The following is a 115,343-nucleotide window of genomic DNA, read 5'->3' on the forward strand; positions in this document are numbered from 1 at the left end:
TTCAGCCTCTCGTGGATCGACACCCGGACACCCAGACGCTCGGTCGGCACCGTCGCCGGCTCGAAGCCCTTGCCCGTGTCGCCGACCTCGACGGTCGTGAGGCCGGTCGCCTCGCGGGTGACGTCGACCCACCGCCGGACACCGGGCGCGTCCCCGGCGTGCTGGGAACTGTTCACCAGGGCCTGCACGGCGGCGGAGTAGAGGGCCTCCGCGGCGGTGGACGGGATGCCCTCGCCCTCGATCGGGCCCCGGCGCAGCTCGACGGAGACGCCCAGGTCCGACACGGCGGCCTCGATGCGGTCGACCATGCCCGTGACCGTCGTGTCGGACTCGTCGAACGGAGTCGTGCTCGCCGCCGCCGAGAGGTGGGACATCGCGTTCCGGGCCATGTTGGTCGACAGCTCACGCTCTTCGGGTGACCAGGCCCTGGCCGCCTGGATGAAGGTCGTGAGGACGCTGTCGTGCACGATGGCGTCGACCTGCACCCGTTCGAGCTCGGTGGCGTGCTCGCGGATCGCCTCGGAGTACCGCGCGACCGCGGTCGCCTGGGCCTGGTCGACGTTCGCGGCCGCCTGGCGCAGGATCACCACGAGGATCAGGACCGCACCGCCGAGCAGGATCGCGTAGACGGAGTCGAGGGTCGCGCGCTGCGGGGAGACCGCTCCGCCCGACGGCGTCAGGCGGATGAAACCGTAGACGGCGGGGGCGACGAAGAGGTAGCCGGTCGCGATCCAGGTGGAGAACGCCGACGCGGCCGAGGCCGTGGCGACGGTGCACAGGTACCAGAGCCAGGGCACGCTCGCCTGGACCTCGCTGGGGTCGTCGACGGCGAGGGGCCAGGTGACCAGCGCGATCAGGTAGGCGATCGCGACGAAGGCCTCGACCGTGGTCACGCCGCGCTGCACGAGGCTCGCCACGACCAACGCCAGGAACCCGCCGAACATGGCCAGGCCGATCACCCAGGCCCAGGCGAGCTGCATGCTCCCGACCTGACCGATCATCCCGGGCAGGGCCTGCAGGCCGAACACGAGACCGGCCGCGGCGATGATGCGCCCCAGCACCTTGTCGAGCAGGGCACGACTGATCGGGTTGCGCGGGGGCCGCAGGGGCCCGAGCGGGAGCGGGCCGGTCAGCCGACCCTCACCGGCCATCGCCACCGTCCGCGTCGAGCCCCGGCAGGATGCCGTCCTCGACGGCGCGACGGAGGAGGTCGACCTTGGTGGGTGCCGGGCGTCCGACCTCGACGTACTTGACGCGGATGCGGTCGAGGTACTCGCGGGCAGTCGAGTAGCCGATGCCGAGCTGTTGGGCGGCCAGCTTCAGCGGCAGACCCGAGGCGTAGAGGTGCAGGATCTCGCGCTCGCGACGACCCAACTGGGCCTTGGCGAAGTCGCGGTCGGCATCGATCGCGCTCGCCCACTCGAGGTTGTTGAGCACGTCGCCGCGGGCGACCGTGGCGACCGCGGCCATGACGGTCTTCGTGGCGGAGGACTTCGGGATGACGCCGGCCGCCCCCGCGGCGAGCGCCTCACGGACCGAGGCGACCCGGTCGGCGATGCTGTGCACGAGGACGGCCGACCCCGTCGCCTGGACGCGCTTGACGTTCTCGGTGACGGTCGAGCCGTCGCCGAGCGACAGGTCGAGGACGACGACGTCGACCTCGCGACCCGCGAGGTTCTCGACGAACTCTTGCACGCCGGCGGCGGTGAGGATCACCTCGAAGCCCTCGTTCTGGCACGCGGCCTGGATGCCGAGCCGCACCGACTCGTGGTCGTCGACGACGGCGACCCGCACGGGTGCTGTCTGGCGGGTGGCGATGGGGGTCTCGGTCGTGATGTCTGACACGGTGATCCTTCGGTCGGCGTGTGCCCTGGTCCCTGAATCCCGGGCGTGCACGGGGTACATCGTAACCGGACGGCGGCTCAGGCCGGCAGCAGGCGCACCACCGTCTCGACGTGGTGCGTGTTCGGGAAGAGGTCGTACGCCTGCAGGGCGTCGAGCGCGTAGCCCCGCTCGGCGAAGAGGGCCACGTCCCGGGCGAGGGCGACCGGGTCGCACGCGACGTAGACGACCTGGGCCGGGCGGAGGGCCGCGATCTCGGACACCACGTCGCGCCCGGCGCCCGAGCGGGGCGGGTCGAGCACGACCGTCGCGGCGGCGAGGCGCTCGCGCTCGGCGTCGCTCGCCTGCGACGCGGTCTGGCGCAACCAGCGCTCGACGCGTCCCGTCACGGCCGACGCGCCGATCCACTCGGCCAGGTTCTCGGACGCGTGCTCGGTGGCCCGCTCGTCGCTCTCGACGCTCGTGATGCGCGTCCCCGCACCGAAGCGGTCCCCCACGGCGGCGGCGAGGAGTCCGACCCCGCCGTACAGGTCGAGGTTGGCGCCCTTCGGGTCGAAGCGCTCGGGGTCGATCATGGTCTGCACGGCGGCGGTGAGCGTGGCCGCTGCCTCGCGGTGCACCTGCCAGAAGCCGCCGTCGTCGAGCCGGAACTCGCGGTCGCCGACGACCTCGGTGATGGTCGAGCGGGCCTGCCGCCCGATGATCAGACGCGCGCCTCCGCCGCTCGGGGCGACGACGTCGACGTGTCCCTCGCCGGGGAAGGCGTCACCCAGCGGCGCCACCTCGGCGACCTCCGGCGACGCGAGCGGCAGGTCGGGCACGTGCACGACCCGGTGCGACAGAGCCGCGTACTGACCGGGACGCCCCTCGGCGTCGAGGTGCAGGCGCAGGCGCGTGCGCCACCCGGTGCCGCCGCGCTCGTCGTCGCCGGGCAGGGCCTCGACCGAGACGCGGCCGTCGGCGTCGGCGATCCCGCCCATGCGGGTCAGCGCGTCGACCACCACGCGTCGCTTCAGCTCGCGCTGGTGGCCGAGCTCGACGTGCCCGAACTCGGCGCCGCCGGCACGGTCGGTCGGATCGACCTCGAGGGCGGCCGCGCCCCACACGTGGGGCCGACGGTGCTCGCTCGCCTCGAGGACGCGCACCGTGTCGGCCCGCCAGAACGCCTTCTTGCGGTCGTCGGTGATGCGCGCCACGACCTTCTCGCCGGGCAGGGTGTCGGTCACGAACACGACCCGCCCGTCGAGTCTGGCCACCGAGATGCCCCCGTGTGCGATGCCCGTCACGTCCAGTTCGACCTCGCGGCCCAGCATGTCTCCCATGCGTCGAGTCTGACAGGCTGGGCGGCATGACCGTCCCGCTCTACCTGGCCAGCACCTCCCCCGCCCGTCTCGCCCTGCTGCGCGCCGCCGGCGTCGAGCCGGTGCTGATCAGTCCCGGTGTCGACGAAGAGGCCGCGGTCGCGGTCGAGTCGACACGGCTCGGCCGAGCGCTCACGGCGGCCGAGACGGTGCAGCACCTCGCCAGGCTCAAGGCCGAGGCCGTGCTCGACACGGTCGTCGACGGCCGCCCCCTCGACGGGTTGGTCCTCGGGGGCGACAGCGCCTTCGAGTTCGACGGCGAGGTGCACGGCAAACCCCACGAGCCCGCCCTGGCGCTCGACCGGTGGCGCCGCATGGCCGAGATCGGCCACGGCACCCTCTGGTCGGGTCACTGGCTGGTCGACCACCGCGGTGGCGCTCCGCGCGTCACCGCCGAGACCCCCTCAGGAGGCGCGGGCCGGGTCGCGAGCGCGTCCCTCACCTTCGCCGACGACCTCGACCCGCGCGAGCTCGCGGCCTACGTCGAGACGGGCGAGCCGCTCGAGGTCGCGGGGGCCTTCACGATCGACGGTCGGGCATCCGCGTTCATCACGCACATCGAGGGCACCCCGAGCGCCGTCGTCGGACTCTCGGTGCCCGTGCTGCGGTCGCTCGTCCGGGGCTTCGGCGTGCCGTGGCACGAGCTGTGGACCTCGCCGACCGCCGGCTCCTTGTAGGTTCTGCCTCGCGCCTCCTCGTCCTTTTTGTGCACGTCAGCCAAAGGCGGACGGGGAGGGCGCAATAGGGTGGGGAACTATGCCGCGTATCAGCAAGGTCCTCATCGCCAATCGTGGAGAGATCGCCGTCCGCGTGATCCGGGCCGCGCGTGACGCCGGAATCGGCTCGGTCGCGGTCTACGCCGACCAGGACCGCGACGCCCAACACGCCCGCCTCGCCGACGAGGCCTACGCCCTGGGCGGGACGACGAGCGCCGAGACCTACCTGGTCATCGACAAGATCCTCTCGATCGCCCGTCGCTCGGGTGCCGACGCCGTGCACCCCGGCTACGGCTTCCTCGCCGAGAACGCGGACTTCGCCCGGGCCGTCCAGGCCGCGGGCCTGGTCTGGATCGGCCCGTCGCCCGAGGCCATCGAGCAGCTGGGCGACAAGGTCTCGGCCCGGCACATCGCCGAGCGCGTCGGCGCCCCGCTCGCCCCCGGCACCCTCAACCCCGTCTCGGGCGCCGACGAGGTGCTCGAGTTCGTCGACCAGCACGGCCTCCCCGTCGCGATCAAGGCGGCCTTCGGCGGCGGCGGACGCGGTCTCAAGGTCGCCCGCACCCGCGAAGAGGTCCCCGAGCTGTTCGACTCGGCCACCCGCGAGGCCGTCGCGGCCTTCGGACGCGGCGAGTGCTTCGTCGAGAAGTACCTCGACCAGCCCCGCCACGTCGAGACCCAGTGCCTGGCCGACGCACACGGGAACGTCGTCGTCGTGTCGACCCGCGACTGCTCGCTGCAGCGCCGTCACCAGAAGCTCGTCGAAGAGGCCCCCGCACCGTTCCTCACCGACGAGCAGACCACGAAGCTGTACGAGTCGTCGAAGGCCATCCTCCGCGAGGTCGGCTACGTCGGTGCCGGCACCTGCGAGTTCCTGATCGGCAAGGACGGCACCGTCTCGTTCCTCGAGGTCAACACGCGCCTCCAGGTCGAACACCCCGTGTCCGAAGAGGTCACCGGCATCGACCTCGTCCGCGAACAGTTCCGCCTCGCCGAGGGCGGCGTGCTCGACTACGACGACCCCGAGGCCCGCGGCCACTCGTTCGAGTTCCGCATCAACGGCGAGGACGCCGGTCGGGGCTTCATGCCCGCACCCGGTCCGATCCACGTCTTCAAGGCCCCGGGCGGTCCCGGCGTCCGCGTCGACAGCGGCGTCCAGGCCGGCGACGAGATCAGCGGGTCGTTCGACTCGCTTCTCGCCAAGCTGATCGTCACGGGTTCTTCGCGCGAGGACGCCCTCGAGCGTTCCCGTCGCGCCCTGGCCGAGTTCGAGGTCGCCGGCCTGCCGACCGTGCTGCCGTTCCACCGTGCCATCGTCGACGACCCCGCCTTCGCGCCGGCCGACGGTGCAGCGTTCTCCATCTACACCCGCTGGATCGAGACCGAGTTCGACAACACCATCCCCGCGTGGAGCGGCGAGGCCGAGGCCCCCCGGCCGGCCGACGAACGCGACACCGTCGTGGTCGAGGTGGGCGGAAAGCGCCTCGAGGTCTCGCTGCCGGCGGGCCTCGGGTCGCGCACCGCGCCTCCTGCGGTCGCGCCCAAGCGCCGGGGCGCGCCCCGGTCGTCGGTCGTCACCGCGACCGGTGCCGAGGTCAAGGCTCCGATGCAGGCCACCGTCGTCAAGCTCGCGGTCGAGGCCGGTCAGCAGGTCGTCAAGGGCGACCTGGTGCTCGTCCTCGAGGCCATGAAGATGGAGCAGCCCGTCGCCGCCCACCGCGACGGCACCGTCTCGGGCATCGCGGCCGTCGTCGGCGAGACGGTCTCGTCGGGTCACGTCCTGCTCAGCATCGACTGACCCCCGCGCCGGGCCCGGCGGCGACCGGGGACGCGCGTCGGCAGACCCTAGAGTGGACGCCATGTCTGAGACCACCACGCACCCGCTCGACGACCGCGCCGCCGACCCCTTCGAGGTCGCCCGCACCGCCGCCGCCGAGATCGCCGAGAAGACCGGCGTCGCCCGACACGACATCGCCCTGACGCTGGGCAGCGGTTGGGCCAAGGCCGCCGACCTGATCGGTGAGACCGTCGCCGAGGTCCCCGCGACCGAGATCACCGGCTTCGCCGCGTCGGCCGTCGTCGGCCACACGAGCTCGATCCGCAGCATCGCACTGCCCTCGGGCAAGCACGCCCTCGTCATGGGCGCCCGCACCCACTACTACGAGGGCCACGGCGTGCGTCGGGTCGTGCACGGCGTGCGCACGGCCGCCGCCACGGGCGCGACGACCATGATCCTGACGAACGGTGCCGGGGGCATCAAGGAGACCTGGAAGCCCGGCACGCCGGTGCTGATCAGCGACCACATCAACCTCACGGCGGACTCGCCCCTCGAGGGCGCGACGTTCATCGACCTGACCGACCTCTACTCGACGCGCCTCCGCGACGTCGCCCGCGGCATCGATCCCGAGCTCGACGAGGGCGTCTACACGCAGTTCCGCGGCCCGCACTACGAGACGCCGGCCGAGGTGCAGATGGCCAAGGCCATCGGCGGGCACATCGTGGGCATGTCGACGGCCCTCGAGGCCATCGCCGCGCGCCAGTCCGGCATGGAGGTGCTCGGCATGTCGCTGATCACCAACCTGGCCGCGGGCATCCAGAAGACGCCGCTCAGCCACGCCGAGGTGCTCGAGGCCGGGCGCGACGCCGAGGCCAAGATCAGCGACCTGCTCGCCCGCATCGTGGCGGCCCTGTGAGCGGCGACGTGACGGGGTCCGGCAGCGACGGCTCCCCGGTCTCGTCCGACCTCGAGCGGTTGATCGCGTCGGCCACCGCCTGGCGCGACCAGGACCCCGACGACGAGACGCGCGACGAGCTCGACCGATTGCTGACCCGGGCCGGCTCCGACGACGCCGACGCCTCGTCCGAACTCGCCGACCGCTTCGCCGGTCGCCTGCAGTTCGGCACGGCCGGCCTGCGCGGCGCCCTCGGCTCGGGTCCGAACCGCATGAACCGCGTGCTCGTGGCGCAGGCCGCGGCCGGCTTCGCGGCCTTCCTGCGGGGCCGCGAGTCGAGCCCCTCCATCGTCATCGGCTACGACGGGCGCAAGAACTCCGACGTCTTCGCGCGGGACACGGCCGAGATCATGGCCGCCGCGGGCGTCGCGGCCACGATCCTGCCCCGCGCCCTCCCGACCCCGGTGCTGGCCTTCGCCGTGCGCCACCTCGACGTCAGCGCAGGCGTCATGGTGACCGCGAGCCACAACCCGGCGCAGGACAACGGCTACAAGGTCTACCTCGGCGGTGTCGACGCCGGCTCGCAGATCGTGTCCCCGGTCGACGGCGAGATCGCCGCCGAGATCGAGAAGGCCGCGCAGTCCCCCGTCACGCGACTGGCCCGTTCCGACGACTACCGCGAGGCCGGTGACGACCTCGTCATGGAGTACGTCCGTCGCACCGCCGCGGTGGCCGGCACGGCGGCGAACGGTCGTCAGCCACGGGTCGTATACACCGCGATGCACGGCGTCGGGTGGGAGGTCGCACGCCGCGTGTTCGCGACCGCCGGCTTCACCGAGCCGATCCCGGTCGGCGAGCAGAGCGCCCCCGACCCGGCGTTCCCGACCGTGGCCTTCCCCAACCCGGAAGAGCCCGGCGCCCTGGACCTCGCGTACGCCACGGCCGGCCGCGTCGAGGCCGACCTGGTCATCGCCAACGATCCCGACGCCGACCGGCTCGCGGTCGCGATCCCCGTCGACGGCGGCTGGCGTCGACTCAGCGGCAACGAGGTCGGCTCGCTGCTCGGCTGGCGCGCCGCAGAACGGGCACGACGGGACGACCGCGACGGCACCCTGGCCGCGAGCATCGTCTCGTCGCCCGCCCTGCGCGAGATCGCCCGGGTGCACGGACTCGACTACGTCGACACGCTCACGGGATTCAAGTGGGTCTCCCGCGTCGGAGGGCTGCTCTACGGCTACGAAGAGGCACTCGGCTACCTCGTCGACCCCGACGTCGTCCGCGACAAGGACGGGATCTCGGCCGCGGTCGACCTCCTCGCCCTCGCCACCGAGCTGCACACGGCCGGGTCGAGCCTGGCCGAGCACCTCGTCGCCTTCGACGAGCGGTTCGGCGCCTACGCCTCCTCGCAGATCTCGATCCGGGTCGAGGACCTCGCCACCATCACGGACCTCACCGACGGTCTCCGCCGGCGCCCGCCGTCGACGATCGGCTCGCACCGCGTCGACCGGGTGGACGACTTCCGGGACGGGTTCGGAGCCTTCCCCGCGGGCGACATCCTCCGCTACTGGCTCACCGACGGCTCACGCGTCATCGTCCGCCCGAGCGGCACCGAGCCGAAGCTCAAGGTCTACATCGACGCGTCGAGCACCGAGGGCGACGCCGTCGCCCGTCGAGCCGCCGCCGAGGCGGCCGTGACCGATCTCGACGCGGGCATGCGCGACCTCCTGGCCTGACGGTCGGGGCGGTGACCGCCCGGACGACGAGAGAGACCCCGGAGGCGCGAGCTGCGCCTCCGGGGTCTCTCTCGTCGTGGCCGGTGCGGTTCGCCCCGGTGCCGCACGCCGCGGTCAGCCGAGCGACTTCTGCAGCTTCTCGGTGAGCTCCGCCTGGTCGAAGTGGTTCTGGATGACGATGACGTCGGCGAACGTGGAGCCGATGGCCTCGACGAACTCGGCCGACGTGAGGATCACCTGCGCATCGTCACCGACCGTCGCGATCGAGCCGATGTCGGCCGCGACCACGTCGGCCTCGATGTCGAGCTTGGCCAGGACCCGCTCGGCGTTGACCTTGAGGATTCCGCTGCTGCCGATGCCGGCGCCGCAGATGGTGACGATCTTCATTGTGGGGAGGTCTCGATCCGTGGGAGGGCGATCAGGCGGGGACGCCCATGAGCCGCCGCACCTCGTCGACCGAGGAGGCGGCCGCGAGGGCGGGGATGACGGAGGCCTCGTTGAAGACGTTCGCCAGGTCGGCGATCGACTCGAGGTGGCCGCCGACGGTGACGATCGCGAGGCCGAGGACCACGCTGACCGGGTCGTTGTGCGGGTGCCCGAACGGAACGGGCTCGGCCAGGGTCACGACGGCCAGGCCGTCGCGGACGACGTCGTCACCGGGCCGTGCGTGGGCCAGGGCGAGACCGGGGGCGATGACCACGTAGGGGCCGTGTTCGTCGATCATGCGGACCATCTCGTCGCCGTAGCCCTCGCGGGCGGCACCGGAGTCGACCAGGGCACGACCGGCCACTCGGACGGCCTCACGCCAGTCGACGACCTGGGCGCCGATGACGACGGCCTCGTCCGGCAGCGGCGGGAGTGCCATGGTCAGGCCCCCTCGAAGCCGGCGGTGATGCGGTCGGCCAGCGCCTCGCGGTCCTCGAGGGGCAGGAAGCACGACGCGGCGGCGTTGAGTTGGAAGGTCTCGTTGTCGTCGAGGTCGTAGTCGAAGGCCTGGCTGAGCAGGGCGAGCTCTTTGCAGAGGCTCGTGTCGCTCATCAGGCGGTTGTCGGTGTTGACCGTCACGCCGTAGCCGAGCTGGTACAGCAGGTCGAAGGGGTGGTCGTCGAGGTCCGTTCCCCAGGCAGCGATGGCACCGGTCTGCAGGTTCGACTGCGGCGACAATTCGAGCGGGATCTCGCGGTCGCGCACCCACGAGGCGATCGGCCCGATCTCGACGGTGGAGGTCGATCCCTTGCTCGCGACGACCCGGATGTCTTCGGCGATGCGGACCCCGTGACCGAGCCGGAGGGCCCGCCCGTCGATCAGCGCACCCCGGATGCTGTCGAGACCGTCGGCCTCGCCCGCGTGCACCGTGACGGGCATGAACTCGCGGGCCAACAGGTCGAAGGCGACCCTGTGGTCGGCGGCCGGGTACCCCGCCTCGGGACCGGCGATGTCGAAGGCCAGCACGCCGTTCTCGCGATGGCGCACGGCGAGCTGGGCGATCTCGAGCGATCGCTCGCCCTGGCGCAGCGCACTCAGGATCTGCCCGACCGAGATCTCGTAACCGTCGTCGGCCAGCGACCGCACGGCCGACGCGAAGCCCGCCTGCACGGCCTCCACCGCCTGGTCGAGGGTGAGCCCCTGCCGCTGGTGTTGCTCGGGGGCCCAGCGCACCTCGGCGTGGACGACGCCGTCGGCGGCCAGGTCGAGGACGAACTCGTGCGCGACCCGGGTCAGCTGCTCGCGGGTCTGCATGACCGCGACCGTGAGCTCGAAGGTCGCGAGGTAGTCGACGAGGGTGCCGGAGTCGGCGTTCTCGACGAACCAGCGGCGCAGCGCCTCGGGTTCGGACGCGGGGAGATCGACGCCGGCCTCGACCGCGAGGTCGACGATGGTCTCGGGCCGGAGTCCGCCGTCGAGGTGGTCGTGCAGCGAGACCTTCGGCAGGGCCGCGAGGCGCGGGCCCCCGTTCGGCAGCCGGTAGTCCTTGTCGGGAGCGCTCATGCCCTCAATCTACTAGCGCTCCGGGCGGCGACTCTGGACGCGCGCCACGAGAGAGGTGCGCTCTCCACGAGAACCGGCACCGCGCCTCCTGGACGGAGGCGCGGTGCCGGTGGGACGTGCTCGGGCGGGTCGTCAGCCGATGCGCTCGGCGACGATGGTGCGCGCCGCCGGAGCCTCGTCGCCGATCGTCCACGCCCCGTCGACGGCCTCGAGGGCACGCTCGAACCGCTCGGGTTCGTCGGTGTGCAGGGTGAAGAGGGGCTGGCCCTCGGTGACCCGGTCGCCCGGCTTCGCGTGCAGCTCGATGCCGGCCGCCGCCTGCACGGGGTCCTGCTTGCGGGCGCGACCGGCGCCGAGGCGCCAGGCACCGATGCCGAAGGGCAGCGCGTGCTGCTCGGTCAGGTAACCGCTGCGCCCGGCGGTGACGACGTGCGTCTCGCGGGCGGTCGGCAGCGCGGCGTCGGGGTCCCCGCCCTGGGCACGGATCATGCGCTTCCAGGCGTCCATGGCGCGTCCGTCGTCGAGGGCGGCCTCGACGTCGGCGTCGGGTCGACCCGCGAGGGTCAGCATCTCGCGGGCGAGTGCCACCGTGAGCTCGCGGATGTCGGCGGGGCCGCCTCCGGCGAGGGTCTCGACCGACTCGCGGACCTCGAGGGCGTTGCCGATGGTCAGCCCGAGCGGCACGTTCATGTCGGTCAGCAGGGCGGTGGTCGCGACGCCGGCGTCGGTGCCGAGGTCGACCATGGTGCGGGCCAGCTCACGCGACCGCTCGATGTCCTGGATGAAGGCGCCCGACCCGAACTTGACGTCGAGGACGAGGGCGGCGGTGCCCTCGGCGATCTTCTTGCTCATGATCGACGACGCGATCAGCGGGATGGCCTCGACGGTGCCCGTGATGTCACGGAGCGCGTAGAGCTTGCCGTCGGCGGGGGCGAGGCCCGACCCGGCGGCGCAGACGACGGCGCCGCTGTCGGCCATGATCTCGCGCATGCGGTCGTTCGAGATCGAGGCCTGCCAGCCGGGGATCGACTCGAGCTTGTCGAGCGTTCCCCCGGTGTGGCCGAGGCCCCGGCCCGAGAGCTGGGGCACGGCGACGCCGAACGAGGCGACGAGCGGAGCCAGCGGCAGGGTGATCTTGTCACCGACGCCACCGGTGGAGTGCTTGTCGACGGTCGTCTTGCCGAGCCCGGCGAAGTCCATCGTCTCGCCCGACCGGATCATGGCCATCGTCATGTCGCGGATCTCTCGGCGCTCCATGCCGTTGAGGAAGATCGCCATGGTCAGCGCCGACATCTGCTCGTCCGCGACGTACCCGCGCGTGTACGCGTCGATGAGCCAGTCGATCTGCGCGGTGCTGAGGGCGTCGCCGCCCCGCTTGACGCGGATGAGGTCGACGGTGTCGAACGGTTCGACGGCGTTCTGGGTCACGGCGGGGCTCCTAGCAGTGGTGCGATGGGTGGTGCGAGGGCGCGACCACGGGGTCGCGACCGGGAGGGACGAGGAGGCGCGGGTCAGCCCTGCGAGGCGCGGTACGCCTCGAGCTGCCGCGGTCCGAACGCGTCGGGGATGACCTCGTCGATGGTCTTGAAGCCCGAGACGGTGTCGAGGACCATGGCTTCGTCGGAGTGTTCGTAGAGCAGCTGACGGCACCGCCCGCAGGGCATCAGGACCCCGCCGTTGCCGTCGACGCAGGCGAAGGCGACCAGACGGCCCCCTCCTGACATGACGAGGTCGGACACCAATGAGCACTCGGCGCAGAGGGTGATGCCGTACGAGGCGTTCTCGACGTTGCAGCCCGAGACGATACGACCGTCGTCCGTGACGGCCGCGGCCCCCACGGGGAAGTTCGAGTAGGGGACGTACGCCTTGCGCATGGCGTCGCGAGCCGCTCCGCGGAGGGCGTCCCAGTCGGTCTCGGCGAGCACGGACCCGCTGCTGCGGCCCGTCACGACTTGATGTAGGGCTTGCCCGAGGCCGCGGGGCCCCGGGACTGCCCGACCAGGCCGGCGACCGCGAAGATCGTCACGACGTACGGCAGCATGAGCATGAACTCGCTGGGCACCGGCGAACCGATGGCCCCGAGCACGTTCTGCAGGTTGCTCGCGAAGCCGAACAGCAGCGCGGCGAGCGTGGCCCGGATCGGGTCCCACCGACCGAAGATGACCGCGGCCAGGGCGATGAAGCCCGCGCCCGCCGTCATCTCTTTCTGGAAGTTGCCGAGCGAACCGAGCGTGAAGTACGCCCCGCCGAGGCCGGCGATCGCCCCCGCGAGGGAGACGTTCCAGAACCGGGTGGCGTTGACCTTGATGCCCACGGTGTCGGCCGCCTGCGGGTGCTCGCCCACCGAACGGAGGCGCAGCCCCCACCGCGTGCGGAAGAGACCGTAGAAGACGACCGCGATCGCGATGTACATCAGGTAGACGATGATCGTCTGACGGAAGAAGACCGGCCCGACGATCGGGATCTGGCTGAGGACCGGGATGTCGAGCTGCGGGAACCGCACGCCGCGGTTCAGCGACTCGGACTTCGACAGCACCTGCGAGTACAGGAAGCTGGTGAGGCCCGTGACGAGCACGTTGAGCACGACGCCGACGATGACCTGGTCGACGATGTAGCGGATGCTGAACACCGCCAGGACCATCGACACGAGCACGCCCGCGATCATCGCCCCGACCAGGCCGACGTAGGCCGACCCGGTCGCCGAGGCGACCATGGCCGAGACGAAGGCTCCGGCGAGCAACTGCCCCTCGATCGCGACGTTGACGACACCGACCCGCTCGCTGATGACACCGCCGAGGGCACCGAAGATCAGCGGGGTGCTGAGTGCGAGGGCGCCGAGCAGCAGACCGGGCACCGGGATGGTCTGACCGGCGCTCGCCCACGTGAGGAAGCCGAGCAGGAAGAGGACGCCGAACACGGCGATCAGCCAGATCGGCACCTTCTCGAAGCGGACGGCGCGCAGCACCGCGACCACCGTGATGACGGCCAGGAGCACCGTCAGCACGATGCCGGTGCCGGCCGCCGGCAGGACCGCGTCGGGCAGGGCGAAGAAGTCCGTCGTCGTCGACAGGCGGAAGGTGCTCTCGCCGTCCCGGGCGAGGCCGAGGAACAACACGGCGGCCACGATCGTGAAGATCGCGAACGCGATCGGGGCCTTGAGACTGCGGGACGAGGCCCGCGCCAGGTCGGGCGACGGCGCGGCGGGGACCGCGGTGTCGGGGGTGAGCGTGCTCACTTGGTGACCACCGCCTCCTTGTTCGAGGCCTTGCGCACCGGGCGGAGGCCCGGGGCCGGCAGACGGAAGATCGCTCGGACCAGCGGGGGCGCGGCCACGAACAACACGATGAGGGACTGCACGACGAGCACGATGTCGATCGGCACGCCGTTGGCGGCCTGCATCGAGTACCCGCCGGCCTTGAGCGCGCCGAAGAGGACGCCGGCGCCGAACACTCCCCACGGCCGCGAACGACCGAGCAGCGCGACCGTGATCGCGTCGAAGCCGATGCCGGCGTCGATGCCCGAGGTGAAGCCGCTGGTCAGCGTGCCGAGCACCTGGGTCGACCCGGCGACGCCCGCGAGCGCACCCGAGATGAGCATCGCGTAGAGGTAGATGTTCTTGACGTTCATGCCGGCCGTGCGGGCTGCGTGCGGGTTCTCGCCGACGGCACGGAACCGGAAGCCGAGCGTCGACCGGTTGATCAGCCACCAGACGACGGCGGTGATCACGATGACCAGCACGAAGCCCCAGTTGAGGTTGTACCGGGCGCCGAACAGGTCGGGCAGGATCGCCGTGTCGAGCGTGGCGGGCGACTTGGGGTTCGCGCTGCCCGGAGCCTGCAGCAGGCCCTGCGTCCGCAACATGAAGGCCAACAGGTAGAAGGCGATGTAGTTGAGCATGATCGTGAGGATCACCTCGTGGGCGCCGGTGCGGGCCTTGAGCAGGCCCACGATGCCGCCCCACAGGGCACCCGCGGCGATGCCGGCGGCGAGGGCGAGGGGAAGGTGCACGGCGAGCGGCAGGTGGAAGGAGAAGCCCACCCAGCCGGCGGCGGCCGAGGCCATCAGCATCTGCCCGCGGGCACCGATGTTGAACAGGCCCACGCGGAACGCGACCGCGACGCCGAGGCCCGCGGCGATGAGGGGCACGGCGTAGTTCAGCGTCTCGGTCAGCGGACGGATGCCCGCTGCGAAGCCGTCGACCCGGAAGTTGTAGATCGCGCCCTGGAACAGCGACGAGTACGACCCGCCGACCGCGGTCCAGAACGCCTGGAAGAAGTCGGCCGGGCGCGAGAAGAAGTAGCCCAGCGTGCCCTGCACCGTGGTGTCGGTGAACCCGATGAGGAGGCCCGAGACGACGAGCGCCAACACGACGGCGAGCACCGAGATGGCGGCGTTGCCGGTCGTGATCTCTCTCAGGAGGCGCGAGCCGCGTCCCTCGGTCGACTCCGGTGACGACGGGGCGGGTGGCGTGCCCGGGCCCGTCGTGGTGGTCGTGGCGTCGCTCACGCTGCCTGCTCCGTTCCCTGCGGCATCTCGCCGGCCATCATGAGCCCCAGCACGTCGCGAGGGGTGTCCGCCGGCACGATGCCGACGATGGTGCCGCGGTACATCACGGCGATGCGGTCGGCCAGGGCGGCGACCTCGTCGAGCTCGGTCGAGACGACGATGACGGGCACGCCCTGGTCGCGGGTCTCGACGATGCGCTTGTGCACGAACTCGATCGACCCGACGTCGATGCCGCGGGTGGGCTGGGCGGCCACGAAGAGCCGCAGGTCGCGGCTGAGCTCGCGCGCCAGAACGACCTTCTGCTGGTTGCCGCCCGAGAGGCGGCCGGCAGGCGTCGTGATGCCCTGGGTGCGGATGTCGAACTCCTTCACCTTGGCCACGGCGAACGCCGCGAGCTCGGCGAGCTTGAGCGAGCCGCGTTTCACGAAGGGACCGGACTGCGAGCGGTCGAGCATGAGGTTCTCGGCCACGGTGAACTCGCCGACGAGGCCGTCCTGGTTGCGGTCCTCGGGGACGAAACCGACGCCCGCGTCGAGGACCTGGCGCACGCTGCGGCCCGTGATGTCGCGCCCGTCCAGGGAGACCCGCCCTTCGACCCGGGGCTGGAGGCCGAGGATGGCCTCGGTGAGTTCGGTCTGGCCGTTGCCCTGGACGCCGGCGATGGCGAGGATCTCGCCCCGGCGGACCTCGAACGAGACGTCGTCCACGACGACCTGTCCGATGGGGTCGACCACCCGGAGGTTCTCGACCACCAGGGCGGGCTCGCCGGCTTCGGCGGGGGCCTTCTGGACGGTGAGTTCGACGGCGCGACCGACCATGAGCGAGGCGAGCTCGGCGTTCGAGGCGGTCGGTTCGGCCTCGCCGACGACCGTGCCGAGTCGGATGACGGTGATGCGGGTGGCGACCTCGCGCACCTCGCGCAGCTTGTGGGTGATGAAGACGATGGCGGTGCCGGCGTCGCGCAGCTGACGCATGATCACCATGAGCTCGTCGGTCTCCTGCGGCGTGAGCACGGCGGTGGGCTCGTCGAACACGAGCACCTTGGCGTCACGGGACAGGGCCTTGATGATCTCGACGCGTTGCTGCACACCGACGGGCAGCTCTTCGACGAGGGCGTCGGGGTCGATGTCGAAGCCGAACCGGCTGCTGATCTCTCGCACCTTGGCGCGGGCCGCGGCGAGGTCGAGCCGGCCGCCGGACCTGGTCTCTTCGTGGCCGAGCATGACGTTCTCGGCGACGGTGAAGACGGGCACCAGCATGAAGTGCTGGTGGACCATGCCGATTCCGGCGCCCATGGCGTCGCCCGGACCCGAGAAGTGCTGGACGGCGTCGTCCAGCAGGATCTCGCCCTCGTCGGCCTGGTAGAGCCCGTAGAGCACGTTCATCAGCGTGGACTTGCCGGCGCCGTTCTCGCCGAGCAGGCAGTGGATCTCGCCGGGCTCGACGGTCAGGCTGATGTGGTCGTTGGCGGTCAGCGCGCCGAATCGCTTGGTGATGCCCCGCAGTTCGAGCTTCATCTCAGGTGGCTACCTCGGGTCTAGGCATTCGGGTGGGGACGGGCGGCACCGGGTCGGCGGCCCGCCCACGGGCGTTGAGAGGGCCGGGAGCGACGGGGTGACCGTCGCTCCCGGCCCTGGGTCAGTCGATGCTAATCGATGACGGGAGGTGCTTTCGTCAGCTGGTGAGCGCCGACGGGGACTCGACCTCGATCGAGCCGTCGATGATGCCGGCCTTGATGGTGTCGAGCTCGTCCTGCAGACCGGAGTCGACCTTGTCGGCGTAGTCGTGGAACGGGGCGATGCCGACGCCGTCGTTCTCGAGCGTGCCCACGTAGGGCGTGCTCGAGAACTTGTCCTCGCTGGCCTGCGTGACGACCGCGTCGGTCGCCTGCTTGATGCCCTTGAGCACCGAGGTGAGGAAGAGGTCCTTGTTGGCGCTGTCGGTCTCGTAGGTGTCGCTGTCGGCACCGACCAGGACGACGTCCTTGCCGGAGTCGCGGATCGCCTCGGCGGCGCTCTGGTAGATCGGGCCACCGACCGGCAGGATGACGTCGGCGTTCTGGTCGATCAGGGTCTGGGCGCTCTGCTTGGCCGTGGTGCCGGCCTCGAAGCCACCGGTGAAGGTGCCGTTCTGGGCGTCGACGTCCCAGCCGACGACCTTGACGTCCTCGCTCTTCTGCTCGTTGTAGTACTTCACGCCGTCGGCGAAGCCGTCCATGAAGATGGTGACGGTCGGGAACTGCATGCCGCCGAAGGTGCCGACGACGCCGGTCTTCGAGTAGCTCGCCGCCGCGTAGCCCGCGAGGAACGCGGCCTCGGACGTGTTGAAGGTGATCGGCTGCACGTTGTCGGCCGTGATCGACGAGTCGTCGATGGTGGCGTAGTTGATGCCCGAGTTCGCCTCGGCCGCCGACTTGGTGGCGTCGGCGAGCGCGAAGCCGACCGTGACGATCAGGTTGCAGCCCTGGTCGGCGAGGTTCGACAGGTTGGCGTCGTAGACCGTCTCGTCGGCCGACTCGACCGTCTTGGGCGTGGACCCGATGGTCTTCGCGGCCTCGGTCAGGCCCTCGTAGCCGAGCTGGTTGAACGACTTGTCGTCGAAGCCGCCGGCGTCGGAGACCATGCAAGGGACGAAGTCGCTCGAGGCGCCGCTGGTCGAGCCAGAGCCGCTCTCGGGGGCCGAGGCACAGCCGGCCAGGATGACGGCGGTGCTCGCCAGGGCGAGGCCGCTGAGCACGGCCTTGCGCGCAGTTGTAGTCAAGTTGTCCTCCAGGGTGCAGCCCGGCACGAGGCGCGCCGGGTGGGTATGGCTGACAGGTTACCTACTGTGACGAGCGCCTCCGACCGACGGGTGGTAGTGATGCCGAGGCGTTACACAGTCGCGACCACGACGTAACGAGCACGAAACGTCCACGGGCCCGGAGCGGGTCAGAGGACGTCGCTGCGACCGCTCAGCTTGAGGGCGTCCACGACGCCCTTGACGCGTTGGGCGTTCGCCGTCGTCGTGACGAGCAGGGCGTCGGGGGTGTCGACCACGATGATGTCGTTGACGCCGATCAGCGAGATCAGCCGGCCGCTGTTGCCGACGACGATGCCGCTCGAGCTGTCGGCGAGCACGCGGGCGTTCTCGCCGAGGATGGCCAGGTCGCTCTTGCGACCGCCGGCGTGCAGCTTGGCGATGGAGGCGAAGTCGCCGACGTCGTCCCAGTCGAAGTCGCCGGGCACGACGGCAAGCCGGCCCGCCGCGGCGGCTGGTTCGGCCACGGTGTAGTCGATGGCGATCTTCTCGAGGCCGGGCCACACCTTGTCGACGACGGCGCCGCGCTTCGGGGTGTCCCACGCCGCCGCGAGCTCTTCGATGCCCTCGAGCAGGTCGGGACGGGTCTCGCCCAGCTGCTCGAGCAACCGGTCGGCCCGCGAGATGAACATGCCGCCGTTCCAGAGGTAGTCGCCGCCGGAGACGTAGCGCTCGGCCGTCTCGAGGTCCGGCTTCTCGACGAACGACTCGACCGTGCGGGCGCTCGGTGCGCCCTCGATGTCGAGCGGTGCGCCGACATGGATGTAGCCGAACCCGATCGCGGGTTCGGTGGGGGTGATGCCGATCGTGGCGATGTAGCCCTCGTCGGCGGCGACGATGGCCTCGCGGACGGCCCGACCGAAACCGCGGGTGTCGGCGATGACGTGGTCGGCGGCGAACGAGCCGATGATGACGTCCGGCTCACGACGACGGAGGACGGCGGCCGCGAGGCCGATGGCCGCGGTGCTGTCCTTCGGCTCGCTCTCGAGGACGACGTTGTGGTCGGCGAGGCCGGGCAGCTGCGACTCGACCGCGGCTCGGTGTGCCCGCCCGGTGACGACCATGATGCGTTGGTCGCCGTTGAGCGGGGCGAGGCGGTCCCAGGTGCCGCGCAGCAGGGTCGAACCGCTGCCGGTGAGGTCGTGCAAGAACTTGGGTGCGTCGGCGCGGCTGAGCGGCCAGAGACGGGACCCGATGCCACCCGCCGGGATGATGCTGTAGAACCGGTCGAGGCTTTCCTGGATCGTCATGAGTTCACCTTATCGACGCCCCTCCTCCATGCCTCCGATCCCCTCGCGCCACCGTCGCCGTCGAGGCTCGCAGCACGAGCAGTCCGAGGAGGACCGATGCGAGTCGTGATCGTGACCGAGAGCTTCCTACCCACCGTCAACGGGGTCACCACGAGCGTGCTGCGCGTGCTCGACCACCTGGCCCGACGCGGACACGAGGCCATGGTCATCGCCCCGGCCGGCCGCGGGACCACGAGCTACGCCGGCTTCCCCGTCCACCGGGTGCCGTCCGTGGCCTACCGCCAGTTCCCGGTCGGCCTGCCGAACCCGCAGGTCGCGGCCGCCATCGCCGGGTTCCGACCCGACGTCGTGCACGTCGCCTCGCCGTTCCTGCTCGGCGCCCAGGCCATCGCCGCGGCGGCACGCCTGGGCGTGCCCTCGGTCGCCGTCTTCCAGACCGACGTCGCCCGGTACGCGGGGACGAACGGCCTCGGGCTCGGCTCGGCCGTCGCCTGGCGGCTCGTCCGCCGCATCCACGACCAGGCCACGACGACGCTGGTCCCCTCGCGCGCCTCCTTGCGGGACCTCGAGACGGCCGGCGTGGGCCGGCTCGCGACCTGGGGGCGAGGAGTCGACTCGGCCCTGTTCCACCCGAACCGCAAGTCGGGCGACGCGGTGCGCGCCCTGCGGGAGTCCTGGGGCGCACCCGACCAGGTGCTCGTCGGCTACGTGGGCCGACTGGCCCCCGAGAAACAGGTCGAGCGACTGGCCGCCCTGCGCCCCCTGCGGGAGGCCCGCCTCGTGGTCGTCGGGGGCGGCCCCTCACTGCCCGCCCTCCGCCGCCGCCTGCGACAGCTCGACCCGGTGTTCACCGGCCCTCTGCACGGCGAGCACCTCGCGGACGCCTATGCGGCGCTCGACGTGTTCGTGCACACCGGCTCGACCGAGACCTTCGGTCAGACCGTCCAGGAGGCCCACGCCAGCGGACTGCCGGTCGTGGCCCCGGCCGCGGGCGGGCCCCTCGACCTGGTGCGGCACGGGGTCGACGGGTTCCTCTTCGAGCCCCGCCACGACCACTCGCTCCGCCGGAGCGTCCGCACCCTGGTCCTCTCGGACGAGCTGCGGGCCCGCTTCGGCGAGGCCGGCAGGCGGGCGGTCGTCGGACGCACGTGGGAGACGCTCGGCGACGAGCTCGTCGAGCACTACCGACGGGCGATGGCGAGCGTCCGCGACGGGGCGGAGCGCGCCTCCGTCCGCTGATCGCGGGGCCGGGCCGACGGGTCCGTCTTGTCTCGACGTCGAACGACTTCGGAGGAGCGGGGCCGCGTCCGCACTCGGCGGGAACATAGACTGGACAGGTTCTGAGAACGCCACCAGCGGACACGGCTGTCCCTCGTACCGATCGAGCGAGAACGTCGTCCGCCCCATCCGCGAGGAGAAGTGCTCATGGCCGAGCAGTCGACGCGAACGGTCGCATCACCGGCAGGCAGACCGGGTGCACCGAAGATCAGTGCGCCCAAGGCGCCCGGGAAGATCGCCGGCACCCTCTACCGGGGCCGTGAGGGCATGTGGTCGTGGGTCCTCCACCGCATCACCGGCGTGAGCATCTACTTCTTCCTGCTGGTGCACATCCTCGACACCGCCCTGGTGCGGATCAGCCCCGAGGCATACAACGCGGTGATCGGCACCTACAAGAACCCGATCATGGGGCTCGGCGAGACCGGCCTCGTCGCCGCGATCCTGTTCCACGCCCTGAACGGCCTGCGGATCATCCTCATCGACTTCTGGGGCCCCGGCACCAAGTACCAGCGCGTCATGTTCTGGGTCGTCATCGGCCTCGCCGTGGTCCTGTTCGCCGGCTTCGCCCCGCGCCACCTGATGAACGTCTTCTCGGAGTAGAGCCATGACCACCCAGACCGTCGAAGCCCCGCGCTCGGCCCGTGCGGCCCAGCGCTCCACCAACTACGAGAAGTGGGGCTGGATCTACATGCGCGCCAGCGGCCTGCTGCTCGTCGTGCTCGTGTTCGGCCACCTGTTCATCAACCTGCTCGCGAGCGAGGGCGGCGTCAAGGCCATCGACTTCGCCTTCGTGGCCGGCAAGTGGGCCAGCCCGTTCTGGCAGGTCTACGACACCCTCCTCCTCTGGCTCGCGCTGATCCACGGCACGAACGGCATGCGGACGATCGTCAACGACTACGTCTCGAAGCCGACGGTGCGCAAGGTCCTGCTCGTCACGCTCGTGACCTCGACCGTCGTCCTGCTCGTCCTCGGAACGCTCGTGATCTACACGTTCGACCCGTGCCCTGCGAACGCCCCGGCCGACCTGCTGCCGTCGTTCTGCACCGCCGGCTAGCCAACCGGCCCACCGTCCACTCCGGCCACCGGCCGCACGTCCCCCACCGGAAAGAACCGTGACCACACCCTCCCCCGCCCCCGCCAGCACCGTCGTCGACGGCGTCCACTACCACCAGCACGACATCGTCATCGTCGGGGCCGGGGGTGCGGGCATGAGGGCGGCCATCGAGGCCGGCCCGAACGCCAGCACCGCGGTGATCTCGAAGCTGTACCCGACCCGTTCGCACACCGGTGCGGCCCAGGGCGGCATGGCCGCGGCCCTCGCCAACGTCGAGGACGACAACTGGGAGTGGCACACGTTCGACACCGTCAAGGGCGGCGACTACCTCGTCGACCAGGACGCCGCCGAGATCCTCGCCAAGGAGGCGATCGACGCCGTCCTCGACCTCGAGAACATGGGGCTGCCGTTCAACCGCACCCCCGAGGGCAAGATCGACCAGCGTCGCTTCGGCGGCCACACGGCCGAGCACGGCAAGAACCCCGTCCGGCGAGCCTGCTACGCGGCCGACCGCACGGGTCACATGATCCTCCAGACGCTCTACCAGAACTGCGTCAAGCACGGCATCAACTTCTTCAACGAGTTCTACGTCCTCGACCTCATCATGGGAGAGATCAACGGAGAAGAGCGCCCGGCCGGCGTGATCGCCTACGAGCTCTCGACCGGCGACCTGCACGTGTTCCAGGGCAAGGCCGTCATCTTCGCCACCGGCGGCTTCGGCAAGATCTACAAGACGACGTCCAACGCGCACACCCTGACCGGCGACGGCGTGGGCATCATCTGGCGCAAGGGTCTGCCGCTCGAGGACATGGAGTTCTTCCAGTTCCACCCGACCGGCCTCGCCGGGCTCGGCATCCTGCTGAGCGAGGCCGCCCGCGGTGAGGGCGCGATCCTGCGCAACAGCGAGGGCGAGCGCTTCATGGAGCGCTACGCCCCCACCATCAAGGACCTGGCGCCCCGCGACATCGTCGCGCGCTGCATGGCGACCGAGATCCGCGAGGGCCGTGGGGCCGGACCGCACAAGGACTACGTCTACCTCGACATCACGCACCTCGACCCGGCCGTGATCGACGCCAAGCTGCCGGACATCACGGAGTTCGCCCGCACCTACCTCGGCGTCGAGCCGTACACCGAGCCCGTCCCCGTGCTGCCGACCGCCCACTACGCCATGGGTGGCATCCCGACGAACGTCAAGGCCGAGGTGCTCCGCGACAACACGACGGTCGTGCCGGGCCTCTACGCCGCCGGCGAGTGCGCCTGCGTCAGCGTGCACGGCTCCAACCGCCTCGGCACGAACTCGCTGCTCGACATCAACGTCTTCGGCAAGCGCGCCGGCAACAACGCCGTCGAGTACGTGAAGGACGCACCCTTCGTGCCGCTGCCCGACGATCCGGCCGGCTTCGTGCGCGGTCTCGTCGAGGACGTCCGCAACGCCACGGGCACCGAGCGCATCGCGACGCTGCGCAAGGAGCTGCAGGACAGCATGGACCGCAACGCCCAGGTGTTCCGTACCGAAGAGACCCTCGACGAGGTCACCCACGTGATCGCCGACCTCCGCGACCGGTTCAAGAACATCTCGGTGCAGGACAAGGGCAAGCGCTTCAACACCGATCTGCTCGAGGCCATCGAGCTGGGCTTCCTGCTCGACCTCGCCGAGGTCGTCGTCTACTCGGCTCGTTCGCGTCAAGAGAGCCGCGGGGGGCACTTCCGCGAGGACTACCCCACGCGCGACGACGAGAACTGGCTCGTCCACACGATGGCGTACCTGACGGGCGACGCCCACTCGTCCCTGGCCGGCGACCACATCCGCCTCGACACCAAACCCGTCGTGATCACGAACTACCAGCCGATGGAACGGAAGTACTGACATGAGCACCGCTGTCCTCGAGAACAAGCCCCAGGGCGCCGACGCCGTCCCCACGTTCACGGCCACCCTGATCATCCGTCGGTTCGACCCCGAGGTCGACGACGAGCCCCGCTGGCAGGACTTCGACGTCCAGGTGCTGCCGACGGACCGGGTGCTCGACGCCCTGCACCAGATCAAGTGGGAGCAGGACGGTTCGCTGACCTTCCGTCGTTCGTGTGCCCACGGCGTCTGCGGCTCCGACGCGATGCGCATCAACGGTCGCAACCGGTTGGCCTGCAAGACGCTGATCAAGGACCTCGACATCTCACAGCCGATCTACGTCGAAGCGATCAAGGGCCTTCCCCTCGAGAAGGACCTCGTCGTCGACATGGAGCCCTTCTTCCAGTCGTACCGCGAGATCCAGCCGTTCCTCATGGCCTCGTCCAAGCCCGAGAAGGAGCGCCTGCAGAGCGCCACCCAGCGCGAGCGCTTCGACGACACGACCAAGTGCATCCTCTGTGCCGCCTGCACGTCGAGCTGCCCGGTGTTCTGGACCGACGGCCAGTACTTCGGTCCGGCCGCCATCGTCAACGCGCACCGCTTCATCTTCGACTCGCGCGACGAGGGTGCGCAGGTGCGCCTCGACATCCTGAACGACAAAGAAGGCGTGTGGCGCTGCCGCACCACCTTCAACTGCACCGAGGCCTGCCCGCGCGGCATCCAGGTGACGCAGGCCATCGCCGAGGTCAAGCAGGCCGTGTTGCGCGGACGGGCCTGACACCGAGCCACCTCCACGAGAGAGGGCCCGACCACCATGTGGTCGGGCCCTCTCTCGTACGACGGGTCGCGGCGGCGCATGGACGCACGTCGACGACCTGGTCAGTCGTCCTCGACGATGCAGGCGGCCTCGAGGCCGAGGGCGAGTCGTAGCGCGACCGACACCCCGGTCTCGCCTTCGTCGCCCATCGGGGCGACGGCGTCGATCCAGAACACCGGGAGGGGCACCGAGGGCGGGTCGGGCAGCAGACGGTGGACCTCGTCCGCCTCGGTCAGTTCGGCCGCCTGGTAGACGGTGAGCAGCGGAACCCCACCCGCCCCGAACACCTGGAGGGCGTCGCCGCCGTCGATCTCGCGCACGCCGAGCGAACCGTCGACCGCGTGGGCCGCCGTCGCGAGGTCGAGCTGGTCGTAGACGTGCGGACTCAGGATGGTGATGTCGCGGGGCATCAGCTCTCGTCCTCGGCCGGACGCGGACGCTCGGTTCCGGCCTGGGACTCGATGCCGTCGGCCTGGCCGCCGGACCGGCTGCCCGTCCCGGCATCGGCCTCGGTCATGGCCTCGGCCTCGGCCTCGGCCGTGCTCTCGTGCAGCAGGTCCAGTTCGTGCAGGTCTTCCTCCCACGCCTGGAGCAGAGGGCTGGCGACGAGCTGGGCGAGCCTCTCGGGGCCGACCGCCTCCAGCGTGCGGTGCAGGGCGTTCCAGCCCGACGTGGCCTCGTCACCCAGCGGCACGACGTAGGCGGGCAGGCGCGGTCGGCCGACCACGACGACCGGACGTCCGGCGTCGAGGGCGGAGCGTTCGAGGCCGAGCCGACGCACGGACGGTGCGCCGATCAAGAGGGCGACCGGGTTCGGCGGGGGGTAGGTCACGGCCCGGACGCACCGATCGGACTCGCCCTCGCGGGCGATGACGAGGGCGAAGGTCGGCAGGGACGACTCGGCGATGTGGCCGAGAGCGTCGGTCAGCCGGGCGATGGCGTCGTCGAGCGTCCCCTCGGTCACGTCGACCGTCAACGCCGTGGTTTCCTCGATGCCGTGGTCGGTGACCCGTGCGGTGATCGTCGCCGACAGGTGCGGCCCCTCGACGACGACCCGGACGGTCTCGGGAGCCTGGTGACGGGCGTGTTGGGTGAGGACCCAGCGGTCCCAGCCGTGGCCCAGGGGCTCGGTCGCCCCCCATCGGGTCGGGACGGTGCCCGAGACCGCCGCTCCCAGGGTCTCGACCGCACCTCCCAGGCTCGTGTCGTGGGACGCCCTGTGGAGCACCGTGAGGTCGACGCTGAGCTGGCAGGTGGTGTCGACGGCGTCCTCGATGAGTGGCAGCCACCCGGCGGACGGCACGACGGGCACCGAAGCGTCGAGCTCGGTGGCCGCGGCGTCGACGTCGGCGTACGGCAGGCCCGTGAGGCCGTCCCGGAGACGGTCCTGGTCGTCGTGGACGGCCCAGACGCCCCCGGCGGCGACCAGCGCGGCCCGGAGACCGACGGTGAGGCGCGACCGTTCGCTGGTGACGAGCACGACACGTCGACTCGTCGGGGGTCGACCGAGGAGGTCCGCGAGCGGACGACTGAGTCGGACGACGCGGGCCCTGCTGTCGACCCGGACGGCGCGCGACGAGATCGCGTCGACCAACGGGTGTCGGATTGGGGTGCCCACCCGTCGATTGTGCTCCGTGCCGGAGGGCCGTGACCGGATGCACGGCGGACTCGGACCAGCCCGGCCCGAGAAGGCCCGCGCGGCCTAGGCTGGGTCCCCGTCATCGCCAACGACCCTCGAGAGGCCTGCCATGAACGACGCCCGACGCCTCGACCGACGGCCCTGCCGGCCCGGTCCGCGAGCGATCTCGTGAGACGACGCCCGTACCGCAACGGCGAACGCCCCCTCGACCAGCGGGAACGCCGACGAGCGTTCGCGGCAGCCGTCCGGACGAGGCCGCCCCTCCGACCCACCGCCGACCGGGAGTTCGGTCGGGCCCTCGCGCGCCTCGACGAGCTCGTCGAGAAGGTCCTGCTCTCGGGCGACCACGACCGCTTGCTCGACGAGACGCGGGTGTCGACCTGGCCTCGCGAACTGGACGCCGTGGCCGGGATCGTGGTGGACCGGCTCGATCCGCCGCCGTCGGTCGACCGCGCGGCGGTGTCCGCCGCCGTCGCGGACAACCTGGAGGCGCGCTTCGGCCTGCGTGCGGGAGCATCCCCGACCGAGAGGTCGGTCGTCCTCTGGCAGTCGGTGGCCGGTGCCGACTCGCGGCTCGCCGAGAACGGGTGGGAGCGTGACGTCCTCTCGGACGACCGGGAGGCGCTGGCCGAGTTCTTCGCCTCGGACGGCGATCCGGTGCGGGCACGTCTCACGCGGTCGTCGGGTCGCCTGCACCTCGAACTGCGGGGCACGAACGCACCCGTCGGCGACCGGTCGTCGTCGTACGCGGTGCTGTCGAGATCGAGCGCGCTCGTCCTCGTCGACGATCCTCGCGGCCTCGTCTCGGTGCTCGACGAGAGCACGGCCGGTGCGCTGCGCGACGTGGTCGTGGCCTGGGGCGAACTGGCCGACCACCTCGACGAACGACGCGCTGAGACCGGGGCACGCTGAAGCCGGACGGTCTTGAGGCCGGACCGTTCTGAGGCCCGACCGTCCTGAGGCCGGAACGCCCCGAGGCCCGACGGCCCCGAGGTCGGACGGACGACGAACGACGCCGCCCCCGGGAGGGGCGACGCCGTCCCGACCGTCAGACGGTGACGGCTTCGGCTGCCTGTCGCGCGCCCGCGGCGGTGGTCGCCGCGACGGCGGCGGCCGCGAGCTCGCGAGCCTGGTCGAGGGTGTACCGGGCGAGCTCGAGGCGCACGTCGGCCAACGCGGCCGGCGTCATCGAGAGCGTGGTCGCCCCCAGACCGACGAGCACGACGGCCAGCAGGGGGTCGGCCGCGGCCTCGCCGCAGATGCCGACCGGCTTGCCGGCTGCGGCACCGGCGTCGCCGAGCGACTTGACCAGACGCAGCACGGCGGGGTGCCAGGGGTCTTGATAGGCGGCCACGGAGCCGAGCATGCGGTCGGCCGCCATCGTGTACTGGGTGAGGTCGTTCGTCCCGACGCTGACGAAGTCGGCGCTGGCGAAGATCTGGTCCGCGAGCACCGCGAGCGAGGGGACCTCGGCCATCACGCCGACCGTCTTCAGGCCGAGTTCTCGGCCGAGGGCGACGAAGTACTCGGTCTCTTCGGCGTCGCTGACCATGGGCGCCATGACCCACAGGTCGGCGGTGGTCGCCGCCTGTGCCTGCGCCAAGGCGGTGAGCTGGTCGCGCAGGATGTCTTCTTTGACGCGCAGGGCGCGGAGGCCGCGCAGGCCGAGCGCGGGATTCTCCTCGTGGGCGTCGTTCAGGAAGCTGAGCGGCTTGTCGGCGCCCGCGTCGAGGGCGCGCACGACGACCTTCTTGCCCGGGAAGGCCTCGAGCAGGGCGGTGTAGCTCGCCGTCTGGCTCTCGACGGTGGGCGCGGTGGAATTGCCGAGGAAGAGGAACTCGGTGCGGAACAGTCCGACGCCTTCGGCACCCAGTTCGATGGCCCCGGCCGCCTCGGCCGGCGCGCCGAGGTTCGCGAGCAGCGGGACGGTGTGGCCGTCGGCCAGCGCGCCCTCGGTGAGCGGCGCAGCAGCGGCGGCGGCGCGGTCGGCGATGCGCTTCTCGGCGTCGGCGACCTCGTCGGCGGACGGGTCGACCGTGACGACGCCGGTCGCGGCGTCGGCGACGACGATCGTGCCGTCGGCGAGGTCGAGGGCACCGGTCACCCCGACGATCGCGGGGATCGACTTGGACCGGGCGAGGATGGCCGTGTGCGACGTGGGTCCGCCGTCACGCGTGACCAGTGCGAGCACCTTGTCGAGGTCGAGCAGGGCGGTGTCGGCAGGCGCGAGGTCGGGCGCGACGAGCACGAACGGGGTGTCGCTCTCGGGCACCCCGGGAGCCGGGACGCCTCGCAGCGAGGCGATGACGCGCTGCGCCACGTCGCCGAGGTCCGTCGCGCGTTCGGCCATGTAGCCCCCCATGCCGATCAGGAGGTCCTGGAAGGCGGCGAACGCCTCGTGCACGGCGCGTTCACCGGTGCGACCGTCGTCGATGCGGGCCTTCACGTCGTCGGTGAGGGTGGGGTCCTGGGCCATCAGCGACTGGGCGTCGAGGACGTCCTTCGCCTCGCCGCCGGCCTTCTCGCCGCGGGCCGTGAGGTCGGCGGCGACCGCGGAGAGGGCGGTGAGCACGGCGTCGTACTCGAGAGCCGCGTCGGCGGTGCGGGGGTCGGTGCCCGGCTCGGGCAGCGGATCGGGCATCTTCTTGACGGGGCCGACGGCCACTCCACGTCCGACGCCAACGCCCTGTAGTGCCACGGTGAACCTCTTCGAGTCTCGATGGTGGGGACGTGCGGCAGGACGCCGGGCACGCCCACGGTCGGTCCATCGTAGACGGAACGTCCGGACGTCCGGTCAGCGCCGATCCCGGGCTCGACCGAGGTGGCCGGGCCGCGTCGCCCGGCCACCCCTACCCTGGACGCATGCGCGCGCCGTGGACCCGAGAACCGACGCCCGACCCGGCCGAGGCGATCCGCGCCTCCGCGGCGGGACGCCCGTCCGGACGCGCCCGGCGGGCCGGCTCACGCGTCGTGGGGTCGCGGCCGACCCGGGTGCTGGCGCGGCACGTCACGGCGAAGGGGCCGCTGCTCGCGGCCGGGTTGACCTACCAGGCGCTCTTCGCCCTGTTCGCGGCCCTGTGGGTGGGCTTCTCGGTCGCGGGGTTCGTCGTCTCGGGCGACCAGGTGCTCCGTGACGAGTTGATCGTGTTCATCCGCTCGGCCGTCCCCGGGCTCATCCAGGACGTCGACGGCACGGGCGTCGTCGACCCCGAGTTGCTGCTCGACGCGTCGGTCTTCGGTTGGACCGGTGCGGTCGCCCTGCTCGGCCTGCTGGTGTCGTCCGTCACGCTGCTCGGCAGCATGCGCGACTGCGTGCGCATCGTGTTCCGGGCACCGCAACCGGTCACGCCGCTCGGCCGACTGATCGTGCGCGACCTCGGCCTGGCCCTCGCATTCGGGGCCGCGGTCGTCGTGTCGGCGACGCTGTCGCTGCTCAGCACCACGGCGGTCTCGGGCCTGTTGTCCGGGGTGGGCGTCTCGACCCGGTCGATCGCGGGCGAGGCGACCCTGCGCGTGGTCGGCATCGTGCTCGTGTTCGTCTTCGAGACCGCGGTGCTGGCCGTCCTGTTCCGCGTGTTGGCCGGGCTGCACATCCCCTTCCGTCGACTGCTCGCGGGGGCGATGCTCGGAGCGGCCGGGTTCGTCTCGCTGACCGTGGTCGGCGGCGTCGTGCTCCGCGCCACGGGGTCGAACCCCCTGGTCGCCTCGTTCGCGGCCGTCGTCGGACTGTTGATCGTGATCAACCTGCTGTGCCAGGTCCTGCTGCTCAGCGCCGGCTGGATCGCCGTCGGCATGGACGACCTCGGCGTGCTCGCCGACCCGCATCAGGAGGCGGCCCGCCTCCGCCGCCTCGAGGAGGAACGGCGAGCCCAGGAGGCGCGGGCCCGGTCGCGGGGCGGTCGTCTGGTGGACGGCGCCCGCGGGCTGCTCTCGCGGTCGCTGCGGGCCGTCCGCCGGGGTGACCCGTCCGACGCCCCGGGCACGGGGTCTCCCGACGACCCCGGTGACGGTGCCCGCCGCTAGTCTGGAGCCCATGTCCACGCGCCTCCGTCTCGCCACCGTCAACGTCAACGGCGTCCGTGCCGCCTTCCGCAAGGGCATGGGCGACTGGCTCTCGGCTCGCGACGTGGACGTCCTCACGCTGCAAGAGGTGCGCGCCTCGACCGACGACCTCGAGGGCCTGCTCGGCCCCGAGTGGAACGTCGTGCACGACCCGGCCACCGCCAAGGGGCGGGCCGGTGTGGCCATCGCCAGCCGGGGCAAGGCCCACGTGCACCGCGTCGAGCTCGGCCCCGACGACTTCGACAGCGCCGGGCGGTGGCTCGAGGCCGACTACGAGATCGACGGCACCGTCGTGACGGTCGTCAGCACGTACGTCCACTCGGGCGAGGTCGACACCCCCAAGCAGGACGAGAAGTGGAAGTTCCTCGACGCCATGTCGGCGCGGCTCCCCGAGCTCGCCGCCCACAACGAGCTCTCGGTGGTGACGGGCGACCTCAACGTGGGCCACCGCGAACTCGACATCAAGAACTGGAAGGGCAACGTCAAGCGAGCCGGCTTCCTCCCCCGCGAACGGTCGTACTTCGACCGGTTCCTGGGGCCCGCGGGCGAGCAGGTCGTGACCGTCGACGGCACCGGCGGAGAAGGCCTCGGGTGGGTCGACGTGGGTCGACGCTTCGCCGGCGAGGTCGAGGGGCCCTATTCGTGGTGGTCCTGGCGCGGTCAGGCCTTCGACAACGACGCCGGTTGGCGCATCGACTACCAGCTGGCCACCCCGGCGCTGGCCGAGACCGTCGAGCACTACGTGGTCGACCGGGCGGCCGCCTACGACCAGCGCTGGTCGGACCACGCCCCGGTCGTCGTCGACTACCGGCTCTGACCCGCGTCCCACCCCTTCTCTTCTCGCACCACCCCGACCGAGGACCTCATGACCAAGCCCCGTCTCTTCTCCGGCATGCAGCCGTCCGCCGACTCGCTCCACGTCGGCAACTACATCGGCGCCCTGCAGCAGTGGAAGTCGCTGCAGGCGACGCACGACGCCCTGTTCTGCGTCGTCGACCTGCACGCCATCACCGTCCCCCAAGACCCCGCCGCGTTGCGTGCGCAGATCCGCGGCACCGCCGCCCAGTACATCGCCGCGGGCATCGACCCGGCGGAGTCGACGCTGTTCATCCAGTCGCACGTGCCGGCACACACGCAGTTGGCCTGGGTGCTCAACACCCTGACCGGCTTCGGCGAGGCCAGCCGCATGACGCAGTTCAAGGACAAGGCGGCCAAGCGGGGGTCCGACGCGGCCTCGCTCGGCCTGTTCGCCTACCCGACCCTGATGGCCGCCGACATCCTGCTCTACCAGGCCGAGACGGTTCCCGTCGGAGACGACCAGCGTCAGCACGTCGAGCTCACCCGCGACCTCGCCACCCGGTTCAACTCCCGTTTCGGCGAGACCTTCGTCGTGCCCGAGGCGGTGATCCAGAAAGAATCCGCGCGCATCTACGACCTGCAGTCACCCGAGTCGAAGATGAGCAAGTCGGCGGCCACCGACTCCGGAGTCGTGTGGATGCTCGACGAACCGGGCCGCACCGCCAAGAAGATCAAGTCGGCGGTCACCGACGCCGAGCGCGAGATCCGCTTCGACCGCGGGGCCAAAGCGGGGGTCTCCAACCTGCTCACCATCCTGTCGTCGTTCTCGGGCGCCAGCGTGGCCGACCTCGAGGAGCGCTACGCGGGTCGCGGCTACGGCGACCTCAAGAAGGACGTGGCCGAGGTCGTCGTCGAGACCTTCGCGCCCGTCCGCGCCCGAGCCCTCGAACTCCTCGACGACCCGGCCGAGCTCGACCGCATCCTCGCCGTCAACGCCGATCGGGCGAACGAGATCGCCCAGGCCACGATCGACACCGTGTACGACCGCATCGGCTTCGTCCGCAAGGCCTGATCGTGCTGCCGTTCGTGCTCGCGTCGCCGACCCTCGAGTTACTGGTGCCGAGCGCGGCCGACGTGCCGGCCATCGTCGACGCCTGCCGCGACGAGACCCTGCAGCGTTTCACCACGGTGCCCGTGCCGTACGGACGGTCCGACGCCGAGTTCTTCCTGCGACGCATCGTGGACGACGGGTGGGCGACGGGACGCGAGTTCACCTGGGGGCTGCGCCGCCCGGGTTCGGGTCTGCTCGAGGGCGTGGTCAGCGTTCGGCTCCGGTCGTCCGACGTCGGCTTCTGGACGGCCCCCGCCTCGCGGGGTCAGGGGATGATGACCGAGGCGCTCGGCCTGGTGGCCGACTGGGCGTTCGGCGCCGGAGGGCTCCGAGAACTCTTCTGGGAGGGCTACGTGGGCAACGACGCCTCCGCGGCCGTCGCCCGCCGGACGGGGTTCACCTACCAGGGCGTCGGTCCGGGCCTCCACCCGGACCGTGACGGAGGCCACCCCCTCTGCTGGAAGGCCCGCCTACGACCGGGCGACGCTCGGTCGGCGCGAGCCGGTTGGCCCGACCTGGGGCGCCCCGGGGTCCGTCCCGGCGGCTCGGCGGAATACCCCGTGGCCGACGGCGTTGACTCCCTCACGGATGCCATCGACGGCGTCGCCCGCCCGTCCCCCACCGCGCACGCCCCGGCGCGCGACCGTTCCGTCCCGGAGGCACAGTGAGCATCGATCCGATCGACCACGACGTCCTCGAACGCGCCATGCGCCGGGCCGTCACGCTCGCGCGACGTGGGCCGGCCCGCGGCGTCAACCCCCAGGTCGGTTGCGTCCTCCTGCGTCCCGACGGCAGCGTCGCGGCCGAGGGATGGCACCGGGGCGCCGGCACGCCACACGCCGAGGTCGACGCCCTCTCGCACCTCTCCCCCGGCGAGGCGCGGGGTCTGACCGCCGTCGTCACGCTCGAACCCTGCGACCACGTGGGCCGCACCGGTCCGTGCAGCGTCGCCTTGATCGAGGCGGGCGTCTCCCGCGTCGTCCACGCCGTCGCCGACCCCGGCGCGTCCTCCGGAGGCGGGGCCGAGCGGCTGCGCCGCGCCGGCGTCGAGGTGGTCGACGGCGTGCTCACCGACGAGGCCACCGAGATGGCTCGCCGCTGGTTGGTGACGGCCCGGACGGGCCGACCGTTCGTGACGCTCAAGTGGGCCTCCAGCCTGGACGGTCGCACGGCGGCGTCCGACGGCAGCAGCCGCTGGATCACCGGAACGGCGTCACGGCAGCACGTTCACGAGCAGCGAGCGGCCCACGACGCGATCCTGGTGGGCACGGGCACCGTGTTGGCGGACGACCCCAGCCTGACCGCCCGCGGCGACGGCGGAGAACTGCTCCCCGACCAGCCCCTGCCCGTCGTCGTCGGCACGCGCACCGTGCCGGCCGACGCCGCCCTGCGTCGGCACCCCCGCGACATCGTCGAGACGGGGACGCACGACCTCGAGGCCGTGCTCGACGACCTCGGCGCCCGCGGGGTCCGCAGCGTGTTCGTCGAGGGCGGACCGACCGTGGCCAGCGCGTTCGTCCGGCTCGGGCTCGTCGACGACTACGTCGTGTACCTCGCGCCCACGCTGCTCGGCGGCCCCCGGACGGCCCTCGACGACCTCGGTGTGGACCACATCGACGGGCAACGACGACTGCGCGTCACCGATGCGCACCCCCTCGGCGACGACCTGGTGGTCGTCGCCCGCGACACCCCCAGGAGCCCCGCATGACCACCACGCCCGCCGCATCGTCCCAGGTGTCGTTCGAGGTCGAGACCACGGTCCCCACCCGTCACGGCACGTTCCGCATGAGGGCCTACCGCGACACCCTCACCGGCGCCGACCACGTGGCGATCATCGCGAGCGACCCGGCCGGCCTCCCCCCGGCGGACGGTGCCCTCGTGCGCGTCCACTCGGAGTGCCTCACCGGCGAGGCGTTCGGCTCCCTCAAGTGCGAGTGCGGCCCGCAGCTCGACGCCGCGCTCGACACCATCCGGGACCACGGCGGGGCCGTCGTCTACCTGCGCGGACACGAGGGTCGGGGCATCGGCCTCGTCGACAAGCTCCGGGCCTACCGCCTGCAAGAGGACGGACTCGACACCCTGGACGCCAACCTCGCCCTGGGGCTGCCGGCGGACGCCCGGGACTACGGGGCGGCGGCCGACGTGCTGCGCGACCTCGGGCTCAGCCGCGTCAGGCTGCTGAGCAACAACCCCGAGAAGCGGCGTCAGCTCGGCGAGCACGGCATCGAGGTCACCGAACTGGTGCCCCTCGTCGTCGGCGTCGGTGCCTTCAACGAGGGCTACCTCGACACGAAGCGCGACCGCATGGGCCACGAGTTGCCCGGCCACCTCGGCTCCGACGACTGAGTCCGCGGCGGCCCCCGCTCCCGCGGCCCCGACGTGCGTCCCCACCGGGGTACACGCCGGGGTACGATGGACGATGGCTGTCACGAGCGGCCACCGTCTCACCCGGCCGAGCGATCCGCAGATCCCTGCACCGCGCCTCCGTCCGACCCGTTGCGCCGCACCATGCGCCCGGTCGTCGACGTCCGCCGGGACCTCGACCCCTGCCTCGGAGTGCCCCCGTGTCTGCCCCCACCGTCGACCCGTCGACGTCGTCCGTCCCCGCCACCAACAAGCGCTCGCGCGTCATCGTCGCGAGCCTCATCGGCACCTCGATCGAGTTCTACGACTTCTACGTCTACGCGACCGCCGCGGTGCTCGTCTTCCCGACCATCTTCTTCGCCAACGACGACCCCGCCGTGGCCCGCCTCGCCTCGTTCGCGGTCTTCGGCGTCGCGTTCATCGCCCGGCCCGTCGGGTCGATCGTCTTCGGCCACTTCGGCGACCGCATCGGCCGCAAGGGCACCCTCGTGGCGTCGCTGCTGACGATGGGCATCGCCACGGTGCTGATCGGGTGCATCCCGGCGGGCACCACGCCCGGTTGGGCCGTCGCCGGCCCGGCCTGCCTCGTCGTGCTGCGCTTCTGCCAGGGCCTGGGCCTCGGCGGCGAGTGGAGCGGTGCCGCGTTGCTCGCGACGGAGAACGCCCCGGCGAACCGCCGCGCGATCTACGGCACGTTCCCCCAGCTGGGTGCGCCCATCGGCTTCATCATCGCCAACCTGCTCTTCGTGCTGCTGAACACGACCCTCACCGAGGAGCAGTTCATGGCCTGGGGATGGCGCCTGCCGTTCCTGGCGAGCGCGGTGCTGGTGATCATCGGCCTCTACGTCCGGTTCAAGTTGATCGAGACGCCGGCGTTCCAGAAGGTCGTCGACTCGGGCAACGTCGCGACCCTCCCGCTCGCCCGCGTGTTCCGGTCGAGCTGGCGCCCCCTGCTGCTCGGCACGTTCATCATGCTGGCGACCTACACGCTCTTCTACCTGATGACGACGTTCACGCTGACCTTCGGGACGGCCGACGCCGCGGGCGACCCGGCCGGCCTGGGCATCCCCCGGACGCAGTTCCTCTGGATGCTGATCCTCGGCGTGGTGTTCTTCGGCGTCTTCACCCTCGTGTCGGGGCCCTTGGCCGAGAAGTACGGTCGCCGCGCGATGCTCATCTGCGTGACGGCGGGCATCCTCGTCTTCGGCTTCACGTTCGCCCCGCTGTTCGCCGCGGGGGCCCTCGGCGCGCAGGCGTTGCTCATCATCGGCTTCGTCCTGATGGGGCTGACCTTCGGACCGATGGGGGCCGTGCTGCCCGAGCTGTTCCCCACGAGCGTGCGCTACACCGGTTCGGCGATCAGCTACAACGTCGCGAGCATCCTCGGTGCCGCCGTGGCCCCGTTCATCGCCGTCGCGCTCTGGACGGCCGCGGGCGGCAGCACCTGGCTCGTGGGGCTCTACCTGTCCTCGATGGCGGTGTTGACCCTGATCGCGCTCGTGCTCAGCCGTGAGACCCGCGACGTCGACTACGACACGGCCGGCTGACCGGACGCGACGTGCCCTGCCGCCCGGCCCGCGCCTCCTGAGCGGAGGCGCGGGCCGGTCTCGTGACGCAGGTGGAAGTCACCGGGACGAAGTACGGTCGTAGTCGGCGGAGGCACCGCCCGCGACACCGACCGCCGCACCCCGCGACGCCGGTCACCTGGCACGAGAGGCATCATGAGCTCCGACACACGCGCGCGCACGACGACGTCCGACGGGAAGGAGGCGCGGGTCGACCCACCGGCCGCGCCCCGGTCGCGGTGGGGTCGCCGTCCGCAGCCAGAGGGTCCGCGTGCCACGTTCCGTCAGCTGTTGCCCTACCTGTTCGAGCACAAGAAGGTCATGGCCGTCATCATCGTGCTCAGCGTCCTGGGTGCCGCGGCGTCGCTCGGTCAGCCGTTGCTCGTGCAGCAGGTCATCTCGGCCGTGCAGGAAGGCGTGACGCTCGGTCCCCTCGTCTGGGCCCTGGTCGCGCTGGTCGTCGTGGCCGGGCTGATCAGCGGGTTCCAGCACTACCTGCTGCAGCGCACCGGCGAGGGCGTCGTCCTGTCGAGCCGCCGTCGCCTCGTCGGACGCATGCTCCGGTTGCCCGTCAGCCAGTTCGACACGCGCCGGACGGGCGACCTCGTGTCGCGGGTCGGCTCGGACACCACCCTGCTGCGGGCCGTGCTCACCCAGGGGCTCGTCGAGGCGATCGGTGGCAGCCTCACCTTCGTCGGCGCCCTGGTCGGCATGTTCCTGATCGACCCCGTTCTGCTCGGACTGACCGTGCTCGTCGTCGCCGTCTCGGTCGTCGTCGTCGTGCTGTTGTCCGGACGCATCCGCGTGGCGAGCCGCCAGGCGCAGGAGAAGGTGGGTGACCTGACGGCCGCCGTCGAACGCGCCATCAGCTCGGTCCGCACGATCCGCGCCTCGGGCGCCACCGAACGCGAGATCGTCGCCGTCGAGCGAGACGCCGAGGGCGCCTACCGACGGGGGCTGCAGGTCGCGCGCATCTCGGCCCTGGTCGTGCCGATCTCGTCCGTCGCCCTCCAGGCCTCCTTCCTCGTCGTGCTCGGCGTCGGAGGTTACCGGGTGGCCAGCGGTGCCATCGAGATCGCCTCGCTCATCTCGTTCGTGCTCTTCCTCTTCCTCATGATCATGCCGCTCGGCCAGGCTCTCGGCGCCGTGCTCAGCGTCAACCAGGCCCTGGGAGCGCTCGGACGGATCCAGGAGATCCTCGACCTGCCGAGCGAGACCGACGGCGACGAGCGCCTCGCGGCCGAGGTCGCGACCCGTGAGGCGGGCGCCGGGGGTCTGGAGGCGGACGACGGCATCGCCGTCCGGTTCGACGACGTGCACTTCCGCTACCCCGACTCGCCGGTCCCCGCCGGGCCGGCGACGGGGGGCCCGCAGGTCTCCGGCGACCCGGTCCACGTCTCGGGCGAAGGCCCCGCCGACGACGACCTCACGGTGTTGCGAGGCGTGAGCTTCTCGGTGCCCGTCGGCAAGCGCACGGCACTCGTCGGCCCCTCGGGAGCAGGGAAGAGCACGATCCTGTCGCTCATCGAGCGTTTCTACGACCCGACCTCGGGTGCCGTGCGCGTGGGGGGCGCCGACGTGCGCACCCTCGACCGGCGCGACCTGCGGTCCCGCATCGGCTACGTCGAACAGGACGCCCCGGTCCTCGCCGGCACCATCCGCGACAACCTCACCCTGGGTTCGCCCGAGGCGACGGACGACGACTGCCGTCGGGTCCTCGAGGCCGTGAACCTCACCGCCGTCCTCGAACGCGGCGACCAGGGCCTCGACGCCCAGGTCGGCGAGGACGGGGTGATGCTCTCCGGAGGCGAGCGCCAGCGCCTGGCCATCGCCCGCACGCTGCTCAACGCGCCGCCGATCCTCCTGCTCGACGAGTCGACCTCGAGCCTCGACGGCCTCAACGAGCAGCGCCTCCGCGAAGCGATCGACGCGGTGGCCGAGAACCGTACGCTCATCGTCATCGCCCACCGGCTGTCGACAGTGGTCGACTCCGACCAGATCGTCGTCGTCGAGGCCGGGCGGGTGGTCGGTGTGGGCACCCACTCCGAACTGGTGGGGACGACGCCGCTGTACAAGGACCTGGCGAAGCACCAACTCCTCGTCTGAGGCCGGGCTCCGCGCGCGACGGGGCGCAGCCACGACACCGTGCGACGATGGCCCGATGAGCGATGTCGCCCCCGCGGTCCTGACCCACGTCGAGCGCGGGGTCGGTGTCGTCACCCTCAACCGCCCGGAGAAGATCAACGCGGTGACGCTCGAGATGCTCGGGCTCGTCGAGCAGGCGCTCGACGCCTGGGAGGACGATTCGCGGGTCTCGGCGGTGCTGTTGCGGGGCGCCGGGCCACGGGGGTTCTGTGCCGGGGGCGACATCGCGTGGATCCACGCCGCCGCCACGACGGACCCTCGGCGCAGCGTGGACATGTGGCGGCGCGAGTACCGTGGCACGCTGCGTCTGTCGCGCTGGTCGAAGCCGATCGTGTCGCTGCTCGACGGCATCGCGATGGGTGCCGGCATCGGGCTCGGCGGTCACGTCACGCTCCGCATCGTCACCGAACGCAGCTCGGTGGGCATGCCGGAGACCCGCATCGGGCTGACACCCGACGCGGGCGGGAGTTTCTTGCTGTCGCGAGCCCCGGGCGAGCTCGGCACCCACCTCGCCCTGACGGGCCGCGCGATGACGGCTGCCGATGCCCTGCACACGGGCTTCGCCGACCTGTTCGTCCCGTCCTCCGAGCTGACTCGAGTCCTGCCGGCACTGGCCGAGGGCGGCCCCGACGCCGTGCGGGCGCTGGGCACGACGGCGGGGCCGTCCGAGCTCGCGGATGCCGCCGGGTGGATCGATCGCGCCTATCGCGGCGACGACGCCGGGACGATCGTGTCCCGCCTGCACGAGCTCGCCGAGGAGGGTCTCGCCGACGCCGAAGCCGTGGTCGACGACCTCGTGGCGGCGTCGCCCACGTCGGTGGTCCTGACCCTCGAAGCCCAGAGGCGGGCGGCCCGTCTACCCGACCTCGAGGCCGTGCTGGGGCAGGAACTCGGCATCGTCACCTCGCTCGCCGCATCACCGGATCTCGTCGAGGGCATCCGGGCACGCGTGATCGACAAGGACCGCCGGCCCCGGTGGTCGCCGTCGACCCTCGCCGAGGTCGACGTCGAGGCGACGCTCGCGACGGTCGACTGGTCCACGCGGCTCTGACCGGGGACGAGTCGACCGCCGCCCCGCTCGCCGCGGCCGGCTGCTCACGGTTCGCCGCTTTCCGCTCGCCGCTGGCCGTTCGCCTCTCGCTGTCGGCTCAGAGGCGGACCACGCGTCCCTCCCCCGCGGAACGGCGGGCGGCCTCGATGACCTCGAGTGCCCGGACCGCGTCCCAGGGGTCGACCGGGAGGTCGCCGTCGCCTCGGAGCGCCCGGGCCAGTCGGGAGTAGAACTCGGGATAGCGCCCCGGATCGGTCGACTCGTCGCGACGCGTGCCGCCCGTGACGACGACACCACGACGATCGCCCGCGTCGACCCCGTAGGTGGGATCGACCGGCGGCAGTCCGGACGACAGCTGGGCCTCTTGCGGGTCGAGGCCGTGCACCTCGTACGCGCCGGCCGACCCCAGCACCCGGAACCTCGGCCCGGGGAGGGCTGCGACGTGGCTCATCGTGAGCCGCGACCGTCGACCCCCGTCGTGCTCGAGCGACAGATGCACGTCGTCGTCGGCCGAGCCGGTGGGGCGGCGGGTCGCGATCTCGGCATGGACGGACCGGACCGGCCCCAGGAGGCGCATGACCTGGTCGACGAGGTGCGGGCCCAGGTCGAACAGGATGCCGCCACCATCGGCGGGTGTGGCCCGACGTTTCCAGCCGACGCGGTTCTCGAGCTTCCACGGCTCGAAACGCGACTCGACCGTGTGCACGTCGCCCAGCTCACCCGACCCCGCGAGACGCGTCGCCGTCAGGAAGTCGCCGTCCCACCGCCGGTTCTGGTAGACCGTCAGCGGCCGCCCCAGCGACTCGGCGAGCCCGACGAGCCCGCGGGCGTCGTCGGCCGAGGTCGCCAGCGGCTTGTCGACCACCACGGCGGCCCCGGCTCGCAGGGCACGCACCGCGGTCTCGACGTGGGTGTCGTTCGGGGTGGCAACGACGACCAGGTCGAGTTCACGACGCCAGAGCTCGTCGACGTCGGCGACGACCTCGGCACCGGGATGCGCCGCGACGGCCTGCCCCGCACGGTCGGGGTCGCGCGTGACGACGGCATCGACCTGCCAGGCCGGGTCCGCCGCCAGGAGCGCGCCGTGGAAAACCCGTCCTGCGAGCCCGTAGCCCACGATGCCGACGCGCAGCGGCTCGACGGCGCTCATGCGGCGGCGAACGGGTCGGGGGTGAGCACGTAGACCGTCTCGAGGTACTCGTGGATGCCCTCGGCACCGCCCTCGCGGCCGAGGCCCGACGATTTGACGCCGCCGAACGGGGCCGAGGCGTTCGACACCACGCCGACGTTCAGCCCGAGCATGCCGGTCTGCAGCCGTTCGGCCAGCCGCTGCCCTCTGGCGAGGTCCCGCGTGAAGGCGTAGGCGACGAGCCCGAACTCGGTGTCGTTCGCGAGGCGGACCCCCTCGGCCTCGTTCCGGAACGTCGAGACGGCCAGGACGGGGCCGAAGATCTCGGTCGTCAGGATCTCGCTGCCGGGGGCGACGCCCGACACGACGGTCGGCTCGAAGAACGTGCCCGGACCGTCGACGGGGTGGCCGCCGGTCTCGACCACCGCGCCGTGGGCGACGGCATCGCGGACCAGGCGGTCGGCCTTGTCGACGGCCCGGTCGTCGATCAACGGGCCCACGGAGACCCCGTCGTCGGTCCCCGCGCCCACCCGGAGCCCGCGCACGCGCTCGACCACCCGGGCGGTGAACTCGTCGGCGACCGACTCGTGCACGATGAACCGGTTGGCGGCCGTGCAGGCCTGCCCCACGTTGCGGAACTTCGCCTGCATCGCGCCCTCGACCGCGGCGTCGAGGTCGGCGTCGTCGAAGACCACGAAGGGGGCGTTGCCCCCGAGCTCCATCGAGGTGCGCAACACCTGCTGGGAGGCCTGCGTCAGCAGCGTCGACCCCACCGGCGTCGACCCCGTGAAGCTGAGCTTCCGGAGGCGCGGGTCACGGATCAAGGGCTCGCACACGTCGTTCGCCGACAGGGTCGTCACGACGTTCACCACCCCGTCGGGAACACCCGCCTCGGCGAGCAGGGCGGCGAAGGCGAGCGTCGTGAGCGGCGTCAGCTCAGCCGGCTTGACGACCACCGTGCAGCCGGCGGCGAGGGCGGGCGCGATCTTGCGGGTCGCCATGGCGAGGGGGAAGTTCCACGGGGTGATGAGCAGGCACGGGCCCACCGGGCGGTGCAACACCGTCGTCCGGCCGGTGCCCTCGGGGTTGGTGCCGTAGCGACCCGAGACACGCACGGCCTCTTCCGAGAACCAGCGGAGGAATTCGCCCCCGTAGGTGACCTCGCCGCGCGACTCGTCCAACGGCTTGCCCATCTCGAGCGTCATCAGGAGGGCGAAGTCGTCACGACGCTGCATCAACAGGTCGAAGGCGCGACGCAGCACCTCGCTGCGGTGACGGGGGGACGTGGCCGCCCAGTCCTCTTGCGCGGCGACCGCGGCGTCGAGGGCCCGCAGGCCGTCGGCGGCAGTGGCGTCGGCCACCGCGACCAGGACCTCGCCCGTGGCCGGGTCGACGACGTCGATGGTCTCGCCGGAGGACGACGGGCCCCACGAGCCCCCCACGAAGAGGCCGGTGGGCACGGCCTCGACCACGCGACGACGCTCGGCGGCCGTCACGACCGGGCGGCTCACGCCGGGACCCCGGTCGAGCCGTCGACGACGTCGGACGACGGGACCGTGCGCACGCCGGCCGCGCGCAGCTCGGCCAGGGCGGCCTCGCTCGGAGCCGGGGCCACACCCGCCACGAGGTCGGTCAGCACCGTGACCCCGAGCCCGGCGGTGATGGCGTCGATGGCCGAGGCCCGGACGCAGTGGTCGGTCGCCAGACCGACGACGTCGACCTCGTCGACGCCCGTCGCGGCGAGGACGTCACCGAACGGCCGCCCGTCGTCGACGAGCCCGTCGAACAACGAATAGGCCGGCCGACCGTCGCCCTTGAGCACGTGGACGTCGACGAACGCGATGTCGAGGTCGGGGTGGTAGTCGGCACCGGTCGACCCCTGCACGCAGTGGACCGGCCACGAGTCGACGAAGTCGGGCTGGAGGCTGAAGTGGCCGCCGTTGTCTCCGTCGGCCGCGTGCCAGTCGCGGCTGGCGACGACGAGGTCGTACCGGTCGCGATGGGCGCGGAGGTGGTCGGTGACCGCCTGCGCGACGTGGGCGCCGCCGGTGACCCCGAGCGCGCCTCCTTCGGTGAAGTCGTTCTGGACGTCGATGACGAAGAGTGCTCTGGTCATGCGACCATTCTCGCGCGCCGCACCGACAGCGGCACGCCTCAGCCGTTGGCCAGGTTGTCGCCGCAGTTGTAGACGGCCGTCGTCAGGGTGTCGAGGGCGGCCCGCGCGTCGTCCTGCACGGAGCCGATCGCGTAGAAGGCGAAGGTGAGCTTCGTGCCGTCCGCCGCGTCCACCGTGCCGGCCAGGGTGTAGGCCGTGTCGATCCAGCCGGTCTTGGCGTGCACGGCACCACGGGCCACGGCGTTCGCGCCCGTGAACCGGGAGGCGAGCGTGCCCGTCTTGCCCGACACCGGCAGCGCGTCGTAGACGACGCCGAGGCCGTGCTCGCGGTTGAGGACCTGGATCATCAGACGCGCGACGAAGGTCGAGGGCACGGCGTCGTTCTCGCTCAGGCCGGACCCGTCGATGATCGTGAGCGACGACGTGTCGAGACCGTAGGTCGACGAGAGCACGGACTTGTAGAGGGCGGTGAGCGACGCGGCCGACCCGTCGGCACCGGACGCCTTCGACGAGACGCGTGCGAGCATCTCGGCGAGGGTGTTGTCGGAGGTCGGCAGCAGCTGAGAGATCAGGCGGCTGACCGGCTGGGACGACACCTGGGCGATCACGGTGCCGCTCGTGGCGGCGCCCTGGGTCATGGTGGCGGAGTCGGCGCCGACGACGCCCGCGGCGACGAGCGCGGAGCGGAAGGCGTCGCCGGCACGGGCGACGGGGTCGGTGCTGCGCGGACTCGTCTGGGCCGCGGGGTTCGCCCGGTCGCCGTCGACCATGAGCGCGGTGACCTCGGAGTGGTACCCGATGGTCTGCTCGGTGCGTTTCCAGGACGGGTCCCACTTGTCGGAGGGGTTCCAGAAGGTGGCGTCGAGCGTGATCTGCGTGAGGGGCTGCTCGCCGAGCGACGCCTTCACCTGGGTCGCGAGGTCGGCCACCGTGGGGGCCCCGGCGTACACGCTCGAGCCGGTGGCGCTGAGCGTGGCGTCACCGCCGCCGACCAGGGACACGGCACCCGTCCCGGCGTCGCCGGTCACCCGGGTCGTGAGACGCGCGTCGGGCCCGAGGACCGACAGGGCGACCGCGCTCGTCAGGGTCTTCAACACGCTGCCCGTGCGAGCCGGGGTCGAACCGTTGCGGTCGAAGAGGACCTCGCCCGTGGCGGCGTTGACCACGCTGCCCTCGAACTGGGCGAGACGGGCGTCGGACGCGGCCCCGGTGACCGAGCAGGTCCGGAGGCGCGTGGCACCCGGGATCTCGGCGGGAACCGAACGGGCAGGGTCGACCGAGGGGGTCGGGGTCGGGGTGACCGTGACCGCCGGCTCGGGGCTCGACGCGGCGGCCCGTGCCGTCCCGGCGTCGGGCGCCGTCGCGGCCCCGGCGGCCACGGCGCCGCCGCCGAGCAGCGCGAAGGCGAGGACGCCCGCCGTCACGACGACCCCCCGCGGACGCGAGGAGACCCAACGCCGCACCGAGGCGCCCGCCCCCGTGGCCCGCGCCGCGTCGCCGGAGCCGACGCCGTCGCCCCCCGTGGTCGACTCGGGACGGTCGTGACGTGGCTCACCCTGATCGCTCATCGAGGACATCATACGGAGCCTCGTGCCCACGTCATCCCTCGGAGGGGTACCGCACGCCGATCTGTCGGCGGACCTCGTCCATGGTGCGCATGACGCCGACGACGTCGTCGGCGGTCAGCAGCGGACTCTCTCGCTCGCCCGCCGCCACGACCCGTTCGAGTTCGAGCGCCTGGTGGTGCATGCCCCTCAGCCCGTTCTCGTCGGCCTCGTAGCGTTCGACCACGGCGTCGTCCTGATCACGCACCGTGAAGCCCCCGGGCGCGTAGAACGTGTCGTCGACGTCGATGCGACCGGCGGTGCCCAGCAGCGTCGCCGTGTTGCGCCCCGAGGTGTCGAGGGCGGCGTACAGCTGGGCCGTCGCACCCGACTCGTGACCGAGCTGGATCGCGACGCGGGCGTCCACGCCCTGGTCGCTCAGCGTGGCGGCTGCCGAGACCGTCGAGGGCGCCCCGAGCAGGTCGTCCGCGAACGACACCGGGTACACCCCGAGGTCGAGCAGGGCCCCGCCGCCGAGGGCCGGGTCGTTGATGCGGTGGTGGGGATCGGTGGGCAGTGACTGGACGTGCACGGCCGTCAGGAGGCGCACCTCGCCGATGACCCCGGAGCGCACGACCTCGCGTAGTCGCTCGCTCTGCGGCGTGTACCGCGTCCACATCGCCTCGAGGACGACCACGCCGGCCTCGCGAGCGGCCGCGAAGACCCTCTCGGCCTCCGTGGCGTTCACGGTGAAGGCCTTCTCGACGAGGACGTGCTTGCCGGCGGCGATGGCCAGCAGGGCGTTCTCGGCGTGGAACGGGTGCGGGGTGGCGACGTAGACCACGTCGACCTCGGGGTCCGCGACCAGGTCGTCGTAGCTGCCGTGAGCCCCCGGGACCCCGGCACGGTCGGCGAACTCGCGCGCCTTGGCCAGGTCTCGCGACCCGACGGCGGAGACGGTCGACCCCGCCCCCTGCAGGTCGGACGTGAAGGTGGCGGCGATGCCGCCGGCGCCGAGGATTCCCCATCGAAGTGTCATGCGGACTGTCTACCAGTCACCGCCGACGGGGAGGCCCGCGAGGGACGAGGCTCCGTCCCCCGGTTCGTTCAGCAGGCGTACCAGCGACTGGCCGAGCGGACGAAGTCCGGGCTGTCGTCCGGCGCTCCCCCGTGCACGGCGGCGAACCCGACACAGGCGTGGGCGAGGTCTCCGCGGAAGTCCGGTCGGTAGACGGCGTCGCGGTGCGGGGCCGAGGCCCACCACTTGGCGGCGGCGACGTCGCCCGTGGTCGACGTGCCGCCCGCGAGGTTGCCGTCGCAGCCGACCGGGGGCACCCCGTCGCTGCGGACCACCTCGCCCTTGTGCCCCCAAGCGCTCAACGGATCGGGGCTCGGGTCGCCGGCGACCCAGAAGAGGTACTGCTCGAGGCACGCGTCGTACCGCACGTTCGCGGCCGGCAGCAGCCCGAGGCACGCCGCCTGTCGCCGCTCGTCGTACGCCGTCCGGAACGCGTCGAGGTCGGCGGCGGTCGTGCCCGTGGCGCCGCTCGCCGCGTCGGGGGCACCCGTCCCGCCGCTCCCGGCATCGGCGCCGGGCTGCGCGGGCGAGGGGACGGAGGCGCCGGTGGCGTCGTCGACGCACCCCGCGCCTCCCGCGTCCTCGGCCGTGGGGCCCGCCTCGGATGCGGGGTCGCCGCTCGCGAGGACCACCGTCGTCGGTCCGTCGGCCACGCCGGCCGTCGCGAGGGCCGAGGAGTCGCCTCCGGCCCAGACGACGAGGAGGATGCCCGCCAGGACGGCGGCGAGCAGCGCGGTGCAGATCACTCGGAGGGGCATGCGGGCCACCTCCTTCCGGGATCAGGTGGTCGTCGCAGATCGACCGTAGGGCGACGGCACGACGCCCGGGGGCCGTTCGGGGTACAACTCGACGACGCCATCACCACTATTGGGGGCGGAGGGACCGGGACCGGGGCCTCGAGACGGCACGCCCTCGGACGAGAACAGCCCCGGGTCGTGGTGACCCGGGGCTGTGGTGGAGCCGCTTATCAGAATCGAACTGATGACCTTCTCATTACGAGTGAGACGCTCTACCGACTGAGCTAAAGCGGCGGGGCCGACCTCGGCCGGTTGCCCGTGCCTCGCGGCACGATTAGATACTGTACAGGATCAGCGGACCTCACGCGTCACGAGGCGACCGAGCTCGACGAAGCTGGCCTCCATGCGGGCGCGCAGGCTGTACCGCATGTCGCTGAGGTGGTCCACGTCGTCGTCGTCGATCCACTCGGCCCAGGCATGGCGGAGAGTGGCGATGCTGACCAGCGACACCAGGTGCGCGCGGCTGAGCAACGAGGCGTCGACGGCGTCGTCCGCCACCCCCTCGTCGGCCGCCATGCGTTGCGCGACGACGGTCGTCAGTCGCTCCTCGAAGACGCGCGTCGACGCGATGCGACGGGCCAGCAGGTCGGGGTGCGCCCGCAGCACCCGTCGGCGCAGGACGACCAGCTCGCGATCCACCGTGGCCGACTCGACGGCGTGCGTCAGCAGCTGGATCAGGCTCGACAACACGGGCTCGTCGCGTTGGGCCACGAACCGCTCGAGGTCTCGACCGTCCGGCAGCGCGGGCGGATCACCGACGACGGCTTCTTCCTTGGAGGGGAAGTAGTTGAAGAAGGTCCGCGGCGAGACATCGGCCCGGCGGCTGACCATGTCGACCGTCACCGCGTCGAGCCCGTGTTCGACGATGAGGTCGAGGACGGCGACCTGGATCGCTCGTCGGGTGGCCAGACGTTTGCGCTCGCGCAGACCGGGGGCGGCGTTCGGGTCGCTCATCAGGCCATCATCGCTCATGCCGCCGGGGAAAGGGGTGGACGCCCCCTCGCCGATCCGGCGCTCGCGCCGGTGCCGCCGGGCCGGTGCCGCCGGGCCGGTGTCCCCCGGCGCCGGTGTCGCCGGCGCGGGTCAGCGGGTGGCGTGACGGCTGACGACCACCAGCATGGCTTCGAGCGCCATGGCCGGCGACACGTTGGCCTCGATGCGGCGGCGGGCCAGGGCGATCGCGTCGAGGACGGCCAGGGTCGCGGCCGGCGTGGAAGCGGTCGCGGCGGCGTCGAGCTGTGCCCGGATGGCCTCGTTGATGGGCTGCTCGTCGACGCCCAGCTGCAGCAGCAGGACGTCTCGGTACAGCGAGAGGAGGTCGACCATGATGCGATCGATCCCGTCGCGGAGGCTCCGGGTCGCTCGGCGTTTCTGGTCGTCCTCGAGGGCGCGCAGTTGGCTTCGCAACGCCGGAGGCACGGTGCCACCCGGCTCGACGCCCAGGGAGCGCAGGGCGCTCGCCCGTTCTTCGGCGTCACGCTCTTCCGTGATCGCCTTGGCGTCGTCGCCGGCCACCGCGAGCAGGGTCGCCGCCGCGATGACGGCGTCCGAGACGCTGCGGATGCCCAGGGCGGTCTCGAGGGTCTGACGACGTCGCGACCTCGCCGAGGAGTCGAGCGCCAGGCGCCGCGCCATGCCGATGTGGCTCTGGGCCTCCCGGGCCGCCACGAGGGCGATCTCGGGCTCCACCCCGTCGCGGTCCTCGAGGAGCGCGGCGACGTCGGCCACGGCGGGCATGCGGAGGCGCACGCTGCGGACGCGGGAGCGGATCGTCGGGATGAGGTCGGCCTCACTCGGGGCGCACAGCAGCCAGACCGTCCGGGGTGGCGGCTCCTCGAGCGCCTTGAGCAGGAGGTTCGAGGTGCGCTCGGTCATGCGGTCGGCGTCCTCGATGACGACCACCCGGTAGCGACCCACCGACGGCGAGAACTGGCTCGCCGCGACCAGGGACCGGACCTCGTCGATCGTGATGATGATGCGTTCCGTGCTGAGGACCGCGAGGTCGGGATGCGACCTCGCGGCGACCTGCCGGAGGGTCGCCTCCTCGTCGGCCGGCTCTCGTGAGAGCAACGCGGCCGCGAAGGCGTAGGCGAGGTTGGAGCGACCCGAGCCGGGCGGGCCGGTGATGAGCCACGAATGGGTCATCGAGGCGTTGCCGGGCTGGGTGGAAGCCGCCGCGGTCAACGCCTCGATGGCGTCGGGCTGACCCGTGAGGTGTTCCCAGAGGGGCATGGTCAGCGTGCGCCCTCGACTCGAGGGCCTACCCCGCCGGTCACTCGGCCGCCGGGGCCTTCGGGGCCGACGTCTTCGCGGCCGGCGCCTTCTTCGCCGCGGTGGTCGTCTTGGCGGTGGCCGTCTTCGCGGTGGTGGCCTTCTTGGCCGGTGCCTTTGCCGTGGTGGCCTTCTTGGCGGGTGCCTTCTTGGCCGGAGCCTTCTTGACGGCCGCCTTGGGTTTGGCCGGACCCTTGGCCCGCTTGTCGGCGAGCAGCTGGACGGCGCGGTCGAAGTCGACCTCTTCCACCGTCTCGCCCCGCGGGATGGTCGCGTTCGTCTCGCCGTCGGTGACGTACGGGCCGAACCGGCCGTCCTTCACCTTGATGGGCTTGCCGCTCACGGGATCGGCCTCGAACTCCTTCAGGGCGCTGCTGGCCTTGCGGGCACCGTACTTCGGCTGGGCGTAGAGCTCGAGCGCCCCGGGCAGGTCGATCTCGAAGATCTGGTCCTCGCTCGTCAACGACCGGGTGTCGGTGCCCTTCTTGAGGTAGGGGCCGTAGCGCCCGTTCTGCGCCTGGATCTCGTCGCCGCTCTCGGGGTCGGTGCCGACGGTCCGGGGCAGGTCGAGCAGCCGCAGCGCCGTGTCGAGGTCGACCGTGTCGACGCCCATGCTCTTGAAGAGCGACGCCGTGCGTTCTTTCGGAGCGGCGGCCTTCTTGGCGGGGGCCTTCTTCGCCGGAGCCTTCTTGGCCCCGGTCGTGGTCGCCGCGGCGGCGGACGACGGCTCGGTCACCTCTCCCGTCGCCGGGTCGGCCGTGATCTCGTCGGTCGCCGACTCGGGGGTCCGTTCGGTCACGTACGGGCCGAAGCGGCCGTCCTTCGCGATGACCTCCTTGCCCGTCTCGGGGTTCAGACCCAGTACGCGGTCGCCGACGACGGGGGCGTCGATGAGCTCGCGTGCCTTCTCGGCCGTCAACTCGTCGGGGGCGAGGTCCTCGGGCACGTTGACCCGACGGGGCGTCTCGGGGTCGTCGCCCGGCGCCTCGAGGTAGGGGCCGTAGCGACCGATGCGCAGGGTCACGCCGTCGGCGAGCACGATGGAGTTGATGTCGCGCGCGTCGATCTCGCCCAGGTTGTCGATGACCTTGCGGAGACCACGGTGCGACTCGTTGCCGAAGTAGAAGCCGTTCAACCAGTCCACGCGGTCGGCGTCGCCGCCGGCGATGAGGTCGAGGTCGTCCTCCATGCTGGCCGTGAAGTCGTACTCGACCAGGTCGGCGAAGTAGTCCTCGAGCAGACGGACCACCGAGAAGGCGATCCAGTTCGGGACGAGGGCCGTTCCGCGAGGGGTGACGTAGCCACGGTCGACGATGGTCGACATGATGGCGGCGTAGGTCGAGGGGCGTCCGATGCCGAGCTCTTCCAGGGTCTTGACGAGGCTCGCCTCGGTGTAGCGCGGCGGTGCCGACGTGTCGTGGCCCTTCGCCTCGACCTCGTCGAGGCCGAGGGCCTGACCGGCGGTCAGCGGGGGCAGCTTGGCCTCGGCCGGCTCGGCGGCGCCGTGGCGGTCCTCGTCACGACCCTCTTCGTAGGCGTTGAGGAACCCGCGGAACGTGATCACCGTGCCGGACGCGGCGAACTCGGCGAGCGTCCCGGCGGCGGCGCGGGGCGCGATGCCCTCGACCGGTCCCGAGGTCGTCGCCGCGACGACGACCGAGGCGGTCGAGCCCTTGGCGTCCGCCATCTGCGAGGCGACCGTGCGCTTCCAGATGAGGTCGTAGAGCTTCCAGTCGTTGCCCCGCAGGACGTTCTGCATCTCGGACGGCGTCTTGAAGGTGTCACCCGACGGACGGATCGCCTCGTGCGCCTCCTGGGCGTTCTTGCTCTTGCCCGTGTACAGCCGAGGCTTGTCGGGGACGGTGTCGGACCCGTAGAGCTTGGCCGCCTGGCTGCGCGCCGCACCGATCGCCTGCTGCGACAGCGCCGGCGAGTCGGTTCGCATGTAGGTGATGTGGCCGTTCTCGTAGAGCGACTGCGCGACGCTCATGGTCTGTCGGGCCGAGAAGCGCAGCTTGCGCGCTGCCTCCTGTTGGAGGGTCGACGTCGTGAAGGGAGCTGCCGGACGACGGGTGTAGGGCTTCGAGTCCACCGAGCCGACGAGGATCTCGACGTCCGAGGAACCCAGCGCCTCGGCGAGCGCCCGCGATGCCGCCTCGTCGAGCGCGACGGCCTCGTTCTTCAGGCGGCCCCGGTCGTCGAAGTCGCGCCCCGCGGCCACGCGTCCTCCGTTGACGCGGACGAGGCGTGACCCGAAGGCGACCTTCGCCTCCCCCTCGGCCGCGACGGGCTCGAAGGTCGCGGTGAGGTCCCAATAGGAGGCGGAGACGAAGGCGAGGCGCTCACGCTCGCGGTCGACGACGAGACGGGTCGCCGCCGACTGCACGCGTCCGGCTGAGAGGCCGGGGCCGACCTTGCGCCACAGCACGGGCGAGACCTCGTAGCCGTAGAGGCGGTCGAGGATGCGACGGGTCTCTTGCGCATCGACCAGGGCGGTGTCGAGGTCGCGGGTGTTCTCCTGTGCCTTCTGGATGGCGTCCTTGGTGATCTCGTGGAACACCATGCGCTTGACCGGCACCTTGGGCTTGAGCTCTTGCAGGAGGTGCCACGCGATGGCCTCGCCCTCGCGGTCCTCGTCTGTCGCGAGGTAGAGCTCGTCGGCGTTCTTCAGCGCGCGCTTGAGGTCGGAGACCGTCTTCTTCTTGGCGTCGGAGACGACGTAGTAGGGCTCGAAGCCGTTCTCGACGTCGACGGAGAACTTGCCCATCGACCCCTTCTTCAGCTCGGCCGGGAGGTTCTTGGGCTCGACGAGGTCGCGGATGTGACCGACGGAGGCCAGCACCTCGTATCCGTCGCCGAGGTACTGCCCGATCGTCTTGGCCTTGGCGGGCGACTCGACGATGACCAGTTTCTTCGTGCCTGGCACGGGACTCCTTGGGTGGTGGTGCGGCGACCCGGTCCGACGGACCGGGCGAGGGGCTGCAGGGCGAGGACGGGGTGCTCGATCGCTCCCACCGACCCCGAGGAACGTCGGGAGCCGTGCAGCCGACAGCCACACCATACACACCCGACGCCCGGGCCCCCTTCACGGGCCGCCGCCCCGGGACGGGGCCGTCGCGGGCGGCGGACCGGCGGTCGCCCGGGCCCCGACGCCGAGGGGACCGAAGGTCGTCGAGACCTCCACCGTGACCTCCGCATCCGCGACGACGCAGGCCGAGAGAGAGACGCCGTTCGCCTCGGCGGTCGCGGCGGCGCGGTCGCAGGCAGCACCGACGACGGCCCCCGACAGGGCGTCGGCTGCGGCGAGCGCCGACGCGTCGGCCGCCCCGGCCGTGCGCGACCGGACCGCGAGGGCCGAGTGCGATCCGACGAGCGCGACGGCGAGGACGGTGATCGTCACGAGCCCGCCGGCCGCCAGCACGCTCGAGCTGCCGCGGTCGCTCCCGAGGAGCTGGCGGACGGTCATCCCCCGGCCCGCGGTGCGCAGCTGCGGGAGGCCAACGCGACCTCGCCGACGAGACCGAGCCGTACCTGCCGGCGGAGGTCGACGCAGACGAGGTCGGCGGTGACGGACTCGGACACCGCCGCGCCCGGCGCCAGCCGGGCGAGGGTCGGGCCGACCGAACCACGGTCGCCCCGGGCGGTCTGGCGGGCGACCACGGCGGCGGCGTCCGCGAGGCGGACCGACTGCGAGGTCACGCCCAGGCTCGCCGCGACGAACGAGACGACCATGATCAGGGCGGGCATCGTCATCGCGAACTCGACCGTCGCGCTTCCCCTCTCGTCGTCCACTCGACGGAGGAGACGGACGAGGCACGCACGGACCCCGGTCGCCACGGCGATCACCCGACCGACAGGGCGGACCGGACCAGGTCGGAGAGGATGCTCCGGACCTCGTCCGACCTCATGATCGTGACGAGCAGGCCGGCGAAGCCCACCGCGGCCATGATCACGATCGCGTACTCGGCCGTGGCGGCACCGTCGTCGGCCCGGGCGACGCGACGCGCGACCGAGGCGAGGCGGCCGAACGGGGCGAGGAGGCCGGCCGGGGAGGCACGGCGAGCAGGGGACGGAGGGCCTGACGTGGGGACGGCGGGCGACGGGGTCTCGGCAACGGTCATGATGTTCCTCTCGTGGGTGTCGGCACCTCATCGGTGACGTTCCGAGCCTGGCGGCATTCCACGGACGGCCTGCAGACGTCGCTCCGCGCTGGGGACGACCGATCACCAGGAACCCGCTGTGGACGACACGAGCGAGACGACCAGCGGCACGACCCCGATGACCAGGAACGCCGGAAGGATGCATACGCCGAGCGGCAGCATCAGGGTGACGCCGAGGCGGCCCGCGGCGGCCTGGGCGGCCGTCCGGGCCTCCAGCCGCAGCTCGCGGGCCTCGGAGCGCAGGAGCAGCCCCGCCGGTGCCCCCGCACGACGGGACAGGTCGAGGACCGCCTCGCACCGACGCCGCTCGACCCGGTCGGCGGACTCGCCGACCGGGCCCGCGCCTCCTGGTGGTTCGGTGACCGAGGCCTCGATCCCGCACGAGACGATCGCCTCGTCGACGGTGGCGAGGCCCGCCGACCACGAGGCTCCCCCGGACAACGCCACGGCGAGGAGTTCGGGGCGCAGGCCCGGCACCCTCGACGACGGGAGGGCGCCCCGCACGAGTCGGGCGTTCCACCGACGGGCGACCATCACGAGTCCTCCGGCGACACCGACGCACGCCCAACCGATCGGGGTGCCGACGAGCACCGCACCGGTGTCGAAGCCCAGCCCCAGGGAGAAGAGGAGGCCCACCGGCGGGAGGGCGAGGACAACGTTCGCGGTCGCCCGTGGCCCGCTGAGGGCGACCTGGACGTCACGGCGTGCCTCGTCGGCCGACCGGAGGGCCGACACGAGGGAGTGGAGGCAATCGGCCATCGGGGCCCCGCTCGTCTCGGCCACGCGCCAGGCGCAGGCGACCTGCCTCCAGGTGCGGTCGTGCCCGTCGGGGTCCTGGGCACCCTCGAAGGGTCGGGTGTCGAGCCGGGACACGAGGCTCGTCGACACCGCGACGCCGTCGCCGCCGTCGAGCGCGACCGCCTCGGCGAGCCGTCGGATCGCGCCCGGGGGTTCGGCCGCGCCGACGTGGCCCCAGGCCCTCGCGGGCGCGACCCCTGCACCGATGAGGACGGCGAGGCGTTCGACCAGGACGGCGGCCGGCGTGAGTCGTGACCGCCGCGTCCTCCGGCGCCCGGGGCCCGGACTCCCGGAACGACGGCCCGGACCACCGGTCACCCCCGTGACCCCGTCCGCGCGACCAGGCGCCCCTCGGGCGTCACCGCGAGATGGCCGATCTCGGCGAGCCTCCGACGACCGTCGCGTCGCTCGAGGTGGAACACGGCGTCGATCGCGCTGACGGCCTGCCGGGCGAGCGCGTCCACCCCGAGCCCGGCGAGTGCCCCGAGAGCCTCGAGTCGGGCGGGGACGTCGTCCAGACCGTTGGCGTGGACCGTGCCCGCGCCTCCGTCGTGCCCGGTGTTCAGGGCCGAGAGGAGGTCGCGGATCTCCGGCCCACGGACCTCGCCCACGACGAGACGGTCGGGTCGCATCCGCAGCGCCTCGCGGACGAGACGGGACAGGTCGACTCCACCCGCTCCCTCGAGATTGGGCTGCCGCGTCTCGAGCGCCACGACGTGTGGATGGCGTGGCCGCAACTCGGCGACGTCCTCGATGGTCACGATGCGGTCGGAGACGGGAGCCTCGGACAACAGTGCGGCGAGGAACGTGGTCTTCCCGGCCCCGCCCGACCCGCTGACCAGGACGTTGGCACGGCGCTCCACGCAGCCGATCACCGCCTCGAGGGCCCCCGCGGGGAAGAACCCCCGACGATCGAGGTCGAGGAGCGACATCGACTCGACCCGGGGCACCCGGATCGAGAGCGCCGTCCCCGCGACCGCCAGCGGAGGCAGGACGACGTGGACCCGGAGACCGTCGCCCAGGCGCACGTCGACGCACGGGCTCGACTCGTCGACGTGGCGTCCCCCGAGCGAGACCAGGCGTACCGCGACCTGCCGAGCCGATGCCTCGGAGAGATGGATGCTCGTCTCGGGCTCGGCCCCGTCGCCGCGATCGACCCAGACGCCCACGCCGCCGGTCACGAAGACGTCGGTGACGGCCGGATCGTCGAGGAGGCGCCCCAGGGGCCCGAAGGCGGAACGCTCGGGTCGAGCGAGGCGCCCTTGTACCCCGAATCGAGCGTCTGTACCCCGGTCCAGGCCGAGTGCCGGCACGGGAGGCAGGGCGAAGCGGGAGGGAGGGTGACGGAGGGTGAGGGACGGGTGATCGGCGGTGTCGACCTGAGGCGCATGGGACATGGTCCCGACGGTAGGCAGCGTCTCGTCAGCACAGACAGATCGGTAGAGCACCGTGGGGACGGATCGTCGATGAACGCCCTTGGGGACGAGCCGTCCATCCACCCGGGCGACCGCCGGGTTAAAAGAGAGGGGCGGCACCGGTTGGGGGGAACCGGTGCCGCCACGTGCGCCGGGCGATTGGGGGGAATCAGCACGACGCACGTCGGAATTGAATCCGACTCGCCAAGTGTACCCCAGGTCGGCTCCGGAACACCACGTCGTCCGGCCTCCCCCCCGCGCGCGGCCCGCCCTTGCCCGGTGGGACCTCCGGAGTAAGGTCGTCGGCGCGGCTCCGAGCCGCGGTTCACGCAACGACGCGAGAGGACTTCCGATGCTCGACGGCACCGACGACCAGCCCACCGAAGGACGCACCTTCGCCCCGCCTGCCGACTTCGTCCGGACGGCCGTCGCCGGCTCGGACCTCGCCGCACGAGCCGCCGCCGACCGGCTCGCCTTCTGGGGTGACCAGGCCCGCGAGCGGCTCACGTGGGACCGGGTCCCGACCGAGACGCTCGACTGGTCGGACGCGCCCTTCGCCCGGTGGTTCGCCGACGGAACCCTGAACGTCGCCTACAACTGTCTCGATCGTCACGTCGAGGCAGGGCACGGGGATCGCGTCGCGCTGCACTGGGAGGGCGAGCCCGGTGACGCCCGCTCGGTGACCTACGCCGAGCTCACCGACGAGGTCAAGCGCGCGGCGAACCTGCTGCTGTCACTCGGCGTGCAGGCGGGCGACCGCGTCGTCGTCTACCTCCCGCAGATCCCGGAGGCCGTGGTGACCATGCTCGCCGTGGCCCGGATCGGAGCGGTCCACTCGGTCGTCTTCGGCGGCTTCAGCGCCGAGAGCCTGCGCGCGCGCATCGACGACGCCGGTGCTCGCCTGGTCGTCACGGCGGACGGAGGCTGGCGCAAGGGAGCGGTCTCCCCGCTCAAGGCCGCCGTGGACGAGGCCCTGGCGGTGGACGGCGACTCGACGGTCGAGCACGTCCTCGTCGTCCGGCGAGGCGGCAACGACGTCGACTGGACCGACGGACGCGACGTCTGGTGGCACGACGCGATCGACACCGTGGACGCCGAACACGTCGCCGAACCGTTCGAGGCCGAGCACCCGCTCTTCATCCTGTACACGAGCGGCACGACCGGGAAGCCCAAGGGCATCCTGCACACCTCCGGGGGCTACCTCACGCAGGTCGCCTACAGCCACTCCGTCGTCTTCGACCTGCACCCCGAGACCGACGTCTACTGGTGCACGGCGGACGTCGGGTGGATCACCGGGCACAGCTACGTCGTCTACGGCCCGCTCGCCAACGGTGCGACGCAGGTGCTCTACGAGGGCACCCCGGACTTCCCCGCGCCGGGCCGCTGGTGGGACCTCGTCGAGAAGTACGGGGTGACGATCTTCTACACCGCCCCCACGGCCATCCGGGGCTTCATGAAGTCCGGGAGGGAGATCCCGGCGGCCCGCGACCTGACGTCCCTGCGCCTCCTGGGGTCGGTCGGCGAGCCCATCAACCCGGAGGCCTGGCTGTGGTTCCGCGAGGTGATCGGCGCCGGCCGGACGCCCATCGTCGACACGTGGTGGCAGACCGAGACGGGTGCGCAGATGATCTCGGCGCTGCCGGGTGTCACCACCACCAAGCCCGGATCGGCCCAGACCCCCCTGCCGGGCATCTCGGTCGACGTGGTCGACGACCACGGCACCCCGGTGGCGAACGGCGAGAGCGGCCTCCTGGTCGTGTCCGAGCCGTGGCCGTCGATGCTGCGAGGCATCTGGGGTGACCCCGACCGCTACGTCGAGACGTACTGGAGCCGCTTCGGCGACCGCTACTTCGCCGGCGACGGTGCCCGCCGCGACGAGGACGGCGACATCTGGCTGCTCGGCCGGGTCGACGACGTGATGAACGTCTCGGGTCACCGTCTGTCGACCGCCGAGATCGAGTCGGCCCTCGTGTCGCACCCCATCGTCGCCGAGTCGGCGGTCGTCGGTGCCGCCGACGAGACCACGGGTCAGGCGGTGGTCGCCTTCGTCATCCTGCGGAACAAGGCGAGGACGACGCAGACCCCCGAGGAGGCGGTGGCCACCCTGCGCGCGCACGTCGCCCACCAGATCGGCGCGATCGCGCGACCGCGCACCGTGGTGCTCGTCGACGAGCTGCCGAAGACGCGCTCGGGCAAGATCATGCGCCGCCTGCTGAGGGACGTGGCGGAGGGCCGCGAGGTCGGCGACACGACCACGCTGGCGGACACGTCGGTCATGTCGGTGATCACCGCCGAGATGCGCTGACCCCGGCGCGACGACGGCCCCTCCTCGTCGCGAGGAGGGGCCGTCGTCACGACCGGACGAGGAGGCGCGTCAGCGGACCTCGAGGACGAGTTCGACCTCGACGGGCGAGTCGAGCGGCAGCACGGCGACCCCGACGGCGCTCCGGGCGTGACGCCCTGCCTCGCCGAAGATCTGCCCGAGGAGGTCGGACGCGCCGTTGATCACCCCGGGCTGGCCGGAGAAGTCGGGATCGGAGGCGACGAAACCGGTCAGCTTGACGACGCGGACGACGTCGTCGAGCGAGTCGAGCACCGTCGCCGCGGCGGCCAGGGCGTTCAGCACGCAGGTCGCGGCCAGCGCCTGCGCCTCGGCGGGCTCGACCAGTCCGTGACCGTCACCCACCTTGCCCGTGGTCGGCAGCTGACCGTCGACGAACGGCAGCTGCCCCGCGGTGTAGACGAGCGACCCCGTGCGGAGGGCCGGAACGTACGAGCCCGCGGGTGCCGCGACGGGAGGGAGGACGAGACCGAGCTCGGCCAGTCGCTCGTCGACCGTCGTCATCAGGCGTCCTGCCGAGGGCGCTTCAGCCACGCGACGGGACCACCCTCGGGCCCCTGGGTCACCTGGACGAGTTCCCATCCGTCAGAGCCCCAGTTGTTGAGGATCGCCGTGCTGTTGTGCACCAGCAGGGGCGTCGTCGTGTACTCCCAAAGGACCATTTCGGCTTCCGTTCAGCTTGAAAATCGGCGATGTCGCTTACCCTGATCCTATGTCTGCCCAAAAATCGAAGCCCACGTCAGCCATCGGGGCACTCTTCGGATTCGTCGGCTTCAGCGTCCTGGCCGGCCTCCTGGTGACCATCGGCGTGACGCCGGCCATCGCGGTCGCCGGCATGACGGCCTCGAGTTCGATCGGCGTCTTCGAGTCGATCCCCGAGTACATCGAGATCGGCAAGCTGCAGCAGCGCAACACGCTGTACGCGAGCCAGGGCGGGCAGCAGGTGCCCTTCGCGACCCTCTACAGCGAGAACCGCGTCGAGCTCAAGTGGGACCAGGTCAGCGAGAACTTGAAGACCGCCGTCGTCGCCGGTGAGGACCGTCGCTTCTACGAGCACGGCGGGGTCGACGTCACCTCCCTCGTGCGCGCGGCAGTCGGCTCGGCCGGGGCCGGCGAGCTCGGCGCGAGCGGTGGTGGCTCGACCCTGACGATGCAGCTCGTCCGCAACATCCGCATCGCGCAGTCGCAGCAGCTGCCGACCGCGGACGAGCGCGACGCCGCCTACAAGGAGGCGACCACGACGACCCTCGACCGCAAGCTGGAAGAGATGAAGTTCGCGATCGGGCTCGAGAAGAAGTACAGCAAGGACGACATCCTGCTGGCCTATCTCAACATCGCGTACTTCGGCGACCAGACCTACGGCGTGCAGGCCGCCGCACAGCACTACTACAACAAGAGCGCCGCCGACCTGACCGTCCCCGAGGCCGCGAGCCTCATCGCGATCGTGCAGTACCCGGACTCGCGCAACATGTCGACGCCCGAGAAGTACCCGGCCAACAAGGCCCGGCGCGACGTCATCATCAAGTCGATGCTGGCCGAGAAGGACATCGACCAGGCGACGGCCGATGCTTCCCTCGCCACCCCGGTCGAGAGCTACGTCGTGTTGACGGCGCCCACCCAGGGCTGCGGCGCCGTGACCGTCGCCTCGGCGGCGTACTTCTGCGACTACGTGAAGAAGAGCATCAAGGACCTGGCCGTCCTCGGCTCCACGCCCGAGGAACGCCAGGCCAACTGGAACACCGGCGGGTACAGCGTCTACACGACCCTGAACCTCGACCTGACCGAGAACGCCAAGGCACAGATCGACAAGTTCGCTCCGGCGTCCGAGAGCCGCCTGAAGCTCGGCAGCGTCGTGGACTCCGTCGAGGCCGGGACGGGCCGCGTCATCGTGATGGCGCAGAACACAGCCTTCTCCGAGGTCGTGAGCCCTGACCCGACGCTGACCTCGGTCAACTACAGCACGGACTACGACTACGGCGGATCGGGCGGATTCCAGCCCGGATCGACCTACAAGCCCTTCACGCTGATCGACTGGATCGAACAGGGCCACGGAATCTACGAGTCGGTGAACGCCAAGCCCCGGACGTTCAACATGACGATCAACGGCAGCCGTGGCAACAAGTACTCGCCGAAGAACGACGCGGGCGAACAGCCCGGCCAGATGAGCGTCGCCGACGCCACCGCCAAGTCGATGAACACGGCTTACGCCGCCATGGCGGAGAAGCTCGACATCGCCGACATCCAGGGCGTCGCGAAGAAGCTCGGCGTGCACCGTGCCGACGGTGCTCCGCTGCACGACTACGCGTCCGCCATCCTCGGCTCGGCCGACGAGATCGCACCCTTGACGATGGCGGCGGCCTACGCCGGCATCGCCTCGGGTGGCACCTACTGCGCGCCGATCATCGTCGACAACATCAAGGACGCCAACGGCGCCGACCTCGGTGGCCAGCCCCAGTCCTGCAACCAGGCGGTGGACCCCCAGGTCGCCGCGGCCGCGGCCGTCGCCATGCAGGGACTGTGGCGGAACGGTACGGCGGTCGGCGGTCTCCCCGCCGACGGGTACCCCGAGATCGGTAAGACCGGTACCACCGACGCCAAGGACCAGATTTGGATCGCCGGTGCCACGACGAAGCTCGCCACCGTGGTCTGGCAGGGAAACGCCGACGGTGGCAAGAAGAGCCTCCGCACGGTGACGTCCCCGAACCAGAGCCGTTTCGGCAGCTACGCGAACGCCCGACCGCAGTACTTCAAGGCCGTCCAGAGCGTGAACAACACCGTGTATCCGGGAGGCGCCTTCGGTGAGGCTTCGGGCGCTGTGCTCCGCGGCTCGGGCGTCGCCGTGCCCGACATGGCCGGCACGACCCCGTCGGCGGCCCAGGCGCTGCTGAGGGGCGTCTCCCTGGCCTACGCGGACGGTGGCACCCAGCCGTCGGCCCTGCCCGCCGGGCAGGTCATCGGCTCGGACCCCGCCGTCGGCAGCGTCGTGTCGAAGGGCACGACCGTGAAGGTCTTCACCAGCGACGGCAGCGGCGCGGCCGCGGTCCCGGACGTGACCCGGCAGAAGGTGGGCGACGCGGTCAAGTCGATCGGCGGAGCCGGATTCGACGCGTCCAAGGTGTCCATCGCGGGTTTCACGCCCGGAGACGGGAAGAACGCCTGCCAGGTCGCCTCGACGAATCCTGCCGCCAACACGTCCGTCGCGAAGGACTCGGCCATCGGGCTGACCGTCTACGGCGACAAGGACGGCAACGACCCGGGCAACTGCGCGTGAGCCCACGGAGCACCGGCGGGCCGAGCGCCCTCCAGACGACGGCCGTGACCGCAGCAGCGGGCGCGGCCGTCGGCCTCGGGGCGCTTGCCTGGGGCGTGTTCGTCGAACGCAACCGGTTCACCGTGCGGCACGAGGTGTTGCCCGTCCTCGAGCCCGGCTCCCGGACGCTGACGATCCTGCACCTGTCCGACCTGCACCTGGCACCCTGGCAGGCCGAGAAGCAGGAATGGATCCGCGGCCTCGCCGTGCTCGAACCCGATCTCATCGTCAACACGGGCGACAACATCGGCCACGAGGACGCCCACACCGCGCTCGAGTACGCCCTCGAGCCCTTCCGAGGCGTCCCCGGGGTCTTCGTCAACGGCTCCAACGACTACTACGGACCCTCCCCCAAGAACCCCCTGGCCTACTTCGGCGGCCCGAGCAAGGCCCACCGCACGCCCGTCGACCTCGACGTCGACCGGATGCAGTCGTTCTTCACCGACCAGCTCGGCTGGCTCGACCTGAACAACAGGGCCCGTGCGCTCGAGATGCGAGGCTCGCGCCTCGAACTCTTCGGGGTCAACGACGCCCACCGCGGCTGGGACCGCCTCGATCGCATCCCCGGTGCCCTCGACGACCTCCGCGAGAACGTGGGCTGGCAGGACGACCACGGTGGACCCGAGCCCATCAGCATCGGCGTCACCCATGCGCCGTACCAACGCGTGCTCAACTCCTTCGTCAACAACGGTGCCGACGTCATCTTCGGCGGGCACACCCACGGCGGACAGGTCCAGGTGCCCGGCTACGGTGCCCTCGTCACCAACTGCGACCTGCCGCGCAGCAAGGTCAGCGGTCTGACGACCTGGAGCCACGCCCGCAAGACCGCACACCTCGAGATCTCGGCCGGTCTGGGCACCTCGATCTACGCCCCCGTGCGGTTCTCGTGCCGCCCCGAAGCCGTGATCGTGACCCTGACGGCCTGAGCACGACCGGAGTGACACGAGCAGGCCCGAACATGGGCTATTCTTGTCAGGTTGCTTCACGTGAGAACGCGAAGACATCGGGGTGTGGCGCAGCTTGGTAGCGCGCCTCGTTCGGGACGAGGAGGTCGTGGGTTCGAATCCCGCTACCCCGACCACAACAAATGGCTCCACCTTCGGGTGGAGCCATTTGTTTCTCTCTGCTCGTTGGTTCGCCCTGCGGGCGACACGAATCGGCGCCACCTTCGGGTAGGGCCGGTTTCTTCTCGTGTTCGCCGCTTCGCCGGTTCACCCTCGGGCGACACCGGTCAGGCGAGGCGGCCGCCGGACTCGGCGAGATAGCAGGCACCGCAGAGCGACTCGTATGTCACCTGCTGACCGTCGATCGCCACTTGGTCGCCGTCGAAGACGAACCGGTCACCGACCGTGCGCGCCGTGAAGACCGCCTTGCGACCGCAGCGGCAGATCGTCTTGAGCTCTTCGAGCGAGTGGGCCACCTCGAGCAGTCGCCGGCTACCGGGGAAGGCCACCGTGCGGAAGTCCGTCCGGATGCCGTAAGCCAGCACGGGGACGTCGTCGAGGATCGCGATGCGCAACAGGTCGTCGATCTGGTGCGGCGCCAGGAACTGCGCCTCGTCGACGAGCAGACAGGCCAGGCTCGAACCCGTCTCGGCCCGGACGGCGTCACGGCGGGCCGAGAAGACCTGGCGGACCTCGTCGTCGGGGGCGAAGGTGACGTCCGCGGCCCGGGTCACGCCCAACCGAGAGACGATGGCGTCGTCACCCTTGGTGTCGACGCCCGGCTTGGCGAGCAGGACCCGCTGACCGCGTTCTTCGTAGTTGTAGGCCGCCTGCAGCAGAGCCGTGCTCTTGCCGCTGTTCATCGCGCCGTAGCGGAAGTAGAGCTTGGCCACTACTGCAGGTAACCGTCTTCGGCGGCCCGACGGATGAGCTCGGACTTCTTGCTGGCCGGCCGGTTGGCCTTGGCGTACTTCTCGCGGACGCGCCGGAGGAACGTCTTCGCCGTCTCGTACTGCACGTTCATCTGCGCGGCGACCTCGTTGGTGCTGAAGCCCGAGACGTACAACCGGAACGCCTCGGCCTCACCGGCGCTGAGCTTGGGTCGGGTCTGGTTCGCGGCGCCGGCCGGCAGGGGACGCCAGTCGCGCTGCGGGGAGTTGTCGCGGGCCACGCCCATGACCTGGCGGGCCGCGTCCATCACCTCGCGCATGGGCAGGGTCTTCGACAGGAACGCCGACGCCCCCGCCTCGAGGGCACGCTCGCGGGACTCGCGGGTGTCGAGACTGGACAGCACGACGACCTTGGCCCCGGCGGCCCGGCAGGTGCGCACGCGGGCCTCGATCGAGACGGGCTCTTTCAACTGGAAGTCGAGGAAGACGAGGTCGGTCGGGAAGTTGTCGCTGTGCACCAGCTGCAGCCAGGTGTGCGCCGTCAGGACGAGGTCGAAGTCGTAGGCGTTGACGTTGATCCAGCTGCTGAGGCTGTCGAGGAGCACCTCGTGGTCGTCGAGGATCGCGAGCCGGACGCGACGAGCGGGCGGTGCCTCGGAACCCGGGCCGACGGTGGCCCAGGAAGGTGATGCGACGGGCCTCCCGAAGCCCGGACGGTGGGACGAGCGGCCGCTCGGCTCAGTGCTGGTCATAAGAAAACCTTAGTGTCAGAAGCGACGGCGCCCGATCGACCCGCAGGTCGCCCGAGACGAGGCGCAGCACGGTCAGACAGGGGGCGAGCGACCGTCGTGCGGCGACGGCCGAGGCCCCGGACGCGAGCTCGATCGTGATGCCGACCCGCGCCTCCTCGGCCTCGAGCACGACCCGGAGCGAGCGGACGTCGGCGGCCTCGACGTCGTCCACCGTCGCGACGAGGGCCCAGAGGGCGGTGCGGTGCCCGGGGCCCAGGAGATCGGCGAGCCGGTCGGGGTCGACGACCTCGGCGGGCACCCGGCGGCCGGGTGCGGCGAGACGCCGGGCCAGCCACGTCGCGTCGGCGTCGGCCACCAGGGAGGCGCGCAACGCGTCGGCCACGCGCCGGGCCTCGTCGGCGTCCCCCTCGACGATCCGGCCGGATTCGACGAGCCGCGCGAAGAACGGCACCACCTCGCGGTTGAGGACGGTGACACGGTCCTGCTGGACCGACCGGGCGAGGGTCACCCTGAGGTCGTCGGTGCTGGCCCTGCGGAATCCCGTGGCCCGCGAGATCCACCCCTCGACATGGGCCACGAAGACCCCCGAGAAGGTCGCCGACGCGGCGGTCAGGGCGAGCAACGGGGTGAGGGCGACGACGACGTACGACGCGGTGGGCACCGGTGTGACGAAACCCGGCGCCTCGACCAGGACCACGAGGGCGAGGACCACGGCCACGGCGCCTCCGGCGGCGAGGATCTCGCGTGCCGAGCGGTACGGGGCCACCCCGAGCAGGAGCACCCCGGAGACGATCCCCGCCCAGTCGTCCCGGACGAAGGGATTGCTGCCGGAGGTGGCCAGGGCGGACAGGACACCCGCCACCGCACACGTCGCGGCGACGCACCAGAGCGCCCGCGGCCCGAACGGTGCCCGCAAGGGGCCGGCCGACACGACGAGTGCGACGCCACCCGCGGCCACGGCGACGAGTGCACCGACCGCGGCCCCCGGCGAGGACACGTCGGAGGCCCGCAGCAGCGTGCCGACCACGGCGACGAGCAGGGCGGCGAGGGCCGCCCCGAAGGTGATCGGTCGGGCCGCCAGGGCGCCGAGGGGGTCGACCTGCTGGGGTGATCGATCGGACGCGCGCCCGAGGGCACGAGGAGGGGCGGGGAAGGTCACGCGGGCACCCCGTCCTCGGTGGCGATGTCGCCGACCACCGGCGCCCCGGCGGCGAACGGGACCCGCAGGACGATCGACGTCCCGCTGCCGGGGGACGACCAGACCTGCACGTGACCGTGGACGCGTGTGAGACGGCCCTCGACCGACGCCGTCAGTCCGAGACGGTCGGGGGCCACCGCCGCCGTGTCGAAGCCGACTCCGTCGTCGATCACCATCACGGTGAGGTCGGTGCCGTCGCCGAAGACGACGAGCTCGGCCCGGTCGACCCCGCTGTGGCGGCTCACGTTCACGAGGCACTGTGCGACCGCCAGGCCGAGGGCGTCCCCGGTGACGGGGTCGAGGCGACCGACGGCCGAGACGTCGCCGGTCACGGCCACCTCGAGGCCGCCCGATCGCGACTGCTCGACGGCCGCGTGCAGTCGGCTGGCCTCCCAGCCGTCGGCGGCCGTCACGGCGGCCTCGGAGGGCACCGACCCCGGTGAGAGCCAGTCGCGCCCCACGAGGAGCTCGAGATCGGCCGCGATCGACCGCGCGGTGTCGGGCGACAGAGGACCGGGGCGGGCGGTGGCCACGGCCGCGAGATGCCCGAGGATCGTGTCGTGGACGAGGGCCGCGGCCTGCTGCTCGATGTCGACACGGATGCCCTGCACCTGCTGCTCGAGTGCGGACCGGTGCAGCCGCGGCTGAGCCGACCGCGCGCGTCCCCGCGACGCCTCGGCGTGACCGGTCACCACCGCGACCAGGACGAAGGCCAGCAGGGCGGTCACGTCGAGCCGCAGGGAGGCCCCCGTGTGCCAGGTCGCCAGCTGCGTGGCGAGCTCGCCGGCCGCGTAACCCGCCGCTGCCCAGAGGAGTCCCCGGCGGGGCCCGACGGCGGTGCTGCCGACCATGATGAGGGCGATCTTGGGCAACGAGAGCGAGAACGCGTCCGACGCCTGCACCGCCGCGACCTGCGAGAAGAGGGTGACGGCGTACCAGTAGAGGGCGGCGGTCCCGACGATCAGGTAGGCGAGGTGGGCCGTCGTGGAGCGCTTGCGCTCGACGACGACGAGCAGGACGACCATCGGGAGGAGCGAGACCAGAGCGGGCCAGAGCAACAGATCGGGCGTGGCGGCCTGTTTCGTGAGCAGGAGGGCAGCCGCCGCCGCGAGGACGGTGGCCGCGATCGCATGGCAGGCCCTCGACACCGAGTCACCGAGCGCCGTCGGCGCCAGGTGGGCGGGGAGGCCGAGCAGCATGGGGCCTCCTCGGCTCGTTCGTGGTCAGGACAGATCATGACAGAAGCCGGACCTGGGCTGTACCCCGACATGTGGGGCCAGTGCGGGTGTCGCGCAGGCAGACCCGCTCTTCTTGTGCCCCGTTCTGGTCGAACGGGGCACGACACCCCGTGCCGATGACCTCCGGCCCTCGGAGGCTCAGAAGAGTCGCGGCTGTGATCGGGCCCCACCCGGCAGTTCATGGGCGATGAGGGCGCGCGGGACCGCGGAGTCACCGGCACCGGCACCGGCACCGACGGTCAGGTCGGGGATGCCCGTCAGGCCGCCCGTCCCGGCGGCAGGGGCCGCGCCGGTGCCGTTGAGGCCCATCAGTCGGAGGGAACGCGCGCTGTCGTCGAGTGCGGCGGAACGCATCGACCCCGTGGCCGGGTCGGCCTGCCCCTTCTCGAGGCCGTACTCGCGCAGCAGGGGCCGTAGCCGGGCGGCCAGCCAGGAGCGGTACCCCGTCGGGGCGTAGGTGTTCTGGGCGTAGAGCGCACGGTACTTGCCCACGAGTTCGGGGTGCTCACGCTCGAGCCAGGCGAACCACCACTCCTTGACCCCGGGCTTGAGGTGCAGGGCGCTGTACATGACGCTCGACGCGCCTGAGTCGCGGACGGCGGCGAGCGCGGCGTGCAGGTGGTCGAGGCCGTCGGTGAGGTACGGCAGCACGGGCATCATGAACACCGAGCAGGACAGCCCCAGCTCTCGGGCCGCGGAGACGGTGGCCAGGCGGGCCGCCGTCGTCGGCGTGCCCGGCTCGACCGACTGCTGCAGGCCGTCGTCGTGGACGGCGATCGACATGGCCAGGTCGACGGGCACGTGCTGCGCCGCCTCGGCGAGCAGGGGGAGGTCGCGCCGCAGCAACGTGCCCTTGGTCAGGATGCTGAAGGGCGTGCCCGAGTGGGCGAGGGCGGCGATGATGCCGGGCATGAGCCGGTACCGGCCCTCGGCGCGTTGGTAGGGATCGGTGTTCGTGCCGAGCGCGACCGGGTGGTGCTGCCAGGTGGGGCGGTGCAGCTCACGCGCGAGCACCTCGGCGACGTTGACCTTGACGACGATCTGCCGGTCGAAGTCGTCGCCGCCGTCGAGGTCGAGGTACTCGTGGGTGGGGCGGGCGAAGCAGTACACGCACGCGTGGCTGCAGCCCCGGTAGGGATTGATCGTCCACCCGAACGGGAGGGCCGAGTCACCACCCGGCACACGGTTGAGGGCACTCTTCGCGACCACCTCGTGGAACGTAACCCCCGCGAACTCGGGCGTCGTGACGGAGGTGATCAGGTTGTTCAATCGCGCCAGACCGGGCAGCGCCGAGGCGTTCTCGGTGTCGACCGCTTGCTCGGACCATCGCATGCCCCCATTCGAACACATGTTCGAACCAGGGTCAACCCGAGGCCCGCAGCACGGGGACGCGAGGCCCGGGGCGAGGCGTCAGGCGTGGATGTGCAACGCCTCGGCGGTCGCCCCGATGGTCGACGCGGCCCGGCGTTCGTCGGACGAGAGGTCGTCGCCGTACGTGGGGATCATGACGTTGAGCCGGGGCTTCCACGCCGCGATGCGGTCGGGGAAGCACCGCTCGAGAACGCTGAGCATGATCGGCACGGCCGTGGACGCCCCGGGGGACGCACCGAGCAGACCCGCGATGGTGCCGTCGCCCGCCGTGATGACCTCGGTGCCGAACTGCAGCACCCCGCCCTTCTTGCGGTCCTTCTTGATGACCTGCACCCGCTGACCGGCCGTGATGCGGTACCAGTCCTTCGGGTCGGCGTCGGGCATGAACTCGCGCAGCGCCTCGAACTTGGTCTGCTTGCTCGCCGCCAGTTGCCCCACGAGGTACTTGACGAGCGAGAGGTTGGCGAGCCCGGCCCGGATCATCGGGTAGAGGTTGTGGGCACGGATCGACGCGAAGAGGTCGAACATCGAGCCGTGCTTGAGGAACTTCGGGCTGAAACCGGCGTAGGGCCCGAACATCAGGCTGGCCTGCCCGTCGACGACGCGCGTGTCGAGGTGCGGCACCGACATCGGGGGCGAGCCGACGGCGGCCTTGCCGTAGACCTTGGCCTGGTGCTTGCCGACGATCGCGGGATCGTCGCAACGGAGGAACTCGCCGCTGACCGGGAACCCGCCGAAGCCCTTGATCTCGTCGATGCCCGACTTCTGCAGCAGGTGCAGCGCTCCCCCACCGGCACCGACGAAGACGAAGCGCGCGTCGACGGTCGTCGGCGTGCCACCGACCTGCTTGCGGAGGGCCACCCGCCACGTGCCGTCGGCGAGCTTCGTGAGGTTCGTGACGCGGTGGTCGACCTCGAGGATCGCCCCCTCGCCCTGCAGGTAGGTGAGCAGGAGGCGCGTGAGGGACCCGAAGTCGACGTCCGTGCCGGCGGCGATGCGCGTCGCCGCGATCGGCTGCCCCTTCGCCCGTCCCGGGATGAGGACCGGTGCCCACGACCGGATGACGGACGCGTCGGTGCTGAACTCGAGCCCCTGGAACAGCGGGTGCTCGCGCAGGGCCTCGTGGCGCTTGCGGAGGTACTCGACGTTCTTCTCGCCCCAGACGAAGCTCATGTGCGGGGTCGAGTTGATGAAGGCGTCCGGCTGGGGCAAGGCCCCCTCGGCCACGAGGAACGACCAGAACTGCCGCGACACCTGGAACTGCTCGTTGACCTTGACGGCGCTCGACGTGTCGATGGTGCCGTCGGAGCGCTCGGGCGTGTAGTTGAGCTCGCAGAGGGCGGAGTGGCCCGTGCCCGCGTTGTTCCAGGGGTTGCTCGACTCGAGGGCGACGTCGCCCAGCGCCTCGTAGATCTGGATCGTCCAACTCGGCTCGAGCTGTTTGATCATGGCACCGAGGGTGGCACTCATGATGCCTGCCCCGATGAGGGCTACGTCGACGGGCTTCTTCGCATCGGTCACGACGTCAGTCTAGGCCCGGCCCCTTCGGCGACCCCGGGTGGCCGCCGGAGCACGACACCCCGGTGTCTCGATGTCGAGAGACCGGGGTGCGACGCATCACCCGCCCCTCGGGCGACCGGCGTCGACGGATCAGGCGACGGCGCGTTCGGCGGCGACGAGCTCGGCGATCTGCACGGCGTTGAGCGCCGCACCCTTGCGGAGGTTGTCGTTGCTGATGAAGAACGCGAGCCCACGGTGACCGGGGACGCCCTCGTCGTGCCGGATGCGGCCGACGAAGCTGGGGTCGGCTCCCGCCGCCTCGAGCGGGGTCGGGACGTCGGTGAGGACCACCCCGGGGGCGTCGCGCAGGAGTTCTTCCGCGCGCTCCGCCGTGATGTCCGAGGCGAACTCGGCGTTGATCGAGAGCGAGTGCCCCGTGAAGACCGGCACCCGGACGCACGTGCCGCTGACCAGCAGGTCGGGGCGCTCGAGGATCTTGCGGCTCTCGTTGCGCAGCTTCTTCTCTTCGTCGGTCTCGTTCGTGCCGTCGTCCACGATGCTGCCCGCGAGCGGGATGACGTCGAAGGCGATGGGACGGACGTACGTGACCGGCTCGGGCAGGTCGACCGCGCGACCGTCGTGCACGAGGCCGATGGTGTCGCCCTCGATCGCGGCACGGGTCTGCTGCAGCAGCTCGTCGGCGCCGGCGAGTCCACTACCCGACACCGCCTGGTAGGTGCTGACGATCAGGCGCTGCAGGGTGGCCTCGGTGTCGAGCACCTTCAGCACGGGCATGGCCGCCATGGTCGTGCAGTTGGGGTTGGCGACGATGCCCTTGACCGCCTCGCGGAGGGCGTGGGGATTGACCTCGCTGACCACCAGGGGCACCTCGGGGTCCATGCGCCAGGCGCTCGAGTTGTCGATGACCAGTGCCCCGGCCGCGGCGAACCGTGGCGCGTGGGCCCGCGAGCCCGTCGCGCCCGCCGAGAAGAGGGCGATGTCGAGACCCGCGGGGTCGGCCGTCTCGACGTCCTCGACCACGATGTCGACACCGCGGAACGGCAGGGTCGTGCCCGCCGACCGGGCGGTGGCGAAGAAGCGGATCTCGGCGATCGGGAAGTCGCGCTCGTCGAGCAGCGTGCGCATGACCTTGCCGACCTGTCCGGTCGCGCCGATCACGCCGACGCGCAGTCCTTCGGCCATGGGTGCCTCCTGGGGTTCGGTGGTGCGGGGTTCGGTGGTGCGGGGTTCGGTGGTGCGGGGTTCGGTGGTGCGGGTCCTGGCCCGGTGGGAGCCGGGTCGGGAGGCGCGGTGCGGTGGCCGCGCGCGCCTCCTCGGGTGGTGGGTCGCGTCAGCGGCCGGTGCCGCCGTGGACGACGGCGTCGACCTCGGCGTCGAGGCCGAAGGCCGTGTGGACGACGCGCAGGGCGTCGTTCAGGGTGTCGGCCCGGGTGACCACCGAGATGCGGATCTCGCTGGTCGAGATCATCTCGATGTTGATTCCGGCCTCGAAGAGGGCCGTGAACAGCCGCGCCGAGACGCCGGCGTTGGTGCGCATGCCCGCGCCGACGAGGGCCAGCTTGCCGATCTGGTCGTCGTACTGCAGGGACTCGAAGCCGATCTCGGCCCGGTCGGACTCGAGGGCCTGGAGCACGACGGCACCCTCGGACTTCGGCAGGGTGAACGAGATGTCGGTGCGGCTGGTCGACGCCGCCGACACGTTCTGCACGATCATGTCGATGTTGGCGCCGGTCTTGGCGACCGTGCGGAAGATCTGGGCGGCCTTGCCCGGGACGTCGGGGACGCCGACGACGGTGATCTTGCCCTCGCTGAGGTCGCCCGCGACCCCGCTGATGATGGGTTCTTCCACGTTCTCTCCCTCTTTCGGGTTGACGACGAGCGTGCCCTCGTTGTTGTTGAACGACGAGCGGACGTGCAGGGTGACCCCGTGACGCCGGGCGTACTCGACGGCACGGATGTAGAGCACCTTCGACCCGGCGGCGGCGAGCTCGAGCATCTCTTCGCTCGTGACGCGGTCGAGCTTGCGGGCCTTGGGCACGACGCGGGGGTCGGCCGTGAAGACGCCGTCGACGTCGGTGTAGATCTCGCACATGTCGGCGTCGAGCGCCGCGGCGAGGGCGACGGCGGTCGTGTCGGAGCCGCCGCGACCGAGGGTCGTGATGTCGCCCGTGGACCGGTTGAACCCCTGGAAGCCGGCGACGATCGCCACGTACCCGGCGTCGAGCGCGTCCCGCACCCGTCCGGGCGTGACGTCGACGATGCGGGCCTTGCCGTGCTGGGCGTCGGTGATCATGCCGGCCTGGCTGCCGGTGTACGAGCGGGCCTCGACGCCCAGGCTGCGGATCGCCATGGCGAGCAGGGCCATGCTGATGCGCTCACCCGCGGTGAGCAGCATGTCGAGCTCGCGGCCGCCGGGCAGCGGGCTGACCTCGTTGGCCAGGTCGAGCAGTTCGTCGGTGGTGTCGCCCATCGCGCTGACGGCCACGACGACGTCGTTGCCGGCCTTCCGCGTCTCGACGATGCGCTTGGCGACGCGCTTGATGCTCTCGGCATCGGCGACGGACGACCCGCCGAATTTCTGCACGATCAAGCTCACGGTGACTCCTGAGAAGGGGGACTGGGCGCGCCGGAGGACGGCTCACGCCTGCGTCCGGCGATTCTATTCGGTGTCGAGAGCGTGTGACGTACGTCGGTCGCGCGGCGTCATCGGCGCCTCTCCCCTACGGTGGACCGATGCCCGACACCACCGACCAGGCCCGCGGCGCCGCCAGCCGCCTCCAGGACAGCCGCGCCCTCACGACCGCCGCCCGCGTCGGCTTCGCCATGAACGGCCTGCTCCACGTCGTGATCGGCGTGATCGCCCTCGGCGTCGCGTTCGGAGGTGGAGGAGAGGCCGACCAGGGCGGTGCCCTCGGGCAGTTCGCGTCCCGCCCGGGCGGGGTCTTCCTCCTCTGGCTGATCGTCGTCGGGCTCTGGGGCCTCGGCCTCTTCCAGCTGCTCGAAGCCGCTCTCGTCCGCGGGACGGACAAGGACGCCTGGGCCGAGCGCGCGAAGGAGGGCGGCAAGGGCGTCGCCTACCTCGCCGTCGGGTTCACGGCCTTCACCTTCGCCCGGGGCTCGTCGTCGGACAGCTCGGGGCAGACCCAGACGCTCAGCGCCCGGCTGCTCTCCGCACCCGGGGGCGTCGTGCTCCTCGTCGTCGTCGCGCTCGCCATCGTGGCGATCGGGGCCTACTTCGTCGTGAAGGGCGTGAAGCAGAAGTTCCGCGAGGACCTCACGCTGCCGGGCGGTGCGGCGGGACGTGGCACGGTCGCCCTCGGCGTCACGGGGTACGTGGCCAAGGGGATCGCCCTGGGCGTGGTGGGCGTGCTGTTCGCGGTCGCGGCCGTCACCTCGGACCCGAGCGAGGCCACGGGGCTCGACGGCGCGCTGAAGGCCCTCGCGGCCCTCCCGTTCGGCGTGGTGGTGCTGACGGCCGTCGCCCTGGGGCTCATGGCCTACGGTGCGTACTGCGCCGTGCGGGCACGGCGCGCTCGCCTCTGACGGGCAGGCGCGCGCCGGACGGGTTCAGGAGGCGCGGGTCGTCATTCGGAGACGAGCCGGCGGCCCTCGAAGGCGCGGCCGAGCGTGACCTCGTCGGCGTACTCGAGGTCGCCGCCCACGGGCAACCCCGAGGCCAGTCGCGTCACCCGGAGACCGAAGGGCGCCAGCATCCGGGAGAGGTACGTCGCGGTCGCCTCGCCCTCGAGGTTGGGATCGGTGGCGATGATGACCTCTTGCACGGTGTCGTCGGCGAGACGCTGCACCAACTGGCGGATGCGCAGATCGTCGGGACCGATGCCGTCGATGGGACTGATCGCCCCGCCGAGCACGTGGTACAGACCGCGGAACTCGCGGGTGCGCTCGATGGCCTGGACGTCCTTGGCCTCTTCGACGACGCAGATCGTGGCGGGCGAGCGACGCGGGTCACGGCAGATGTTGCACGTCTCTTGTTCGCTGACGTTGCCGCAGATCTCGCAGAAACGCACCTTGGTCTTGACGTCGACGAGCAGCTCGGCGAGGCGTGACGTGTCGAAGGACTCGTTCTGCACGATGTGGAACGCGATGCGCTGCGCCGACTTGGGCCCGATGCCGGGGAGGCGACCGAATTCGTCGATCAGCTCTTGGACGATGCCTTCGTACACGCGCTACTCGCTTCTCTGAGGCGTGACCCGGGGGGCGATCGTCTCTTCTTCGATGAACTGGGCCCCGAGGATCTCGCGCACGACGGCCTCGCCGTATCGCGACCCGGTGGGGATGCCCCGGCGCGGGTCACCGGTCGCCGCGCGACGCTCGGCCACCGACGGACCCGCACCGGCGGAGGCGGTCGGTGTGCTGGTGGCCGCTGTGGAGGGCGACGGGGCGGTGGCGGCGGGGCGAGCCGGGGGCACGTCGACCTCGGGCGGAGGAGGCGCGGCGTCGACCGTCGGGACGCCGCCGGGCGGTTCTTCGGTGATGTGCTCGGGTTCGTCGGGCTCGGGGGGCGGGGTCTGCGGGATGGGGGCGACGTCCCACCCGGTGACGGGGGTCGAGCCGCCGGACCGCGCGGCGGCCTCGGACGCCGGAGCGCCGGATCGCCCGGCGGACGAGGGCGCCGCGGCACCGGACCGCGCGGCGGCCTCGGGCGCCGCAGCCGGAGCGGGGGCCCGGGACGGGCTCGGGGCCGGCGACGCGGAGGCCTCGGGCGCCGACGGCGTCGCGGCGGGGGCCGTGGCCCGGCCCGTCTCGGACGGCGCCGACCCCGGAGACGCGGGCCCGGACGGCTGGCGTCCTGCCTCGGGCGCCGGTGTGGTCGACCGGCCGGTCTCGCGCGGCGCACCCGACAGGGCGGGAGGGGCGGCGGCGTCGGCGGGTGAACCCGTGGGGGTCGGGCCCGCGGGCCCGTCGCCCTCGACACGGGCGATGTACTTCACCTTGACGCCGAGGACGTCGACGATCGCGCGTCGCAGGTACTCGCTGACACCCTCGGCCGCGCCCTGCGGCCGCTTGAAGCTCTCGACGTCGTTGGCGCTGGGGAAGGCCAGCGTCAGCACGTCGTCGACGAAGTCGACGACGGTGGCCGTGACGACGACCATCCAGGCCGTGCGCCGCGCCTTCTGGACGACCTCGACGATCTCGGGCCAGCTGTCACGCAACTGCTGGAGCGTGACGGGAGCCGCGCCGCTCCCGGACGCGTGGCCGGTGTCGGGGGTCTGTGCCCACGCGGCCGAGTGCGGTGCGGACGGAGGCGCGGGTTCGGTCGGCGTCGCGGAGTCGGCCTGGTCGGCCCGGGTGGCAGAGGTCGACGGAGCGGCCGTCGCCCAGGACGCCGTCGCACTCTCGACGGCCGACGGGCCACCGGCCGCCTCGGTCGACGGCGTGGCCTCGACGGGCGAGGCGGACGGGGCCGACGCGGACGGGGCCGAGGCGGCGACGGCAGGCGTCGATGGACCCGCCGTCCGGACCTCGGCCGGCCGGGCAGCCGCCTGCGTCGACGGGGCAGCGGACGGACCGGGCACGGCGGACGGACCGGAGCCGGAGCCCTCGACCCCGACGCGTCGTTCGAGGCGCTCGACCCGGGCGAGGGCGCCCCGGCCGGTCTGGTCGCTCTCGGGGACGAGGACGCGCGCGATCATCAGTTCGAGGTGCAGCCGCGGCGAGGTGGCCCCGGTCATGTCGGTGAGAGCGCGGTTCACGACGTCGGCCGAGCGCGACAGCTCCGCGGCGCCGAAGGCGTGCGACTGGTGCACGAGACGGTCGAGCTCGTCAGCCGTGACGCCCCGCAACACGGCCGAGGCACCCTCGACGGTCGCTCCGACGACGATGAGGTCGCGCAGGCGTTCGAGCAGGTCTTCGACGAACCGCCGAGGGTCTTGCCCGGTCTGGACGACGCGGTCGACCGCAGCGAACGCCGCGGCGCCGTCACGGGCGCCCAGCGCCTCGACGACGTCGTCGAGCAGCGATGCATGGGTGTACCCGAGCAGCGCGACGGCGCGCTCGTACTGGATGGCGCCGTCCTCACTGCCGGCCATCAGCTGGTCGAGGAGCGAAAGGGTGTCGCGCACCGACCCGCCGCCGGCACGGACCACGAGCGGGAGCACGCCCGGGGCCGCCTCGACCGACTCGCTCTCGCAGAGTTCGTGGACGTACTCGAGCATCTGGGCCGGGGGCACGAGGCGGAACGGATAGTGGTGGGTGCGCGACCGGATGGTGCCGATCACCTTGTCGGGTTCGGTGGTCGCGAAGATGAACTTGACGTGCTCGGGCGGTTCTTCGACGACCTTCAGCAGGGCGTTGAAGCCCTGCGGGGTGACCATGTGGGCCTCGTCGAGGATGAAGATCTTGAAGCGGTCGCGAGCCGGGGCGAACACGGCCCGGTCACGGATGTCGCGGGCGTCGTCGACGCCGTTGTGGCTGGCCGCGTCGATCTCGATGACGTCGAGCGAGCCGCCGCCGTCGCGTGAGAGCTCGACGCACGACGCACAGACGCCGCACGGGGTGTCGGTCGGGCCCTGGGCGCAGTTGAGGCAGCGGGCCAGGATGCGCGCGGACGTCGTCTTGCCGCAACCGCGCGGCCCGCTGAAGAGGTAGGCGTGGTTGACGCGGTTGGTGCGGAGTGCCGTGCGGAGCGGATCGGTCACCTGCGTCTGCCCGATGAGCTCGGCGAAGTTCTCTGGCCGGTAACGGCGATACAGGGCGGTGACCACAGAGCAAGAGTAGTCGGGGCGACCGACAACGGTCGACGGCGGAAGTCGCCGTCGGGGCCCCCTGGCGGTGCCCCGGGCGCACGAGAGGGCCCGTCGTGTCGACGGGCCCTCGGGTGCGGCTCCCGGCCGGGGTGGACTACTCGGCAGACCCCCTCGCGCGACGGCGGACCCTGGTCGCCGACACGAGGCCGAGGCCGATCAGCAAGGCGAAGGCCGCGAGCGAGAACCAGCCGAGGGCGTCCGACCCCGTGTACGCCAGGCCCGAGACGGAGCCGGTCGGGACCGCTCCCCCACCGTTGCCGGTGCCGGTGCCGGTGCCGTTACCGGTGCCGGTGCCGCCACCCGATCCGGGCAGACCCGGGAAGCCGGGGGTGCCAGGGGTACCCGGGGTACCCGGGGTACCCGGGGTCCCGGGCGTCCCGGGAGTTCCCGGGTCGCCCGGCGTGCCCGGGGTCCCGCTGGCCGCCGCGACGGTGAACCCGGTGGCGACCGGGGCCGACGTGGCGCCCGCGATCGTCTCGGTCGCGGCGACCACGTGGGGTCCGACGGCGACGCCCGCGAGGACGACCGTCCAGCTCCCCGTCCCGGGGTCGGCCTGGACGACCTGCGCGGTGCCGTCGTCGAGCTGCACCGTCACCGTGGCACCGGGTTCCGCCGTCCCGACGACCGTCACGGGCGTCGTGCCGCCGGTTCCGGCCTGCAGGACCGAGCCGGCCACCGGGCTGGTGATCACCACGGGGTCGACCGAGGCGATCAGGAGGTCCTGGCTCACCGTGGTCGCGCCCGCGTCCGCGGTCTGCGTCGCCGTGACGACGTAGGCGCCGACCGGGACGTCCGTGAAGTCGACCGCCCAGGTGCCGTCGGCGCCGACCGTCGCCGACTGCGTCGGTCCGCCGCCGAGATCAACCGTGACGAGCGCGCCGGGTGTGCCGGTGCCCGTCACCGTGACGTCCTCGAGGCCGTTCCCGTCGACGTCGGCGATCAACGCGCCGGGTGCCGGCGAGGTGATGACGACGGCGTCGGTGCTCGCGGCCGGCGAGACCGTGAACACGACGGTCTCGGGGGCCGACACCGCGCCTCCCACGGTCTGGGTCACGGACAGGGTGTGCTGCCCCTGTTCGACCCCCACCAGGGTGGTGGACCAGGCGCCGTCGGCGTCCACGTCGACCACGACCGGGAGGCCGCCGTCGATGCTGACGGCCACCGAGGCGTTCGGCTGGGCCGAACCGCCGACCAGGACGTCCGCCGTCCCCGCCGTGCCCGCCGGCAGGATCGAGCCCTGTTCGGGCGAGGTGACCACGAGCGGCGCGACCTCGGCCGCGGGGGCGAGGGTGACGTCGACCGACGCGCTGCCGGTGACGACGCCGCCGACCGTCTGTTCGACGATCACGGTGCGGGTGCCGACCGGGACCGCCGGCAGGGTCACCGACCAGGTGCCCCCGTCGGTGACGGTGGCCGTCTGCGTGATGCCGCCGACGGAGACGGTGACGGTCGCTCCGGGCTCGCCCGTTCCGGTGACCGGCAGGTCGACGAAGCCGTCACCGTCGGTGTCGACGACGAGCTGTCCGTCGGCCGGCGAGGTGATGGTGGGCGCGGCGGCGGGGTCGGCCGGGACGGGCACGACGACCACCGAGACCTCGACGGGAGCGCTCGTGGCGCCTCCGATGGTCTGCACGGCCGAGACCGTGTGCGTCCCGGTGCCGAGCACGACCGGCACCTGCCACGAGCCCGAGGCGTCGACCGTCGTGGTGACGGGGTCTCCCCCGTCGACCGTGACGGCGACGGGTGCGCCCGGCTGCCCCTGGCCACGGACGACGACCGGCGCGGTGCCGGCGTCGCCCGCCTGGTACTGCTGGCCGTCGGTCGGTGCCGTGATCGTGAGCGTCGCGGCGGCCTCGACCACGACCGTGGTCGTGACCGGAGCCGACTCGACCCCGCCGACGGTCTGCGTCGCGGACACCACGTGCTCGCCCACGCCGACCCCCGCGAAGGTGGTCGACCAGTCGCCGTCGTCGTCCACGTCGACCGTGACGGCCGTGCCGTCGTCGAGCGTCACCGCGACGGTCGCGCCGGCCTGGGCCGAACCGGACACCGGCAGGTCCACCGTCGAGGCGGCGGACGGCACGAGGAGGCGCGTGCCCGTCGCCGGGTCGGTGATCCGGATCGGGTCTGCCGCGACCACCGCGAACGGCTGGGTCACGGGGACCGTCGTGACGGTGCCGTACTGCTGCACCACCGAGATCGGTCCGGCACCCACCGGCACCGCGTCGAAGGTCGTGGTCCACGCCCCCGTCGTCGGGTCGGCCGTGACGGCCTGGGTCAGGTCACCACCGAGCGAGACCGTGACGGTCGCGCCGGGCTGGGCGGTGCCCGACACGGTCACCGGCGTGGTCCGGCCGTCGAGGACGACGACCGTGGCACCCGGGGCGGGCTCGGTGATGGTGACCGGGGTGCCGACCACCACGTCGAGCTGCTGGGTGGCGGGAGTCGTCGAACCGGCCGGCACCGTCTGCGTCACGACGACCGGGTACGAGCCGACGGGCACGTCGCCCACCGTGACGGTCCAGGTGCCCTCGGGGGTCACCGTCGTCGTCTCGGAGAGGTCGTCGCCCACCGCGACCACGACCGTGGCGCCGGGCTGACCCGTGCCGGTGACCGTGACGTCGGTGGTGTCGTCGGCGTCACGGACGACGATCGACGACCCGGCGGGCGGCGAGGTGATCGTCACCGGGGCGGCCACGACGACCGACACGTCCCGCGTGATCGGGGTCGACACGGCGCCGTCGACGGTCTGGGTGACCGAGGCGGTGCGGTCGCCGACCGGGACGCCGTCGACCGTGACGCTCCAGGCGCCGGTCGTCGGGTCGGCCACGACGGTCCCGACCAGGCCGTCACCGAGGTCGACCGTGACGGTCGCTCCGGGCTGGGCCGTGCCGGACGCGACCACCGGGGCGGTGTCGCCCGCGGCGAGCACGACGACCGTCGTGCCGTCGGTGGGCCGGTCGACGACGAGACCCGCTGCCGCCGCGACCGTGAACGGTTGCGTCGCCGCGGCCGAGGTCGCGCCCCGGATCGTCTGCGTGGCGGTCAGGGTGTAGTCGCCGACGGGGACTCCGTCGACGGTCGTCTGCCAGTCACCCTCGGGCCCGACGGTGGCGCCGGCCGTGAGGCCCGTGCCGAGCGAGACGGCGATGGTGGCGCCGGGCTCACCGGTGCCCGAGACGACGACCGACGTGGTGCCGGCCGGGTCGAGCAAGGAGACCGTCGCACCGGGGGCGGGGGTGACGATCGCGGGCGCTGCGGGGGCCACGACGATCGACACGTCCCGCGTGACCGGGGTCGAGGTCGAGCCGTCGACGGTCTGCGTGACCGCGATGGTGCGGTCGCCGACCGGGACGCCCGGCACGGTGACGCTCCACGCGCCGGTCGTGCCGTCGGCCGTGACCGTGCCGGTCAGGTCGTCGCCGAGGTCGACGGCGATCGAGGCGCCCGGCTCGGCCGTGCCCGACACGACCAGGTCGGTCGTCGCGTCCGGCGTCGCCACCGCCACGACGGTCCCGACGGCCGGGGCCTCGATGACGACCGCGGCGGCGGAGACCACCGAGAGGGGTTGGGTGACGGCGGGCGACACCGAGGTGCCGAGCGCCTGGGTGGCGGAGAGCGTGCGCTCGCCGACCGTGACGCCGGCCACGACGACGCTCCAGGCGCCGGTGGTCGGGTCGGCGATCGTCGAGGCCACGAGGTCGTCGCCGAGGTCGACGCGGACGGTCGCCCCGGGTGCGGCCGTGCCGCTGACCGTGACGGCCGTCGAGGCGGTCGCGTCGGCGACGGTCACGACGTCACCGGGCTCGGGCTGCAGGACCTCCAATCCCGGTCCGACCACGATCCGGAACCCGGCCGCGACGGGGGTCGAGGTCGTGCCGGCCACGGTCTGCGACGCCGTCACCTGGTAGACGGCGGTCGGCAGGTCGGCGAAGAGGACGGACCAGTCGCCGGACGTCGGGTCGGCGGTCGTGGTGACGGCCGCTCCCCCGTTCAGTCGGACCGAGACCGGGGCGCCCGGGGACGCCGTGCCCGAGACGGGGACGTCCACGGTGCCGGCCGGGTCGAGCACCGTGAACACGGTGTCGTCCGGGTCGACGATGACGACCGGGGCGGCCGCGCGGATCTCGAACGAGCTCTCCTGCGCCGGCGAGGTGGTGCCGCCGATGCTCTGCGTCACCGTCAGCTCGGCCGCGCCCACGGGCACGCCCGGGACGTCCACGGACCACCGGCCCGTGGCCGCGTCGGCCGTCGTCGTGGCGGCGAGGTCGGCGCCCGTCGCGGGATCGAGGACCACGTCGACCGTGGCTCCCGCCGCGGCGGTGCCGGAGACGGTCACCGTGGTCACGACCTCGGGCCCGGCCACGTCGACGACGGAACCGTCGGCGGGGGTCAGGACGACGAGGGGGTCGCCGGCGAGGATGCGGACCACCCGGGTCTCGGGAGCCGAGACCGAGGTGCCCACCGTCTGGGTGGCGGTGACGGTCCGCGTGCCCACGGGCACCCCGGCGAAGGACACCGTCCAGGCACCCGTCGTGGTGCCGGAAGTGACCGTGTCGGTGAAGCCGTCGCCGAGGTCGACGCGGACGACCGCGCCCGGCTCGGCCTGACCCGACACGACGAGCGTCGTGGTCGAGGACGGGTCGGCGAGGACGATCGGGACGCCGTCGGCCGGGGCGACGATGGTCAGCGGTGCGGCCGGGTCGATCGTCACGACGCGCGTGTCGGCCTGCTGGACGGTGTCCCGCACCGCCTGTGAGGCCCCGAGGACGCGCTCTCCGACGCCGACGCCGACGAGCGTGACCGCCCAGGCCCCGGTCACGGGGTCGGCGAGGGTGCTGCCGACCTCGGCGCCGTCGAGGGTCACGGTGACCCGTGCGCCCGGCTGGGCGGTGCCGGCGACCGGGACGTCCTGCGTGGCCGCGGGCGAGGCGACGACGTAGCGGATGTCGGCGGCGGGCGTCGTGATGACCACGTCGGCCCCGGAGACGATCTCGAAGGCCCGGGTGACGGGCTCGGTGGTCGTCGTGCCACCGACCGTCTGGGTCGCGGAGGCGACCTGGTCACCCACGGGGACGCCCGGGACCGTGACGGACCAGAGCCCGTCGGGCCCGGCGGTCGTCGGGACGACCACGCCGGCCAGGGTGACCTCGACGGACGCACCGGGGTAGGCCGTCCCGGTCACGACGACGGCGGTGGTGCTGTCGACGCCGGCGACCGTGACGACGTCGCCGTCACCGGGTGCGGTGATGGAGAGGTCGGCCTCGGCCGAGACCACCGAGAAGTCCGTCGGCTCGGCCTCGAGGAGGTCGGGGCCCTGCTGCTGGCTCGCGCCCACGACGTGGTCGCCGACGGCGACCCCGGTCAGGACGAGGGACCAGGCACCCTGCGCGTTCGTGGCGACCGGGGCCCGGCCGACGCCGTCCACCGTGACGGTGACGGGCAGACCGGCCACGCCGGTGCCCGCGATGTTGACCGGTGCGGTCCCCTGGTCGTCGGCGACGACCAGACGGGTGCCCGGGACGGGCGCCGTGATGACGACGTCGCCGCCGACGCTGACCAGGACGTCCCGCGTCTCGGCGTCCGAGGTGGAGCCGTTGATGCTCTGGGTCACCGAGACCGTGTGCGGACCGACCGGGACGCCGTCGACCGTGACGGACCACTGGCCCGAGACCGGGACGACCACCTGGCCGACGAGGCCGTCGCCGAGGTCGACCTCGACGGTCGCCCCGACCTGGCCCGTGCCCGAGACGACGACGGGCGTCGTGTCCTGCGGTCCGGGGACGAAGTACTCGGCGCCGTCGAGCGGTGCCGTGACGGCCAGGGGCGTGCCCTGCGCGATCGTCAGCGGCTGGGTCACCGGTGCCGAGGTGGTCCCGCCGAGGGTCTGCGTCGCACCGAGCGTGCGGTCACCGGCGGGGACGTCGGGGATGACGGCGGTCCAGGCGCCCGTGGCGGGGTCGACCGTGGCCGGCACCTCGAAGCCGGCGCCGAGGCCGACCGTGACGGTCGCCCCCGGGTCGGCCGTGCCGGTGACGGTCACGTCGGCCGTGGTGCCGCCGACGATCGGGATCGTGGCCCCGGGGGCCGGCGTCGAGATGGCGACCGGGGTCCCGGCGACGATCGACACGACGCGCGTCTGCGCGGGCGACACGGTGCCGCCGACGGTCTGCGTCGCCGAGATCGTGCGCTGACCGACGGGAACGCCGGCGACGTCCACCGACCAGGCGCCGGTCGTGGCGTCCGCCGTGATCCGGCCGGTGAGGCCGTCACCGAGGTCGACGCGGACGTCGGCGCCGACCTGGGCGGTGCCCGAGACGGTCAGCGTGGACAAGGAGGCGCTGTCGGCGACGCGCACCGTGGTGCCCTCGGCCGGGGCGAGGATGTCGAGCGGCGCACCGGCGGCGACCGTCAACGGCTGCGTGACCGGCACCGAGACGACGCCCGCGACCGTCTGCGTGACGCTGATCGTCCGGGGCCCGACGGGCACGGACGACACGGTGGCCGACCAGGCGCCCGTGGCGTCGGCCGTGGTCGTGGCCACGTAGCCGTCGCCCAGGTCCACGCGGACGGGGGCGTTCGGCTCGGCGGCTCCCGTCACCGTGACCGGGGTGGTCGAGGTGGCGTCGGCGACCGTGAGGGTCGCACCGGGCGCCGGCGTCGAGATCGTCACGCCGGTCGCGGCCACGAGGGTGAAGTCGGTGGTCTGCGGGGCGGACACCGCGCCTCCCACCGTCTGCGTCGCGGTGGCCGTGTAGGTGGCGACCGGCAGGGCCGGGAAGGTCACGGACCAGGTGCCGTTGGGGGCGACCGTCGTGGTGAGGTCGCGGCCGCCGCCGAGGGTGACGGCGACCGGGGCCCCGGCCTGCCCGGCACCCGAGACGGTGACGTCACGCGTGGAGTCGGCTCCGGGCAGACGGTACTGCGTGCCGGAGGTCGGGCTCGTGATGGTCAGGCCCGTGCCGGCGACGACGCTGAAGGCGCGCGTCACGGCGGCGGAGACGTCTCCACCGAGGGCTTGGGTCACCGACGCGGCGTAACCGCCGACGGGCACGCCCGGGACGGTCGTCGACCAGGTGCCGTCCGCGGCGACGAGGGCCGTGGCCGTGCGGCCGCCGCCCAGGTCGACGGCGACGGTGGCCGTGGGGGTCGCGGTGCCCGAGACGATCACGGGGGTCGTGGAGTCGGCGTCGAGGACCGTGAAGACGCGTCCGGCGGTGGGCGTGGTGACGACGAGCGGCTGCTGCGCGACGACGGTGAAGTCCCGGGTCACGGGGCCGGTGGTCGCGGTGCCGAGGGCCTGGGTCACGGAGGCGCTGTAGGCCCCTGCGGGCACGTTGGAGACGGTCACGCTCCAGCTGCCGTCCACGGCGACCGTGCCGGTGCCCGTGAGACCGGCACCGAGGTCGACCGTGACGGCGGCGCCGGGCTCGCCGGCACCGGTCAGCACGACGCTGCGCGTGGCGCCCGGGGAGGCCGGGACGACGAACACCTGCCCGGCGGTGGGCGTGGCGATGCTGAGGGGGGCGAGGGCCGCGGCGCGGACGGTGGAGGTCGCGAGGTCGACCCGGGAGGCGTTCACCAGCGGGAGGACGGAGAGGCTGACCGCGTGGACGGAGCTCGAGCCGGCGTCGGTGCCTCGGCCGTCACGGAAGCCCGCGCCGTCCTGGGCGTTGATCGTGACGCGGACGAGCTGGTTGAGCAACGTCGTGAGAGGCGCGAGGGTCGTGACGACCGCGGCGGTCGTGGTGCGCAGGCTGGTCGTCGTGGCGGCGAGCGCCGTGCCGTTCACCAGGGGCGAGTAGAGGCCGCCCACGCTGCCGAGCAGCGTGCCGACGACGGGGAGGAGGGCCCCCCGGAGGACCGTGGCGCCGAGAGCACCGACGAGACCCGACCCGGTGACGGTCGTGGCGGCCGGCTGGACGGTACCGTCGAGCAGCGCGCCGAGGGTGGTCACGGTGCGGGTGCTCAACGTCTCGTTCACGCCGACGACGGCCAACTGGATGCGCAGTGCGACGGCGAGGTCGACGGTCACCTGGGTCGCGCGGATCGCGTCGTCCACGGCGGCCACGAGGTTGGTGGGCAGCTGGTTCTGCAGGATGTCGGTGATGCCGGCGGTGATCGCGGTGATGGTCGCGGGACGCAGCAGGTCGGTGTTCGCGGGCAGACCGTTCAGGGCGTCGAGGTCGATGACCACCTGGCCCGTGCTGGGGATGATGGTCACGGGCCCGCTGGTCAGGGGACGGGCGAGTTCCGCCGAGATCGTCGAGTCGAGGTCGACGGTCGCCTGCACGTTCACCGTTGGCTGGCCGAGCGTGACGGCGCCACCGAGGGGCAGGCCGTTCACGGCCGTGGTGAGCGGGCCGGTGATCGAGTTCGCGAGGCCGCTGACGGCGGTGCTGCCGGCGACCCCGTTGACCGCGGTCCCCAGGCCGCCGACCGTGGAGCGGAGGGACGAGGTCACGCCCTGGACGGCGGGGCTGGTCAGGGTGAACTCCGCACCGGCGACCTGGTAGGCCGTCGTGGGCGTGGTGGCGGTGGCGCCCCGCTGCTGGGTGATCTGCGACGAGAGCGCGCCGAGCTGCAGGGTCACGTCGCTGAGGACGCCCTGCGTGGCGGGCACCTGGGCGAGCAGCGGCTGGAGGCGGAGGGTGGTCTGCTGGGCCGGGCTGCCGTCGCCGACGGCGATCGAGCCGTCCTGGGCGATGAGACCGGCCGAGGCGGTGGCGCCGGTCGCGGTGGCGTTCGCGTACTGACCGTCGACGCCGAGGGTGAGCAGCCCGTTGCCCCCGAGGAGGCGGATGCCGTTGCCCAGACCGACCGTGAGCGCGTTGACGGCGGTGAGGTTCAGCGGGTTGCGCGACGTCGGCGGGTTCTGCGTGGTGCCGAAGGCCGAGTAGGCCCCGCCGAGTGCGGCGACCTGGTCGAGCGCGACGATGCCCGTTCCGCCGACGAGCGACGCCTCGGCCTCGCTGCGGTCGGTCGTGGCCGCCTGCGCGGGGACGACGACGACGAGCGCGCCGACGACCGCCGCGACGACGGCGGCCGCCGTCGCCTTCAGTGCGCGGGACGCGTGGGAGCGCCGGGGACGCTCGATCGTCTGGCTTCGCATGGGTGTGCCTCTTCCTGACGGGACGAGCCCGCCGCCTGATCCGAAGAACTCCCGCTGGTGAGGCGGGAGGTGCTGCTGTTCTGTTGTGTCGTCGCCGCGTCGCCGCCCGGGGACGACGGCGAGGCGAACGGGACTACCGCGCGGTGCGCGGGCTCGTTCGCCTGGTGCGGGTGCTGCTGACGTGCCGTGGTGAGGGGCTCATCGGTCCTGATCCTGATCGTGTGGTGCGGGTGCGACGGCGCCGTCGCGCGTGGTCGCACCGTGGTGAGGGGTGCGGCCGGAGCGGTGGTTGATCGCTCCCGACGAGCTGGTTCGGTCTCGTCGTGATGCCGAGCATAGGGGGCATCGCGCGGATCGCGCACCCCACGAAGGGGGGCCACGGGGCCTTCGGCCCCCAAAAGAGAAATGACCCCTCACGCACCCGTCAGAGCCCGGTTACCCTTGCTGCATTTCTGCCCTGGGGGAATTGGCCTGGATGACGCCACGTGAGGAGCCTCGACGAGTTTAGCGGCAACTGAGTGGTCGCCGCGACCCGGGGTGTTGCCTGAGGGCATGAGAATCGTCATCGCCGGAGGACACGGCAAGATCGCCCAGCTCCTCGAACGCCGACTAGCCGACGCCGGGCACGACCCCGTCGGCATCGTCCGCAACCCCGACCACACCGCCGACCTCGAGGCCGCGGGGGCCCGTGCCCTCGTCCTCGACCTCGAACGGACCGACGTCGACACGCTCGCCGGCCACCTCGACGGGGCCGACGCCGTCGTCTTCGCCGCGGGCGGCGGCGGCGGCAGCGGCGCCGAGCGCAAGCTCACGATCGACCGCGACGGGGCCGTCCTCCTGGCCGACGCCGCCGAGAAGGCGGGCGTCACGCGCTACGTCATGGTCTCGGCCATCGGTACGGACGACTTCGACCCGGCGCGCGCCGAGCTGCCCGCCGCGAACGACGACGACGTGTACCAGGTGTACATGCGTGCGAAGAGCGAGGCCGACGCCGACCTCCGCCGTCGCGAGGGCCTGGACTGGACGATCGTCCGCCCCGGTGGCCTGACCGACGACGCCGGCACCGGCCAGGTCACGGTCGGCACGACCGTCGAGCGCGGCAGCATCCCCCGCGCGGACGTGGCCGAGATCATCGCCACGGCGCTGATCGAGGGCACCGCCGTCAAGACGCAGTTCGAGGCCGTCTCGGGCGACGTCACCGTCTCGGACGCGCTGGCGACCATCAAGTACTGACCCGCGCCTCCTGGTCGTCCCCCGACCACGGAGTGACGGACGAGAGCCCCGGAGGCGCGACCAGCGCACCGGGGCTCTCCCCCGTCTGAGGGTCGGTCGGGTCGTGTACCCGCAGACGCCTCAGCTGAGGGCGGCGGCCTGTCGGGCGATCTCGAGTTCTTCGTTCGTGGGGACGACGAGGACGGACACCCTCGACCCCTCGGGCGAGATGTACCGCGCCTCGCGGGACGCGAGTTCGTTGCGGTCGTCGTCGACGTGGATGCCGAAGAACTCCAGGCCCATGAGCGTCCGACGACGCAGCAGGGCGTTGTTCTCGCCGACCCCTGCCGTGAAGACGACGGCGTCGAGTCCCCCGAGCTGGGCGACGTAGGCACCGATGTAGTGCCGCAGGCGGTGCCGGTAGACGGCCAGCGCCGCCTCGGACACGGCGTCGCCCCGGGACGCGCTGTCCTGCACGTCGCGCATGTCGCCGCTGCCGGTGAGGCCGAGCAGCCCGCTGCCCTTGTTGAGCAACGTCTCGAGCTCGGCGAAGTCGAGTCCCGCCTCACGGTGGAGGTGGAACACGGCGGCGGGATCGATGTCGCCCGAGCGCGTGCCCATGACGAGACCCTCGAGGGGCGTCATGCCCATGCTCGTGTCGATGGACCGCCCGCCGTCGATCGCGGCGGCCGAGGCGCCGTTGCCGAGGTGCAGCACGATCGTCTTGAGCTCGGCGAGGGGGCGACCGAGGAACTCGGCGGTCTTCTCGCTCACGTACTTGTGCGACGTGCCGTGGAAGCCGAAGCGACGAACGTGGTGCTTCTTCGCCAGCTCGGCGTCGATCGCGTAGGTGTAGGCGGCGGGGGCGAGCGTCTGGTGGAACGCCGTGTCGAAGACCGCGACGTGGGGGACGTCGGGGAAGGCCTCCCGGGCCGCGCGGATGCCCTGCAGGTTGGCCGGGTTGTGCAGCGGGGCGAGGGCCGACAGGCGGTCGATCGCCTTCTCGACGTCGGGCGTGACGACCGTCGCGCGGTCGAACTCTTCTCCGCCGTGGACGACGCGGTGGCCCACCGCGACCGGCGGGTACTCGGCGAAGGACGGGCCGTGCGCCTCGAAGGCGGTCAGCATCGCGGCGAAGCCGGCGGCGTGGTCGGCGATCGGCTGGGTGTCGTTGCGGGTCTCGTCGCCTGTGACCTCGTTGCGGTGACGGGTCGACCCGACGTCCTCGCCGATGCGCTCGACGAGACCGCTCGCGAGCGTGCGCTCGCCCTCGAGCTCGATCAGCTGGTACTTGAACGACGACGAGCCGGAGTTGACGACGAGGACGGTGCTCACGAGGAGGCTCCTTCGGTGCTGGTGACGGCGGCGGCGGCGGCCTGCGTGCCGGCCTGGATGGCCGTGATGGCGACGGTGTTGACGATGTCTCCGACGAGGGCCCCGCGGGACAGGTCGTTGATCGGCTTGCGGAGGCCCTGCAGGATGGGGCCGATCGCGACCGCACCCGCACTGCGCTGCACGGCCTTGTAGGTGTTGTTGCCCGTGTTGAGGTCGGGGAAGATGAACACCGTCGCCCGACCGGCGACCTCGGACTCCGGCATCTTGGCGGCGGCCACCGTCGGGTCGGCCGCGGCGTCGTACTGGATCGGCCCCTCGACGAGCAGGTCGGGTCGGCGTTCGCGGACGAGTGCCGTGGCGGCGCGGACCTTCTCGACGTCCGCACCCGAGCCGCTGTCGCCCGTGCTGTAGCTCAACATGGCGACGCGGGGCTCGATGCCGAACTGCTGTGCGGTCTGCGCCGACGAGATCGCGATGTCGGCGAGTTGCTCGGCGGTCGGGTCGGGGATGACGGCGCAGTCGCCGTAGACCAGCACCCGGTCGGCGAGCGCCATGAGGAACACGCTCGACACGACGCCGACGTCGGGCAGCGTCTTGATGACCTCGAACGCGGGCCGGATGGTGTGCGCCGTGGTGTGCTTGGCGCCCGACACCATGCCGTCGGCGAGGCCGAGCTTCACCATCATCGTGCCGAAGTACGAGACGTCGGTCACGGTGTCCATCGCCTGGGAGACCGCGATGCCCTTGTGGGCCCGCAGCTTGGCGTACTCGGTCGCGAAGAGCACCTGCAGGCTGGGGTCGAACGGGTCGAGCACGCGGGCGGTGGCGAGGTCGAGACCGAGCTCGGCGCCCCGGGCGCGGATGGCCGTCTCGTCACCGAGCAGCGTGATGGCGGCGACGCCGCGCTGCAACAGGGTGGACGCGGCCCGCAGCACCCGGTCGTCGTCGCCCTCGGGCATGACGATGTGCTTCTGGGCCCCCCGCGCCCGCTCGAGGAGCTGGTACTCGAACATCAGGGGCGTCACCACCCCGGACGGGCTGACCTGCAGGAGGCGCAACAGCTCGGCCCCGTCGACGTGCGTCTCGAAGAGTGCGAGGGCGAGGTCGTACTTGCGGGGAGAGTCGGCGGCGAGGCGCCCGCGGGTCTGGGTGATGGCGAGGGCCGTGTCGTAGGTGCCGGTGCTCGTGGTCGCGATCGGCAGCGGGCTGTCGAGCCCCTCGAGCAGGCGCTCGACCTGCGGGGCGAGGGCGAACCCACCGTTGAGCACGATGCCGGCGAGCGACGGGAAGGTCTCGGAGGCGTGGGCGAGCACCGTCGCGACGAGCACGTCGGAGCGGTCGCCCGGCACCACGACGACGGCACCCTCGGTGAGTCGCGGCAGCACGTTCTCCATCGACATGGCCGCCACGACGACGCCGAGCGCCTCTCGGTCGAGCAGGGCGTCGTCGCCGCGCAGCAGGGTCGCACCGGTGGCCTGCAGCACGGCGCGCATCGTCGGGGCGACGAGGACGCGGTCTTCCGGCAGCGTCCAGATCGGGACCCGCCCGGTGGGTGACGCCTCGAGGGCGTGGCCGATGCCGTCGACGACCTCGTCGAGGTGGTCGGGGTCGACCCGGTTGGCGACGACGGCCAGCAGGCTCGCGTGCTCGGAGCGCAGCTCGGCGGTGGTCAGTTCGGCGACCTGGCGCATGTCGGCGCCCGAGCGCCGCGTCTGGCCGTCGGCGCTGCGGCCGCCGAGCACCAGCAGCACGGGCGCGCCGAGGTTGGCCGCGATGCGGGCGTTGTACGACAGCTCGGTGGGGCTGCCGACGTCGGTGTAGTCGGAACCGATCACCACGACCGCGTCGCACTGCCGCTCGACGGCGGCGAAGCGGCTCACGATGGTGGCGAGCGCGGCATCGGGATCGGCGTGCACCGCGTCGTAGCTGACGCCGACGCACTCGTCGTAGGCCAGGTCGACGCTGTCGTGCGACAGCAGGAGTTCGAGCACGTAGTCGCGCTCGTCGGTCGAGCGGGCGACGGGTCGGAACACCCCCACCCGTCCCACCTCGTGGCTGAGCGTGTCGAGCACGCCCAGGGCGATCGTGGACTTGCCCGTGTGGCCTTCGGCAGAGGTGATGTAGATGCGTGTCGACACGCTCGCCAGCCTACGGGCGGCAGCCTTCGAGCCGCCGGGGAAGCGTGCTGGCGGAGGCCGCGAGACACCTCCTAGGCTCGTCGGCATGCAGATCCGCACCGCGACCGAGACCGACCTGCCCGGCGTCCTCGAGATCCACGCCGACGCCGTGGCGCACTCCCGGGCCATCTGGACCGACGTCACGCCGACCCTCGAGGGTCGGCGCGAGTGGCTGACCAGCCATCAGGAGGCGCGGCGCAGCGCGATCGTCGCGGTGGACGGCGACGAGGTGCTCGGCTACGGCAGCTACGGGCCGTTCCATGCCAAGGACGGCTACCGGCACACCTGCGAGAACTCGGTCTACGTGCGTCCGGGGCAACAGGGCAAGGGACTCGGACGAGCGCTGATGGCCGAACTCGTCGAGCGGGCCACGCGGGACGAGCTGCACGTCATGGTGGCGCTGATCGAGGCGGGCAACGAGGCGTCGGTGCGGCTGCACGCGTCGCTCGGCTTCGAGGACGCCGGCGTGCTGCGCGAGGTCGGCACGAAGTTCGGCGAGTGGCTCGACCTGCGGTACATGGTCCGCCGACTGGCCTGACCCGGGCGCGACGGGACCGACGAGGCACCGGGACGACGACGGGCGCCGCCTCCGAGGAGACGACGCCCGTCGTGGGCGGAGCGGTGGGGTCAGCGTCCGGTCGAGCCGTCCTGTCCGGTGTCGCCGGGCGTGTCGAGCCGACCGTCGATGGCCGGGTCGGGCGACACGACGTCGACCTGGAGCGGAGGCTCGGCGACGACGGCCGAGGCTGACGTCGCCCGGCTCACCGGAGAACCGTCACGGCCACCCCGGACCCGGCGTTTGACCGCCTCCCAGGGGCGGGCGAGTCGTGTGCCACCGGCCTGGGCCGGGGCGTCGACCTCGAGACCGTAGTACGCGCCGACGTGCTCGAGCAGGACGTCGCGCTCGGCCTTGTCGTACGCACGACGTTCGCGGGTGAAGGCGATGATCGTCGACCAACAGGTCAACAGCAGCACGATGCTGAACGGCAGCGCCGTCGTGATCGCCGCGGTCTTCAGGGCGTCCAGACCGCCGGTCAGGAGGAGCGCGACGGCGAGCAGGGCGGCCACCAGGGCGAAGAACACTCGGAGCCAGTTCTTCGGCTCGATGTCGCCGCCCGACGCGATCATCGCCATGACGAGCGATCCGGAGTCGGACGAGGTGACGAAGAACACGCCGATGAGCAGGATCGCGCCGAACGTCAGGACCGTCCCGGCGGGCAGGCCGCCGAGCAGGGCGAAGAGCGACCCCTCGACGTCGACCGAGCCGTCGGCTCCGACGAGGCCACCCGAGCCGTCGGTCTGCTGGTGGATGGCCGCACCACCGAGGACGGCGAACCACAGGAAGGTGAGGGCGGTCGGGACGAGCAGCACGCCGAAGACGAACTGGCGGACCGTGCGGCCCTTCGAGATGCGGGCGATGAAGATGCCGACGAAGGGCGCCCACGACATCCACCACCCCCAGTAGAACGTGGTCCAGGCGCCCTGCCACTCCTCGCCGGCGGCGCCCTGCTGGGCGGTCACGTTGAAGGACAGGCCGACGACGTTCTGCAGGTAGGCGCCGATGGACTGCACGAAGTCGCGCAGCAGGAACTGCGTGGGTCCGACGATCAGGATGAACAGCAGCAGGGCGGCCGCGAGGATGAGGTTGAAGTTCGAGAGGATCTTCATGCCCTTGGTCACACCGGTGACGAGCGACACGATGGTGACCGCCGTGATGACGGCGATGATCGCGATCTGGCTCACGATGCTGCTGTCGGCGATGCCCGCGGCCTCGAGGCCGGCGCCGATCTGGATGACGCCGAGGCCGAGCGAGGTCGCGACGCCGAACAGCGTGCCGACGAGGGCGATGACGTCGATGAGGTTGCCCCAACCCCCGCGGACGCGGTTGCCGAGGAGGGGCTCGAGGGCCCAGCGGATGGAGACGGGACGCCCCCTCCGGTGGATCGCGTAGGCGAGGGCGAGTCCGAGGACGACGTAGATGGCCCAGGCGTGCAGCCCCCAGTGGAGGAAGGTCTGGGTCAGGGCCTGCTGCGCGAGCTGGTCCTCGGTGCCGGTGACGCCCGGTCGTGGCGAGGCGAAGTGGCTGAGGGGCTCGGAGACGCCGTAGAAGACGAGGCCGATGCCCATGCCCGCGGCGAAGAGGAGCGCGAACCACGAGCCGGTCGAGAACTCGGGCTCGTCCTTGTCCTTGCCCAGCTTGATGCCACCGAACCTGCTGAATCCGAGGAACAGGCTGAAGCCGACGAAGAAGGCGGCGATCAGGACGTAGTACCAGCTGAAGTTGCGGACGATGCCGCTCTGCAGGCCGAGGAACAGCGCCTCGGCCGAGGCGGGCGCGATCAGGGTGTAGGCGACGAAGCCGAGGACGACGACGGCGGCCGGCCAGAAGACCCAGCGGCGCAGTTGAGGGGTGGTCGAGACGGTCTCCGTCAGGGAAGCGGGATGGTCGGCGGGGGGCCCGGAAGGGGGCGGAGTTGTCGTGGCCATGCCTCCATGGTGACGGTTGAGGGGCCCGCCGTCCCAATCACGACGTCGTCGGGGTCACCGATCCTGGTGACGGTAGTACCGGTTGCGGGGTCGCAGGACGGCCGTCGCGAGGACGGCGGCGAGCACCGACGCGACGAGGATGGCCACCTTGGCGTCGTCGTCGTGCGCGCTGCCGAGCCCGTAGCTCAGTTCGGCGACGAGCAGGGACACGGTGAAGCCGATGCCCCCGAGGAGGGCGACGCCGGTGAGGTCCACCCACTTGATGCTCCGGTCGAGTTCTGCCCGGGTGATCCTGGTCGTGATCCAGGTCGTCGCGAGGATGCCGACGGGTTTTCCGAGGACGAGGGCGGCGATGATGCCGATCGTGACCGGACTCGAGAGAGCCGTCCTGAGGCCGTCGAGGCCACCGAAGGCGACGCCTGCGGAGAAGAACGCGAACACGGGGACGGCGAAGCCGGTGGAGATGGGCCGGAAGCGGTGCTCGAAGACCTCGGAGAGCCCCGGTCCCGCATCCGGGCCGCCACTGGCCTGGCTCCGGATGACGGGGACGGCGAAACCGAGGAGGACGCCGGCGACGGTGGCGTGGACCCCGGAGGCGTGGATGAGCCCCCACACCAGGACGGCGACCGGCAGGAGGATGAACCAGTTCGCGGCGGGGTGCAGGCCGAAGAACCGTCGGAACCTCTGGGTGAGGAACACGTACGCCGCGAGCGGCACGATGGCGAGTGCCAACGGGACGACCTCGATCGCGCTGGTGTAGACGAACGCGATGATGCCGATGGCGATGAGGTCGTCCACGACGGCGAGGGTCAGCAGGAAGATGCGCAGCGCGCTGGGCAACCTCGAGCCCACGATGGCGAGGACCGCGACGGCGAAGGCGATGTCGGTCGCGGTGGGGATGGCCCACCCCCGCACCGCCTCCGGGTCGGAGGCGTTGACGGCGGTGAAGATCAGGGCGGGGACGAGGACTCCGCCGAACGCGGCGGCCACCGGCACGATCGCCTTGCTGACCTTCCGCAGCTCTCCGGCGACGAACTCCCGTTTGAGCTCCAGCCCGACGAGGAAGAAGAAGATCGCCAGGAGCCCGTCCGCGGCCCACTCCCCCACGCTCAGGTGCAGCCCGAGACCCTCCGGGCCGAACTCGAAGTCCCGGAGTGCGAAGTACGCCCCTGAGAGCGGTGAGTTCGCCCACACGACCGCCAGGACGGCGGCGACGACGAGGACGACCCCACCCACGGTCTCCTTCCGGAGGATCTCGCCGAGGCGGGTGGACTCCGAGGTCGTCTCTTCGGCGAAGAGTCCGGGAGTGACGGCGGGAGGCGGGGAAGAGGGCAGGTCGTCGTGTGGCATCGTCGTCCTGTCTTACCAGACGACGCCGGGGCGGGCACGGGACGAGGCGACGGCGCCCGTCACGCCCGTGTCAGAGCCGGGGCGAACGTCGCCGCGACGACGGTGACGTCGTCGGCCTGCTCGTCGTCGCCGACCAGCTCGGCGACCTTCTGCACGATGTCGCCCGGGTCACCGGACGAGATGAGCAGCAGTTGGAACTGGCTGAAGGCGTGCAGTTCGTCCGGGAAGAGGTCGAGGACCCCGTCGCTGATGCAGACGATCGTGTCGCCTGGGTGCAGCTGGTCGGCGTAGGACGTCCAGCGGTCCCCGAGGCCGATGGGGAGGTCGGACGACTGCAGCCGCTCCACGAGACCGGTGGCGCGCCGGATGAGCGCCAGCCCGTGTCCGCCGTCGGCCCAACGGATCTCGCCCGACGGCGTGATGCGGGCGTGGAAGCACGTGGTGAACTGGACGTCGCCGTCACCGCTCGCGAGGCCCGTCGTCGCACGACGCAGGGCCACGGCGGGGTCGAGATCGTCCGACGAACTGCGGATGACGGAACGCACGGCGGCGGCGATCATCCCCGCTCCGACGCCTTTGCCCATGACGTCCCCCACGGTCAGGGCGATGCCGTCCGGGGTGGGATACCAGTCGTAGAAGTCGCCCCCGACGGCGCGGGCGGGGATGCACCTCCCCCGGACGGCGAACATCTCGGGAAGGAGGCTCGTCTTCGGTGGCAGGAGCGACTGCTGGATGGTCGCGGCCCGGTCGAGCTCCCGTTCGACCGCGTGCTGCTGCGCTCGGGACAGCTCCACCTTGCGGCTCGCCTGCCGGGCGAGCTCGTTGATGGCGAGGCCGATGGTGGCGTAGATGGCCAGGGAGAAGGCGATGCGGATGAACTCGCTGGGCGCGCGTCCGCTCGGCTCGATCACGAACGGCAGCATGAAGGTGACCGCCGATCCGATCAGCAGCCACACGATGCTGAGCCGCCCCGGCCACACGGCGATCCAGACGATCGGCAGCAGGATGATGGGGATGAAGACGGACCCGCTGTCACCCGTTCCGTAGCGGAGCAGGCCCACCGCGACGAAGTCGGCGGCGGGGATGACGATCTCCCAGGTGAGCAGGCGGGGACGCCGGGAGACCACCGAGGCGAAGACGACGCCGCAGAACGCGGCGAAGACGCCGGCCCACATGCTCGGTGCATCGCTGACGGGCAGCCACGGGATGAGCGTGCTCACGACCGCGGCGAGCAACACGAAGAGGAAGACGAAGCCCTGCTTGAGCAGGGCGACGTGACGTCGCGAGCCGGCGGACATGACCCGCGCGAGGAGGCCGGAGTCGCCCCAGACGCTGGGGCGCAGGGTGTCGTTGCCCAACTGACTGACGCTCATGACCCAAGGCTAGGGCGACCGGGCCTCCATCGGGGAGAAGGCGATGCCCCAGAACGTGGGGCGAGGACGAGAAACGGCCCCTCCCGGGGAGGGAAGAGCCGTCTCGATGCGGAGGATAGGGGATTCGAACCCCTGAGGGCTTGCACCCAACACGCTTTCCAAGCGTGCGCCATAGGCCACTAGGCGAATCCTCCAGGGCGGGCACACGGTGAACCGGCGCACGACCGAGACCAGCGTACCGGACTCCGCGGGGCCCGGGGGACGCCCCCGTGTCGCTGCTGACCTTGAGGCTCCCTCATGGCTACCGTCGGGGCATGACCGACGCGCACCGCCCCTCCTCGGAGCACCTCGACGCCGCCCTGCCGCCGCGGGCCCGCGCCGTCGTCGCCGCCCTCCGTGCCGCCGGCGCCGAGGGCGAGGTCCGCGAGTTCGACGAGTCGACGCACACGGCCGCACAGGCCGCCGCCGCCCTCGGCTGCGAGGTGGGCGCCATCGCCAGCAGCCTGGTGTTCCACTCCGGCGGGGAGGCCCTGCTCGTGCTCACCAGCGGCGCCCACCGGGTCGACACCGACCTGGTGGCGTCGACTCTCGGCCGGGGCCCGATCATGCGGGCGAACGCCGACCAGGTGAAGCGCGCGACCGGCCAGGTCATCGGCGGCGTGGCCCCGGTCGGCCACCCCAGCCCGGTGCGGACGCTCGTCGACACCGCGCTCGAGACCCACGACGTGCTCTGGGCGAGCGCCGGCACCGCGAACACCGTCTTCGCCACGACGTTCGCCGAGCTGGTGCGCGTGACCGGGGGCACCCCGGCGCGCGTCGCCTCCGACGACCTCTGAGACCGGCCCCCTCGGTTGTCGACGTCGGCGGCCACCCGTAGCATTTCCCCATGCCGCCCCTCACGTCCGCCCGCGTCGACGCCTGGCTCTGGGCCGTCCGGCTCTACAAGACCCGCTCGGCCGCCAACACCGCCTGCCGGGCCGGTCACGTGCGGGTGAACGGCGAGCGCGTCAAGGCCGCCCAGGGCGTCCGTCCCGGCGACGAGGTCCGGGCGCGCATCGCGGGCTTCGAGCGGATCGTCGTCGTCAAGACCTGCCTCGTGAAGCGCGTCGGTGCTCCGGCCGCGGCCGAGGCGATGACCGACCTCACTCCCCCGCCGCCGCCGCGCGAAGAGGTCGCCGCCGTACCGGTCCGCGACCGAGGCGCGGGCCGCCCCACCAAGCGCGACCGTCGCGAGATCGAGCGCCTCAGGGACCGCGCAGAGAGCTGACACTCGCTCGACTCCCCCGATCGCGGGCTCCCCGCACTGGGGTGGGACGCCCCGGTATCTGTGCGAACGCATCGTCTACGCTGAGGGCACGGCGCTGCCCCGACAGCAGCAGCCTCGGGTCGGGGGACTCGGGGTCACGCCGACCCCGGGGGGACGACATGAACACGACCGACGCGGCGATGCCGACCGAGCGGGGCACCGTGACGGTGCGGCCACGGCGCGAACTCGCCCGGAGCGCCACGCTCACCGGCGTCTTCAGCCTGTCCCCCGTGCTGATCGCGGTGCTGTGGCTGACCCTGCCGAGCGGTCACCAGAGCGGCGTGCTGGCCGTCACCTGCGGCGTCGTGGTGATGGGACTGCTCATGTACTGGCGCTACCGCCTCTCGTACGCGGCCGTCACGCGCAGCGAGTTCGTCAAGCGGGGGTGGTTGCCCGGGTTCGTCCGGCTGCGGCGCGACGAGGTCGACTCCCTCGTGCTCGTCCGCACCTACCGGGACCACTCGACCGAGACCGTCACGCAGCTGCTCGCCCTCGACGACGAGGGGCGACGCCTGTTCCGGATGCGGGGCACGTACTGGTCGGAGGCGTCCGTGCACGCCGTCGTCGACGCACTCGGCATCCCGACGACCGTCCTGCCCCGGGCCCTCACCCGCCGCGAGTTCTTCGCGGCCTACCCCGACAGCCCCTACTGGTACGAGAGCCGTCCGTGGATCGGGGTCACCATCGCCTGCGGCCTGTTCGCCCTGGCGACCGGCACGCTCGTGGTGCTCTTCCAGGCGTTCGGCAACCCCGCCTGAGGACGTGCCCGCGGGCCCGGGGCTGCACCGACCCGGGGCTGCACCGCCCCGGGGCTGCACCGCCTCGGGGCTGCACCGACCCGGGGCTCAGCGGCGACGCAGCGTGCCGAAGATGCCCTTGACGACCTCGCGCACGACCGCCTTGCCGGCACTCGACCCGAGGACCTCGCCGAGCAACCCGCCGGTCGATCCGGACCCCGACGAACGGGACCCCGAGGAGGCGCGGGTCGTCGTCCCGCGCCCGGCACGCGCCTTCGCGGCCGCCCGTTCGGCTCGCTCGAACTCCTTCTGCTGACGTTCGTACTCGGCCTGGGCGGCCTTCCGCTCGCGCTCGGCGGCGGTGACCGCCTGGGCGTCCGCCTTCTCGCGGGCCGCGGCCTCCTTGAGCTGGGCGTCGATCGTGGCCTGGCGTGCCGCGGCGTCGGTCCGTTCGCGCTGGTCGAGCGCGGCCGCCTCGAGCTTGCGGGCCAGGATCTCCCGGGCCGAGTCGCGGTCGATCGACGCCCCGTAGGAGGCGTTCAACGGCGACGCCGCGACCGCCGCGGTCATGACGTCGGCCGGGGTCGGCGACATCGAACCGCGCGGGGCACGGAGGCGCGTCCACGCGACCGGGCTGGGAGCCCCCTTCTCGTTCATGACCGTCACCACCGCCTCCCCGGTGGCGAGGCCGGTGAGCACCGCGGCGAGGTCGTAGTCGCTCGTCGGGTACGTCGACACCGTCGCCCGCAGGGCCTTCGCGTCGTCGGGCGTGAACGCGCGGAGCTGGTGCTGGACGCGCGAGCCGAGCTGGGCGAGCACCTCGCCCGGGACGTCCTTCGGGGTCTGGGTGACGAAGACGATGCCCACGCCCTTGGACCGGATGAGCCGGACGGTCTGCGTGATCTGCGCCAGGAACTCCTTCGAGGCGTCGGCGAACAGCAGGTGCGCCTCGTCGAAGAAGAAGACGAGCCTCGGCTTGTCGAGGTCGCCCACCTCGGGCAGGTCGTTGTAGAGGTCGGCGAGCAGCCACATCAGGAAGGTCGAGAACAGCGCCGGCTGGTCGTGCACGCCGGGCACCTCGAGCAGGCTGACGACGCCACGACCGTCCTCGGCCGTGCGGAGGAACTCGGCGGTGTCGATCTCGGGCTCGCCGAAGAACGCGTCGGCCCCCCGGTCGGCGAACGTGATCAGCTCGCGGAGGATCACCCCGACGGTCTGTCTGCTCAGCCCGCCCAACCCCTCGAGTTCGCCCTTGCCCTCGTCGCTCGTCAGCCAGGTCAGCACGGCCCGCAGGTCGGACAGGTCGAGCAGCGGCAGACCGGCCTGCGCGGCGTAGTGGAACACCAGGCCGAGGCTGCTCTCCTGCGTGTCGTTGAGGCCGAGCACCTTGCTGAGCAGCAGCGACCCGAAACCGCTGACCGTCGCGCGGACCGGCACGCCGGTGCCCTTGCCGCCCAGCGCGAAGTACTCGGTCGGTGCCGCCTGCGGCGACCAGTCCTGGCCGATCCCCCGCGTGCGGGCCAGCAGCTTCTCGTTCGCCTCGCCCGGCGTCGCGATGCCCGACAGGTCGCCCTTCACGTCGGCCGCGAACACCGGGACCCCGGCCGCCGAGAGCTGCTCGGCGAGCACCTGCAGGGTCCTGGTCTTGCCCGTGCCGGTCGCACCGGCCACGAGCCCGTGCCGGTTGAGCATCGCGAGCGGGATGCGCACGGGCACGTCGACCCGGGCATCGCCGTTCACGAGGGCGCCGAGCTCGAGGGCGGGACCGTCGAAACCGTAGCCCGCGCGGACGAGGTCGACCGCCGACTCGTCGAGCGGCCCGCCGGGCGGGACGGGCAGGCCGTCGACCGGGGTGCCGGCGACCGGCTCGGGTTCGGTCAGCCCGGCGTCCGCCGCGGCGTCGGCGACGTCCGCCTCGGCCGCGAGCCGCTCGGCCCGCGCGAGTGCCGCCTCCGCGTCCTGCTTCGCCTTCTCGGCGGCGGCGACCGCTGCGGCGGCCTCCGCCCTGGCCTGCTCGAGCGCGTCCGTCATGCGGCCAGCCTAGGCACCCTGGGCACGGTGGTCCGGGCGAGTTCGGCCACAGCGGGCGACACCGCACGCCCGCCTCGTCCGGACCGCCCGTGATCGACCCCGCGAGCGGCACCGAGAGCGCCCCGTCATCGACCCCGCGAGCGGCACCGTCAGGCGGGGCGCCCCTGCCAGATCCAGCCGCGACCCCGCACGCGCTCCTGCTCGTCGAGCAGCCGGTGCGCGACCGGAGCCCAGAGGACGACCGCGACCCCGGCACCGATCAGCAGCCCGCCGATCGTGTCGGTCAGCCAGTGCGCCCCGAGGTAGGTGCGGCTGAGCAGCATCAGCACCGTGTAGGCCGCGCCCGCGACCCACACCCAGACGCGTCGCAGGATCACCCCGAGCACGACGGCCAGCGTCGCGGCGTTGGACGTGTGGCCCGAGGGGAACGAGCCGTAGTCGCTCACCACGAGGATGTCCTCGGGACGGGCCCGGCCGAACGTGTGCTTGACGACCTGGACCACGCCCGCGCTGAGCGCGCAGGCGGCGATCCAGTAGAGCGCGGCCCACGGGCGACGGCGCAGCAGGAAGAGCGCGGCGACGCCTAGCGGGACGACGAAGACGCCGACCACGCCCGCGCCGATCGAGTTGAAGATCAACGAGGGGACGTCCCAGAACGGGCTGCGGTGCTCGACCAGTTCGCCCATGAACCGCTCGTCGACGCCGATCACCCCCGACCGGGCCGTGATCACGACGCCGAGCAGCAGCACGACGCCGATGGCGCCGAGCGCGCTGAACACCCACCAGCGGCGCTGCACGCGGCGGGCCACCCGTTCTTCGGACGGCGAGGCGGGCTTCGGGGCGAGCGGGTCGGTGCGCATCCCCAGACGGTACCGGGAGGCGCGGGTCGGCGACCGGGAGGCCCCGGTCGGCGACGGACGACCGGGAGGCGCGGGTCAGCGACCCAGCGCCGGCACCGTCCGCGGGCGCACCAGCAGCCACAGGCTCGCGATGGCCACGCACGAGGTGGCGACCATGACACTGCCCATCGGCACGGCGGACCCGATGCCGAGGAACCCGACCACCGGCGAGATGAGCCCCGCCAGGCCGAAGTTCAGCGCGCCGAGCAACGACGCCGCCGTCCCTGCCTCCTTGCCGTGGTTGGCGAGCCCGAGCACCTGGACCTGCGGGAACGAGAAGCCGCAGGCCGCGATGAAGAACCACAGCGGCACGAGGATGCCCACGAGCCCGGCACCGAGCGAGTCGAGCACGACGATCGACGCGGCGGCGAGCAGCAGGACGATCGTCGAGCAGGCGAGGATCCACTGCGGCCCGACCCGCCGGGCCAGCCGCGAGCTGATCTGGACGCCGGCGACGATCCCGAGCGAGTTGATCGCGAACAGGTAGCCGTACTGCTGGGCGTTCAGGCCGTAGACCTCCTGGAAGAGGAACGACGAGGCCGAGAGGTACGAGAACAGGCCCGAGAAGACCATCGCCCCGATCAGGGCGACGCCGACGAAGATCCGGTCGCTGAAGAGCACCTTGTAGCGCTGTCCGAGGGTCGTGTGCCCGGCCTCGTGCCGCCGCGCGGGCGGCAGGGTCTCGACGATCAGGAAGATCGCGGCGATGATCACGAACGCGCCGTAGGCCACGAGGAACACGAAGATGCCGCGCCAGCTGGTGAAGGCCAGCAGCTGCGAGCCGATGACGGGCGCGACGATGGGGGCGAGCCCGTTCACCAGGGCGAGACGCGACAGCATGCGCACGAGCGGCAGCCCACCGAACAGGTCGCGCACCGTCGCCATGGCGACGACGCCCCCGGCGGCGGCACCCATGCCCTGCAGCACCCGGAACACGGCGAGCAGCTCGATGGTCGGCGCGCTGGCGGCGCCGATGCTGGCGAGGATGTGCACGGCGGTCGCGACGATCAGCGGCGTGCGACGGCCGACCTTGTCGCTCCACGGCCCGACCAGCAGCTGCCCCACCCCGAAGCCGATCGTCGTCGCCGTCAGCGTCAGCTGGATGACGCCGCTGTCGACGGAGAAGTCCCGGCTGAGTTCGGGGAACGCCGGCAGGTAGAGGTCGATCGTGAACGGCCCGAGCGCGGTGAGCGCGCCGAGCACGACGACGTAGACGAGCCGCTGGCGGCGGGTCAGGGAGTCACCCGGGTGGACGACGGTGGTCACGAGGCAGGTCCTGTCTGGGGGGTCGCGGAGGGGCGGTCACGGATCGGGGCACGCGAGGAGGCGCGGCCACGACGACGAGGCCGGCTCGCGGCTCGAATCGATGCGACCGGGCCGTCGCGCACGACCACCACGAGATCGCAGGGGGTGGGAGGAGGGAGGGGAACGGCGTCGCTGCACGACACCCGTCGGCTCTCAGCCTAACCCTGCCGTGCACCCCCGCGACAGCCCTTCCGCCTCGGCGGCTCGCGCCGTGCCGTGTCGGCGCGTCGGCCCGGTCTAGGCTCGACCTGGCCTCGGACGCGATCGTCCCGTCCGAGCACCCGAGGAGGAACGTCCATGGTCGACGCGCGCATCGTCCAGACCACGAAGGCACTGCACGCCGCCGTCGTCGAGCTCGCCTCGACCAGGCCCGTGTCGAGCATCTCGGTCGCCGACGTCACCCGGGCCGCGGGGATCAACCGCGCGACGTTCTACAGCCACGCGACCTCGCCCGGCAGCCTGCTCACCGCGGTGCTCACCCCCGAGCTCGACGCGATCCGCGACGAGGACCACGCGCTGCGGCTCGACGGCCGGGCCGACGGCCCCGACGCGACGCGACGCGCGATGGAGAAGGTCGTCGACCACGTCGTGCGGTACCGCGAGATCTACCGTCTCGCCCTGCCCGACCCGCTCGACGCCTCGATCCACCAGGCGCTGGCCCGCCACTTCGAGGAGTCGAGCGTGCAGCACCTCGCCGGCCTGCCCGCCGGCAGCCTCCCCGAGGGGCTCGCGGTGCACATCGCCGCCGGCCACCTGGCACACGGGCTCGTAGGCGCCGTCGAGGCCTGGCTCGGCGGCAAGCGGACGAGCCGACGCGCCTTGCTCGACACCATGAACCTCATGCTGCCCACCTGGTGGGGTTGACCCGCAGCGCCCCCCGTTCCGACGGGTCGGTGGGCCGCCCAGGCGCCTAGGAGGCGCGCAGCAGTCCCGGCCCCACGCGCAGCACCCCGTCGGTGAGCGGTTCGCATCGGACTCCCCCGCGGCCCCGGAGCGCGCGGAAGGCCCCCGCGCCGAACACCACGTCCATCCACGCGCACGGGTTCGCCGCCCGGTTCGCGCGGAAGACCACGGGGCCGTCGCCCGTGTCGAGGTCGAACTCGCGACCCACGAGCGCGTCGACGTCGATGCCGCGCACGACCACGTTGCGACGCGTCAGGGCGGCGTCGAGCACGGTGCCCTCGGGCAGACCGAGCTCGCGGGCCAGGTGCCCGAGCTGCTCGGCGGCGAACAGGGTGACCGAGGCCCCGCGGTGCGCCGGGGCGTTGAAGTAGCGGTCGCCCACGATGCCGAGGTGGGCGCGCACGGTGACGGCGTCGTGCGACTCGGGGCCCGTGGTCGGGGCCGGGGCCGGGCCGTCGGCGGGGCGGCCGACGTAGCGGGACCGGGGCGAGGCGAGCAGCGACTCGACGGTGACCGGCGTCGCGGACGCGGCCCGCGCCTCCTGCGCTCGTCGGTCGGTGTCCACGGACGCACGATACCGCCCGCCGACGACGACGGCCGGGCACCCCGTGCGGGGTGCCCGGCCGGTGCCGGTGCTGCCCGAGGGCAGCGGGAGTGCTACTTGGTGAGCGGCTCGAGCGTCGTGTCGTTGGCGTACGCCTCGGCGGCGTTGTCCTTGGTCACGATCTGCGGGGGCAGCAGGTAGGCCGGGACGACCTTGCTGCCGTTGTCGTACGACTTGTCGTCGTTCGTCTCGGCCTTGTCGCCCTTGCTGAGCGAGCTGACCATCGCGACGGCCTGCTTCACGAGGTTGCGGGTGTCCTTGTTGATGGTCGAGTACTGCTCGCCGGCCATGATCGACTTGACCGACTCGACCTCGGAGTCCTGACCGGTGACGGTCGGGATGTCCTTGCCTGCCTGCTTCACCGAGGTGATGATGGCGCGGGCCAGGGTGTCGTTCGGGCTCAGGACGCCGTCGAGCTCCTTGTCACCGTAGGTGCTGGTGAGCAGCGAGTCCATGCGACGCTGGGCGTTCTCGGGCTTCCAGCCGTCGGTCGCCGTCTGCTTGATGTCGGTCTGGCCCGAGGCGACGACGAGGGTGCCGTCGTCGATCTTCGGCTGCAGGACGCTCATCGCGCCGTCGAAGAAGACCTTCGAGTTGGCGTCGTCCGACGAGCCGGAGAACAGCTCGACGTTGTAGGGGCCGTCGGCCTTCTTCGCGGCCATGCCGTCGAGCAGGGCCTGGCCCTGGAGCTCGCCGACCTTGAAGTTGTCGTACGCGACGTAGTAGTCGACGTCCTCGGTGTTGAGGATCAGGCGGTCGTAGGCGATGACCACGGCGCCGGCGTCGTGGGCGGCCTTGACCTGGGTGCCGAGCTGGCCACCGTCGGCCGCGCCGATGATGATGACCTTCGCGCCCTTGGTGACCATGGACTGGATCTCGTCCTGCTGGTTGGCCACGGTGCCGCTGGCGGCCGCGTACTGCACGTCGGGCTTGAACCCGGCGTCGGTGAGGTCCTTGGTGAACAGGTCGCCGGCGAGGACCCAGTTCTCGCTGGTCTTGGCCGGCAGGGCCACGCCGATGGTCGAACCGGACTCGAAGCCCGAGGCCGCGTCGCCCGAACCCGCGTCGGTGCGGGCCGAGTTCGAGCAGCCGCTCAGGATCAGCGTCGTTGCTGCGGCGACCGCGAAGGTCGTCAGCGCGAGTTTGCGCATGCTGTGTCTACTTTCTCGTTGTGAGGGGTGATGCCGTGTGGTCGCCCGCGGTGCGGACTCCCGGTGGAGGCGCGCCCGGCCGTCGATGGACGGGCGCGCGGGTCGTGGGTCTAGTTGGGCGTCGTGGCCTTGGGACGCTGCACGTCCGAGATGTCGCCGTTCGGGGTGAGGGCGGGCTCGATCGTCTCGGCGTCGCGACCGACGCCGTTCTGGGCGCCCGGGGGCAGGTCGGAGGCCGCGATGCCGTTCTTGTCGCGACGCAGGCCCCGGGTGAGGAACCCGGTGATGGAAGGACGACCCTGGCTCTTGTTGTAGACGTCGACCGCGACCGCGATCAGGAGCACGAGGCCCTTGATCATCTGCACCTTGTCGGAGCCGACGCCCATGAGCTGCAGGCCGTTGTTCAGCACGGCGATGACGAAACCACCGACGATCGAGCCGGTCACCGTGCCGATGCCGCCGGCGACGGCGGCGCCACCGATGAAGACCGAGGCGATGGCGTCGAGCTCCCAGTTGAGGCCGTCCTGCGGGCCGGAGGCACCGGCACGGGCGACGTAGATCATGCCGGCCAGAGCGGCGAGCACGGACATGTTCATCATGACGAAGAAGTTGATGCGCTTCGCCTTGACGCCCGAGAGCTCGGCGGCGTGAGAGTTGCCACCCACCGCGTAGATGTGCCGACCGAAGATCGTGTTCTGCGTGACGAAGCCGTAGACCAGGACGAGCACGCCGAGGATGATGCCCGAGATCGGGAACGACGTCCCGACGCGGCCGCCGGCGAACAGCGTCGCGGCGTAGGCGATGATCGCGACCAGCACGACCAGCTTGACGGCGCTGACCCAGAGGGGAGCCCGCTCGGAGCCCATCTTCTGCTGGATGCGACGCAGACGGAACTCGTTGTAGACCACGGCGACGATGATGACGAGGCCGAGCAGCAGGGTCGCGTTGTTGTAGCCGGTGTTCGGACCGAACTCGGGGAGGTAACCCGCGCCGATGACCGTGAAGCCCTCGGGGACCGGGATGGTGTCGGCGTTGCCGACGAACTGGTTGGCACCGCGGAAGAGCAGCATGCCGGCCAGCGTCACGATGAAGGCGGGGACGCCGACGTAGGCGACCCAGAAGCCCTGCCAGGCGCCGATGACCACGCCGACCACGAGGCCGAGCAGGATCGCGGCACCCCACGGAAGACCCCAGCTGTCCATCGCCTTGGCGACGACGATGCCGCTGAAGGCGGCGACCGAACCGACCGAGAGGTCGATGTGACCGGCCACGATGACCATCACCATGCCGATGGCGAGGATCAGGATGTACGAGTACTGGCTGACCAGGGCGATGAGGTTCGTGGGCTGCAGGGTGAGCCCGTCGGTCAGCACCTGGAAGATCAGGATGGCCACGACGAGCGTCGCGATCATGCCGAACTGGCGCGCGTTCGACGTGTTGCCGCCGAACACCTTCTTCAGGTCTTTGATGCCACTCATGCGGCTTGCTCCTTCTTCTTCGAGGTCATGGTTCGCATGAGCGTCTCGGCGTCGGCCTCGGAGGCCTCGATCTCGTTCGTGACGGAACCCTCGAAGATCGTGTAGATGCGATCGGAGAGCCCCAGCAGCTCGGGCAGTTCGGACGAGATGACGATCACGCCTTTGCCCTGGGCCGCGAGCTGGTTGATGATGTTGTAGATCTCGAACTTGGCGCCCACGTCGATGCCTCGCGTGGGCTCGTCGAGGATGAGCAGGTCGGGGTCGGTGAACATCCACTTCGCCAGGACGACCTTCTGCTGGTTGCCGCCGGAGAGCTTGGCGACCCCCTCGTCGACCGTGGGGGTCTTGACGCGCAGGCTCTTGCGGTAGTCCTCGGCGATCGAGTGCTCTTCGTAGGTGTTGACCACGGAGGCCTTCGAGATCTTGGTGAGCTTGGCCGCGACCGTCGAGCGCTTGATGTCGTCGAGCAGGTTGAGCCCCAGCACCTTCCGGTCTTCGGAGACGTAGGCCAGGCCGTTGTCGATCGCGTCCGAGACGTTCTTGATCTCGATCTTGCGGCCGTCCTTGACGATCTCGCCCGAGACGAACTGACCGTACGAGCGACCGAAGATGCTCATCGCGAGTTCGGTGCGACCGGCGCCCATCAGGCCGGCCAGGCCGACGATCTCGCCCTTGCGCACGGTGATGGACGATCCCTTGCAGACGAAGCGTTCGGCCGTCTGCGGGTGGCGCACCCACCAGTCCTTGACCTCGAAGAAGACCTCGCCGATCTTCGGGGTGCGGTCGGGGAAACGGCTGGCCAGGTTGCGGCCGACCATGCCGCGGATGATGCGGTCCTCGTTGACGCCGTCCTCTTTCACGTCGAGCGTCTCGATGGTCTTGCCGTCACGGATGATCGTGATGGAGTCGGCGATGGCCTCGATCTCGTTGAGCTTGTGGCTGATCATGATCGACGAGATGCCCCGACCCTTGAGGCCGCGGATGAGGTCGAGCAGGTGCTGCGAGTCGGCCTCGTTGAGGGCCGCGGTCGGCTCGTCGAGGATCAGCAGCTTGACGTTCTTGTTCAGCGCCTTGGCGATCTCGACGAGCTGCTGCTTGCCGACGCCGAGGTTCTTGATGGCGGTGTCGGGGTCGTCCTTGAGGCCGACGCGGGCGAGCAGGTCGATGGCCTTCGTCTTCGCCGCGCGCCAGTCGATGGCCCCGAAGCGGGTCGGCTCGTTGCCGAGGAAGATGTTCTCGGTGATCGAGAGCTCGGGGATCAGCGCCAACTCCTGGTGGATGATGACGATGCCCTGCGACTCGCTCGAGCGGATGTCGCGGAAGCGCATCTCGGCACCCTGGTAGACGATGTCGCCCGTGTAGGTGCCGAACGGGTAGACACCCGAGAGGACCTTCATCAGCGTCGACTTGCCGGCGCCGTTCTCGCCGCAGATCGCGTGCACCTCACCGGCGCGGACCTGCATCGACACGTCGTCGAGCGCCTTGACGCCCGGGAACTCCTTCGTGATGGAGCGCATCTCGAGGATGACGGGAGAGTCAACGCCCATGCGGGGCACCCCCGGGGATGTGGCTGCTCGCGAGCTGTTCGCTCTGCGTCACGGCACTGGGCACGTCGTCCTCGACCTTCGACCTCGTCGTCGTCCGCCGGTGATGTGCACCGACGGGCATCCTGTGATTCGTCGCCGCCGTGCCGGGCCGTCCGTCGAGCCTGCCGAAGGGGCCGGACCCGCCGAATGTGACCGTTCACACTGCGACTGGAGCAAAGCTAATCCCGAGAGGGGGTGCTGTCAAATGCCGATGCCGATCCGTTATCGAACGCGGGCCGACCGACGCGCGCCGCGCCTCCTGACGGTCGTCCCGCCGTGCGGTGACGGGCCGTCAGAGGAACCAGGGGCGCGAGGTCGACCCGCGCACCACCAGTTCCGGGGGGATCAAGGTGCGGTCGACGACCGTGCCGCCCTCGAGCTCGGCCACGACGAGTTCGACGGCTCGTCGGCCGATCAGGGCGAAGTCCTGACGCACGGTCGTGAGCGGCGGCCACAGGTGCGGTGCGGTCGGCGAGTCGTCGAAGCCGACGACGCTGACCTCGCGGGGCACGTCGACGTCGGCCTCGCGGAAGGCGTGCAGCAACCCCACGGCCATCAGGTCGTTGGCCGAGAACACGGCCGTGAAGTCGCGGCGACGCAGCAGCTCCTGCCCGGCCGTGTAGCCGAAGTCGGCGGTCAGGTCGCCGAGGATGGGCGGCTCGATGGACAACTCGGCCTCGCCCATCTCGAAGAGGAAGCCCTGCATCCGCTCGTCGGCCTCGATCCAGTCCTGGGGTCCGGCGACGTGCACGATGTGCCGGTGGCCGAGGTCGATCAGGTGCCGGGTGGCGAGGCGCGCGCCTTCGAACTGGTCGACCGAGAGGCTGTGCGCCCGGGCCCGCTGCGTCGAGTCGAGCGCGACGATGGGGACGTCGAGGTCGAGCTCGTCGATCACGTCGAAGAACTTGCGTTGCGGGGCGATGACGATGATCGCCTCGACGGCCTGGTTGGTGAGCAACTGCAGGCTCGCCCGGACGTCGTCCGACACCGTGGTCGTGCTCGCGATGCTCAGCCGGTAGCCGGCCGTCCGGGCCGCGACCTCGATGGCGTTGACGATCGTCTGCGGACCGAAGTGGACGTTCTGCAGGGTGAGCACGCCGATGGCCTTCGACCGGCTGGTGACCAGCGCCCGCGCGGCCTGGTTCGGTCGGTAGCCGATCTCGTCGATGACGTCGAGCACCTTCTGCCGCGTGCTCGGCCGGATGCTGGGACTGTCGTTGAGCACACGCGAGACGGTCTGGTACGAGACCCCTGCGAGAGCGGCCACGTCGCGGATGTTGGGAGCACGCACCTTGTCGATGTCAGGCTTCACCGTCGCTCCGTCGCTCTGTGACCGGGCGATGTGACCGTACACATCGTCGTCCGGAGACCATTATGCATTCCCCGGAGGTCGCCGACGTCCCGGACGGGGGTCACCGCCCCGTCGCGACGCCCGGCGCCGGCACCGGCACCGGCGGAGCGGCGGCACCATCGGCGGGCAGGAGGCGCGGTCACCGTCCCCGGGGCACCGCGCGGCCGCTCAGGGCGAGCGCGAGCACCGCGACGCCCGTGCCGACGGCGAAGCAGGCGACGAAGGCGAGGGGGCTGGACGCGCCGCCGAGCACCCCGAACGCGGCGCCGGTCAAGGCCAGCGCGACGGCCGAACCGGTGGAGTCGGCGATGGTCAACGCCGAACTGTTGAACCCGCGCTCGGACTCGGGCGACAGCGCGAGGACGAGCACCGAGAAGCGGGGGTACATGAACCCCATGCCGAATCCGGCGACGGCCCAGGTCGCGATGAGGAAGGCCGGGGGCAGGTGGAACAGGGGGGTCAGCGCGGCGACCACGACGCCGAGGAGCACGAGGACGATGCCGATGCCGATGCCGTCGCGCTGGGCCACCCGGTCGCCGAGCCTGCCCTGCACCCAGCTCGCGAACGCCCAGCCGAGCGCCCCCAGGGTCAGCGTCACGCCGGAGGCCGAGGCGCTGAAGTCGTATTCGGCCGAGAGCATGTACGGGATGTAGACCTCGCTGCCGAGGAACGCCGCCCCCACGAGACCGCGCAGCAGCACCAGGGTGGGCAGCCCCGGGGCGGCGCGCAGCGTGCCCGGCGGCAACAGGGGCCGGAGCGCCACGGCGAGCACGACCACCGCCACCACGATGACGACGACGGTCAACCAGGTCGGGAACTCGGAGACCAGGTTGAGGGCCAGCACGCCGAGGGCCGCGCCGACCGACCAGAGGATGCGGCCGATGCTCAAGGGCACGCGCCCCCCACCCTCGGCCACCTCGGGCGGAGGGACGCGACGCAGGCTCGGCAGGACGGCGAAGAACGCGGGCACGGCGAGGCCGAGTGCACCGAGGAAGACCCAGTGCCAGCCGACCGTCTCGGCCACGACGCCCGCGACGAGTGGCCCGACGAGGCCCGGGACGACCCAGGCCGCGGCGAACCCCGCGAAGATCGACGGGTGCAGGCCCGGCGGGTAGAGCCGGGCGACCATGACGTAGAGCCCGACGATGACCGCGCCGGAGCCGACGCCCTGCACCAGACGGCCGACCAGCAGCACGACCATGTCGGGCGCGGTGCCGACGACGAGCAGCCCGACGGCGAACAGCAGCATCGAGGCGATGACCACGACGCGCGGCCCGCTGCGGTCGGCCCAGTTGCCCGCCACCACCATGCCGACCAGGCCGGACGCGAGGGGGGCCGCGAAGCTGAGCGAGTAGAGCGCCTCGCCGTCGAGCTCACGGCTGATGATCGGCATGATCGTCGTGACCGCGAGCGACTCGAACGCCGCGATGCCGATCAGGGCGCACATGCCGAGGGTGGCCAGCCGGTACCGACCGCTGAGCACGCCCTCGGGGCGGGTGCTCACGGCGGCGGCGTCGGTCATGTCGTCAGCCTAGGCCGAGCCACCGACGGCACCCCCTCCCCTAGGATCGCCCTCAGGCGGCGAGGGGCGTCGCCTGCGTCTGGGGGTCTGTCTCGTGTCCACTTCTTCTCACCGTGCCGGGTCCGTCCGCGGTCTCGCCCTGACGGTCGCCCTCGGCGTCGTCCTCGGGCTCGGGACGACCACGGTCGCCGTCGCGGCTCCCGTCACCGCCGGTTCGACCTCGTCCCCGACGCTCGCCCAGCAGGACGCGGGTTCCGACCACGAGATGGGGGCATCGGGCGGCACCCGGGACGGGGCCGACGAACGCCTCTCCCGCGCCGCGGCCGTCTCGCCTCCTCGTGGCGTGCCCGGCTTCGACGTCAGCTCGTACCAGCCGTCCCCCGACTTCGCCGCCGCGCGTTCGGCGGGCGCCCGCTTCACGTTCGTCAAGGCCTCCGAGGGCGTGCCCGGCACCTACACGAACGGCAACCCCACCGGCAGCACCAACCGCTACCGTTCCGCCCAGTTCGCCGGCGCGCAGGCGGCGGGGCTGACGGCCGGTTTCTACCACTACGCGTTGCCCTTCTACTCGTCCGGTGCACCGCAGGCGCAGTTCTTCCTCGACAACGCCACGGCCTGGGAGCCCGGCATGCTGCCGCCGGTTCTCGACGTCGAGGTGTCGACCAACCCGACGAAGCAGGGTGGACGTTGCTGGGGGCTGTCGCAATCCGAGATGGTCACCTGGATCCAGTCGTGGATCGGCACCGTCGTCGCCCAGCAGGGCGTCCAGCCGCTCATCTACACCAACCAGGACTTCTGGAGCTCGTGCACGGGCAACAGCTCGGCGTTCCCGAAGGACCGCCTCTTCGTCGCGTACTACCCGACGGCGACCACGAACACCCCGGTCGCCCCGCCGACCTCGTCCTTCGCGACCTGGACGTTCTGGCAGTGGTCCCAGACCGAGGACTCGCCCTACCCCGGTGACCAGGACGTGTTCAACGGCACCGAGGCCGACCTCGCGGCCCTCACCCGCCCGACCACCCCGGCCGTGGGCCGTCTCTCGGGAGCCGACGCCTTCGCCACCGCGGCGACCATCGCCGCCAGCGCGTTCACCCCGCCGGTCGTCGTGAACGGCAACGCCCCGGCCAAGGCCTCGATCCCCCTGGTCTACGTCGCGTCGCGCAGCACCTACCCCGACGCCCTCGCGGGGGGCGCGGCCGCCGGCTACCGGGGCGCTCCGGTCCTCCTGACCTACCCCGACACCCTGCCCGACGCGACCCGCGCCCAACTCGCCGAGCTCCGCCCGCAACGCGTCGTCGTCCTGGGCGGGGTGGCCGCGGTCTCCGACACGGTCCGCCAGCAGCTCTCCCAGATCGCGACGACCGGCGCCGCCGGTGTCACCCGTGTCTCGGGTGCGGATCGTTTCGACACGTCTGCGACGATCTCGAGCACGACCTTCCCGAAGGGTCGGGGCGGGACGGCCTACGTCGCGACCGGTCTGGACTTCCCCGACGCCCTCTCGGGCGCAGCCCTGGCCGGCGGCCCCGACAAGGGCCCGATGCTGCTCACGCGGCCCGACGCCCTGCCGCAGACGGTCTCGGCCGAGCTCACCCGGCTGGCCCCCGCACGCATCGTCGTGCTCGGCGGGGTCAACGCGGTGGGAGAATCGGTCATCGCCCAGCTCCAGGCCGTCGCGCCCACGTCGCGGCTCTCGGGTGCCGACCGTTTCGACACCTCGGCCGTCATCGCCGCCGCCGGCTACCCCGCCGGTTCCGACGTGGCGTTCGTCTCGACGGGTGTGAACTTCCCCGACGCGCTCGCCGGAGCACCGACCGCGGGCCGGCTGGGCGGTCCCGTCCTGCTCACGCGACCCGACGCGCTGCCCGTGAGCGTGCGCACCGCCCTGACGAAGCTCGGCACCGACGGCCTGGTCGTGCTGGGTGGCCCCAACGCCGTCAGCCCCGCAGTCGAGGCCGGGCTCTGACCGAGGCCCGCCCCTGACGGACGTGTTCGACGTGGCCACGTGACGGAGGCGCGGTGCGGGACCACCCGCACCGCGCCTCCGTCGTCCCTCGCGAGGGCGCCTACGCGTCGAGCCGGGCGAGCGCCTGCGTGACGTCGCCGAGCAGGTCGTCGACGTCCTCGATGCCGACCGACAGCCGCACGATGGAGTCCGGCACCTCGAGCTCGGTGCCGCGCACCGAGGCGTGGGTCATCTCGCTCGGGTAGCCGATCAGCGACTCGACGCCGCCGAGCGACTCGGCCAGCTGGAACAGCTCGGTCGACTCGGCGAACCGTCGGGCCGCGGCGGCGCCCGCGCTCAGCTGCACCGAGAGCATGCCGCCGAACGCCCGCATCTGCCGGGCGGCGAGTTCGTGGCCCGGGTGGGACTCGAGCCCCGGGTAGTAGACGCGCTCGACCGCCGCGTGCCCCTCCAGGGCCCGGGCGATGGCGAGGGCGTTCGACGAGTGGCGGTCGACGCGCACGCCGAGCGTCTTGATGCCACGCACCGTGAGCCACGCCTCCATCGGCGCCGACACGGCACCGACGCCGAACTGCACGAAGCCGACCTTCGCGGCGAGCTCGTCGTCGCGCACGACGACGGCCCCGCCCACGACGTCCGAGTGACCGCCGATGTACTTCGTCGTCGAGTGGACGACCGCGTCGGCCCCCAGGGCGAGGGGCTGCTGCAGGTACGGCGACGCGAACGTGTTGTCGACGACGACGACGGCCCCGGCGGCGTGCCCGATCTCGGCGAGCGCCGCGATGTCGCTGATCTTCATCAGCGGGTTGCTCGGGGTCTCGACCCAGAGCACGGCCGTCGGCGCGGCCTGGACCGCGGCGCGCACGGCGTCGAGGTCGCTCATCTCGACGGTGTCGAGCGTGACGCCCCAGGGCACCCACACCCGGTTGACGAGGCGGTGCGTGCCGCCGTAGACGTCGTTGCCCATGACGATGCGCGTGCCGGGCGCCAGGACCGAACGCAGCAGCGCGTCCTCGGCCGACAGCCCCGAGGCGAAGCTGAACGCGGCGCTGCCGCCCTCGATGTCGGCGAGCAGGGTCTGCAGCGAGTCGCGCGTCGGGTTCGCCGACCGCGCGTACTCGTAGCCGCCGCGGAACCCACCGATGCCGTCCTGGACGAACGTCGACGACTGGTAGATCGGGGGGACGACGGCACCGGTGGTGGGGTCGAAGTCCTGGCCGGCGTGGATCGCCCTGGTCGAGAAGCCGTGGGTCATGAGGATGTCCTTTCGAGGGGGACGGGTGGTGCAGACGGAGGAGGGACGAGGAGGCGCGGGCCGGGCCGCCGGGTGACGGTGCCGCCCCGGCCGCTCAGGAGGACAGGAAGGAGAGGACGTCCTGGCGGGTGACGACGCCGACCGGGCGGCCGTCGTCGGTGACGAGCAGGGCGTCGACGGACTCGAGCGCGGACCGGGCCGCCGAGACGGGTTCGTTCACGCCGATCAGGGGCAGGGGGTCGCCGAGGTACGCCGAGACCGCGTCGCCCATGGTCGCGCCGCCGCGGAAGATGGCCTCGAGCAACGCCTTCTCCTCGATGGCGCCGACGACCTCGCCGATGACGACCGGGGGCTCGGCCGAGAGCACGGGCATCTGCGAGACGCCGTAGGTCTTCATGATGCCGATCACGTCGTGGACGGTGTCGGACGGGTGGGCGTGGACGAGGTCGGGCAGCTGCCCGGTCTTCGAGGCGATGAGGTCGCGGACCGACCGCTCGTCGTGGCTGACGCCGAAGCCGTACGAGCGCATCCACGCGTCGTTGAAGATCTTGCCGAGGTAGCCGCGCCCGCCGTCGGGCAGCAGGGCGACGACGACGTGGTCGGGGCCGAGCTCGCGGGCCACGTCGAGGGCGGCCGCGACGGCCAGGCCGGACGAGCCGCCGACCAGCAGTCCCTCCTCGCGGGCGAGGCGCCGGGTCAGCTCGAACGAACGGGCGTCGTCCGCGGCGATGATGCGGTCGACGACCGAGGGGTCGTAGGCGGCCGGCCAGAAGTCCTCGCCGACGCCCTCGAGCAGGTAGGGACGGCCGGTGCCACCGCTGTAGACGCTGCCCTCGGGATCGGCGCCGACGACCTGCACCGCGCCTCCGGACACCTCTTTGAGGTAGCGGCCGGTACCGCTGATGGTGCCGCCGGTGCCCACGCCCGCGACGAAGTGCGTGATGCGGCCGTCGGTGTCGCGCCAGATCTCGGGGCCCGTCGTCTCGTAGTGGCTGAGCGGCCCGTTGGGGTTGGCGTACTGGTTCGGCTTGAACGCCCCGGGGATCTCGCGCGCGAGGCGGTCGGAGACGCTGTAGTACGACTCGGGGCTGGTCGGCTCGACGGCGGTCGGCGTGACGACGATCTCGGCGCCGTAGGCCTTGAGCACGTTGCGCTTGTCCTCGCCGACCTTGTCGGGCAGGACGAAGACGCAGCGGTAGCCGCGCTGCTGGGCGACGAGGGCGAGGCCCACCCCGGTGTTGCCGCTGGTCGGCTCGACGATGGTGCCCCCGGGCCCGAGCAGGCCGTCGCGCTCGGCCGCGTCGATGATGCGCGTCGCGATGCGGTCCTTCGACGAACCGCCCGGGTTGACGTACTCGACCTTGACGAGCACGGTCGCCGTGATGCCCTCGGTCACCTTGTTCAGCTTGACGAGCGGCGTGTCACCGATCAGGTCGAGGACGGTCTCGGCGTACTTCACGGGTGCTCCGGTTCTCGCGGGGCCCTCGTGGGGCGCGCGCAGGTCGACGACTCGGGTGATCGGGTCGGTCGGGGCGTCCCCGCCGGACCCGTTCGTCGAGTCTAACGACGGGGTCGTGGCGTGTGACGGAGGGTCGGCGGGCCCGACCGGCTGGCACGCGCCTCCCAGGCAGTCGTGAGAGAAAATGGGTGACGCATCCACGATCGGGTGCGTCCCGACCACCTCCCCGACCCCAGAGGACCCCCGTGGCCAGCAGCGACAAGCCGACCGACAAACCCACCGTCAAGCAGCAGCGAGACGCCCGGCGTCACGAGAAGGTGGCCGAGCTCAAGCGGCAACAGGCCCGGGCGAAGCGCAACCGCACCATCGGCATCGTCACCGCCTCGGTCGCGGGCGCGGCGGCGATCGCGCTGGTCGTCACCTTCGTCGTGACGAGCGGCCAGCCGCGGCAGGACCCCCAGGCCATCGAGATCGACGGCGTGAAGACCTACTCCGACCTCACCGCGAACCACGTCGGCGGCAGCGTCGACTACGCGATGACCCCTCCCGCGGGCGGCGACCACAACCAGATCTGGCTGAACTGCGGCGTCTACACCGAGCCCGTGCCGAACGAGAACGCCGTCCACGACCTCGAGCACGGCGCCGTCTGGTTCACCTACGACCCCGAGCAGGTCAGCGAGGGCGAGATCGAGGCGCTGCGCGACTTCGCCCCCGACACGTACGCGGTCGTCTCGCCCTACGAGGGCCTCGACTCCCCCATGTACGTCTCGGCCTGGGGCGCCCAGTTGCCCTTCGCGAACGTGACCGACGACGAGGCCACCGTGTCCGACTTCGTCACCAAGTACTGGAAGTCCACGAACGCCCCCGAGCCCGGTGCGCCCTGCAGCGGCGGCGTGGACGGCACCGGCAAGATCGCGTGACGGCACCGGGGCACGACGACGACGCGACCGACGGGGCGGGGCCGCACCGCGCCTCCTCGGGTCGTCGGCTGAGGCTGGTGATCGCGGGGGTCCTGACCGTGGCGATCGTGCTGCTGGTCGGCGTCGCGCTCGGGCGGCTCAGCTCGCCCACCCCCGTCACGCCCGGCACGGACAGCGTCGAGGCGGGGTTCTCGCGCGACATGCAGGTGCACCACGAGCAGGCCGTGCAGATGGCGATGATGGTCCGCGACCGGACCGACGACCCCGCGGTCCGCTCGTTGGCCTACGACATGGCCCTCACGCAGTCGCAGCAGGCCGGTCAGATGTACGCCTGGCTCGAGCTGTGGCGCCTGCCGCAGGCGCCCTCCGAGCCGACCATGACCTGGATGACCCGTCCGACCCTCGACGGGGACTACGGCAGCCACCACATGACCGACGACGGAGGCGCGGGCGGCTCGGCCACGCCCGTCGCCACCCACGAACCCGGCGGCCGCATGCCGGGGCTGGCGACCGACGAGCAACTGGCGGCACTGGCCTCGGCGAACGGCGTCGAGGCCGAGCGGATCTTCCTGACCCTGATGATCGCGCACCACGAGGGCGGCATCGAGATGGCCGACGCCGTCCTGGCGCGCAGCGAGGTGCCGCAGGTGCGGGCCTTCGCCTCGGGCATGCTGCAGACGCAGCAGAGCGAGGTCGACGCCATGCAGGCGATGCTCGTCGAGCGCGGCTGACGGGACGCCGCAGCGCTACGACGACACCTGCTGCCCGTACAGCTCGGCGTACACCCCGCCCAGGGCGAGCAACTCGTCGGGCGTCCCCCGCTCGACGACGCGACCGGCCACCACGACGAACACGACGTCCGCGTCGCGCACGGTCGAGAGCCGGTGCGCGATGGCGATCGTCGTCCGGCCACGGGTCGCCGTGTCGAGGGCCTCTTGCACCACGCGCTCGGACACCGTGTCGAGGGCGCTCGTCGCCTCGTCGAGGACCATGACGGCGGGGTCCTTCAACAGGACGCGAGCGATGGCGATGCGTTGTTTCTCGCCGCCCGAGAGGCGATAGCCCCGCTCGCCCACGATCGTGTCGTAACCGTCGGGGAACGACGCGATGGTCTCGTGGATGTTCGCCTGCCGGGCTGCGTCGACCAACTGTTCGTCGGTCGCGTCGGGTCGCGCGTACCGGAGGTTGTCGCCGATGCTGGCGTGGAAGAGGTAGGTCTCTTGGCTGACGATGCCGATGTTGCCGACCAGCGATTCTTGGTCGAGGCGCCGGACGTCGGTGCCGGCGAATCGCACCGCCCCGCCGGACGCCTCGTAGAACCGAGGGATCAGGTACGAGACTGTCGTCTTGCCGGCACCGCTCGGGCCGACGAAGGCGGCGAACTGGCCGGGCGCGATGTCGAACGAGACGCCGTCGAGGGTCTTCTGCCCGGGCTCGGCGTCGGGGTACGAGAACGAGACGTCGTCGAACTCGACCCGGCCGAGCTGCGTCTCGTCGACCGGCTCGGCCGAGGGGTCGTTCGTGATCGCCGGGTGGAGGTCGAGGTACTCGAAGATGCGCGCGAAGAGCGCTCCGGAGGTCTGCAGGTCGAG

At 71.8% G+C, this 115,343-nt stretch carries 91 protein-coding genes, 3 tRNA genes, 1 other RNA gene and 1 pseudogene (2 of these 96 cut by a window edge); 33 read left to right on the forward strand and 63 right to left on the reverse strand.

Annotated features, from left to right (window positions below; genetic code table 11):
* The 3 genes from HQQ78_RS04500 to HQQ78_RS04510 all read right to left on the reverse strand — a co-directional run.
* Positions 1–1,151, reverse strand: the 5' portion of a protein-coding gene (locus tag HQQ78_RS04500; RefSeq protein WP_173151220.1) for a sensor histidine kinase. The gene continues 157 nt to the left of window position 1, outside the view; the window shows 1,151 of its 1,308 coding nt (coding positions 1–1,151); it begins with the start codon at positions 1,149–1,151; its stop codon lies off the left edge, out of view.
* A complete protein-coding gene (locus tag HQQ78_RS04505; protein WP_123570456.1) occupies positions 1,141–1,845 on the reverse strand; it encodes a response regulator transcription factor in 705 nt (234 codons plus the stop codon). Before HQQ78_RS04505 ends, HQQ78_RS04500 begins: the two co-directional genes overlap by 11 nt.
* A gap of 77 nt (positions 1,846–1,922) precedes the next feature.
* Complete coding sequence (locus tag HQQ78_RS04510; protein WP_173151222.1) at positions 1,923–3,164, reverse strand: class I SAM-dependent RNA methyltransferase; 1,242 nt, start codon at positions 3,162–3,164, stop codon at positions 1,923–1,925.
* Between the two features lie 26 nt (positions 3,165–3,190).
* Between HQQ78_RS04510 and HQQ78_RS04515 the strand changes: the two genes are divergently transcribed.
* The 4 genes from HQQ78_RS04515 to HQQ78_RS04530 all read left to right on the forward strand — a co-directional run bounded on the left by HQQ78_RS04515 (position 3,191) and on the right by HQQ78_RS04530 (position 8,324).
* Complete coding sequence (locus HQQ78_RS04515; protein WP_173151224.1) at positions 3,191–3,880, forward strand: nucleoside triphosphate pyrophosphatase; 690 nt, start codon at positions 3,191–3,193, stop codon at positions 3,878–3,880.
* 79 nt (positions 3,881–3,959) lie between these two features.
* Entirely contained in the window at positions 3,960–5,717 is a 1,758-nt protein-coding gene (locus HQQ78_RS04520) for a biotin carboxylase N-terminal domain-containing protein (RefSeq protein WP_056046390.1), read from the forward strand.
* A gap of 61 nt (positions 5,718–5,778) precedes the next feature.
* Positions 5,779–6,612 (forward strand): purine-nucleoside phosphorylase, encoded by an 834-nt coding sequence (locus HQQ78_RS04525; protein ID WP_123570460.1) that lies wholly within the window; start codon positions 5,779–5,781, stop codon positions 6,610–6,612.
* An 8-nt stretch (positions 6,613–6,620) separates the two neighbouring features.
* A complete protein-coding gene (locus HQQ78_RS04530; RefSeq protein ID WP_173152168.1) occupies positions 6,621–8,324 on the forward strand; it encodes a phospho-sugar mutase in 1,704 nt (567 codons plus the stop codon).
* Positions 8,325–8,438: 114 nt separating this feature from the next.
* Here HQQ78_RS04530 and HQQ78_RS04535 read toward each other — a convergent pair whose 3' ends face one another.
* The 10 genes from HQQ78_RS04535 to HQQ78_RS04580 all read right to left on the reverse strand — a co-directional run bounded on the left by HQQ78_RS04535 (position 8,439) and on the right by HQQ78_RS04580 (position 18,865).
* Positions 8,439–8,711 carry a PTS sugar transporter subunit IIB gene (locus HQQ78_RS04535; RefSeq protein ID WP_056046395.1) on the reverse strand — a complete coding sequence of 91 codons (273 nt, stop codon included), beginning with the start codon at positions 8,709–8,711 and terminating at the stop codon, positions 8,439–8,441.
* A gap of 31 nt (positions 8,712–8,742) precedes the next feature.
* Positions 8,743–9,189, reverse strand: coding sequence for a PTS sugar transporter subunit IIA (locus HQQ78_RS04540; RefSeq protein ID WP_056046397.1), 447 nt, complete (start codon positions 9,187–9,189; stop codon positions 8,743–8,745).
* Positions 9,190–9,191: 2 nt separating this feature from the next.
* Positions 9,192–10,313 (reverse strand): adenosine deaminase, encoded by a 1,122-nt coding sequence (locus HQQ78_RS04545; RefSeq protein ID WP_173151226.1) that lies wholly within the window; start codon positions 10,311–10,313, stop codon positions 9,192–9,194.
* Between the two features lie 132 nt (positions 10,314–10,445).
* Positions 10,446–11,741 carry a thymidine phosphorylase gene (locus HQQ78_RS04550; protein WP_173151228.1) on the reverse strand — a complete coding sequence of 432 codons (1,296 nt, stop codon included), beginning with the start codon at positions 11,739–11,741 and terminating at the stop codon, positions 10,446–10,448.
* A gap of 83 nt (positions 11,742–11,824) precedes the next feature.
* Complete coding sequence (locus HQQ78_RS04555; RefSeq protein ID WP_371740353.1) at positions 11,825–12,262, reverse strand: cytidine deaminase; 438 nt, start codon at positions 12,260–12,262, stop codon at positions 11,825–11,827.
* A complete protein-coding gene (locus tag HQQ78_RS04560; protein ID WP_173151230.1) occupies positions 12,259–13,548 on the reverse strand; it encodes an ABC transporter permease in 1,290 nt (429 codons plus the stop codon). Before HQQ78_RS04560 ends, HQQ78_RS04555 begins: the two co-directional genes overlap by 4 nt.
* Positions 13,545–14,819 (reverse strand): ABC transporter permease, encoded by a 1,275-nt coding sequence (locus tag HQQ78_RS04565; RefSeq protein WP_056046406.1) that lies wholly within the window; start codon positions 14,817–14,819, stop codon positions 13,545–13,547. The genes HQQ78_RS04560 and HQQ78_RS04565 overlap by 4 nt, the downstream gene beginning before the upstream one ends.
* Complete coding sequence (locus HQQ78_RS04570) at positions 14,816–16,336, reverse strand: ABC transporter ATP-binding protein (protein ID WP_056046408.1); 1,521 nt, start codon at positions 16,334–16,336, stop codon at positions 14,816–14,818. Before HQQ78_RS04570 ends, HQQ78_RS04565 begins: the two co-directional genes overlap by 4 nt.
* Positions 16,337–16,493: 157 nt before the next feature.
* Entirely contained in the window at positions 16,494–17,579 is a 1,086-nt protein-coding gene (locus HQQ78_RS04575) for a BMP family protein (protein WP_159825424.1), read from the reverse strand.
* Between the two features lie 167 nt (positions 17,580–17,746).
* Positions 17,747–18,865: a mannose-1-phosphate guanylyltransferase gene (locus HQQ78_RS04580; protein ID WP_123570462.1), complete on the reverse strand. Its 1,119-nt coding sequence runs from the start codon at positions 18,863–18,865 to the stop codon at positions 17,747–17,749.
* 96 nt (positions 18,866–18,961) lie between these two features.
* Between HQQ78_RS04580 and HQQ78_RS04585 the strand changes: the two genes are divergently transcribed.
* The 5 genes from HQQ78_RS04585 (at position 18,962) to HQQ78_RS04605 (ending at position 23,821) form a co-directional block, all read left to right on the forward strand.
* Entirely contained in the window at positions 18,962–20,104 is a 1,143-nt protein-coding gene (locus tag HQQ78_RS04585; RefSeq protein ID WP_173151232.1) for a glycosyltransferase family 1 protein, read from the forward strand.
* Positions 20,105–20,290: 186 nt separating this feature from the next.
* Positions 20,291–20,743 carry a succinate dehydrogenase, cytochrome b556 subunit gene (gene sdhC / locus HQQ78_RS04590; protein WP_082460414.1) on the forward strand — a complete coding sequence of 151 codons (453 nt, stop codon included), beginning with the start codon at positions 20,291–20,293 and terminating at the stop codon, positions 20,741–20,743.
* 4 nt (positions 20,744–20,747) lie between these two features.
* The gene (sdhD, locus tag HQQ78_RS04595; RefSeq protein ID WP_056046415.1) at positions 20,748–21,197 is read left to right on the forward strand and encodes a succinate dehydrogenase, hydrophobic membrane anchor protein; all 450 of its coding nucleotides are present in this window, start codon (positions 20,748–20,750) and stop codon (positions 21,195–21,197) included.
* Between the two features lie 58 nt (positions 21,198–21,255).
* Positions 21,256–23,064: a succinate dehydrogenase flavoprotein subunit gene (gene sdhA, locus HQQ78_RS04600; protein WP_173151234.1), complete on the forward strand. Its 1,809-nt coding sequence runs from the start codon at positions 21,256–21,258 to the stop codon at positions 23,062–23,064.
* 1 nt (position 23,065) lies between these two features.
* Positions 23,066–23,821, forward strand: coding sequence for a succinate dehydrogenase iron-sulfur subunit (locus tag HQQ78_RS04605; RefSeq protein ID WP_056046419.1), 756 nt, complete (start codon positions 23,066–23,068; stop codon positions 23,819–23,821).
* A 101-nt stretch (positions 23,822–23,922) separates the two neighbouring features.
* Here the strand turns inward: HQQ78_RS04605 and HQQ78_RS04610 are convergent, their stop codons facing one another.
* Positions 23,923–24,270 carry a hypothetical protein gene (locus tag HQQ78_RS04610; protein ID WP_056046421.1) on the reverse strand — a complete coding sequence of 116 codons (348 nt, stop codon included), beginning with the start codon at positions 24,268–24,270 and terminating at the stop codon, positions 23,923–23,925.
* The gene (locus tag HQQ78_RS04615; RefSeq protein ID WP_173151236.1) at positions 24,270–25,478 is read right to left on the reverse strand and encodes a DUF6177 family protein; all 1,209 of its coding nucleotides are present in this window, start codon (positions 25,476–25,478) and stop codon (positions 24,270–24,272) included. The genes HQQ78_RS04610 and HQQ78_RS04615 overlap by 1 nt, the downstream gene beginning before the upstream one ends.
* Positions 25,479–25,667: 189 nt before the next feature.
* On the opposite strand from HQQ78_RS04615, the gene HQQ78_RS04620 reads away from it, so the two are divergent.
* Positions 25,668–26,411 carry a hypothetical protein gene (locus HQQ78_RS04620; RefSeq protein ID WP_173151238.1) on the forward strand — a complete coding sequence of 248 codons (744 nt, stop codon included), beginning with the start codon at positions 25,668–25,670 and terminating at the stop codon, positions 26,409–26,411.
* A gap of 136 nt (positions 26,412–26,547) precedes the next feature.
* Here the strand turns inward: HQQ78_RS04620 and ptsP are convergent, their stop codons facing one another.
* A complete protein-coding gene (gene ptsP / locus HQQ78_RS04625; protein WP_173151240.1) occupies positions 26,548–28,197 on the reverse strand; it encodes a phosphoenolpyruvate--protein phosphotransferase in 1,650 nt (549 codons plus the stop codon).
* Positions 28,198–28,361: 164 nt separating this feature from the next.
* Between ptsP and HQQ78_RS04630 the strand changes: the two genes are divergently transcribed.
* The 9 genes and pseudogenes from HQQ78_RS04630 to HQQ78_RS04670 all read left to right on the forward strand — a co-directional run bounded on the left by HQQ78_RS04630 (position 28,362) and on the right by HQQ78_RS04670 (position 38,595).
* Positions 28,362–29,522 (forward strand): YihY/virulence factor BrkB family protein, encoded by a 1,161-nt coding sequence (locus HQQ78_RS04630; protein WP_173151242.1) that lies wholly within the window; start codon positions 28,362–28,364, stop codon positions 29,520–29,522.
* Between the two features lie 10 nt (positions 29,523–29,532).
* A complete protein-coding gene (locus tag HQQ78_RS04635) occupies positions 29,533–30,378 on the forward strand; it encodes an exodeoxyribonuclease III (RefSeq protein ID WP_056046429.1) in 846 nt (281 codons plus the stop codon).
* A 48-nt stretch (positions 30,379–30,426) separates the two neighbouring features.
* Complete coding sequence (gene trpS / locus HQQ78_RS04640) at positions 30,427–31,431, forward strand: tryptophan--tRNA ligase (protein WP_173151243.1); 1,005 nt, start codon at positions 30,427–30,429, stop codon at positions 31,429–31,431.
* Positions 31,432–31,433: 2 nt separating this feature from the next.
* Entirely contained in the window at positions 31,434–32,138 is a 705-nt protein-coding gene (locus tag HQQ78_RS04645; protein WP_173151245.1) for a GNAT family N-acetyltransferase, read from the forward strand.
* 38 nt (positions 32,139–32,176) lie between these two features.
* On the forward strand, positions 32,177–33,178 hold the full coding sequence (gene ribD, locus HQQ78_RS04650; protein ID WP_159825525.1) for a bifunctional diaminohydroxyphosphoribosylaminopyrimidine deaminase/5-amino-6-(5-phosphoribosylamino)uracil reductase RibD: 1,002 nt from the start codon (positions 32,177–32,179) through the stop codon (positions 33,176–33,178).
* Between the two features lie 17 nt (positions 33,179–33,195).
* A pseudogene (gene ribA, locus HQQ78_RS04655) lies at positions 33,196–33,816 on the forward strand (GTP cyclohydrolase II); the annotation flags it as partial.
* Positions 33,817–34,034: 218 nt separating this feature from the next.
* The gene (locus HQQ78_RS04660; RefSeq protein ID WP_056046434.1) at positions 34,035–35,381 is read left to right on the forward strand and encodes an MFS transporter; all 1,347 of its coding nucleotides are present in this window, start codon (positions 34,035–34,037) and stop codon (positions 35,379–35,381) included.
* A gap of 174 nt (positions 35,382–35,555) precedes the next feature.
* Entirely contained in the window at positions 35,556–37,505 is a 1,950-nt protein-coding gene (locus HQQ78_RS04665) for an ABC transporter ATP-binding protein (protein ID WP_123570470.1), read from the forward strand.
* A 55-nt stretch (positions 37,506–37,560) separates the two neighbouring features.
* Positions 37,561–38,595 (forward strand): enoyl-CoA hydratase/isomerase family protein, encoded by a 1,035-nt coding sequence (locus tag HQQ78_RS04670; RefSeq protein ID WP_173151247.1) that lies wholly within the window; start codon positions 37,561–37,563, stop codon positions 38,593–38,595.
* A gap of 97 nt (positions 38,596–38,692) precedes the next feature.
* Here HQQ78_RS04670 and HQQ78_RS04675 read toward each other — a convergent pair whose 3' ends face one another.
* The 15 genes from HQQ78_RS04675 to HQQ78_RS04745 form a co-directional block, all read right to left on the reverse strand.
* The gene (locus HQQ78_RS04675; RefSeq protein WP_173151249.1) at positions 38,693–39,745 is read right to left on the reverse strand and encodes a Gfo/Idh/MocA family oxidoreductase; all 1,053 of its coding nucleotides are present in this window, start codon (positions 39,743–39,745) and stop codon (positions 38,693–38,695) included.
* Positions 39,742–41,235: an NAD-dependent succinate-semialdehyde dehydrogenase gene (locus HQQ78_RS04680; RefSeq protein ID WP_371740354.1), complete on the reverse strand. Its 1,494-nt coding sequence runs from the start codon at positions 41,233–41,235 to the stop codon at positions 39,742–39,744. Before HQQ78_RS04680 ends, HQQ78_RS04675 begins: the two co-directional genes overlap by 4 nt.
* Positions 41,232–41,840 carry an isochorismatase family protein gene (locus HQQ78_RS04685; protein WP_173151250.1) on the reverse strand — a complete coding sequence of 203 codons (609 nt, stop codon included), beginning with the start codon at positions 41,838–41,840 and terminating at the stop codon, positions 41,232–41,234. The genes HQQ78_RS04680 and HQQ78_RS04685 overlap by 4 nt, the downstream gene beginning before the upstream one ends.
* A gap of 38 nt (positions 41,841–41,878) precedes the next feature.
* Positions 41,879–43,408 (reverse strand): D-alanyl-D-alanine carboxypeptidase/D-alanyl-D-alanine-endopeptidase, encoded by a 1,530-nt coding sequence (gene dacB / locus HQQ78_RS04690; RefSeq protein ID WP_173151252.1) that lies wholly within the window; start codon positions 43,406–43,408, stop codon positions 41,879–41,881.
* A gap of 31 nt (positions 43,409–43,439) precedes the next feature.
* Positions 43,440–44,423, reverse strand: a complete 984-nt coding sequence (locus HQQ78_RS04695; protein WP_173151254.1) for a Gfo/Idh/MocA family protein — start codon at positions 44,421–44,423, stop codon at positions 43,440–43,442.
* Between the two features lie 68 nt (positions 44,424–44,491).
* Positions 44,492–45,220 (reverse strand): hypothetical protein, encoded by a 729-nt coding sequence (locus HQQ78_RS04700; RefSeq protein ID WP_173151255.1) that lies wholly within the window; start codon positions 45,218–45,220, stop codon positions 44,492–44,494.
* 197 nt (positions 45,221–45,417) lie between these two features.
* Positions 45,418–45,493, reverse strand: a tRNA-Thr gene (locus tag HQQ78_RS04705).
* A 57-nt stretch (positions 45,494–45,550) separates the two neighbouring features.
* Entirely contained in the window at positions 45,551–46,213 is a 663-nt protein-coding gene (locus HQQ78_RS04710; RefSeq protein ID WP_055971509.1) for a TetR/AcrR family transcriptional regulator, read from the reverse strand.
* Between the two features lie 129 nt (positions 46,214–46,342).
* Entirely contained in the window at positions 46,343–47,491 is a 1,149-nt protein-coding gene (locus HQQ78_RS04715) for a DNA polymerase III subunit delta' (protein WP_159826189.1), read from the reverse strand.
* A gap of 40 nt (positions 47,492–47,531) precedes the next feature.
* Positions 47,532–50,456, reverse strand: coding sequence for a type I DNA topoisomerase (topA, locus tag HQQ78_RS04720; protein ID WP_371740355.1), 2,925 nt, complete (start codon positions 50,454–50,456; stop codon positions 47,532–47,534).
* Between the two features lie 159 nt (positions 50,457–50,615).
* The gene (locus tag HQQ78_RS04725; RefSeq protein ID WP_173151259.1) at positions 50,616–50,996 is read right to left on the reverse strand and encodes an Rv3654c family TadE-like protein; all 381 of its coding nucleotides are present in this window, start codon (positions 50,994–50,996) and stop codon (positions 50,616–50,618) included.
* Positions 50,993–51,322, reverse strand: coding sequence for a TadE family type IV pilus minor pilin (locus HQQ78_RS04730; RefSeq protein ID WP_148053633.1), 330 nt, complete (start codon positions 51,320–51,322; stop codon positions 50,993–50,995). The genes HQQ78_RS04725 and HQQ78_RS04730 overlap by 4 nt, the downstream gene beginning before the upstream one ends.
* A gap of 50 nt (positions 51,323–51,372) precedes the next feature.
* Positions 51,373–51,651 carry a DUF4244 domain-containing protein gene (locus HQQ78_RS04735; RefSeq protein ID WP_173151263.1) on the reverse strand — a complete coding sequence of 93 codons (279 nt, stop codon included), beginning with the start codon at positions 51,649–51,651 and terminating at the stop codon, positions 51,373–51,375.
* Positions 51,652–51,753: 102 nt separating this feature from the next.
* The gene (locus HQQ78_RS04740; RefSeq protein ID WP_173151264.1) at positions 51,754–52,806 is read right to left on the reverse strand and encodes a type II secretion system F family protein; all 1,053 of its coding nucleotides are present in this window, start codon (positions 52,804–52,806) and stop codon (positions 51,754–51,756) included.
* Positions 52,803–53,885, reverse strand: a complete 1,083-nt coding sequence (locus HQQ78_RS04745) for a TadA family conjugal transfer-associated ATPase (protein ID WP_173151266.1) — start codon at positions 53,883–53,885, stop codon at positions 52,803–52,805. The genes HQQ78_RS04740 and HQQ78_RS04745 overlap by 4 nt, the downstream gene beginning before the upstream one ends.
* Before the next feature lie 370 nt (positions 53,886–54,255).
* On the opposite strand from HQQ78_RS04745, the gene acs reads away from it, so the two are divergent.
* Positions 54,256–56,208, forward strand: coding sequence for an acetate--CoA ligase (gene acs / locus HQQ78_RS04750; RefSeq protein WP_173151268.1), 1,953 nt, complete (start codon positions 54,256–54,258; stop codon positions 56,206–56,208).
* Positions 56,209–56,277: 69 nt separating this feature from the next.
* Here the strand turns inward: acs and HQQ78_RS04755 are convergent, their stop codons facing one another.
* On the reverse strand, positions 56,278–56,748 hold the full coding sequence (locus tag HQQ78_RS04755) for a RidA family protein (RefSeq protein ID WP_173151269.1): 471 nt from the start codon (positions 56,746–56,748) through the stop codon (positions 56,278–56,280).
* Positions 56,748–56,906, reverse strand: a complete 159-nt coding sequence (locus tag HQQ78_RS04760) for a hypothetical protein (RefSeq protein WP_167599048.1) — start codon at positions 56,904–56,906, stop codon at positions 56,748–56,750. Before HQQ78_RS04760 ends, HQQ78_RS04755 begins: the two co-directional genes overlap by 1 nt.
* 50 nt (positions 56,907–56,956) lie before the next feature.
* Here HQQ78_RS04760 and HQQ78_RS04765 point away from each other — a divergent pair, with 50 nt between their 5' ends.
* From HQQ78_RS04765 to HQQ78_RS04775, 3 genes are all read left to right on the forward strand, one after another.
* The gene (locus HQQ78_RS04765) at positions 56,957–59,515 is read left to right on the forward strand and encodes a transglycosylase domain-containing protein (protein ID WP_159826175.1); all 2,559 of its coding nucleotides are present in this window, start codon (positions 56,957–56,959) and stop codon (positions 59,513–59,515) included.
* 44 nt (positions 59,516–59,559) lie between these two features.
* The gene (locus tag HQQ78_RS04770; RefSeq protein WP_123570827.1) at positions 59,560–60,480 is read left to right on the forward strand and encodes a metallophosphoesterase; all 921 of its coding nucleotides are present in this window, start codon (positions 59,560–59,562) and stop codon (positions 60,478–60,480) included.
* A 78-nt stretch (positions 60,481–60,558) separates the two neighbouring features.
* Positions 60,559–60,635, forward strand: a tRNA-Pro gene (locus HQQ78_RS04775).
* Positions 60,636–60,785: 150 nt separating this feature from the next.
* Here the strand turns inward: HQQ78_RS04775 and HQQ78_RS04780 are convergent.
* The 8 genes from HQQ78_RS04780 to HQQ78_RS04815 all read right to left on the reverse strand — a co-directional run bounded on the left by HQQ78_RS04780 (position 60,786) and on the right by HQQ78_RS04815 (position 70,064).
* The gene (locus HQQ78_RS04780; RefSeq protein WP_056046465.1) at positions 60,786–61,391 is read right to left on the reverse strand and encodes a thymidine kinase; all 606 of its coding nucleotides are present in this window, start codon (positions 61,389–61,391) and stop codon (positions 60,786–60,788) included.
* Positions 61,391–62,140 carry a response regulator gene (locus HQQ78_RS04785; RefSeq protein ID WP_082460304.1) on the reverse strand — a complete coding sequence of 250 codons (750 nt, stop codon included), beginning with the start codon at positions 62,138–62,140 and terminating at the stop codon, positions 61,391–61,393. Before HQQ78_RS04785 ends, HQQ78_RS04780 begins: the two co-directional genes overlap by 1 nt.
* Entirely contained in the window at positions 62,127–63,299 is a 1,173-nt protein-coding gene (locus tag HQQ78_RS04790) for a hypothetical protein (RefSeq protein ID WP_173151270.1), read from the reverse strand. Before HQQ78_RS04790 ends, HQQ78_RS04785 begins: the two co-directional genes overlap by 14 nt.
* Positions 63,296–64,537 carry a sensor histidine kinase gene (locus tag HQQ78_RS04795; protein WP_173151271.1) on the reverse strand — a complete coding sequence of 414 codons (1,242 nt, stop codon included), beginning with the start codon at positions 64,535–64,537 and terminating at the stop codon, positions 63,296–63,298. The genes HQQ78_RS04790 and HQQ78_RS04795 overlap by 4 nt, the downstream gene beginning before the upstream one ends.
* Positions 64,538–64,714: 177 nt before the next feature.
* Positions 64,715–65,908 (reverse strand): Rv2578c family radical SAM protein, encoded by a 1,194-nt coding sequence (locus HQQ78_RS04800; RefSeq protein WP_173151272.1) that lies wholly within the window; start codon positions 65,906–65,908, stop codon positions 64,715–64,717.
* Between the two features lie 78 nt (positions 65,909–65,986).
* Positions 65,987–67,468, reverse strand: a complete 1,482-nt coding sequence (locus HQQ78_RS04805; protein ID WP_173151273.1) for a malate:quinone oxidoreductase — start codon at positions 67,466–67,468, stop codon at positions 65,987–65,989.
* 129 nt (positions 67,469–67,597) lie between these two features.
* On the reverse strand, positions 67,598–68,650 hold the full coding sequence (locus HQQ78_RS04810) for an aspartate-semialdehyde dehydrogenase (protein WP_173151274.1): 1,053 nt from the start codon (positions 68,648–68,650) through the stop codon (positions 67,598–67,600).
* 148 nt (positions 68,651–68,798) lie between these two features.
* On the reverse strand, positions 68,799–70,064 hold the full coding sequence (locus tag HQQ78_RS04815) for an aspartate kinase (protein WP_173151275.1): 1,266 nt from the start codon (positions 70,062–70,064) through the stop codon (positions 68,799–68,801).
* A 137-nt stretch (positions 70,065–70,201) separates the two neighbouring features.
* Here HQQ78_RS04815 and HQQ78_RS04820 point away from each other — a divergent pair, with 137 nt between their 5' ends.
* Entirely contained in the window at positions 70,202–71,011 is an 810-nt protein-coding gene (locus HQQ78_RS04820; RefSeq protein WP_173151277.1) for a DUF1206 domain-containing protein, read from the forward strand.
* 41 nt (positions 71,012–71,052) lie between these two features.
* Here the strand turns inward: HQQ78_RS04820 and recR are convergent, their stop codons facing one another.
* The 4 genes from recR to ffs all read right to left on the reverse strand — a co-directional run bounded on the left by recR (position 71,053) and on the right by ffs (position 83,845).
* A complete protein-coding gene (gene recR / locus HQQ78_RS04825) occupies positions 71,053–71,652 on the reverse strand; it encodes a recombination mediator RecR (protein WP_043595550.1) in 600 nt (199 codons plus the stop codon).
* A gap of 3 nt (positions 71,653–71,655) precedes the next feature.
* Entirely contained in the window at positions 71,656–74,193 is a 2,538-nt protein-coding gene (locus tag HQQ78_RS04830) for a DNA polymerase III subunit gamma and tau (protein ID WP_173151279.1), read from the reverse strand.
* 136 nt (positions 74,194–74,329) lie between these two features.
* The gene (locus HQQ78_RS04835) at positions 74,330–83,347 is read right to left on the reverse strand and encodes a choice-of-anchor G family protein (RefSeq protein WP_173151281.1); all 9,018 of its coding nucleotides are present in this window, start codon (positions 83,345–83,347) and stop codon (positions 74,330–74,332) included.
* A gap of 401 nt (positions 83,348–83,748) precedes the next feature.
* Positions 83,749–83,845, reverse strand: an RNA gene (ffs, locus tag HQQ78_RS04840) — signal recognition particle sRNA small type.
* 54 nt (positions 83,846–83,899) lie between these two features.
* Between ffs and HQQ78_RS04845 the strand changes: the two genes are divergently transcribed.
* A complete protein-coding gene (locus HQQ78_RS04845; protein ID WP_159826147.1) occupies positions 83,900–84,580 on the forward strand; it encodes an SDR family oxidoreductase in 681 nt (226 codons plus the stop codon).
* A gap of 120 nt (positions 84,581–84,700) precedes the next feature.
* On the opposite strand, the gene HQQ78_RS04850 is transcribed toward HQQ78_RS04845, so the two are convergent.
* On the reverse strand, positions 84,701–85,894 hold the full coding sequence (locus tag HQQ78_RS04850; protein ID WP_159826145.1) for an acetate/propionate family kinase: 1,194 nt from the start codon (positions 85,892–85,894) through the stop codon (positions 84,701–84,703).
* Positions 85,891–88,032 (reverse strand): phosphate acetyltransferase, encoded by a 2,142-nt coding sequence (pta, locus tag HQQ78_RS04855; RefSeq protein WP_173151283.1) that lies wholly within the window; start codon positions 88,030–88,032, stop codon positions 85,891–85,893. The genes HQQ78_RS04850 and pta overlap by 4 nt, the downstream gene beginning before the upstream one ends.
* An 85-nt stretch (positions 88,033–88,117) precedes the next feature.
* On the opposite strand from pta, the gene HQQ78_RS04860 reads away from it, so the two are divergent.
* Positions 88,118–88,609, forward strand: coding sequence for a GNAT family N-acetyltransferase (locus HQQ78_RS04860; protein ID WP_173151285.1), 492 nt, complete (start codon positions 88,118–88,120; stop codon positions 88,607–88,609).
* 89 nt (positions 88,610–88,698) lie between these two features.
* Here HQQ78_RS04860 and HQQ78_RS04865 read toward each other — a convergent pair whose 3' ends face one another.
* From HQQ78_RS04865 to HQQ78_RS04880, 4 genes are all read right to left on the reverse strand, one after another.
* Positions 88,699–90,558, reverse strand: coding sequence for a BCCT family transporter (locus HQQ78_RS04865; protein WP_173151287.1), 1,860 nt, complete (start codon positions 90,556–90,558; stop codon positions 88,699–88,701).
* Between the two features lie 54 nt (positions 90,559–90,612).
* Positions 90,613–91,908 (reverse strand): Na+/H+ antiporter NhaA, encoded by a 1,296-nt coding sequence (nhaA, locus tag HQQ78_RS04870; RefSeq protein ID WP_173151289.1) that lies wholly within the window; start codon positions 91,906–91,908, stop codon positions 90,613–90,615.
* A gap of 59 nt (positions 91,909–91,967) precedes the next feature.
* A complete protein-coding gene (locus HQQ78_RS04875; RefSeq protein ID WP_173151291.1) occupies positions 91,968–93,281 on the reverse strand; it encodes a PP2C family protein-serine/threonine phosphatase in 1,314 nt (437 codons plus the stop codon).
* A gap of 109 nt (positions 93,282–93,390) precedes the next feature.
* A tRNA-Ser gene (locus HQQ78_RS04880) sits at positions 93,391–93,475 on the reverse strand.
* Between the two features lie 120 nt (positions 93,476–93,595).
* Here HQQ78_RS04880 and HQQ78_RS04885 point away from each other — a divergent pair.
* From HQQ78_RS04885 to HQQ78_RS04895, 3 genes are all read left to right on the forward strand, one after another.
* Positions 93,596–94,117, forward strand: a complete 522-nt coding sequence (locus HQQ78_RS04885; RefSeq protein WP_173151293.1) for a YbaK/EbsC family protein — start codon at positions 93,596–93,598, stop codon at positions 94,115–94,117.
* 50 nt (positions 94,118–94,167) lie between these two features.
* Positions 94,168–94,548 carry an RNA-binding S4 domain-containing protein gene (locus tag HQQ78_RS04890; RefSeq protein WP_173151295.1) on the forward strand — a complete coding sequence of 127 codons (381 nt, stop codon included), beginning with the start codon at positions 94,168–94,170 and terminating at the stop codon, positions 94,546–94,548.
* 158 nt (positions 94,549–94,706) lie between these two features.
* Positions 94,707–95,345: a hypothetical protein gene (locus HQQ78_RS04895; protein WP_173151297.1), complete on the forward strand. Its 639-nt coding sequence runs from the start codon at positions 94,707–94,709 to the stop codon at positions 95,343–95,345.
* 87 nt (positions 95,346–95,432) lie between these two features.
* Here HQQ78_RS04895 and HQQ78_RS04900 read toward each other — a convergent pair whose 3' ends face one another.
* The 3 genes from HQQ78_RS04900 to HQQ78_RS04910 form a co-directional block, all read right to left on the reverse strand.
* The gene (locus HQQ78_RS04900; RefSeq protein ID WP_173151299.1) at positions 95,433–97,355 is read right to left on the reverse strand and encodes a helicase HerA-like domain-containing protein; all 1,923 of its coding nucleotides are present in this window, start codon (positions 97,353–97,355) and stop codon (positions 95,433–95,435) included.
* Positions 97,356–97,504: 149 nt separating this feature from the next.
* Positions 97,505–98,215 (reverse strand): phosphatase PAP2 family protein, encoded by a 711-nt coding sequence (locus tag HQQ78_RS04905; protein ID WP_173151301.1) that lies wholly within the window; start codon positions 98,213–98,215, stop codon positions 97,505–97,507.
* A gap of 75 nt (positions 98,216–98,290) precedes the next feature.
* Positions 98,291–99,520: a multidrug effflux MFS transporter gene (locus HQQ78_RS04910; RefSeq protein ID WP_056046500.1), complete on the reverse strand. Its 1,230-nt coding sequence runs from the start codon at positions 99,518–99,520 to the stop codon at positions 98,291–98,293.
* A 336-nt stretch (positions 99,521–99,856) separates the two neighbouring features.
* On the opposite strand from HQQ78_RS04910, the gene HQQ78_RS04915 reads away from it, so the two are divergent.
* Positions 99,857–100,423 carry a TetR/AcrR family transcriptional regulator gene (locus HQQ78_RS04915; RefSeq protein ID WP_043592905.1) on the forward strand — a complete coding sequence of 189 codons (567 nt, stop codon included), beginning with the start codon at positions 99,857–99,859 and terminating at the stop codon, positions 100,421–100,423.
* 46 nt (positions 100,424–100,469) lie between these two features.
* On the opposite strand, the gene HQQ78_RS04920 is transcribed toward HQQ78_RS04915, so the two are convergent.
* The 6 genes from HQQ78_RS04920 to HQQ78_RS04945 all read right to left on the reverse strand — a co-directional run bounded on the left by HQQ78_RS04920 (position 100,470) and on the right by HQQ78_RS04945 (position 108,154).
* The gene (locus HQQ78_RS04920) at positions 100,470–101,027 is read right to left on the reverse strand and encodes an MOSC domain-containing protein (protein ID WP_371740357.1); all 558 of its coding nucleotides are present in this window, start codon (positions 101,025–101,027) and stop codon (positions 100,470–100,472) included.
* Positions 101,028–101,119: 92 nt separating this feature from the next.
* Positions 101,120–102,217 carry a sugar-binding protein gene (locus tag HQQ78_RS04925; protein ID WP_043592909.1) on the reverse strand — a complete coding sequence of 366 codons (1,098 nt, stop codon included), beginning with the start codon at positions 102,215–102,217 and terminating at the stop codon, positions 101,120–101,122.
* Positions 102,218–102,327: 110 nt separating this feature from the next.
* Positions 102,328–103,695 carry a multiple monosaccharide ABC transporter permease gene (gene mmsB, locus HQQ78_RS04930; protein WP_173151303.1) on the reverse strand — a complete coding sequence of 456 codons (1,368 nt, stop codon included), beginning with the start codon at positions 103,693–103,695 and terminating at the stop codon, positions 102,328–102,330.
* Positions 103,692–105,242, reverse strand: coding sequence for a multiple monosaccharide ABC transporter ATP-binding protein (gene mmsA, locus HQQ78_RS04935; protein WP_056046505.1), 1,551 nt, complete (start codon positions 105,240–105,242; stop codon positions 103,692–103,694). Before mmsA ends, mmsB begins: the two co-directional genes overlap by 4 nt.
* A 331-nt stretch (positions 105,243–105,573) precedes the next feature.
* Complete coding sequence (locus HQQ78_RS04940; protein WP_233568360.1) at positions 105,574–106,593, reverse strand: LacI family DNA-binding transcriptional regulator; 1,020 nt, start codon at positions 106,591–106,593, stop codon at positions 105,574–105,576.
* A 178-nt stretch (positions 106,594–106,771) separates the two neighbouring features.
* On the reverse strand, positions 106,772–108,154 hold the full coding sequence (locus HQQ78_RS04945) for an MFS transporter (protein WP_173151305.1): 1,383 nt from the start codon (positions 108,152–108,154) through the stop codon (positions 106,772–106,774).
* A 94-nt stretch (positions 108,155–108,248) separates the two neighbouring features.
* Between HQQ78_RS04945 and HQQ78_RS04950 the strand changes: the two genes are divergently transcribed.
* A complete protein-coding gene (locus tag HQQ78_RS04950; protein WP_173151307.1) occupies positions 108,249–110,117 on the forward strand; it encodes a cell wall-binding repeat-containing protein in 1,869 nt (622 codons plus the stop codon).
* 100 nt (positions 110,118–110,217) lie between these two features.
* Here the strand turns inward: HQQ78_RS04950 and HQQ78_RS04955 are convergent, their stop codons facing one another.
* Both HQQ78_RS04955 and HQQ78_RS04960 read right to left on the reverse strand, forming a co-directional pair.
* A complete protein-coding gene (locus tag HQQ78_RS04955; RefSeq protein ID WP_173151309.1) occupies positions 110,218–111,372 on the reverse strand; it encodes a cystathionine gamma-synthase in 1,155 nt (384 codons plus the stop codon).
* A gap of 94 nt (positions 111,373–111,466) precedes the next feature.
* Positions 111,467–112,831 (reverse strand): cystathionine beta-synthase, encoded by a 1,365-nt coding sequence (locus HQQ78_RS04960; RefSeq protein WP_173151311.1) that lies wholly within the window; start codon positions 112,829–112,831, stop codon positions 111,467–111,469.
* 245 nt (positions 112,832–113,076) lie between these two features.
* Between HQQ78_RS04960 and HQQ78_RS15760 the strand changes: the two genes are divergently transcribed.
* Together HQQ78_RS15760 and HQQ78_RS04970 are read left to right on the forward strand one after the other, a co-directional pair.
* Positions 113,077–113,751, forward strand: a complete 675-nt coding sequence (locus tag HQQ78_RS15760) for a DUF3105 domain-containing protein (protein ID WP_123570507.1) — start codon at positions 113,077–113,079, stop codon at positions 113,749–113,751.
* A complete protein-coding gene (locus tag HQQ78_RS04970) occupies positions 113,748–114,482 on the forward strand; it encodes a DUF305 domain-containing protein (protein WP_173151313.1) in 735 nt (244 codons plus the stop codon). The genes HQQ78_RS15760 and HQQ78_RS04970 overlap by 4 nt, the downstream gene beginning before the upstream one ends.
* A gap of 15 nt (positions 114,483–114,497) precedes the next feature.
* Here HQQ78_RS04970 and HQQ78_RS04975 read toward each other — a convergent pair whose 3' ends face one another.
* On the reverse strand, positions 114,498–115,343 hold the end of the coding sequence (locus tag HQQ78_RS04975) for an ABC transporter ATP-binding protein (RefSeq protein WP_173151315.1). The gene runs 1,029 nt beyond the window's last position; only the last 846 of its 1,875 coding nucleotides appear in the window; its start codon lies beyond the right edge, outside the window; the stop codon is at positions 114,498–114,500.

This window comes from Frigoribacterium sp. VKM Ac-2859, assembly GCF_013204925.1.
GTDB lineage: Bacteria > Actinomycetota > Actinomycetes > Actinomycetales > Microbacteriaceae > Frigoribacterium.

Bases quoted from the DNA above. Each gene is read 5' to 3' on its own strand.
- HQQ78_RS04545 (WP_173151226.1), bottom strand. From the start codon at position 10,313: ATGAGCGCTCCCGACAAGGACTACCGGCTGCCGAACGGGGGCCCGCGC.
- HQQ78_RS04670 (WP_173151247.1), top strand. From the start codon at position 37,561: ATGAGCGATGTCGCCCCCGCGGTCCTGACCCACGTCGAGCGCGGGGTC.
- HQQ78_RS04715 (WP_159826189.1), bottom strand. From the start codon at position 47,491: ATGCCCCTCTGGGAACACCTCACGGGTCAGCCCGACGCCATCGAGGCG.
- HQQ78_RS04535 (WP_056046395.1), bottom strand. From the start codon at position 8,711: ATGAAGATCGTCACCATCTGCGGCGCCGGCATCGGCAGCAGCGGAATC.
- mmsB (WP_173151303.1), bottom strand. From the start codon at position 103,695: ATGAGTGGCATCAAAGACCTGAAGAAGGTGTTCGGCGGCAACACGTCG.
- HQQ78_RS04810 (WP_173151274.1), bottom strand. From the start codon at position 68,650: ATGGCCGAAGGACTGCGCGTCGGCGTGATCGGCGCGACCGGACAGGTC.
- HQQ78_RS04835 (WP_173151281.1), bottom strand. From the start codon at position 83,347: ATGCGAAGCCAGACGATCGAGCGTCCCCGGCGCTCCCACGCGTCCCGC.
- HQQ78_RS04860 (WP_173151285.1), top strand. From the start codon at position 88,118: ATGCAGATCCGCACCGCGACCGAGACCGACCTGCCCGGCGTCCTCGAG.
- HQQ78_RS04800 (WP_173151272.1), bottom strand. From the start codon at position 65,908: ATGCGATGGTCCGAGCAAGCGGTCGACACCGAGAACGCCTCGGCGCTG.
- HQQ78_RS04955 (WP_173151309.1), bottom strand. From the start codon at position 111,372: ATGACCCACGGCTTCTCGACCAGGGCGATCCACGCCGGCCAGGACTTC.
- mmsA (WP_056046505.1), bottom strand. From the start codon at position 105,242: ATGGGCGTTGACTCTCCCGTCATCCTCGAGATGCGCTCCATCACGAAG.
- HQQ78_RS04695 (WP_173151254.1), bottom strand. From the start codon at position 44,423: ATGACACTTCGATGGGGAATCCTCGGCGCCGGCGGCATCGCCGCCACC.
- HQQ78_RS04725 (WP_173151259.1), bottom strand. From the start codon at position 50,996: ATGACCGTCCGCCAGCTCCTCGGGAGCGACCGCGGCAGCTCGAGCGTG.
- sdhD (WP_056046415.1), top strand. From the start codon at position 20,748: ATGACCACCCAGACCGTCGAAGCCCCGCGCTCGGCCCGTGCGGCCCAG.
- trpS (WP_173151243.1), top strand. From the start codon at position 30,427: ATGACCAAGCCCCGTCTCTTCTCCGGCATGCAGCCGTCCGCCGACTCG.
- HQQ78_RS04580 (WP_123570462.1), bottom strand. From the start codon at position 18,865: ATGACGATCCAGGAAAGCCTCGACCGGTTCTACAGCATCATCCCGGCG.
- HQQ78_RS04700 (WP_173151255.1), bottom strand. From the start codon at position 45,220: ATGCCCCTCCGAGTGATCTGCACCGCGCTGCTCGCCGCCGTCCTGGCG.
- sdhC (WP_082460414.1), top strand. From the start codon at position 20,291: ATGGCCGAGCAGTCGACGCGAACGGTCGCATCACCGGCAGGCAGACCG.
- HQQ78_RS04540 (WP_056046397.1), bottom strand. From the start codon at position 9,189: ATGGCACTCCCGCCGCTGCCGGACGAGGCCGTCGTCATCGGCGCCCAG.
- HQQ78_RS04665 (WP_123570470.1), top strand. From the start codon at position 35,556: ATGAGCTCCGACACACGCGCGCGCACGACGACGTCCGACGGGAAGGAG.
- HQQ78_RS04745 (WP_173151266.1), bottom strand. From the start codon at position 53,885: ATGTCCCATGCGCCTCAGGTCGACACCGCCGATCACCCGTCCCTCACC.
- HQQ78_RS04605 (WP_056046419.1), top strand. From the start codon at position 23,066: ATGAGCACCGCTGTCCTCGAGAACAAGCCCCAGGGCGCCGACGCCGTC.
- HQQ78_RS04630 (WP_173151242.1), top strand. From the start codon at position 28,362: ATGCGCGCGCCGTGGACCCGAGAACCGACGCCCGACCCGGCCGAGGCG.
- HQQ78_RS04765 (WP_159826175.1), top strand. From the start codon at position 56,957: ATGTCTGCCCAAAAATCGAAGCCCACGTCAGCCATCGGGGCACTCTTC.
- HQQ78_RS04515 (WP_173151224.1), top strand. From the start codon at position 3,191: ATGACCGTCCCGCTCTACCTGGCCAGCACCTCCCCCGCCCGTCTCGCC.
- HQQ78_RS04635 (WP_056046429.1), top strand. From the start codon at position 29,533: ATGTCCACGCGCCTCCGTCTCGCCACCGTCAACGTCAACGGCGTCCGT.
- nhaA (WP_173151289.1), bottom strand. From the start codon at position 91,908: ATGCCACACGACGACCTGCCCTCTTCCCCGCCTCCCGCCGTCACTCCC.
- ribD (WP_159825525.1), top strand. From the start codon at position 32,177: ATGCGCCGGGCCGTCACGCTCGCGCGACGTGGGCCGGCCCGCGGCGTC.
- HQQ78_RS04510 (WP_173151222.1), bottom strand. From the start codon at position 3,164: ATGGGAGACATGCTGGGCCGCGAGGTCGAACTGGACGTGACGGGCATC.
- HQQ78_RS04755 (WP_173151269.1), bottom strand. From the start codon at position 56,748: ATGACGACGGTCGACGAGCGACTGGCCGAGCTCGGTCTCGTCCTCCCT.
- HQQ78_RS04685 (WP_173151250.1), bottom strand. From the start codon at position 41,840: ATGACCAGAGCACTCTTCGTCATCGACGTCCAGAACGACTTCACCGAA.
- HQQ78_RS04905 (WP_173151301.1), bottom strand. From the start codon at position 98,215: ATGCGCACCGACCCGCTCGCCCCGAAGCCCGCCTCGCCGTCCGAAGAA.
- HQQ78_RS04735 (WP_173151263.1), bottom strand. From the start codon at position 51,651: ATGACCGTTGCCGAGACCCCGTCGCCCGCCGTCCCCACGTCAGGCCCT.
- HQQ78_RS04520 (WP_056046390.1), top strand. From the start codon at position 3,960: ATGCCGCGTATCAGCAAGGTCCTCATCGCCAATCGTGGAGAGATCGCC.
- HQQ78_RS04915 (WP_043592905.1), top strand. From the start codon at position 99,857: ATGGTCGACGCGCGCATCGTCCAGACCACGAAGGCACTGCACGCCGCC.
- HQQ78_RS04820 (WP_173151277.1), top strand. From the start codon at position 70,202: ATGCCCGACACCACCGACCAGGCCCGCGGCGCCGCCAGCCGCCTCCAG.
- HQQ78_RS04760 (WP_167599048.1), bottom strand. From the start codon at position 56,906: ATGGTCCTTTGGGAGTACACGACGACGCCCCTGCTGGTGCACAACAGC.
- HQQ78_RS04675 (WP_173151249.1), bottom strand. From the start codon at position 39,745: ATGAGCGCCGTCGAGCCGCTGCGCGTCGGCATCGTGGGCTACGGGCTC.
- HQQ78_RS04875 (WP_173151291.1), bottom strand. From the start codon at position 93,281: ATGAGCGTCAGTCAGTTGGGCAACGACACCCTGCGCCCCAGCGTCTGG.
- HQQ78_RS04570 (WP_056046408.1), bottom strand. From the start codon at position 16,336: ATGAAGCTCGAACTGCGGGGCATCACCAAGCGATTCGGCGCGCTGACC.
- HQQ78_RS04525 (WP_123570460.1), top strand. From the start codon at position 5,779: ATGTCTGAGACCACCACGCACCCGCTCGACGACCGCGCCGCCGACCCC.
- HQQ78_RS04610 (WP_056046421.1), bottom strand. From the start codon at position 24,270: ATGCCCCGCGACATCACCATCCTGAGTCCGCACGTCTACGACCAGCTC.
- HQQ78_RS04885 (WP_173151293.1), top strand. From the start codon at position 93,596: ATGACCGACGCGCACCGCCCCTCCTCGGAGCACCTCGACGCCGCCCTG.
- acs (WP_173151268.1), top strand. From the start codon at position 54,256: ATGCTCGACGGCACCGACGACCAGCCCACCGAAGGACGCACCTTCGCC.
- HQQ78_RS04895 (WP_173151297.1), top strand. From the start codon at position 94,707: ATGAACACGACCGACGCGGCGATGCCGACCGAGCGGGGCACCGTGACG.
- HQQ78_RS04945 (WP_173151305.1), bottom strand. From the start codon at position 108,154: ATGACCGACGCCGCCGCCGTGAGCACCCGCCCCGAGGGCGTGCTCAGC.
- HQQ78_RS04585 (WP_173151232.1), top strand. From the start codon at position 18,962: ATGCGAGTCGTGATCGTGACCGAGAGCTTCCTACCCACCGTCAACGGG.
- HQQ78_RS04890 (WP_173151295.1), top strand. From the start codon at position 94,168: ATGCCGCCCCTCACGTCCGCCCGCGTCGACGCCTGGCTCTGGGCCGTC.
- HQQ78_RS04795 (WP_173151271.1), bottom strand. From the start codon at position 64,537: ATGCTGCTCGGCCTCCCCGCCCACCTGGCGCCGACGGCGCTCGGTGAC.
- HQQ78_RS04785 (WP_082460304.1), bottom strand. From the start codon at position 62,140: ATGACCAGCACTGAGCCGAGCGGCCGCTCGTCCCACCGTCCGGGCTTC.
- dacB (WP_173151252.1), bottom strand. From the start codon at position 43,408: ATGAGCGATCAGGGTGAGCCACGTCACGACCGTCCCGAGTCGACCACG.
- HQQ78_RS04865 (WP_173151287.1), bottom strand. From the start codon at position 90,558: ATGGCCACGACAACTCCGCCCCCTTCCGGGCCCCCCGCCGACCATCCC.
- HQQ78_RS04845 (WP_159826147.1), top strand. From the start codon at position 83,900: ATGAGAATCGTCATCGCCGGAGGACACGGCAAGATCGCCCAGCTCCTC.
- HQQ78_RS04710 (WP_055971509.1), bottom strand. From the start codon at position 46,213: ATGAGCGACCCGAACGCCGCCCCCGGTCTGCGCGAGCGCAAACGTCTG.
- HQQ78_RS04900 (WP_173151299.1), bottom strand. From the start codon at position 97,355: ATGACGGACGCGCTCGAGCAGGCCAGGGCGGAGGCCGCCGCAGCGGTC.
- HQQ78_RS04925 (WP_043592909.1), bottom strand. From the start codon at position 102,217: ATGCGCAAACTCGCGCTGACGACCTTCGCGGTCGCCGCAGCAACGACG.